This window comes from Serratia sp. NA_112.1 (assembly GCF_052691715.1).
Genome location: NZ_JBQZFO010000004.1, coordinates 345491 through 459174 on the forward strand (window position 1 = coordinate 345491; position 113684 = coordinate 459174).

Below are 113684 nucleotides of genomic sequence, written 5' to 3' on the forward strand. Positions count from 1 at the left end.
CTTCTGTGTTAGCGTCGTCAAACAGGGAATCTAATAATTGTGGACGGCTATCGCGCATAATGGGCTCCGGCGGATAATAAACTCGTGATCGGTATTCTAAATCGTTGGCGACAATTTGGCAGACGTTATTTCTGGCCCCATCTCCTGTTAGGGATGGTCGCGGCCACGCTTGGCGTACCTACAAATCTGTCCGGCAGCACTGATCAAGCCGCTCTGCCGAGCACTTCATCCAGCCTGAACCGGCAAAATTCCGTCAGCGGTGCCTTTAATAGCCTGGCATTACTGCAGGAAGCGCATCGCCGGCCGACTTTCAGTGTCGATTATTGGCACCAGCATGCGCTTCGCACCGTCATTCGTCACCTTTCTTTTGCTCTTGCACCGCAGGCGGTTTTCGCGCGAGCGCTGGAAAGAGAAGCGGAAGCGACCGAACCCCCATTACAGGTAGCGCAACTGGCGCTGCTTTCTACTCTCAACGCGCTGCTGACGCATGAGTCGAAGCCGCCGACCATCATTCGTAATACCCACCATGCCGTGCTGCCTGCCTTTGCGCAGCATCAGACGGGGCTGTGGCTGGCACAGGTGCAGGGCATTCGCGCCGGACCCGTAGCCTTAAGCTGATTTCTTGCCCGTCGGGCGACAAAAAAACCTAAAAATAACAGCAAATTGACGGCCTGTGTTGGCTGTCATGACAGAGATATCAAACATCATGTTAGTGAAATTATTGACCAAAGTTTTTGGTAGCCGTAACGATCGTACACTGCGTCGCATGCGTAAAGCGGTTGAGCAGATCAATCAGATGGAACCGGACATGGAAAAACTGTCCGATGACGAACTGAAAGCCAAGACCAACGAGTTCCGCGCGCGCCTGGAAAAGGGTGAAGTGCTTGAAAACCTGCTGCCGGAAGCCTTCGCCGTAGTGCGCGAGTCGAGCAAGCGCGTGTTTGGCATGCGTCACTTCGACGTGCAGCTGTTGGGTGGTATGGTACTGAACGATCGCTGTATCGCAGAGATGCGTACCGGTGAAGGTAAAACCCTGACCGCAACCCTGCCGGCCTATCTGAACGCCCTGAGCGGCCGTGGCGTGCACGTGGTGACAGTGAACGACTATCTGGCACAGCGTGACGCCGAAAATAACCGCCCACTGTTCGAGTTCCTCGGCCTGAGCATCGGTATCAACCTGCCAGGTATGCCGGCACCGGCCAAGCGCGAAGCTTATGCCGCCGACATTACCTACGGCACCAACAACGAATACGGCTTCGACTACCTGCGCGACAACATGGCGTTCAGTCCGGAAGAGCGAGTTCAGCGCAAGCTGCACTATGCGTTGGTGGATGAGGTTGACTCCATCCTGATCGATGAAGCGCGTACCCCGTTGATTATCTCCGGTCCGGCTGAAGACAGCTCCGAGATGTATATCAAGGTCAACAAGCTGATCCCTAAACTGATCCGTCAGGAAAAAGAAGATTCCGATTCCTTCCAGGGCGAAGGCCACTTCTCGGTTGACGAGAAAGCGCGCCAGGTGCACCTGACCGAACGCGGTCTGATCCTGATCGAAGAAATGCTGATGGAAGCTGGCATCATGGATGACGGTGAGTCACTGTACTCCCCGACCAACATCATGCTGATGCACCATGTGACCGCTGCTCTGCGTGCCCACGTGCTGTTTACCCGTGACGTTGACTACATCGTAAAAGACGGTGAAGTCATTATCGTTGACGAACACACCGGCCGTACCATGCAGGGCCGTCGCTGGTCTGATGGTCTGCATCAGGCGGTGGAAGCCAAAGAAGGCGTGGAAATCCAGAACGAGAACCAGACGCTGGCCTCCATCACCTTCCAGAACTACTTCCGTCTGTACGAGAAGCTGGCGGGGATGACCGGTACCGCCGACACCGAAGCCTTTGAATTCAGCTCTATCTACAAGCTCGATACCATAGTGGTGCCGACTAACCGTCCGATGATCCGTAAGGACATGCCGGATCTGGTCTACATGACCGAGCTGGAGAAGATTGGTGCCATCATTGAAGATATCCGTGAACGTACCGTCAACGGGCAACCGGTGTTGGTGGGGACTATCTCGATTGAAAAATCCGAAGTGGTTTCTCGCGAGCTGACCAAAGCCGGTATCGAACACAAGGTTCTGAACGCCAAATTCCACGCCATGGAAGCGGACATCGTAGCTCAGGCCGGCCAAAGCCGTGCGGTCACTATCGCCACCAACATGGCGGGTCGTGGTACCGATATCGTGCTGGGCGGCAGCTGGCAGGTCGAGATTGAACAGTTGGAGGATCCGACTGAAGAGCAAATTGCTGAAATTAAAGCAGCCTGGAAAATCCGCCATGATGCGGTACTGGCTGCAGGTGGTCTGCACATCATTGGTACCGAGCGCCATGAATCACGCCGTATCGATAACCAGTTGCGTGGCCGTTCTGGTCGTCAGGGGGACGCCGGTTCATCCCGCTTCTACCTGTCGATGGAAGATGCTCTGATGCGTATTTTCGCCTCGGATCGCGTTTCCAGCATGATGCGTAAACTGGGTATGAAAGAAGGTGAGGCCATTGAGCACCCATGGGTCACCAAGGCGATTGCCAACGCACAGCGTAAAGTGGAAAGTCGCAACTTTGACATTCGTAAACAATTGCTGGAATACGATGACGTAGCCAACGATCAGCGCCGCGCTATCTACAGCCAGCGTAACGAACTGTTGGACGTGTCTGACGTTAGCGAAACCATCACCAGCATCCGTGAAGACGTGTTCAAGACCACTATCGACGGCTACATTCAGCCAGAATCGCTGGAAGAAGAGTGGGATGTTCAGGGGCTGACGGAGCGCCTGAAAAACGACTTCGATCTGGATATGCCAATCGCTGAATGGTTGGACAAAGAGCCTGAGCTGCACGAAGAAACTCTCCGTGAGCGTATTCTGGAAAAGGCTAAAGAAGAGTACCAGCGTAAAGAAGAAGTGGTTGGCGTCGAGATGATGCGCAACTTCGAGAAGGGAGTGATGCTGCAGACACTGGATTCCCTGTGGAAAGAGCATCTGGCGGCGATGGACTACCTGCGTCAGGGCATCCATCTGCGTGGTTATGCGCAGAAAGATCCTAAGCAGGAGTACAAGCGCGAGTCCTTCAACATGTTTGCCACCATGCTGGAATCGCTGAAACATGAAGTGATCAGCGTACTGAGCAAGGTACAGGTGCGGATGCCGGAAGAGGTTGAAGCGCTGGAGCTGCAGCGTCGTGAAGAGGCCGAGCGCCTGGCCAAGCAGCAACAACTGAGCCATTATGAAGAAAATGCGCTGGTTACCGAAGATCCGAATGCGCCGGCAACGGCAGAACGTAAAGTAGGGCGTAATGATCCTTGCCCATGCGGTTCCGGTAAAAAATACAAACAGTGCCACGGCCGTCTGCAGAACTAAGACTGGCAATGTTTAATCAATAAAACCCAGGGGTTCAGCGTGCTGAGCCCCTGTTTTTTGGGGTGAAGCCCGTGCCCCGATGAATCAATCAGGAGGATGCGATGAAACATCTGAACATCGCCGTTGGCATCATTCGAAACGCCCAGCAGGAAATCTTTATTACCCGACGCGCCGCCGATTCGCATATGGCCGGTTTCTGGGAGTTTCCAGGCGGCAAGATTGAGCCGGGGGAGACGCCGGAGCAGGCACTTCACCGTGAGTTGCAGGAAGAAACAGGTATTGAAACCGAGCGTGCAGAGTTACTGGAAGTGCTTGAGCACCGTTTTAGCGATCGTATCGTGACGCTAAATTTTTATCTGGTGGAGGGGTGGGCGGGTGAACCCTTTGGCCGTGAAGGCCAGCCTATGCGCTGGGTGAAACAGGTTGATTTGCGGGAGGAGGAATTCCCAGAGGCCAATGTCAGTATTATCAAATTGTTGGTGGCACAGGCGAACGCTGCACAGTAGTCAGGCAAAAGGCCCGGCGTAAGCCGGGCTACAGAGGAGATCAGTGAACGTCTTATTCGACTCGTCCATGATTCTCACCCTTACGGGGCCGCTGCGAGCAGCGTTCAAATCGGTTCCGGACCGATTTGCCTTTCACTCCATTCTTCGCTTTCCGACAGATCGCTGTTGCTGGGAATGCGCTTCTCTTCATCGGCCCACTCGCCCAAATCGATTAACTGGCAGCGTTTACTGCAAAACGGACGGAACGGGCTCACTTCACCCCAAACTACACCTTTGCCACAGGTTGGGCATTTCACTACGGTCGTCATATCTGTTCCTTACTTCCTTCCAACACGTGAAAGGTTTTTATGTCATTGGCTTAGCAACAGGCCAACTCAAAGGTTAATCGTTCCGGTACCACGCCAAACTCACTGTCCAGCGGCAGGAAGCGGATCGCATAGCGCGTCTTATGGCCGGAAATCTGCGGATAAAGTTGGTGTGCCAGATTGATGCGCAAGCGCAATAGATCGGCGCCTTCCGCGTTATCCTGGAAGAAACCGTTCAAACTGATCTGATTGCGAAACTGCCCAGACTGACGGATCAGATCCAGCACCATGGTCAGCGCCTGGTTCAATGGCTCCAGCGTTTGCTGCCATTTGGCTACGTCATCATCACGTTCTTGCTGGGGGGCATGCATCCACATGTGCAGCGTCGGCAAGTCAAAACTGCAACACCCACCGGGGATGCTCAGGCGTTGACGCACCAGGCTGATCAGCCGATCTTCACGCAGCGACTGGCCAAGACGCGGAGCAGACATCAATGCTGCCCCGCACTGTTTCAACTGGCTACGCAACTGATCCACCAGCGACATATCGACACCTGGCACATCGGCCCAGGCCAACAGCTTTTGCTGTTGCCGTTCCAGCTCTTTCAGTAACTCAGTTCGCACTTCGCCGCGTTCCAGCACGTCGAGCAGATCGGCGACGGTACGGAAGAAGGTCAGGGCAATGGCTGTTTCACTCAATGCCCGCTGGCCGTGCAGTTGTTGCAGTAAAAACTCCATACGCAACCAGGTGCGCATTTTTTCATTCAACGGGTGTTCAAAAAGAACGCTTGGGGAAACATCACTCATTCAGTTTAATCCTGTCGGGTCGCTGATGCCGCCAGCTCAAGGTAACGGCGATGCAGTGCGGCAACCAATGGCTCTATCCCCTGAGCGGTGCCGCTATTATCAATTATGTCATCTGCAGCGGCCAGGCGCTGCTCGCGCGTGACCTGCGCGGACAGTATGTTCTGTGCCTGCTGACGGCTGATACCGTCGCGGGCGATGGTTCTGGCCAACTGGGTTTCACTGTCAACGTCGACCACCAGGACGCGATCGGCGCGTGCCTGCAGATTGTTTTCAACCAACAAGGGAACCACCCAAAGTGCATAAGGACTGGTCACTTGCGCCAGTTGGCGTTGGGTTTCCTGATGAATCAGCGGGTGCAGCAGTTGGTTCAGCCAGCTCTTTTCATCAGCGTTACTGAAGATACGCTGACGGAGTGCGGCGCGGTTTAACGTGCCACCAGGCTGCAACATTTCATTACCAAAACGTTTGGCGATAGCCGCCAACGCTGGGGTGCCAGGCTCGACAACTTGCCGGGCGATAACGTCTGCATCGACCACAGTCACGCCATGGTGGGCAAAGGCGTCTGTTACGGTCGACTTACCACTGCCGATACCCCCTGTTAACGCAACAATGTAGGCCATGGTAGGGAATGCACCTGATGTTCATAAAAAAATAATAGACGAATCATAAAGCGATCGCGCAGAAGTGCAAGTCAGCAGGCAGCGCTTGTCTGGCAGCTTGCGCTGTCCGGTGATAAAAAACGCAGTCGGAAAGAGAAAATGAGCGGGCGGTCACACTGCACATTCGCAGGTAAATTTGTCGGATTGTAGCGTAAATAAAGGAGAATTCGCAGTCTTGTCCGGCGATTTTTAGCGCGTATGATAGCGTCACTGGAACTGGCATTAATCTATACCCGTCATTCTTCAAGCTGCAGGTGTGTTGACTGCGAGTGTTCACCCGAATCACTTACGTGAGTAAGCTCATCGGGACTCTCACTCTTGCCGCCTTCCTGCAACTCGAATTATTTAGGGTTATACCCCGTCGCTTTTCAAGCCATTGCGTTCTTGCGATCCGTCGCCATAAACCAGGAAATCATTAGTCATGCGTATTGAAGAAGATTTGAAGTTAGGCTTTAAAGATGTGCTGATTCGCCCTAAGCGCTCCACGCTGAAAAGCCGCTCAGAAGTTGAACTGGAGCGTCAGTTTACCTTCAAACATTCCGGCTTGAGCTGGTCCGGCGTCCCTATTATCGCCGCTAACATGGACTCGGTCGGTACATTCAGCATGGCAGAGGCCCTGGCTTCCTTCGACGTACTCACCGCTGTACACAAACACTATACCCTTGAACAATGGGCCGCATTTGTGCAGCGCGTACCGGCATCGGTGCTGCGCCACGTTATGGTCTCAACCGGCACTTCAGAAGCTGACTTTGTGAAGATGCAGCAAATTCTGGCCTTGTCGCCGGGGCTGAAGTTTATCTGCATCGACGTCGCCAACGGTTACTCAGAGCATTTTGTCGCCTTCTTGCAGAAAGCGCGTGAAGCCTGTCCGAACCACGTAATCTGTGCCGGTAACGTAGTCACTGGTGAAATGGTAGAAGAGTTGATCCTGTCCGGTGCCGATATCGTCAAAGTGGGGATTGGCCCAGGGTCAGTCTGCACCACCCGAGTGAAAACCGGCGTGGGTTACCCGCAGCTGTCTGCGGTGATCGAGTGCGCCGATGCGGCACACGGCCTGGGCGGCCAGATTGTCAGCGACGGTGGCTGTTCGGTACCGGGCGACGTAGCGAAAGCTTTTGGTGGCGGCGCGGACTTCGTCATGCTGGGCGGCATGCTGGCGGGTCATGATGAGTGCGAAGGTACCGTAGTGGAAGAGAACGGTGAGAAATTCATGCTGTTTTACGGCATGAGTTCCGAGTCAGCGATGAAACGCCACGTCGGCGGTGTTGCTCAGTACCGTGCGGCCGAAGGCAAAACCGTCAAACTGCCATTGCGTGGTGAGGTTGAGTTTACCGTCCGTGACATCCTGGGTGGCCTGCGCTCCGCCTGTACTTATGTTGGTGCAGAGCGTTTGAAAGAACTGACCAAACGCACCACCTTCATCCGTGTAGCAGAGCAGGAAAACCGCGTATTCGGCAGTAACTAATCCGGTTCGCTTCAGCCTGACCAAACCTCGGGTGCAGCTTAATGATGCTGTGCCCAGGGTTCTCCAGCGTTAACCCAAAACATTCCCCAACTGGAATATCGGCAAATACATGGCGATCACCAGCGTGCCGACAATCCCGCCTACCACCAGCATCAAGATCGGTTCCAGCGTTTGCGCCAGCGTATCGGCCAACTCAAAAGTTTGCTGTTCATGCCACAGCGCCAGTTTGCCCAACAGCGTATCTAAGGAACCTGATTCTTCGCCCACCCGGACTAACTGCTGACAAAGCGCGGGGAAAAGCGCCTGCTCCCCCAACGCGCTGTGGAAAGTCTGGCCCTGCGCTATCTGTTGCTGCACCTTTTCCATCGCCTGACGGTAAAACAGATTGTCCACCGACAGCGCTGCGGCGTTCAATCCTTCCACCAGCGTGAGCCCGGCCTGTTGGGTCATGGCCAGAATGCGGAATATTTGGCTCAGGCAACCGCCTTTGATCAGTTGAGCTATCAACGGCAGGCGCAGCAATACGGCCTGTTCGCGTCTGCGCCAGTGTGGTTGCGGGTGCAATTGGCGAAAATAGGCAAATAGCGTGCAGCCCAGTATCGCCGCCAGCCAGGGGCCGCCGTGGCTCAACTGGGTGGAAAAGTTCAGCAGTCCCTGGGTAAACCACGGCAGTGGGGCATCGAAAGACTGGTAGACGCCGGCAAATTCCGGCAGCACCATGACCAACATCAGAATGCTCACCAACAGCGCAACTGCGCAGATAAACAAGGGATAACGCAGCGCCTTAACCACTTTCTTTTGCAATTTTTGCTGTGCTTCCTGTTGTTGGGCCAGTTGTCGACAGCACTCATCCAGGTGACCGGTCAGTTCCCCAATGGCGATCAACTGGCGGTATATCAGAGGAAAGATGGCATGTTGCCCGGCGATGACCTCGGAAAAGGGTTGGCCTTGTCGCACCTGTTCGCTGATGTCTCGCAGCAGGCAGCGCCAGGCGGCAGACGGGTGTTCCGTCGCCAGCAATTGCAACCCGCTGACCAGCGGCAACCCCGCCTGTAGCAAGGTGGCAAGTTGACGGGTGAACTGGATTAAGGGTTCTCCGTGCCACTGACTGGGAGCAATACGTTTCCCGCGGTTAATCTGGCAGGGCTGCAGCCCTTGTTCAATCAGCCAGTGGCTGACCAAATTTTTTTCGCTGCTCATCAGTTCGCCCTCGCACAGTTGGCCCTGTGGGTCAACCGCCTGCCAGAGGAAAAGGCGCTGCGCCTTCACGGAACTTTCTCACCGGCAATGATACCGACAATGCGATACACCTCTTCCAGCGAGGTGATACCTTGCGAAACGAGTGTTAACCCGGCTTGCAGCAACGTTGTCTGCCCTTGCTGTTGGGCAATGTCGGCCAGTTGGCCAGGAGCTGCGCCCTGTAACAGACCGGTCTGCACCTCTGGGGTGATAGTGAGCAATTCATACACCCCAATGCGGCCGTAGTAGCCGCCAAAGCAGTGCTCGCAGCCGTCGGCTTGCCAGGGCAACAAGGGTATGGCCCAAATTGCGGCGGGGAACCGAACCGGCTGGCTTTGCTGATAGCGGCAGTGGCTGCAAAGTTTGCGCACCAGCCGCTGGGCGATCACCAGCTTCAGGCCAGCGGCAATCAGATAGCCGGGAATACCCATATGGGTCAGGCGCGTCAGGGTTTCGCTGGTGGAGTTGGTGTGTAATGTGGACAACACCAGATGGCCGGTTTGCGCGGCTTTAACCGCTATCTCTGCCGTTTCCCTGTCGCGGATTTCACCGATCATGATCACGTCTGGATCTTGTCGCAGCAAGGCGCGTAAAACGCGGGAAAAATCCAGATCGGTTTTGGCATTAATTTGCGTCTGATTAACGCCGAACAACGGGATCTCGATCGGATCCTCGACGCTGCATAAATTACTTTGCGCATCATTCAACTGACGCAGGCCGCTGTACAGGGTGACGGTTTTACCGCTACCGGTCGGGCCGGTGACAAGGATCATACCCTGTGGACAAGACAATGCCGCGGCAAACTCCGCTAATGCCGCCGGATCCATTCCCAGCCGATCCAGCGGCAGCTCCTGGCGTTCGGTTTGCAGGATCCGCAGCACTACTTTTTCGCCGTGTAGTGTGGGCAGAGTGGCGATGCGCATTGAGTAACTGGCGTTATCCAATAGCACGCTGAGCTGGCCATCCTGCGGCAGGCGACGTTCGGCAATGTCCAACTGCCCCATGATCTTCAGTCGGGCGGTGAGACGAGCGGCGAGCGTGAACGGCGGTGAGGCTATCGCCTGCAGTACCCCGTCGATACGTAGCCGGATACGCAGCGTCTGTTGGTAAGGCTCGAAATGAATATCCGAGGCACGCCGTTGAATGGCGATGCGCAGCGTCTGATTGATAAACTGCACAACGGGGGCGTCACTGTCGTCGTTTAACGAGGCCGCGTCAGGCTGTGCCTCCGGCACTGCTGGCGGGAGTCGATCGCCTTGTATTTGCCGTTGGTCCAGTTCCATTTCCAGTCGGGCAGCCGGCCACTGTTCCAGATGAATACGCTTGCCGGTGGCGAAACGCAGCGCCGACAGCAGCGCCTGTGGTGCCTCCGCTGTCAGAGCCACATTCAGGCAGTACTCATCTTCGCTGAGCGCCAGCGCCTGGTAACGCCGGCACAATGCATGGATTTCGTCGCTGATTGCCGCACTCATGGCGTTGGCGCCGTGGCGGTGGTGTCAAAACGGAAAACTTCCTGGCAGGTTTCCTGCAGATTGGCGTTGCTACTGGTGCACTGACGTGTCCAGCGTGTCAGTCCGCTGGCGTTTTGGGTCGGGGTCAGAGTGACCGTTAGCCCTTGCAGCGTTTGCGTACCGGTCAGAGAGATTACCCCCTGGTTGACCTGAACCGCGCTGACGTAACGTGAGGCGTCACCGGCAGGGATACCTTTGCTACCGGCATTACAGCCAGTGGGCGCACCGCTGTCGAGCACGCATAGCTCAACGGCCAGCTTATACGGCGTCATGGTTTGCAGCATGTCGGTCATCGCTGCTTTTTGGATATAGCGCTGGTAGGCGGGAATGCCTATGGCGCTCAGAATGGCGATAATGGCGATCACCACCATCAGTTCAATCAGGGTAAAACCGCGCTGTGTTTCCATTTGTTGTTGCCTCCGTGTGAATGTGGAAGCAAAGGTAAGCGTACAGGGCGTGGGCTTCGAGCGGGTTATGGCTGTTTTGCGTTGCAGTTCCACAGCAATTAATCAGCATTGCACCAGAGGGAAAAAGGATGAGGCGAGCTTCGCAATTCTGACGGGAAAATACCTCCCCGATGGACAGGGAGGTAGGGATGACGGAGTTTATTTAAAACGCATTGACAGATCGAGCGCGGTCACGTGTTTGGTCAGGGCGCCAACAGAGATGTAGTCCACGCCGGTTTCGGCGAAGGTACGCAGGGTTTTACTGGTCACGTTACCTGAAACTTCCAGTTGGGCACGCCCCTGAGTTTGCGCCACGGCAGCACGCATCATCTCGATGCTGAAATTATCCAGCATGACGATGTCGGCACCGGCATCCAGCGCCTGCTGCAGTTCGTCCAGCGATTCGACTTCCACTTCGACCGGCACGTCGGCATGCAGCCAGAATGCCTTCTCGACCGCCTTTTTAATTGAACCGGAGGCAATGATGTGGTTTTCCTTGATAAGGAAGGCATCGGAAAGCCCCAGACGATGGTTACTGCCGCCGCCGCACAGCACGGCATATTTCAGCGCGGTGCGCAGCCCTGGCAGGGTCTTGCGGGTGTCCAGCAGGCGGGTTTGCGTGCCCTGCAACAGCGCCACATAGCGGCTGACTTCGGTCGCTACGCCGGAAAGCGTCTGGACAAAATTCAGTGCGGTGCGCTCACCGGTCAACAAGACCCGCGCCGGGCCGGTCAGTTTGCAGAGCGGCTGGTCTGGGAGCAGGCTATCGCCGTCCGCTACCTGCCATTCCACTTTCACCTGGTTACCCAGTTGAATGAAGACTTCATTCAGCCAGCGTTGGCCACAAAAGATGCCGGGCTCGCGGGTAATAATAGTGGCTTCGGCATGGGTGTCGGCCGGTAATAATTGCGCGGTAATATCGCGTTCGGCATCGACTTCACCACCCAGGTCTTCACGCAGCGCCTGGGCAACGGCATAGGGGATATCGCTTTCAATTCGTTCAAGAAGCTCGGTGCGGCGACTGTCGGCACTGTAGCGGCGTGTCGGCATAGAAAACTCCGAAATGGACGGTAAGAACGTAGGGGGAACATGCTACTCTGTTGCTATGATAAGTACCACCGCAGCGCGATGGTTTCGATTGCTGACAAAGCAGGAAAAAACGTGGTTTTTCCTGCTTTGTCTTTGTGGTGATCAGCCAAAAATCAATAAATTGATTTTTCTGGTTGTTTCTTTTTCGCTCTCTACACATTCTGTAACGAAATGAGGTTTGTTAACAATCTGTACCACCGCAGCGCGATGGTTGCGTCGCTAATCTGGCATTAATCCGATCCAGGGTAGATATTTGATCGGGGGGTAATCTGGCATCTCTGGAACAACCCGGCAAGCCCGATGACGCTATGCTTGGAACAATGGAAAGGGAGAGGAGTCGCTAATGACGCTGTTTACGCTGTTACTGGTTCTGGCGTGGGAACGTTTGTTCAAGCTGGGTGAGCATTGGCAGTTGGACCATCGCCTGGAGGTGGTGTTTCATCGGTTGCACCGGTTCTCGCTGGCGCAGACGTTGCTGATGACCCTGGCCTGGATGGTGGTGGTCGGGGGCATTCTGTGGCTGTCTCAAGGGCTGTTTTTCGGCGTAGTGACGCTGTTGCTGTGGATTGTTATTGATTTGCTGTGCGTGGGTGCAGGCATCAAGCGTAAACACTATCGCGCATATCTGAAAGCGGCGCGGCAGGGGGATGTTCATGCCAGCGACCAGATGGCGGAGGAGTTGGCACTGATCCACGGTTTGCCGGTGGATTGCAGCGAAGAGCTACGCCTGCGTGAACTGCAAAATGCGCTGCTGTGGATTAACTTCCGTTATTATCTGGCTCCGCTGTTCTGGTTCGTGGTTTGCGGGCCTTACGGGCCGATTGCGCTGGCGGGCTACTCCTTCCTGCGTGCTTACCAAACCTGGTTGGCGCGCCATAATACCCCGCTGGAGCGTTCGCAGTCGGGCATCGATCATCTGTTGAGCTGGCTGGACTGGATCCCGGTGCGCCTGGCCGGCGTGGCTTACGCCCTGTTTGGACATGGTGAGAGAGCACTGCCGGCATGGTTTGCATCGCTGGGCGATCTCCATTCTTCGCAGTATCAGGTGCTGACGCGGCTGGCACAGTTCTCACTGGCGCGTGACCCCCATATGGATCCGGTACAGACCCCGCGAGCGGCGGTAACCCTGGCACGTAAGGTGACAATGATTATCGTGGTGGTGGTGGCACTGCTGACGATTTACGGCACCTTGCTCTGACGGCAAAGTTTGAAAATAAAAACGGGCGCTTAGCGCCCGTTTTTATTGGATAGTCAAAACTTACAGCTTGGCGAAGCAGCGACGTGCGGCATCGATAGTGCGCTGAATGTCTTCTTTGCTGTGAGCAATGGACATAAAGCCGGCCTCGAAGGCCGAAGGTGCCAGATAAACCCCTTCCTCCAGCATCAGATGGAAGAAACGCTTAAAGCGCTCTACATCGCACTGCATCACGTCCTGATAGCTGGTGACTGATGGCGCATCGGTAAAGAACAGGCCGAACATACCGCCAACGTGGTTCACCACCAGTGCGATGTTTTCTTCTTTAGCCGCGTGCAGCAGGCCGCTGGCCAGCATATCGGTCAGTTCGGTCAGCGTCTGGTGGACACCCACCTGCGAAACTTCGGTCAGGCAGGCAAAGCCAGCCGCCATCGCAATCGGGTTACCGGACAGCGTGCCTGCCTGATAGACTGGGCCGGTAGGGGCCAGCGCTGCCATCACTTCACGACGGCCGCCAAACGCGCCGACAGGCATGCCGCCACCGATAATTTTACCCAGGCAGGTGAGATCAGGCACCACATCGTAATAAGCCTGTGCCCCGGCCAGCGCCACGCGGAAGCCGGTCATGACTTCATCGATAATCAGCAACGCACCGTACTTGTCGCACAGCGCGCGCAGGCCCGGCAGGAATTCCGGCAGTGGTGGTACGCAGTTCATGTTACCGGCGACCGGCTCGACGATGATGCAGGCGATCTCGGAAGGGTACTGTTCGAATGCGGTGCGTACCGAGTCCAGATCGTTAAAGGTGCAGGTCAGGGTGTGCTTGGCAAAGTCGGCCGGCACGCCCGGGGAATTTGGTTGGCCCAGAGTGAGCGCGCCAGAGCCGGCTTTTACCAGCAGGCAGTCGGCGTGGCCGTGGTAGCAGCCTTCAAACTTGATGATTTTATCGCGGTTGGTATAGCCGCGCGCCAAGCGAATGGCACTCATGGTGGCTTCGGTCCCTGAGTTCACCATGCGTACCATATCCATGGTCGGCACCAGTTCGGTGACCAGTTCCGCCATTTTGACTTCCATTTCGGTAGGGGCACCAAAGCTCAGGCCACGCTGTGCCGCTTCAATGACTGCGTCGCGGATCGCCGGGTGGTTGTGCCCCAGTACCATTGGGCCCCAGGAACCGACGTAGTCGATATAGGCTTTGCCGTCGACGTCGAACAGGTAAGCCCCGTCCGCTCGTTCGATAAACAGTGGCACACCGCCAACGCCGTTGAATGCACGCACCGGAGAGTTAACCCCGCCTGGGATTACCTGTTTTGCCTGGGCATACAGACTTTCGGACTTGCTGTGTAAGCTCATAAATCGGCTCCTGGATTCTGTTGGAATGATTTGACCGCGCTATTCTAGTGAAGTGTTCGTCGATATGAAACGATCACAGACAGATACCTATTTTGAGGGGCGGTCAGTTGGCAGGTAGGCTAGGATAATCGGCTGGCCTATTTGTATTACATTTAATTCCATTAATGAATAACCCATTATGGCTGAATTACAGCAACAGCCGCCGTTAGCGCGGACTCCTCGCCTGAAACGCAGTGACGCGGTGCGTCAGCTTCTGCGCCGTGATAAAACGCCGGTGGTGATCCTGCTCATGGCGGCGCTGGTGGGAACCCTGGCGGGTTTGCCCGGCGTGGCGGTTCGATAAAACTGAAACACGCCATTCGTTGCTGGCTACCGGTGCGGTGGCCGGCCTTTCTGCCGCTTTCAATGCGCCGATGCTGGCGCTGGGTAGGCTGTTTGGTACCGCCTTTGGTCTGGCCGGTGCCCATTTGTTCCCCGCGTACTGCATCGAGGCCGGTACCTTTGCCATTGCCGGTATGGGCGCTCTGTTTTCTGCCACGGTGCGTGCGGCCCTGACCGGCATCGTGCTGGTGTTGGAAATGACCGATAACTACCAGCTGATACTGCCAATGATTATTACCTGCCTGGGTGCTACCCTGGTGGCCCAGTTCCTCGGAGGTAAGCCGTTGTATTCCTCAATATTGGCCCGTACCTTATAGCGTCAGGAAGCGAGGCTGGCGCGCGAAGCGGCAGATAAAACAGGTAAAGAAGATACAACAAATGCGGTGAATACTTGAACGCGACACTCAGGTATTAGATAATCAATAACATTAATCCGGTCGCCATTGTAGCGGCCTGATGCAGAACAATGTTGGGAGTAAAGAGTATGAGTGATGAAACAGCACTGCCCCTGCAATTTACCGAGGCAGCAGCAAGCAAGGTTAAAGTCCTGATTGCTGATGAAGAAAATCCGGATCTGAAGTTGCGGGTTTATATTACCGGTGGCGGCTGCAGCGGATTCCAGTACGGCTTTACTTTTGACGACAAGGTCAACGATGGTGACATGACCATCGAGAAGCAGGGGGTTGCGCTGGTGGTAGACCCAATGAGCCTGCAATATCTGGTCGGTGGCTCAGTCGATTATACCGAAGGGCTGGAAGGCTCCCGCTTCGTGGTGACCAACCCGAACGCCAAAACCACCTGCGGTTGCGGATCCTCGTTCAGCGTCTGATCCTGCCTGCAACAGTATTAAACCCGCCAACCTCACCGGTTCGCGGGTTTTTTATCGTTACCATTCGACGGTGACCAGTTCCTGGTGAGGCTCATTTTCACCTTCGGCCAGCAACCGGCTGCGGGTGACTTTAGGTTGACTATTGGCCGTACCACTGCACTTTACCTGAGGCACTGAGTCATCGATATGCACGCTGCACTTTGGGGTAATAGTCAGGCTGACACCGATTTGTCCGCTGGTGGCACCGGCGTAAACGAAGGGACTGAACAGTATTACACTGAATAAAAAGAGAATGTTTTTCATCATTTAGGGAATAGCCATCCGTAAGCAATCACATAATGGCTTATCGGCAAAAAATTAATAAGATTTAACAGGGCGGGATAATAATTAACTTGGGGTTAAAAAGTTTATTACATTGTTTTCCCTAGTTTTTTCAGTCGTTGATAATAACACTTTACTCATTAATTAGTTGAAAATTCTGTTTTGAAATGTGACGAGCAGATAAGACTCCGCCCGTAGAGACAGGCGGAGGCGTTAGCGTTCGAGGATAAAGGCGGGTAGTTTCAGGTGCCAGCGAATGGCAGCCAGGCGGATCGCCAGCGTGATGCCCATGCCTAGCATCATTGCCTGTTGCAGCGGCATACCGAAGGTCGCATAGGCCGTAGCATGCACGATGCCGCCGATGATGCAGGCGGTGGCGTAAATTTCAGTTCTCAGGATCATCGGAATTTCTCGCGCCAGCACGTCGCGGATAATACCGCCACCCACCCCGGTGATCACTCCCATGCAGATTGCCACCAGCGGACTGGCGTCGGCAGCAAAGGCTTTATTGACCCCGATGCCGACAAATACTGCCAGCCCAACGGCATCCAGTACCGGCAAGAGCCACTTGGGCAGACGGCGTGGCTGGCGAACCAGCAGCAGCGTCAGCACGCAGGTGATCATCGCGACCACCAGATCGGTGGGATCCTTCACCCAAAATACCGGCCCGTTGGCTAATGCCATATCACGGATGGTACCGCCGCCGACCGCCGTGACCACACCCAGCACCAGTACGCCGAACGGATCCATCCGTAGCTTGCCCGCCAGCAATACTCCAGAGATAGCGAAAACCGCAGTGCCGAGAATATCCAGCCAAAACACCAGCATTAATGAATCTCCACCAGTTGGCTGCACAGTTGCTGCGCCGCCAGCATGATGCGCGGGCCGGCACGGTTGAACCAGTCGCCATTCACTGCAAGTACCGGCACCTGCAGTTGCGGCGCCCAGAAGGCTTTCACGCTGGCGATTTCTTTTTGGTCACCGGTAATGACGATGGCCTGCGGTTGGCGGGCCAGTACCTGTTCGCGGCTGATTTGCGGCCACGGCATGCGGCTGTCGGCAAAGATGTTCTCAGCGCCACACAGTGACAGCACCTGGCTTTGCAAGGTGGCTCCGGAACTGGTGAACAGCGGCTGGGTGCCGAATTGCAGCAACACCCGCCGCGGCTGGCTATGGGGATATTTTGCTTTCAGCGCGGCAATTTGCTGACGGATCGCCTTCGCTGCCTGGTGCGCTTGCTCAGGATGCGGGCTGTATTGTGCCAGGTCGTCCAGCCGCTGCGCGATGTCATCGATGGTGGTGGCATCGGCATAAAAGATCGGGATCCCAAAAGCGGCGATCTGATCGAGCACCCGTTGTGGATTGCCGCCGCGCCAGGCCAGGATCAGATCCGGCTTCAGCGCCAGCACCCGCTCCAGGTTGATGCCTTGCCAAGAGGCGACTTGCTCCAGCTTTCTGGCAGCCGGGGGATAGTCGGAATAAGCGCTCACTGCCAGCAGGGTGTCGCCCATGCCGGCAGCATAGGCAAGCTCGGTGGTGTTGGGTGCCAGGCTGATCACCCGTTGGGCGGCGCCGGCAGGCAGCAATATTCCTAATGCCAGCAGCCACAATAGGGCTGAAAAGCGTCGAGTCACATCAACCGCGCTTAGCCAGTGTCTGCAGCATGGCGTTGACCATCAGCGTAGATTGCTTGGCCGCCACGGTAAGGAACTCTTCAAAACTCATGTGCGATTCGCTGTCGGCAACGTCAGAGATAGCGCGCACTACCACAAACGGCGTCCCGAACAGGTGGCAGACATGCCCGACTGCTGCCGCTTCCATTTCCACCGCCGCCACGCTTGGGAAGGTAGCGCGGATGCGTGCCAGTGGCTCTGCACCATTAATGAAAGCATCACCGCTGCAGATCAGACCGCGCACTGCGTTCAGGCCCAACTGTTTTATGCAGTCTTCCGCCAGAGCAATCAGCGTGTCGTCTGCCACAAACGCGGCAGGACAGCCGGCCATCTGGCCTGGCTCGTAACCAAAGGCGGTCACGTCGGCATCGTGGTAACGCACTTCTTCTGAAACCACAATATCACCGACTTTCAGCGTGCTGGCCAGGCCACCGGCGGAACCGGTATTGATCACCAGGTCCGGCTTGCAGTGTTCCAGCAGCAGGGTGGTGCCCATGGCGGCAGAAACCTTACCGATGCCGGATTTGAGCAGCGCCACGTCAACGCCACCGATTTGGCCGGTATAGATTTCACAGCCCGCGCGTTGAAGGGTATGACGGTTTTCAATTTGATCGCGCAGCAGGGTGACTTCCTGCTCCATTGCGCCGATGATGCCTACTTTCATAAATAACACTCACTGATTGGCTGTGGGAATTTCGCCATAGTCTATCATGGCTCTCATAGAGAGATAATCCGTTGCATATGCCGCCGGGAATTGTTATCACGGGGGCAGGGTGCAACGGCGGAGAAACAGATGTCCGGGATCGACTTTAAGCAGAAAATCAGCTTCCAGCGGCCATTCAGCAAGCCAATTGAAGCCGGAGAAGAATACGACATTGTCCGGCAGTTCGAGAGCGATCGCGGACGTATAGTCAATTCCGCCGCCATTCGCCGTCTGCAGCAAAAAACCCAGGTGTTTCCTCTCGAGCGCAATGCCGCGGTTCGCAGTCGCCTGACGCACTCGATGGAGGTGCAACAGGTCGGAAGGCATATCGCCAAAGAGATCCTTAATCGTTTTAAACAAGACGGGCGAGTCGATGAACTCGGCCTGACCAAACTGCTGGATCCCTTTGAGAGTATTGTCGAGATGGCCTGTCTGATGCATGACATCGGCAATCCGCCCTTCGGGCACTTTGGTGAGTCGGCGATCAACAACTGGTTTTCCCAGCGTCTCGATCCCGCCAGCTGCGGCAGTGAACCGGCCAGCAACGATCGCTGCCAGGTCAGTGCGCTGCGGTTGCATGAAGGCGAGAGCGATCTTAACCGCCTGCGCAGTCGTATCCGTCAGGATCTCAGCCATTTTGAAGGCAATGCCCAGGCGATCCGCTTGGTGCATACCCTGCTGAAGCTTAATCTGACCTACGCACAGGTGGGCTGCATTCTGAAATATACCCGCCCGGCCTATTGGGCCAGCGCTCTTCCTGCCAGCCATAACTACCTGATGAAAAAACCGGGCTATTATCTGGCGGAAGAGGCGTTTGTCGATCGACTGCGACGCGAGCTGAATATGGGCGAGTTCGACCGCTTTCCATTGACCTATATTATGGAAGCGGCTGATGATATTTCGTACTGCGTGGCCGATTTGGAAGATGCGGTGGAAAAAAACATTTTCACCGTCGAGCAGCTTTATCAGCATTTAACTCAGGAATGGGGCGAAGTTACGTCGGGCGATTTGTTTGATAAAACCGTGACCAGCGCTTTTCGCAAGATCGATCGCGGTGGCGCGCGGCGCAGTAGCGAAGATCAGTTCTTCATGTATTTAAGGGTGTTTACCGTGGCGCGGTTGGTCCCGCATGCGGCGCAGCGTTTTATTGATAACCTAGAGGCGGTTTATCAGGGGAACTTTAATCAGGCGCTGCTGGAGGACTCCAGCCCGGCTTATCAATTGCTGAAAATCTTCAAAAATGTCGCGTTTAAACACGTGTTCAATCACCCGGAAGTAGAGCAGCTTGAGCTGCAGGGCTACCGGGTCATCAGCGGTCTGCTGGATATCTACAGTCCACTGTTGGCGATGCCGCTGGCGGACTTTACCTTGCTGGTACAGGAGGACAGCCATCGTGCCTATCCGATCGAAACGCGTCTGTTTCATAAGCTTTCAACCAAGCATCGGTTGGCCTATATCGAAGCGATTGAAGGCCTGCAACATCTGTCATCCGAGCAGTTGGCGATCCGCGAGTATTATTTCCGTGCGCGTTTGCTGCAGGATTATATCAGTGGCATGACCGATCTTTATGCCTATGACGAATATCGGCGATTAATGGCTGCTGAATAATTCATTCGGCTAATAAATATTATTTTAAGCATTTTGCCTGGCGGCGCAGGATCTATTTCGAGTTTTGTAAAGACGGACAATATTTGTTTACTATTACCAATAACCTGCGCTGGAACTTAGCGGTATTAATAGGTTCTGATTATGCACAAAGACCCTAATACTTTCTGAACGACTTTTATAAGAGACACACAGATGAAAAAAACCGCATTAGTTCTGAGCGCATTGGCATTCAGTATTGGTATGGCGATGGGCCCGATGACGGCCAGCGCCGCAGAAACCGCTTCTTCCAGCACTCAGCAATTGCCAAGCCTGGCACCGATGCTGGAAAAAGTGATGCCTTCCGTGGTGAGCATTAATGTTGAAGGTAGCACCACGGTCAACACGGCAAAGATGCCGCCGCAGTTCCAACAGTTCTTCGGTGAAGATTCGCCGTTCTGCCAGGACGGTTCGCCGTTCCAGGCTTCGCCGATGTGCCAGGGCGGCGGGCCGGGTGCACCAGGCCAGGGGACTCAGCAGAAATTCCAGGCGCTGGGTGCCGGGGTGGTGATTGATGCCGCGAAAGGCTACGTGGTGACCAACAACCACGTGGTGGAGAACGCCAACAAAATTCAGGTCCAACTGAGCGATGGCCGTAAATTTGACGCCAAGGTGATCGGTAAGGATCCGCGTTCCGATATCGCGTTGATCCAGCTGAAAGACTTTAAAAATCTGACGGCGATCAAGATGGCGGACTCCGAACAACTGCGCGTAGGCGATTACACCGTTGCTATAGGTAACCCGTACGGGTTGGGTGAGACCGCTACCTCAGGCATTGTTTCTGCGCTGGGTCGTAGCGGGCTGAATATCGAAAATTACGAGAACTTTATCCAGACCGATGCAGCGATTAACCGCGGTAACTCCGGCGGCGCGTTGGTTAACCTGAACGGCGAACTGATCGGCATTAACACCGCTATTTTGGCACCGGACGGCGGCAACATCGGTATCGGTTTCGCCATCCCGAGCAACATGGTGAAAAACCTGACGACGCAGATGGTCGAGTATGGTCAGGTGAAACGCGGCGAATTGGGCATTATGGGGGCCGAGCTGAATTCTGAGCTGGCGAAAGCGATGAAAGTGGACGCGCAGCGTGGGGCCTTTGTCAGCCAGGTCATGCCGAAATCTTCTGCCGCCAAAGCGGGTATCAAGGCCGGTGACGTGATTGTTACCATGAATGGTAAAGCCATCTCCAGCTTTGCATCCCTCCGGGCGGAAATCGGTACTCTGCCGGTAGGCAGCAAAATGTCGCTGGGGATCATCCGCGACGGCAAGCCTGTCACCGTGGACGTTACCCTGGAGCAGAGTTCTCAGACTCAGGTTGAATCCGGCAATATCTACACCGGTATTGAAGGCGCAGAACTGAGCAATGGTCAGGCTGGCGCTCAGAAAGGCGTGAAGGTGGATAACGTCAAGGCAGGCAGCGCCGCTGCACGCATCGGCCTGAAAAAAGGCGACTTTATCCTTGGAGTTAACCAGCATCCGATCCAGAATCTGGGCGAACTGCGTAAAATCCTCGACAGCAAACCGTCGGTACTGGCGCTGAATATCCTGCGCGGCGATACCACGTTGTATCTGCTGATGCAGTAATTAATCAGCCCCTGGCTAAAAAGGTACGCTTCGGCGTGCCTTTTTTACTGCGTGCGGTATCAGCCCAGATGAGCACGAGCCGCCTGGCTGACCAGTTCAATCTCGTCCAACAGTTCCAGCCATTCCGGCTCCAGCTCTTCGTTGTTGACGCCCTGACGCAATTGCTGTTCAAGGTAGAAACACAGCTGTTTCAGACGCGGTACGCCGCTGTAGCTGCAACTACCGTGCAGTTTGTGGATCAGATCGAGAATGCCGTCATCCGGCATGCCGTCCAGTATCGCTTGCACCCGCTCGCTGACCTGCGGCAGGAAATCGAGCAGCATCTGCAGCAGATCATGTGCCAGATCGGGTTTGTTTGCCGCCTGGCGTAGTGCCAACGGCCAGTCGAGCGACAGCGGCGGTTGATTGACCGCCGTTTCCGGTTCCGGCTCGTCGCTGTAATAACGCGCCAAAACGCGTGTCAGCATCGCTTCGTCAATCGGCTTGGCCAGATAGTCATCCATCCCGGCCTGCAGCAAATGCTCACGTTCGCCACTGACGGCATGGGCGGTGACGGCAACGATTGGCGTCGAATTGTGGTGCGGCAGTTGGCGAATCAACTCGCTGGTACGAATGCCGTCAATATTGGGCATCTGGATATCCATCAGGATCAAGTCCAGCACGTTGTCGCGCGCCAGCAGCAATGCTTCTTCTCCGCTCTCACACAGCAGGGTCTTTTCCACCTGTTCGGCCAGTAGAGTGCCAATCAGCTTCAGGTTGGCCGGGTTATCGTCGACCGCCATCACCGTCAGCGGCAGGCGTTTATGTTCCGGCACGGCGGCGAGGCGCAGCGGTGTTTCCATACGCAGCAGTGGGAACAAACGGTTACTGGTGATCGGTTTGATCAGGCAGCCGGCGGCACCTTGCTGTTTAAGCTGCTCGGCATTGATCTGTGACTGGGAGGGCAGCGCCAGAATCACCCGGTCGGCTATCTTCAACGCCGCCAGCAGCTTGCTTTCGTGCTGCGCCATATTCTCACGGAACGGGATCGGTACTCCCACCAGCAGGAAGTCGTAATTTTTCTTCGGTAACTGGGCCAGCGTTGGCGAATGGGTGATTACCAAATGGGTGACGCTCAGCATATTCAGCGTTGCCTGCGCTGCCATCGGGTTGGCTTCGATATAGCCCAGGGTCTTGCCCTGTAGATCCGGCAGGTTTGACGGCAGCGACAGCATGTCCTCATGCAGGTCGAGGGTGATATGGAACCAGAAGGCCGAACCCCGGTTCAACTGGCTGTGGAAGCAGATATCGCCTCCCATCTCTTTCACCAGTTTTTGGGTGATCACCAGCCCCAGCCCGGTTCCGCCGTGACGGCGTGAAATACTGGCATCCGCCTGGCGGAACGCCTGGAACAGCTGCGACTGCTGCCGTTCAGAGATACCGATGCCGGTGTCATGGATTTGCACTTCCAGCTCCATCTGGCGTTCCTGCTGGCCACGCAGCTCGACGCGGATATCAATGTTGCCGGTTTCGGTAAATTTGATCGCGTTGCCCAACAGGTTGGTTATGATCTGTTGCAACCGCAAGGAGTCGCCAATCGCCTGTTCCGGCACGTCGTTATGCACGTCCAGCGTCAGCTCCAGTCCTTTCTCATGGGCGCTGGGTGCCAGCAGCACTATCACCTCGTCCAGCGTTTCACGCAGCGAGAATGGGATATGCTCCAGCACCAGCTTGCCGGCCTCCAGCTTGGAGAAGTCCAGCACGTCGTTGATGATGGTCAGCAGGTTATTAGCCGAGCGCTCGATGGTTTGCAGATAGTCGGTCTGGGTGACGCTCATTTCGGTTTTCAGCATCTGGCGGGTAAAGCCGATCACGCCGTTGAGCGGGGTACGCAGTTCGTGCGACATGTTCGCCAGGAATTCGGATTTGATACGCGCCGCTTCCTGGGCGCGTTTTTTCGCCAGGTCCAGCTCGACGTTCTGGATCTCCATCTGCTCTAGCGTTTCGCGCAGATCGGAGGTCGCCTGATCGATATTTTGCTGCATTTCTTCGTGGTAGGCGGTGAGCGACATCGCCATCGAGTTGATACCGTTTTTCAGCATGTGTAGTTCGCCGAGCATAAAGCCTTCGACGCGGCTGTCGAGCTGACCGCGGCGGATGCGGTCAACGGTGTTCACCATATTGCGGATCGGGCCGGTGACGTCGCGCATCAGGCGGTAAGCAAACAGAATGGCGATACACATGCACAACAACAGCAGCAGGGTAGAGACAAACACCTCTTTGTATTGCTGCAAACGGACCGACTGCAGATCTAGCTCGATCGCCACATAGCCCAGGCGGTTGTCCTGCTGAGGATCGCTGCTGGCGGTTTGATCCGGATACTGGCTCTCTGCCAGGATCGGGGTACGCAGGATCAGTGAGTTGCCACGCCGTGTCAGCATCAGATCGGTGGGGATAGGCACCCCTTTCGGCAACTGCAGCTGGGTAAAGCTGTGATGGTAATTGGAGGTGACAAACAGATTATTCTGCGCGTCGAACACCGTAATGGAACGGACGATGTCCGAGTGGCGACGATGTAACAGACTGACCAATTGTCTGACCGACTCGCGGCTGCGGAACGTCATACCGTACTCGCTGGCCACTGCCAGCGGTTCGATAATGCTGGCCCCAGCATCAACCAATTGTTCCTGTAATTCATTGTAGCGATGCACCACAAAGAAGGTGCTGAGTAACAGACCAATCAACAGCGTTGGGGCCAGAATCAGGATCATCATGCGCGCCCGCAGGCTGTATTTGGTCATGGGGTTCCAGTGTGGGAAAATTGCCGGACAGCCTCTACTTTAAATGAACCGGCACTCGATCGACAAACTATGGCGCAATTCTTTATTCGGTAGCGGGCAGCGATCGCCTCGAAAAACTGTGCGCTGAAACGCCGTATTATCGGAGCGACGGGCTACGCTTAGACTTTGGTTGGTGTGACTTTATTCAGATAAATAGCTTATTAAATCAGTTAATGGTGGCGCCTGCCCTTGAATGGTTCGCGATTCAACCCAATGATCGGGTATTGGATCTTTTATGCGGCCCTGGGCATTTTAGCCCGCCGTTGGCGCGCTGTGCCGCTGCGGTGGCAGGTAGAGAAGGTGTTGCCACACCGGAAGCGAATGGGCAATATAATGCACATAAGAATAGGCTGAGTCACGCTGGCTTCTTATCTTATCGTCTTGCGCGTGTGTGGATGTTGGACAGGTTTCCGCATACGGGGCATCTTGAGTCAATGGCGCTGTTGATTAACGGTGGTGCGCCAGAGTTCGCTGCAAAGTAGGGAGAGGTTATGGTTGCGGTAAGAAGTGCACATCTGAACACGGCTGGCGAATTTGCACTCGACGAGTGGATAGCCAGCTTGGGGCTACCTAACCCGCAGTCATGTGAGCGATTAGCCGCAACCTGGCGCTACTGTGAGCAACATACCCAGAACCATCCCAACTCGTCGCTGTTGCTGTGGCGCGGGCTGGAAATGGTTGAAATACTCTCCACCCTGAGTATGGACAACGACAGCATGCGCGCCGCGCTGCTGTTCCCGTTGGTGGATGCCGGTATCGTACAGGAAGAAACCCTGACCGAAGCCTTCGGCAAGGGCATCACCTATCTGGTACATGGCGTACGCGATATGGACGCCATCCGCCAACTGAAAGCCACCCAAAACGATTCGATGGCCTCCGAACAGGTCGACAACGTGCGCCGCATGCTGTTGGCTATGGTGGAGGATTTCCGCTGCGTGGTGATCAAGCTGGCGGAGCGTATCGCCCACCTGCGTGAAGTGAAAGACGCGCCGGAAGACGAACGGGTACTGGCGGCCAAAGAGTGTTCGAATATCTATGCACCACTGGCCAATCGTCTTGGTATCGGGCAACTGAAATGGGAGCTGGAAGATTTCTGCTTCCGCTACCTGCACCCGGACGAATACAAACGCATTGCCAAGCTGCTGCATGAACGCCGCATCGATCGCGAACAGTTTATCGATGATTTCGTCGCGACATTGCGCGGGGCTATGGGCGACGAGGGCATCAAGGCGGACATTTACGGTCGCCCAAAACATATCTACAGCATCTGGCGCAAGATGCAGAAGAAGGCGCTGGCGTTTGACGAACTTTTTGATGTACGTGCGGTACGCGTGGTGGTGGAGCGCTTGCAGGATTGCTATGCGGCATTGGGGATTGTGCATACTCACTTTCGTCATTTGCCGGATGAGTTCGATGACTATGTCGCCAACCCGAAACCCAACGGCTATCAGTCGATCCACACCGTGGTTCTGGGGCCACGCGGCAAAACGCTGGAAATCCAGATCCGCACCCGCCAGATGCACGAAGATGCCGAACTGGGCGTAGCCGCGCACTGGAAATACAAAGAGGGCGCGGTTGCGACGGTACGTTCCGGCTACGAAGAACGTATCGCCTGGCTGCGCAAACTGATCGCCTGGCAGGAAGAAATGGCAGACTCCGGCGAGATGCTCGACGAGGTTCGCAGCCAGGTATTCGACGATCGGGTTTATGTGTTTACCCCGAAAGGTGACGTGGTGGATCTGCCGGCAGGCTCTACGCCGCTCGACTTTGCCTACCATATTCACAGTGACGTCGGCCACCGCTGCATTGGCGCAAAAATTGGCGGCCGCATCGTGCCCTTCACCTACCAGCTGCGGATGGGCGATCAGATTGAAATTATCACCCAGAAGCAGCCGAACCCGAGCCGCGACTGGTTGAACCCAAACCTGGGCTATGTCACCACCAGCCGTGGGCGTTCCAAGATCCACAACTGGTTCCGCAAGCAGGATCGGGACAAGAACATCCTGGCAGGTCGCCAGATGCTGGACAACGAGCTGGAGCACCTCGGTATCAGCCTGAAAGAGGCCGAGAAGCTACTGATCCCGCGTTACAACATGAATTCGCTGGATGAGATCCTGGCGGCGATTGGCGGTGGGGATATCCGTCTCAATCAGATGGTGAACTTCCTACAGGGCAAGTTCAACAAACCTAGCGCCGAGGAACAGGATCGCGAAGCGTTGCGCCAATTGGTTCAGCACAAAGCGCCGCCGGCAACTCGCAGCAAGGACAACGGCCGGGTGGTGGTGGAAGGGGTAGGCAACCTGATGCACCACATTGCCCGCTGCTGCCAGCCGATCCCGGGCGACGACATTATCGGCTTTATCACCCAGGGCCGCGGTATCTCTATCCACCGGGCAGACTGTGACCAACTGGTGGATCTGCAATCGCACGCGCCGGAACGTATCGTGGATGCGGTGTGGGGCGAAAGCTATTCCAGCGGTTACTCGCTGGTGGTGCGCGTGATGGCCAACGATCGCAGCGGCCTGCTGCGTGACATCACTACCATTTTGGCCAACGAAAAGGTCAACGTGCTGGGCGTCGCCAGCCGCAGCGACACCAAAAAGCAGTTGGCAACCATAGATATGGATATTGAAATCTACAACCAGCAGGTGCTGGGCCGGGTATTGGCCAAGCTCAATCAACTGCCGGATGTGATAGACGCCAAACGCCTGCATGGCAGCTAAATCCCCTTCGTCTTTCGAGCCGCATCGTTGTTGGCTGCGAACGCGCACCCCAGTCACTTAGTTTACTAAGCTCCTGGGGATTTACGTTCTTGCCGCTTAGATGCGACTCGAAATCCATTGGGGATTCACCAGGACGGACACAAAAATGAGCCCCCATTTTTCAGAGATTTTTTATGACTGAACCCACTTCGTTACACCGCTTGCTGAAGATTATGAAAACGCTGCGCGATCCGCAGGTCGGTTGCCCATGGGACCGCAAACAAACCTTCGCCACCATCGCCCCTTACACGCTGGAAGAAACCTACGAGGTACTGGACGCTATCGAACGTCAGGACTACGGCGATCTGCGTGACGAACTGGGGGACCTGCTATTCCAGGTGGTGTTCTACGCCCAGATGGGCCAGGAGCAGGGGCTGTTTGACTTCGACGAGGTGTGTAACGCCATCAGCGACAAGCTGGAACGTCGTCATCCGCACATTTTCGGGGAAGCCGAGGCTGCCGACAGCGAGGCCGTTGCGGCCCGCTGGGAGCAGTTGAAGGCCGGTGAGCGTGCAGAGAAAGCGCTGCATTCTGCGCTGGATGACATTCCTCAGGCGCTGCCGGCGCTGATGAAGGCGCACAAGATTCAGAAACGCTGCGCTTCGGTCGGTTTTGACTGGCATACGTTGGGCCCGGTGCTGGACAAGGTGTACGAAGAGATCGACGAAGTGATGCATGAAGCGCAGCAGGCGGTAGTCGACGAACAGAAACTGGAAGAGGAAATCGGCGATCTGCTGTTCGCCACGGTGAATTTATCACGCCATCTTGGCCATAAAGCAGAAAACGCGCTACAGGCCGCCAATCGCAAGTTCGAGCGCCGTTTCCGTCAAGTGGAAGAGATCGTCAAACAGCGCGGGTTGCAAATGGGGGAAGCCACGCTGGAGCAGATGGAAGAGGCGTGGCAACAGGTTAAACGCCAGGAAAACTAATCGGTAGCAGTGCTGTCCTATGATTGTCGCAATGTTGATCGGCGACAAGGTTCACCTAAGCTGAAACGGTTAAGCTCAGGGTCATAGTTTGCTGAACCGTGGCTTACCGACAGCAAAACGCCAACAAACTGAAATCTAAGGCGTTTTATTGTCTCGAAAGGGCGGGAAAATAAATTTTTCTGTGCTAACTCATTGTTTTAAAAAGACAGGCTCTGGCAGGCCGATAGAGTAAACCCTGATGAACCCTTGATGGTGACAGAGATGATGGACAGTAAAACGATCGTTTGTAGGTCTGGAGAGGTTCGGGTATACTACTTTCCCGTCTTGGTTCTTCCATCGTCTTTAAACCTAAACTCTCAGGTTCAGCATGACAACTAATTATATTTTTGTGACCGGCGGGGTCGTATCCTCTCTGGGTAAAGGCATTGCCGCAGCCTCTCTGGCGGCTATTCTTGAAGCCCGTGGCCTCAACGTTACCATCATGAAACTGGACCCGTACATCAACGTGGATCCGGGCACCATGAGCCCGATTCAGCATGGGGAAGTTTTCGTCACCGAAGACGGCGCAGAAACCGATCTGGATTTGGGTCACTACGAGCGCTACATCCGCACCAAAATGTCGCGCCGCAACAACTTCACCACCGGTCGCATTTACTCCGACGTTCTGCGTAAAGAACGCCGTGGCGACTATCTGGGCGCAACCGTACAGGTCATCCCGCACATCACCAACGCGATCAAAGAGCGCATCCTCGAAGGCGGCGAAGGCCACGACGTGGTGTTGGTTGAGATCGGCGGTACCGTCGGCGATATCGAATCGCTGCCGTTCCTGGAAGCCATCCGCCAGATGGCCGTGGAAGTGGGCCGTGAGCACACCCTGTACATGCACCTGACGCTGGTGCCGTACCTGGCCGCTGCCGGTGAAGTAAAAACCAAACCTACCCAGCATTCCGTAAAAGAGCTGCTTTCCATCGGTATTCAGCCTGATGTGCTGATTTGCCGTTCCGATCGGGCCGTTCCTGCTAACGAACGTGCAAAAATCGCACTTTTCTGTAACGTGCCGGAAAAAGCGGTTATCTCCCTGAAAGACGTTGATTCTATTTATAAAATCCCAGGCCTCTTGAAATCTCAGGGGCTTGATGATTATATTTGTAAACGATTCAGCCTCAATGCGCCGGAAGCCAACCTGGCTGAATGGGAGCAGGTGATTTACGAAGAAGCCAATCCGGGCGGCGAAGTGACCATCGGTATGGTCGGAAAATATGTCGAACTGCCGGATGCCTATAAGTCGGTGATTGAAGCCTTGAAACACGGCGGCCTGAAAAATCGTCTGACCGTGAACATTAAGCTGATCGACTCGCAGGATGTGGAAACCCGCGGCGTAGAAGTGCTGAAAGGTCTGGATGCAATCCTGATCCCAGGCGGCTTCGGTTACCGTGGTGTGGAAGGCAAGGTGATGACCGCGCGTTATGCGCGTGAGAATAACATCCCTTACCTGGGCATCTGCCTGGGGATGCAGGTGGCACTGATGGAGTTCGCCCGCAACGTGGTGGGCATGGAGAACGCCAACTCTACCGAGTTTGTACCAGACTGTAAGTACCCGGTGGTGGCGTTGATCACCGAGTGGCGTGACGAAGACGGTAACGTCGAAGTGCGTACTGAAGAAAGCGATTTGGGTGGCACGATGCGTGTCGGTGGTCAGCAATGCCACCTGACCGACAATAGCCTGGTGCGTCAGATGTACGGCGAACCGACCATTGTTGAACGTCATCGTCACCGTTATGAAGTTAACAACATGCTGTTGAAGCAGATCGAAGCCGCCGGGCTGCGTGTTGCCGGCCGTTCCGCAGACAACAAGCTGGTTGAGATTATCGAACTGCCGAATCACCCGTGGTTTGTAGCTTGTCAGTTCCACCCGGAATTTACTTCGACGCCGCGTGATGGTCATCCGTTGTTCGCCGGCTTTGTGAAGGCCGCTGGTGAGTATCAGAAGCGCCAGGTGAAATAAAATATTTGGTAGGCGGCGCGCGGTGAGAACCGCGCGCTGTTTGTCTGGAGTTTTAGTTTAACTTGTACTGAGGAAAACCTAATGTCCAAAATCGTTAAAGTCATCGGTCGTGAAATCATCGACTCCCGCGGTAACCCGACTGTTGAAGCCGAAGTGCATCTGGAAGGCGGTTTCGTAGGTCTGGCTGCTGCGCCGTCAGGTGCTTCTACCGGTTCCCGTGAAGCACTGGAACTGCGTGACGGTGACAAATCTCGTTTCCTGGGTAAAGGCGTACTGAAAGCCGTTGCTGCAGTAAATGGCCCGATTGCTCAGGCAGTACTGGGTAAAGATGCCAAAGACCAGGCTAACATCGACAAGATCATGATCGACCTGGACGGCACCGAAAACAAATCCCAGTTCGGCGCTAACGCCATTCTGGCGGTTTCTCTGGCTGCTGCCAAAGCGGCTGCGGCTTCCAAAGGTATGCCGCTGTATGAGCACATCGCTGAGCTGAACGGCACCCCAGGCAAATTCTCTATTCCACTGCCTATGATGAACATCATCAACGGCGGCGAGCACGCTGACAACAACGTCGATATTCAGGAATTTATGATTCAGCCGGTTGGCGCTAAATCCCTGAAAGAAGCCGTCCGCATCGGTTCTGAAGTTTTCCATCACCTGGCCAAAGTGCTGAAGGCCAAAGGCCTGAACACGGCTGTTGGTGATGAAGGCGGCTATGCACCAAACCTGGGTTCCAACGCTGAAGCGCTGGCGGTTATCGCTGAAGCGGTAAAAGCAGCAGGCTACACGCTTGGCAAAGACGTGACCCTGGCCATGGACTGTGCGGCTTCCGAGTTCTACAAAGACGGTAAATACGTACTGGCCGGCGAAGGCAACAAAGCCTTCACTTCTGAAGAGTTCACTCACTTCCTGGAAGACCTGACCAAACAGTACCCAATCGTGTCCATCGAAGATGGTCTGGACGAATCTGACTGGGATGGTTTCGCATACCAGACCAAAGTGCTGGGCGGCAAAATCCAGCTGGTGGGCGATGACCTGTTCGTTACCAACACCAAGATCCTGAAAGAAGGCATCGAGAAAGGCATCGCTAACTCCATCCTGATCAAATTCAACCAGATCGGTTCTCTGACCGAAACTCTGGCTGCTATCAAGATGGCGAAAGACGCAGGCTACACCGCGGTGATCTCTCACCGTTCAGGTGAAACCGAAGACGCAACTATCGCAGACCTCGCGGTAGGTACTGCGGCTGGCCAGATCAAAACCGGTTCCATGAGCCGTTCTGACCGCGTTGCCAAATACAACCAACTGATCCGTATCGAAGAAGCGCTGGGTTCACGCGCACCGTTCAATGGCCTGAAAGAAGTTAAAGGTCAGTAATAACGGCTTGATTCGTGTTAAATAAAAACCCGCTGCGGCGGGTTTTTTTATGGGAATTATTCATTGAACTATAATTACAGTCAGTTATAGTGTGTTATTTATTAGTGGGTTATTAATTTATTATTTGTGAGATTTAACTCTATAATTTAATTGTAATAATAAAAATCCTAATTATAAATTCATTTTTGAATTGCTTTATATCTTTTAGTTACTAGACTGCCAGTAAGGCAGAGTACTTATCCCCCGTCGTCCTGCCTCAGTTCGTTTCCCATAACATGGCTGCCGGCCCACTGGCCGGCTGGGCGAGGGCTTGATGATAAACAGGATTGTGATTGTCGGCGGTGGTACCGGCGGCACCATTTTGGCCAATTTACTGGCGGCGAAATTACACCGGGAGATCTTGAATAATAAAGTTGAGTTATTAATGATTTCTGATTCTCCGGCCCACTATTATAAACCGGCATTTATGTACGTTGCCTTTAACGCTTTTTTCCAACAGGAATTAACCCGCTCTCAGCAAAGTCTGCTGCGCCCGGAAATAAAATTTATTGTCGATAAAGCCGAGCGATTCGATTTATCCCAAAGGGTCATTCACTGCCAAAGTGGTAAACATTACCCCTATGATTTTCTGGTGTTTGCCACTGGCTGTGTGCCTTGGCCGGATCGTATCGACGGGTTGGCGCAGGCGGGCGATCATTTTTACCAATATCAGGCCGCCCGGCAGCTGGCCCAAAAGCTGGCAACCATAGAAAAAGGCCGAATCTTTATTACCGTCTCCTTCCCCGAAACTCCTAACGTGCCACATCAGTGCGGCATTGCCCCGATAGAAACTACCTTGATGCTCGATGATTACCTGCGTCGGCGCGGGGTACGTAAGGCGGTTGAAATTGTTTATACCTATCCCAGCGTCTCGCAGTTGCTGCGCAACTGCCTGTTTTTGCAACGCCCGACGGCCGAAGCCTTGCCGGGCATCTTTGCGGCGCGTGATATTCGCCACCAGCGTGGGTTTACCCTCAGCCGGGTCGATGCACAGCAGAAAATCGCCTACTCCGCTGAGGGAGAGGAACAGCCGTTCGATATCCTGATGGCCACGCCGCCGATCCGCGCCGTAGAGGCAGTGCGCAATACCGGCCTTAGTGAGGGCAACAATGGTGAAGGCTGGCTGCCGACCGACCATCAGACGCTGCAGGTCTATGGCCAGCAAGGAATTTACGTCATTGGCGATACGGTGGATCTGCCGGTCAGCAAGGCCGGCGGCTCTTGCCACAATCAGGCTCCGGTGATCGCCGACAATATCGTGGCTGAACTGCGACTGGGCCAGACCGTCAGCCACTACGACGGCAAGGTGCAGGCGATCGCCCAAATGGGGCTGCAGGCCGGTATGCCGCTGGTTTACGACTATCGCCATGATGTATTGCCGACGCCGTCAACCAAGGTGGGCGGCATGCTGCGCAACGGTTTTAATCGCGGGCTCTATTGGGCGACGGTACGCGGGCTGATTTAACGGAGGGTTTATGAACGCATCTGAACAAGCATCCCTGGCACCCTTGCTCGACAAGTTGCAGCCATTGCTGGCCGGTGGGCGGCTCGATAACGTGGTCGATTTATTGTCACTGCTGTCGGACCTGGTGGATATCGCCGATAACGCGCTGGTGGAAAAATTGTCCGGGGTGTTTGAAGGCTTGGTGACGGCAGGCTGGGAAGGGGGAATGGCGCTGAAGATGGCACACACTGAGCTGCAGTCAGATCCCTCGCCCGCTAATTTTCGCTCGCTGTATGCCTTGTTGCGGCAGCCGGATACTTTGCTGGGTCTGATGCTGGTACTGCGCACCCTGCAAATCATCGGCCAGCGGGTACGCAGCAGCGCGCTACCGCCGGACGTTTAAGCGAAATCATTGGAATTGCTTTCACTCACTCAGGAAAGGAGTTGTCATGTCTGCCACATTTCGGCACGGTTTTGCCACACGTGCGATCCACCATGGCTACGATCCCCAGCAATATCTGGGAGCGCTCTGCCCACCGGTGTTTATGAGTTCGACCTTTACCTTCCCGACGGCGGAATACGGCGGTGCCTGTTTTGCCGGTACTGAGTCAGGTTATTTTTATTCGCGTATTGCCAATCCAACGGTCAATCTGCTGGAACAGCGAATTGCCGATCTGGAGGGTGGAGAGGCGGCTGTGGCGTTTGCCTCCGGCATGGGCGCGATTACCGCCTGCTGCTGGACGCTGCTCAGTCCGGGAGATGAGCTGATCGTCGATGAGACAATTTATGGCTGCACCTTCAGCTATTTTCATCATGGGCTGGCGCGCTACGGCGTGAAAATTACCCACGTTGACCTGACCCGGCCGGAGCGGTTGGCGGCGGCGATCGGCCCGCGTACCCGGCTGGTGTATTGCGAAACGCCGGCCAACCCGAATATGCGCCTGGTCGATATTGCAGCAGTGGCCGAGATTGCCCACCGTCAGGGGGCGCTGCTGTTGGTGGATAACACCTATTGCACGCCGTATCTGCAACGACCGCTGGAATTGGGGGCCGACATTGTGGTGCATTCCGCCACCAAATACATCGGCGGACACGGTGACCTGCTGGCCGGGCTGGCGGTAACGCGTCGGGATCTGGCGCAGGACATTCGTTTGGTCGGGCTGAAGGACATGAATGGGGCGGTGTTGTCAGCGCAGGATGCCGCACTGTTACTGCGTGGCCTGAAAACCTTGCCGTTACGTATGGAGCGCCACTGCGACAATGCTCAACGACTGGCGGAAATGCTGGCCCAACATTCGGCGGTAGAACGTGTCTATTATCCTGGTCTGGAAGATTTCCCTCAATATGGGTTGGCGCAGCGGCAAATGGCGCGCCCGGGCGGCATGCTGGCGTTTGAACTCAAAGGCGGTATGGCTGCGGGGATCCGCTTCCTCAATGCGCTGCGTTTGATCTTGCGCGCGGTTAGCCTGGGGGATTGTGAGTCGCTGGCGCAGCATCCCGCCAGCATGACCCACTCGGCCTACAGCCCTGAGGAGCGGCAGCGCCATCATATCAGCGATGGACTGATACGTTTGTCCGCTGGGCTGGAAGATCTTAATGATCTTCAGGCGGACATCCGCCAAGCCTTAGTACTGCTCTAATGATGAAACCCACATCAGCGGGTTTCATCATGATGACATCAGACAGTTAGGTGTTTTGTGTCGCAGTAGTGACAGGTGAACCCCCGCCTTTTTTGCGCACCCACACCCAGTAAGCCAGGGTAAGGAAGGTCACCCACACCAGCCCGACGTACAGAGCGATGCGACTGTCTTCGAAGTAACCGAGCAGGCCGATAACGAACAGCATAAATATCGTTGCCAGCGCCGGTGCGACCGGCCACCACGGCACCGGGAAACTCAGCTTGCTGACCTCCTGTGGTGTCAGGGTGCGGCGCATGGCAATCTGCGAAAGCAGGATCATCAGCCATACCCAGACGGTGGCGAAAGTGGCGATGGAGGCGATGATCATAAATACCTGTTTTGGGATCAGGTAATTGAGTACCACGCCGAGCAGCAGGGCGACCGACATCACCAACACCGTCATCCAGGGCACGCCACTGGAGGTCAGTTTGGAGAAGCTTTTCGGTGCCTGACCATCCTGCGCCATGCCGTACATCATGCGGCCTGCGCCAAAGATGTCGCTGTTAATGGCGGAAATGGCGGCGGTGATCACCACCACGTTCAGTACGTTGGCGGCCGAGCTGATGCCCAGATTGCTGAAGATCTCAACAAAGGGGCTGCCATTCTGGCCGATGCTGTTCCACGGATAGATAGCCATCAGCACCAGCAGCGTCAGCACATAAAACAGCAAAATGCGGATCGGTACGGCATTGATCGCCTTCGGCAGCACTTTCGCGGGGTCTTGTGCCTCGCTGGCGGTAATGCCGATGATTTCAATGCCGCCAAAGGCGAACATCACCACCGCCAATGAAGCGATCACGCCGCCGATGCCATTAGGCATAAAGCCGCCGTGCGCCCACAGATTGCTGATGCCAGTGGCGTGCTGAGTCTGGCCAAAACCAAACAGCATCACGGCCGCACCGCCGACGATCATCGCCACAATGGCGGCAACCTTGATCAGCGACAGCCAGAACTCCATTTCGCCGAACACTTTCACGCTGCACAGATTGAGCGCGCCGATAAACATGATAATACTGAGTACCCACACCCATTGGGCGACGTCCGGGAACCACAGCCCCATATAGATGCCGAAGGCGGTCACGTCCGCCAGGGCGACAATCACCATTTCGAAGGTATAGGTCCAGCCGGTGAGGAAACCGGCCAGCGGGCCAAGATAGTGACTGGCGTAGTGGCCGAACGAACCGGAAACCGGCTGATGTACCGCCATTTCTCCCAGCGCGCGCATGACCATAAAGACCGCCGCGCCGCCCACCAGATAGGCCAGCAGCACCGCAGGACCAGCCAGTTGGATCGCTCCGGCGGAGCCGTAGAACAGCCCTGTGCCGATGGCGGATCCGAGTGCCATAAAGCGGATATGTCGCGCGTTTAATCCGCGTCTGAGTTGTAGTGTTTCGTTATGCATGTTGCTTCCCGTCAAGTTTTTACGGCAGAACAGGCACGCGCTATCCGCACCGGGCGGATAGCGCCCGGTGGGACAGAACAAACTGCGTGGTAGGTGTTATTTATGCCTGGCTAGGCAGCAGTGCTGCAGGCATTAGCGAGGTCAGGTGACCGGCCGCCAACAGCAGGCTGGCGGCTTCAATGTCGGGGGCGAAGAAACGATCCTTATCGTAGTAACTGACTTGCTCGCGCAGTGTGTGACGGGCCTGCTCCAGGCTTTCGGTGGTTTTCAGCCCTTTACGCAGATCCAGCCCCTGGCAGGCAGCCAGCCACTCGACGGCCAGAATGCCGCGAACGTTATCCGCCATTTCCCACAGGCGACGACCGGCGGCCGGTGCCATGGAAACGTGATCTTCCTGGTTGGCGGAGGTTGGAATGCTGTCGACACTGGCCGGGTGCGCCAGCGCCTTGTTTTCGCTGGTCAGTGCCGCGGCGGTCACCTGGGCAATCATAAAGCCGGAGTTCACGCCGCCGTTGTCCACCAGGAAAGGTGGCAGCTGCGACATGTGTTTATCCATCATCAGCGAGATGCGGCGTTCGGACAGTGAACCGATTTCGGCAAACGCCAGCGCCAGATTGTCGGCGGCCATGGCGACCGGTTCGGCGTGGAAGTTGCCGCCGGACAGCACGTCGCCCTGTTCAGCAAAGACCAGTGGGTTGTCGGACACCGCGTTGGCTTCAATTTCCAGTACTTCGGCGGCCTGGCGAATCTGCGTCAGGCAGGCACCCATCACCTGTGGCTGGCAGCGCAGGGAGTAGGGATCTTGCACTTTTTCACAGTTGCGGTGTGAATCGGACACTTCACTGCGCTCGCCCAGCAGATGGCGGTAAGCGGCGGCGGCGTCAATCTGACCACGTTGACCGCGCACGGCATGAATGCGCGCATCAAACGGGCTGCGTGAGCCCAGAGCGGCTTCCACCGTCAGGCTACCGGTGACCGTTGCTGCAGCGTACAGGTCTTCTACGTCAAACAAACCGCGCAGGGCAAAGGCGGCGGAAACCTGGGTGCCGTTCAGCAGTGCCAGGCCTTCTTTGGCCGCCAGCGTCAGCGGCTTCAGGCCCGCTTTGGCTAGCGCTTCGGTGGCAGGCAGCCATTCACCCCGATAACGGGCCTTGCCTTCACCCAACAACACCAGACTCATGTGTGCCAGCGGTGCCAAGTCGCCGGAGGCACCCACGGAGCCTTTCAGCGGGATATGCGGATAGACTTCGGCGTTGACCAGCGCCATCAGCGCCTGGATCACTTCCAGGCGGATGCCGGAGAAGCCGCGTGACAGGCTGTTGATTTTCAGCACCATAATCAGGCGCACCAGATTGTCGTCGGTGGGGGCACCGACGCCGGCGGCATGTGACAGCACGATAGAACGCTGCAGGTCTTCCAGATCTTCGCGGGCGATGCGGGTGGAGGCTAGCAGGCCGAAACCGGTGTTGATACCGTAGGTGGTACGGTTTTCCTCAACGATACGCTCAACGCAGGCAACGCTTTTCTGGATATCTGCGTAGGCATTGTCGTCCAGAGTCAGGGTGACCGGGTGTTGATAAATTTCACGCAGTTGCGCCAGCGTCAGTTGGCCAGGGCGGATAGTCAGCGCTTTCATGCTTTGTCTCCTTGAGTCGCAGCCACCATCGGCAGGTTCAAACCTTGCTCGCGGGCGCATTCAATGGCGATGTCGTAACCGGCATCGGCGTGACGCATTACGCCGGTGGCCGGGTCGTTATGCAATACGCGGGCGATGCGTTCTGCGGCTTCATCGGTGCCGTCACAAACGATAACCATACCGGAGTGCTGGGAGAAGCCCATGCCGACGCCGCCGCCGTGGTGCAGGGAAACCCAGGTCGCGCCGCTGGCAGTGTTGAGCAGGGCGTTGAGCAGCGGCCAGTCGGACACGGCGTCTGAGCCGTCTTTCATTGATTCGGTTTCACGGTTCGGGCTGGCGACCGAGCCGGAGTCCAGATGGTCACGGCCGATGACGATAGGTGCGGACAGCTCGCCGCTACGCACCATTTCGTTGAACGCCAGACCCAGTTTGGCGCGCTGGCCCAGGCCGACCCAGCAGATACGTGCCGGCAGACCCTGGAAGCTGATGCGCTCGCGTGCCATATCCAGCCAGCGGTGCAGATGTTCGTCATCCGGGATCAGCTCTTTAACCATGGCGTCGGTTTTGTAGATGTCTTGCGGATCGCCAGACAGCGCGGCCCAGCGGAACGGGCCAACACCGCGGCAGAACAGAGGGCGGATATAGGCCGGTACGAAGCCTGGGAAGTCAAAGGCATTGCTGACGCCCATTTCTTTCGCCATCTGACGAATGTTGTTGCCGTAGTCGAAGGTTGGCACGCCCATTTTCTGGAACGCCAGCATGGCTTCGACGTGTTCGGCCATTGACTGTTTGGCGGCGATCACTACCTGAGCGGGTTCGGTCAGCGCACGCTGACGGTATTCTTCCCAGCTCCAACCTTTAGGCAGGTAGCCGTTCAGCGGGTCGTGGGCGCTGGTCTGGTCGGTGACCATGTCTGGGCGCACACCGCGGCGTACCAACTCCGGTAGAACGTCCGCCGCGTTACCGCACAGGGCGATGGAGATGGCTTTGCCTTCGGCGGTGTATTTCTTGATGCGGGCGAGTGCGTCGTCCAGATCCACCGCTTGTTCATCGACATAGCGGGTTTTCAGGCGGAAATCGATACGGCTCTGCTGGCATTCGATGTTCAGCGAGCAAGCGCCTGCCAGCGTGGCAGCCAGCGGCTGCGCGCCACCCATGCCACCCAGACCGGCGGTCAGTACCCAGCGGCCCTGCAGGCTGCCGTCATAATGCTGGCGACCCGCTTCCACGAAGGTTTCGTAGGTGCCCTGGACGATGCCCTGGCTACCGATGTAAATCCAGCTGCCGGCGGTCATCTGGCCGTACATGGCCAGGCCTTTGGCGTCGAGTTCGTTAAAGTGTTCCCAGGTTGCCCAGTGTGGCACCAGGTTGGAGTTGGCGATCAGTACGCGTGGCGCGTTGCTGTGGGTTTTGAAAACCCCGACCGGCTTGCCGGACTGCACCAGCAGGGTTTCGTCGTCTTCCAGGGTTTTCAGGGTGGCGACAATTTTGTCGTAGCAATCCCAGTCACGCGCGGCGCGGCCGATACCGCCGTATACCACCAGCTCATGCGGGTTCTCCGCCACTTCAGGATCGAGGTTGTTCATCAGCATGCGCAACGGCGCTTCGGTCAGCCAGCTTTTTGCATTTAATTTTGTGCCGCGTGGCGCGCGTACTTCGACATTGCGAACTTTGTTATTTGCAGTCACAGCATTTTCCTCAAACAGTATTGGTGCAGAATCCCATAACGCGGTGGGGTAAATCACCACGCCATAACAATGCGTAGGGTTTATTAACATATACTTGTATGTACAAGCATATGCAACACCGACCAGTGGAGGACGAAAATGGCATAAGAGAAAGTTATTTTTGTTAATAATCAATGTGATGATATTTAATCGGACGTTGAGGTCATTAGCTGGGCAGGGGAGAACAGTGAGCTATTCGACAAAAATGAATTAAAAATGGGTCAATTTTGCGCGTCAAATCACAATAAATTCACATACCTATTACAAGTTAGGGGCTGTGATAAAAAAGTCGTATCGCTGGAAGCAAAACGCCCGCCAGAAGGCGGGCACATCATAGATAAAGTTTAGCTGAAGTAGTCCCCTCTCCCAAGGGAATAGGGGGACTACTTCAGTGATAATTACGTGGTATGGTGGGTATACAACCTTATGCTGCAGGCTGTAACACCGCTCGACGGGTCATTTTGAATACCGTGGCGATAGCGGCGATCAACGCCGGCACGCACAGGAACATCAAAATACTCTGCACTTCCCACTGCATGGCCAGCAGTTGCGCCCCCATCATGGTTCCCGCCACGCCACCAAAGCGACCGATGCCCTGCATCCAGGCAATGCCGGTTGCGCGACTATGGGTTGGGTAAAAGGTCGCCGCCAGCGTTTGCAGGCCGGACTGCGCACCGTTCATGGTAATCCCCATCAGGAAGATAAAGGTGCCCAGCAGCACGATATGGCTGTCCTCGGTGGCCATCGCCACGATCAGCAGTGCGGTAATGACAAAGCCGCTCGACACCACCTTGTGGGCGTTCCAGCGGTCCATCAGCCAGCCGGCTACCAGAATGCCAAGGGTTCCACCGAAGGTGAACAGCGAGGTCAGGATCGCCGACTGCTCCAATTGATAGCCCAGCCCCTGCATCAGAATGGGCATCCAGCTCAGCAACACGTAATAAATCACCAGCCCCATAAAATAGGTCAGCCACAGCATCAGCGTACCGGTCAGATAAGGCCGGGTGAACAACAGGCCGACGCTGGTTTTTGACTGGGCCAATTTCTCTTCGTACAGATAGAAGCGCGTTACCTTGTCCAGGTCCTGGCTGACAAAACGCTGGGCAATGCGTTTGATTTTGATCGCGTCTTTGCCGCGGTTAACCATGTACTTCACCGATTCCGGAAGAAACAGGATCAACAACACCGTCAACACCAGCGGAGCGATCGCTCCCAGCAACAGCACGCTGTGCCAGCCATAGGCCGGGATAAGCCATGACGAAATCGCTCCGCCGCCTGCGGCACCCAGAGGGAAACCACAGTACATGGTGTTAATTGCCAATGAACGGCAGCGCTGCGGTGCATATTCGGAAATCAGCGTGATGGCGTTCGGCATTGCCGCTCCCAGCCCTAGACCGGTGAGAAAACGCCACAGCGTCAGGCTATTGAGCGAGTCGGCATAGGCGGTGGCCAGACTCGAAAGACCGAAGAACAGGCATGAAAACACCAATACCCGTTTGCGACCGATACGATCGGAGATTGGCCCGGCAACCAGCGCACCGAGTGACAGGCCCAACAGGGCGGCGCTCAGTACCGGACCGAGATCCTGTTTTACAATGCCCCAGTCTTTGGCGACCGAAGGGGCGATATACCCCATGGCTGCAGTGTCAAAGCCATCAATGGCCAGGATCAGGAATCCCAAAATGATCAAGGTCCAGTGAAACAGCGAGAATTTGCTGTCGTCGATGGCCTGCTGAATATTCAATTCGGTGGAATGAGCCATAGCACCCTCTAAACGCAGATGTGATTGTGATGAATGAACCGCCGGAACTGGCGTCCGACTTGTGCTTGCCTGTATATACATCTGCGTATGAGCGGTTTATGTCAAATATATTTATCTTATACGTTATCTAAATGTTGTTTTTGCGGAGCGGATTACATTGTCAGCGGCAGGAGATTGCACAGTAAGTGAATTAAATGAAGTCGATAGCCGGTGAGATAAGCTGGTAGCAGCACGGCGGATAAAATTTAATACAATTTCGCCTGTTTGGTCGCCGGGCTGGAATCTGCGATAATCCCTTTTTACCTATCCAGATTGAGAAACCGATGCAGTACCCGATTAATGAAATGTTCCAAACCTTGCAGGGCGAAGGCTTTTTTACCGGCGTTCCGGCCATTTTTATCCGTCTGCAGGGCTGCCCGGTAGGATGCAGCTGGTGCGATACCAAACATACCTGGGAAAAGGAAGCCAATCGGGAAGTGGATATGCAACGGATTCTGGTGAAAACCGAAGAGAGCGATGCCTGGGGCAGCGCCAGTGCCGAGCAGTTACTGGCAGTCATTCGCCAACAAGGCTACACCGCTCGCCACGTGGTGATCACCGGCGGCGAACCCTGCATTTACGATCTGACCCCGCTGACCGAATTGCTGGAAGACGATGGCTATGGTTGCCAGATTGAAACCAGCGGCACTCATGAGATCCAATGTTCGGCGAAAACCTGGGTAACGGTTTCACCCAAGGTGAATATGCGCGGTGGCATGAAGGTGTTGAGTCAGGCTTTGCAACGTGCTGATGAAGTGAAGCATCCGGTCGGACGCGAGCGTGATATTGAAGCGCTGGATGCGCTGCTGGCGACCCTGCACGATGAGAAACCACGGATTATCGCATTGCAGCCGATCAGTCAGAAGGAAGAGGCGACCCGCCTGTGTATTGAAACCTGCATAGCGCGCAACTGGCGCCTGTCGATGCAAACGCATAAGTATTTGAATATTGCTTAAGAACGGTTAAACCAGATCCCGAAATAATTGGAGTGGCATCAAGGCGGCCAGCAAACGAAGCCCGATGAGCTGACATCGGTCAGTGATTCGGGGGAGTGAGCGCAGCCAACACCGATGCCACTTCAAGTATGAAGGGGATCAGCCTTTATATACGCATCCTGCGGTACAAGTCTCTTTCACCATCACCGCAGTCAGTTCCGGCAACTGGGGTTTGAGCTGCTGCCAAATCCAGGCTGCAAGGACTTCGCTGGTGGGATTTTCCAATCCTGGAATATCATTGAGATAATTGTGATCCAGGCGCTCCCAGATTGGGGAGAACACGGCTTTAAGCTCGGCGAAATCCATCACCCAACCGGTGTGTGCATCCACTTCACCGGTCACTTCCAGACGCACCATAAACGAATGCCCATGCAGACGGCCGCATTTATGGCCCTCCGCTACGTTCGGCAAGCGGTGTGCGGCTTCAAACTGAAAATCTTTAAACAGCGTGGTTGCCATTATTACGGCCTCATTGACTCAAAAACCGCCGAAGTTTACCGGAAACGGAGCTTGCTTGCCATTTATACCGCTTTGGTCTATCGGTAGCGCGAGCAAAGTTGGCTTAACACTTTTTTTGTTTGGTATGAATGAGACCTATCGATTGGGGTAATGAGTGCTAAATGCGATTCATTCAACAATAGTCAAAAAAACGGTTTAATTTTCATGTGGATAAAAAAATCCGCTTAGCGCTTTAAGCACTATCCGTTACCAGAAAAACAGCTTAGTCATTTTAGTTATTATTTATTGCTATCCCTTATTTAATCGTTGCCAATCGGCTGGGTAACCTTACAAACTCTCCTGATCTTTTCAGGACCGCAGACCGAACGAAAAAAGGCGGCTGACACTGGCGAGCACCTGGCTGGATAGGTGCCATGTATAGGAAATAAGTACTGCAATGACGACTCAGGCACCTCCAACATCTTTGCTCCCGCTGACGCCCGAACAGCTCTCAAGCCTGCAGGCAGCGATTGGTGAATATTCATCAACGCAACTGGCGTGGCTGTCAGGTTATTTCTGGGGAATGGTAAATCAACAGCCGGGCAGCGTTGCCATTGCGCCGGTAGCTTCCGCTGCCGCCAGCATCACGCTGATCTCTGCTTCACAGACTGGCAATGCACGCCGTCTGGCGGAACAGCTGCGCGACGATCTGTTGGCCGCCAAGCTGAGCGTCACCCTGGTGAATGCCGGTGACTACAAGTTCAAACAGATTGCCCAGGAACGTTTGCTGGTGATCGTCGCCTCTACGCAGGGGGAAGGCGAGCCAGCGGAAGAGGCGGTAGCGCTGCATAAATTCCTGTTCTCGAAGAAGGCACCCAAGCTAAACGAAACCGCGTTTGCGGTATTCGGCCTGGGGGACACTTCCTACGAAAACTTCTGTCAGTCGGGTAAAGACTTCGATGGCAAGCTGGCCGAACTGGGGGCAGAGCGCCTGGTTGAGCGGGTTGACGCCGATGTGGAATATCAGGAACTGGCCACTGCCTGGCGTAAACAGGTAGTGGCAGTGCTGAAAGCACGCGCGCCGGCGGAAAATGCTGCACCGGGCGTGTTGGCCAGCGGCGCAGTTGATCTGCCGGGCAGCAGCCCGTACAGCAAAGAACAGCCGTTGACCGCGCAACTGGCGGTGAAACAAAAAATTACCGGCCGTGCGTCAGATAAAGACGTACGCCATATCGAGATTGATCTGGGCGATTCTGGTCTGCGCTACCGACCGGGTGACGCGCTGGGCGTCTGGTTCGATAACGATCCTGCGCTGGTGGACGAACTGGTACAACTGCTATGGCTGAAAGGCGACGAGCCGGTGGAGGTCGAAGGTAAAACTCTGCCGCTGGCGCAAGCGTTGCGCAGCCATTTCGAATTGACGCAGAACACTACGCTGATCGTCGACAAATACGCGGCGCTGTCGCGTGATGAGAAGCTGATTGGCCTGCTGGCAGATAAAGCTGCGCTGCAGCATTACGCGCACAATACGCCGATTGTCGATATGGTGCGTCAGGCACCGGCCGATCTCAACGCCGAACAGTTGATTGGCCTGCTGCGTCCGTTGACGCCGCGCCTGTATTCCATCGCTTCGTCGCAGGCTGAAAACGAAAACGAAGTGCACGTTACCGTTGGCGTGGTGCGCTACGACATCGACGGTCGTGCTCGTGCCGGAGGCGCTTCCAGCTTCTTGGCTGATCGCCTGGAAGAAGATGGCGATGTGCGGGTGTTCATCGAGCACAACGACAACTTCCGCCTGCCGGCCAACCCGGAAACGCCGGTGATCATGATTGGCCCCGGTACCGGCATTGCGCCGTTCCGCGCCTTTATGCAGCAGCGTGACGCTGACGGTGCCGCCGGTAAGAATTGGCTGTTCTTCGGCAACCCGCACTTTACCGAAGATTTCCTGTATCAGGTCGAATGGCAGCGCTATGTTAAGGATGGCCTGCTGACCCGCATCGATCTGGCCTGGTCGCGCGATCAACAGCATAAAGTCTACGTACAAGACAAACTGCGCGAACAGGGCGCAGAGGTATGGCGTTGGATCCAGGAAGGCGCGCATATTTACGTCTGTGGCGATGCCAACCGCATGGCAAAAGACGTAGAAAACACATTACTGGAACTGGTGGCCGAGCACGGTGGTATGGATACCGAGCTGGCGGATGAATTTTTAAGTGAGCTGCGCCTTGAGCGCCGTTATCAGCGAGATGTTTACTGATGAGTGATAAACACCCAGGGCCTCTGGTGGTTGAAGGCAAATTGGCCGATGCCGAGCGTTTGAAGAAAGAAAGCAACTTCCTGCGCGGCACCATCGCTGAAGATTTGAAGGATGGCCTGACCGGTGGCTTTACCGGTGACAACTTCCTGCTGATCCGTTTTCACGGCATGTACCAGCAGGACGACCGTGATATCCGTGCCGAACGTGCCGAGCAGAAGCTGGAGCCGCGCCACGCGATGATGCTGCGCTGCCGTCTGCCGGGGGGAATTATCTCTCCTCAGCAGTGGCTGGGTATTGATAAGTTCGCGCAGGAAAGCACCCTGTACGGCAGCATTCGTATCACCAACCGCCAGACCTTCCAGTTCCATGGCATTTTGAAGGGCAACGTTAAGCCGGTTCACCAACTGCTGGGCCGCCTGGGGCTGGACGCGCTGGCTACCGCCAACGACGTTAACCGCAACGTGCTTTGTACTTCTAACCCGGTGGAGTCAGAGCTGCATCAGGAAGCCTACGAATGGGCGAAGAAGATTTCCGAACACCTGTTGCCGCGCACCCGCGCCTACGCAGAAGTGTGGCTGGATCAGGAAAAAGTGGCGACCACCGACGAAGAGCCGATCCTCGGTGCGACCTACCTGCCACGCAAGTTTAAAACCACGGTGGTGATCCCGCCGCAAAACGACGTTGACCTGCACGCCAACGACATGAACTTTGTGGCGATCGCCAAAAACGGCAAGTTGGTGGGCTTCAACCTGTTGGTAGGTGGCGGCCTGTCGATAGAACATGGCAACAAGAAAACTTATGCACGCCAGGCCAGCGAATTCGGCTACATCCCGCTGGAACACACGCTGGCGGTCGCCGAAGCGGTAGTGACCACCCAGCGCGACTGGGGTAATCGTACCGATCGTAAAAATGCCAAAACCAAATACACGCTGGAGCGCGTCGGGGTGGATATTTTCCGCGCCGAAGTAGAAAAACGTGCAGGTATCACATTTGAGCCGATCCGCCCGTACGAATTCACCGGTCGTGGCGATCGCATTGGTTGGGTGAAAGGTATCGATAACCAATGGCACCTGACGCTGTTTATTGAGAACGGTCGGTTGTTGGATTACCCGGGGCGTCCGCTGAAAACCGGCGTTGCCGAGATTGCGCGTATCCATAAAGGGGATTTCCGCCTGACTGCCAACCAGAACTTGATCGTCGCCGGTGTGCCGGAAAGCGAGAAGGCGAAGATCGAAGCGCTGGCGCGGGATCATGGCCTGATCGACGATGGGGTCAGCGTACAGCGCCAAAACTCGATGGCTTGCGTATCCTTCCCAACCTGCCCGTTAGCCATGGCGGAGGCCGAGCGTTTTCTGCCTGAGTTCGTCACCAAGGTGGAAGGGATCCTGCATCGGCACGGCGTGGGGGACGAGCATATCGTATTGCGCATCACCGGCTGCCCGAATGGCTGTGGCCGCGCGCTGCTGGCGGAGATTGGCCTGGTGGGTAAAGCGGTAGGTCGCTATAACCTGCATTTGGGCGGTAACCGGGAAGGCACGCGTATACCGCGTATGTATCGTGAAAATATTAACGAAGAAGAAATTCTGCGTGAGATTGACCAACTGGTAGGCCGTTGGGCCACTGAGCGCACGGCAGGCGAGGGCTTTGGTGATTTCACCATTCGCGCCGGTGTGGTCAAGCCAGTGGTTGATCCGGCGCAGGATTTCTGGGACTGACGCCATTTGGCCCCGCTGATACAGGGGGCTGGATCTGCGCGGTATGATTCAAGCATCAGGAGGCAGGCAACATGGCTGAATTCAATCTGGCGGAGCTCAATGCGCTGCCCAAATCAGGGCAGGCGTTGGCACTGGCGGTGGTTAATGGTCAGTTGGAAACTCTTTCTGCCGAGCAACGTGTCGAATGGGCGCTGGAGCATTTGCCGGGCGAGTTTGTACTCTCCTCAAGCTTTGGCATCCAGGCGGCGGTGTGTCTGCATTTGGTAACCCGGATCAAGCCGGATATCCCGGTGATCCTCACCGATACAGGCTATCTGTTCCCGGAAACCTATCAGTTTATCGATCAGTTGGCCGACAAACTGAAGTTGAACCTGCAGGTGTTCCGTGCCGAGCAGTCGCCTGCCTGGCAGGAGGCACGCTACGGCAAACTGTGGGAGCAGGGCGTTGAGGGGATTGAGAAATACAACCAAATTAACAAGGTTGAGCCGATGAACCGCGCGCTGGAAACCCTCGGCGGGCAGACATGGTTTGCCGGCCTGCGTCGCGAACAATCAGGCAGTCGTGCTCACCTGCCGGTGTTAGCGGTACAGCGCGGGGTGTTCAAGATCCTGCCGATTATCGACTGGGACAACCGCAAGATTTATCAGTACCTGACCGAGCACGGCCTGAGTTATCACCCGCTGTGGGAACAAGGCTATCTGTCGGTCGGGGATACCCATACCACGCAGAAATGGGAACCGGGCATGAGCGAGGAAGAAACCCGCTTCTTCGGCCTGAAGCGCGAGTGCGGCCTGCACGAAGGCTAATATCCGATTAAACTGACCAAAGGCTCAGCATTGGCTGGGCCCTTGGTGTTTCTGTGGGGGATTACTTTTTCTTTGCTGCTTTCGGCGGATGCGCCCGCGCCAGCTCTTTGATCAGCGGCAACAGGATCTGCACGCTCTCGCGGCTGCGCTTGTCGATTCGTCCTGGCAGATTACGCTCCAAGTATTGCAGATTATCGTACTGTGGGCGGTGCCAACTCATGCCCTGTGGGAAGTGTGGGCTGACGGCACGTTGCTGATAGCCGTCTTTGTTGCCCAGCGACCAGTTGGTGGCTTCTACGGACAGCACCGGAATAGCGGCTTTATCAAATACTTCCTGATCGGAACAGCAGCCGGTGCCTTTCGGATGCTCCTGGCTGCCCGGGTTAGTGGCGGCGGCAATGCCATAGCGGTGGGCAATGTCCAGTGCACGATCGCGGCTTTGTTTCGCCAGCTTCGGTGGCGTGTTGCGACCGGTGTTGAAATACAGGCGATCGCCGGTGATCAGGCTGTCGAGGTTAATCACCAGCACCGTATTGCGTTTTTCTTCCGGGCTCATGCGCTGCAGATAGTTCTGCGCCCCCAATGAGCCGATCTCTTCCGCGCTGGTGGCAACAAAGCGCAGGCCGTAAGTCGTGGGAATGTTCTTCAGGCGCTCTGCCAACTCCAGCATTACGCCGATGCCGGAGGCATTGTCATCGACCCCCTGTAGCGTCAGGCCGCCGAGGTTGTTATCCAGATCGGCGTCGCTTTGTGGCGTATAGGTATCAAAATGCGCCACGATCAGAATTTGCTGCGGATTGCTGCCATTTTTAGCGGCGATCACTGAGCTGGCGGTAACATTATTCCAGTTCTTTTTGCCGTCTTTAGTGGTGTAGAGATAGCGGGTATTGAAGCTGCGGATATCGCTCTGGTAACCCATCTTGCTGAACTGCTGGTTGAGATAGTCTGCGGTGAGCAACTCGGCCGGGCTACCTGCCATACGGCCGGGGAAATAGGTAGCGATATGACGGATTTGGTCAGCGGCGAATTTACCCATCGGGAGATCTTTCGCGGTCTGTGTGGCGGCAGAAACGCTGAAAACACCGCCGAGCACTGCCATCAGCAGGCCGGCCTTCAGATAAAAGCGGGAAAACATACCGAAAAATCCTTCTTTTTAATGTCGGTAATACCGATTCTTTTTGCGGCCCTCAGTATGAGACTCGGCGGCAGATTAAACAATTTCCAGCGCTCTTAAATTTACGCGGCACAGGCAAAATTTCGGTACGGTGTGCAACTTATGATGTCTAACTTTGTTCCGAGCAAAATACTTTGCGAAATGCCGGGCATTTTACGGGAATTGATATTTAGCCATGATTATAGTGTGGTTTTTTCTCCAAAGGTAAGGTTCATACGGATCGAAGGAGAAACCCCGATGCTGGACAAGTGCGATAACAGGAGCAGTCTGGATAATGACTGCGGTCTTGCCAGCGTGAAACCGCCGCAAACCCTGACACTGCGGCCTATATTCCATAAAAGAACTAGTCATTCCTTTTCGTCATTTCAGAGGCTAAATCTCAGCCCGTATAGTCACACTATCCTTCTGCATAGATGAAAAGGCTGTTGTGGACTATCTACCTATATTTGCCGACCTAAAACAACGTCCGGTGTTGGTCGTTGGCGGCGGTGAAGTGGCTGCGCGCAAAGTTGACTTCCTCCTGCGTGCCGGGGCTGAAATACGGATAGTTGCGCAGTCACTCTCACCGATACTCGAACAACTGCGTCAGCAGGGGCAAATCTACTGGCTGGGGCAGGCTTTTGCCGCTGAGCAACTCGATGAGGTGTTCCTGGTGATTGCCGCCACCGATGACAGTGCGCTGAATGCCGAGGTGTTTAGCGAGGCGGATAAACGCCGGGTGCTGGCCAACGTAGTGGACGATCAGCCGCGCTGTTCGTTTATCTTCCCGTCGATTATCGACCGTTCACCCTTGGTGGTAGCCGTCTCTTCCAGCGGTCAGGCACCGGTGCTGGCACGCATGCTGCGTGAAAAACTTGAGGCCTTGTTGCCCGCCAGTCTGGGACAGATGGCTGAGGTCGCCGGGCGCTGGCGCGGTCAGGTGAAGCAACGGCTGCATGCCATTGGCGAACGCCGCCGCTTTTGGGAAAAAACCTTTGGCGGCCGCTTCGCAACGCTGGTGGCCAATGGCCAAACCGCCGAGGCGCAGCGGCAACTGGAGCAGGACTTAGAGCAGTTTGCACAGGGCAGCGAAGGCACTCAGGGCGAAATTGCCCTGGTGGGGGCCGGGCCGGGCGAAGTGGGGTTACTGACCCTGCGAGGGCTGCAGGTGATGCAGCAGGCCGACGTGGTGCTGTACGACCATCTGGTCAGCGATGAAATCCTTGATTTGGTTCGGCGCGATGCCGAACGCATCTGCGTGGGTAAACGCGCCGGTGCACACTCGGTGATCCAGGAAGAAACCAATCGTCTGCTGGTGGAACTGGCACGGCAGGGCAAACGTGTGGTGCGGCTGAAGGGGGGCGATCCCTTTATCTTTGGCCGCGGTGGTGAAGAGTTACAGGTGGCCGCCGCCGCGGGTATTCCGTTCCAGGTGGTACCGGGAGTAACGGCCGCCGCCGGGGCAACCGCCTATGCCGGTATCCCGCTGACGCACCGCGATCACGCACAAAGCGTTACCTTTATCACTGGCCACTGTCGTCCCGACGGCGATGGGCTGGACTGGGCAGATTTGGCGCGTGCGCGCCAGACTCTGGCTATCTACATGGGCACCATGAAGGCGGCGGATATCAGCCAGCGCCTGATAGCTCATGGGCGTGCGGCCACAACGCCGGTGGCGGTAATCAGTCGTGGCACCCGCGCGGATCAACTGGTGCAAACCGGCACGTTGCAACAACTCGAACAATTGGCTCAACAGGCACCGTTACCGGCGCTGCTGGTGATCGGCGAAGTGGTGGAATTACATCACCAAATCGCCTGGTTTGGGCATCAACCGCAGGCGGAAGGGGTATCACGCCCAGCCGTCGTGAATTTGGCTTAAGGATCTGTTATGGACGAAAAACGACTCACTCATTTGCGGCAATTGGAGGCGGAGAGTATCCATATCATCCGTGAAGTCGCCGCTGAATTCGGCAACCCGGTGATGCTTTATTCCATCGGTAAAGACTCTTCCGTGATGCTGCACCTGGCGCGTAAGGCCTTCTTCCCCGGCACGCTGCCGTTCCCTCTGCTGCATGTGGATACCGGCTGGAAATTCAGCGAGATGTACCAGTTTCGTGACCGCACCGCCAAGGAATACGGTTTTGAGCTGCTGGTACACAAAAATCCGGAAGGCGTGGCGATGGGCATCAACCCGTTCGTTCACGGCAGTGCCAAGCACACCGATATCATGAAAACCGAAGGCCTGAAGCAGGCGCTGAACAAATACGGTTTTGATGCCGCCTTTGGTGGCGCTCGCCGTGACGAAGAAAAATCACGCGCCAAAGAGCGAATCTATTCTTTCCGCGACCGCTTCCACCGTTGGGATCCGAAAAACCAGCGCCCGGAGCTGTGGCACAACTACAACGGTCAGATCAATAAGGGCGAGAGCATTCGTGTGTTCCCACTGTCGAACTGGACCGAGCTAGATATCTGGCAATACATTTTCCTGGAAAAGATCGACATCATTCCTTTGTACCTGGCGAAACCACGCCCGGTGGTAGAACGCGACGGCATGCTGTTGATGGTGGACGACGATCGCATTGATCTGCAGCCGGGCGAAGTGATCAGCCAGCGCATGGTGCGCTTCCGCACCCTGGGTTGCTGGCCGCTGACCGGCGCGGTGGAGTCCGAAGCGCAAACGCTGCCGGAAATCATCGAAGAGATGTTGGTATCCACCACCAGTGAGCGCCAGGGACGGATGATCGACCGCGATCAGTCCGGCTCGATGGAGCTGAAAAAGCGTCAAGGGTATTTCTAAGGAGCCGCCGGATGAACAACGCAATTGCACAACAAATCGCTGAACAGGGCGGGGTCGAGTCTTACCTGTACGCGCAGCAACATAAAAGCCTGTTACGATTCCTGACCTGCGGCAGCGTCGATGACGGTAAAAGCACCCTGATCGGCCGCCTGCTGCATGATACCCGCCAGATCTACGAAGATCAGCTGTCCACGCTGCACAGTGACAGCAAGCGCATTGGCACCCAGGGCGAAAAGCTCGATCTGGCATTGCTGGTCGACGGCCTGCAGGCCGAGCGCGAGCAGGGCATCACCATTGACGTGGCCTATCGCTATTTCTCGACTGAAAAGCGCAAATTTATTATCGCCGATACCCCTGGGCATGAGCAGTACACCCGTAATATGGCGACCGGTGCTTCCACCTGCGATCTGGCCATTCTGCTGATTGACGCGCGTAAAGGCGTGCTGGATCAAACCCGCCGACACAGCTTTATTGCCACGTTACTGGGCATTCGCCATTTGGTAGTGGCGGTCAACAAGATGGATCTGGTGGATTACAAAGAGTCGGTATTCGAGCAGTTCAAGCAGGATTATCTGACCTTCGCTCAGCAGTTGCCAAAGGATCTGGATATCAAGTTTGTCCCGCTGTCGGCACTGGACGGCGATAACGTGGCCAGCGAAAGCATCCAGATGCCTTGGTACAACGGCCCTACGTTGCTGCAGGTATTGGAAAGCGTGGATGTGATTAGCGAGCGCGAAACGCAACCGCTGCGTTTTCCGGTACAATATGTTAACCGTCCGAACCTGGATTTCCGTGGCTATGCAGGCACCCTATCGGCCGGTGTCGTACGCGTGGGCCAGCGCGTGAAGGTGTTGCCTTCCGGCGTGGAATCCACCGTTGCACGTATTGTCACCTTTGATGGTGATTTACAGGAAGCGGTACCGGGTGAGGCGATAACCTTGGTGCTGAAGGATGAAGTGGACATCAGCCGCGGCGATTTGCTGGTCGATGCCGGGGAAACCCTGCAGGCGGCGCAAAGCGCACTGGTTGACGTGGTGTGGATGGCCGAGAAGCCGCTGTTACCGGGGCAGAGCTACGACATCAAGGTCGCTGGCAAAAAGACTCGTGCACGGGTGGAAGGCATTCGCCACCAGGTTGAAATCAACTCGCTGGCCCAGCATCAGGCCGACACCTTGCCGCTGAACGGCATTGGCCTGGTGGAACTGACCTTCGACGAGCCGTTGGTGCTGGACAGCTATCAGCATAATCATGACACCGGTGGATTTATCTTTATCGATCGCCTGAGTAACGTTACGGTTGGCGCCGGGTTGATCCGCGAAACCTTGCAGGACGCTCAGGCAGCCACTGGCGACTTCAGCGCATTCGAGCTGGAACTGAACGCCCTGGTGCGTAAACACTTCCCGCATTGGGGCGCACGTGACCTTATCGGGGGCAAGTAACGTGACCGACGTAGAGCAACGACCAACCGGGCCGGATGATGACAACGTGGTCTGGCATCCGCATGCGGTAGCGCGTGTGGATCGCGAAGCCCGAAATGGCCATAAAGGCGTGGTGTTGTGGTTTACCGGGCTGTCCGGCTCGGGTAAATCCACCGTTGCCGGTGCGCTGGAGCAGGCGCTGCATGCTCTGGGCGTCAGCACCTATTTGCTGGATGGCGATAACGTGCGTCACGGTTTGTGCCGCGATCTGGGATTCTCCGACGACGATCGGCGCGAGAATATTCGCCGTGTGGGTGAAGTGTCCAAACTGATGGTGGATGCCGGGCTGGTGGTGCTCACCGCGTTTATTTCACCGCACCGGGCAGAACGGCAGATGGTGCGCGAATTGCTCGATGAAGATCGCTTTATTGAGGTGTTCGTCGACACGCCGCTGGCGATTTGTGAGCAGCGCGATCCGAAGGGATTGTACAAAAAAGCTCGGGCCGGAGAGCTGCGTAATTTCACCGGAATCGACTCGGTTTACGAGGCGCCGCAACTGCCGGATATTCACCTTGACGGCCAACAATTGGTAACAAATTTGATTGCGCAATTGTTAGACGTGCTGCGTGGTCGGGCTATTATCAAACCCTGAATTCAGAAAAGCGTGTGGCGTTTTGTACCATACGCTTTTTACGCTAAGCCCGCCGGAGAGCGTGCCGAATAACCAGGGAACACTATGCAAAATGTCTCGCCTATCTTGATTGACTCAAACCAGGAGAAAGAGGAGCCCTCCTATTCTTTCCTGGGCGGCGTCTGCGGCTTTGTTTTCTACTGGCTGGCGTTCGCGGTGCCCTTTGTGGTCTACGGTTCCAACACGCTCTTCTTCCTGCTCTACACCTGGCCGTTCTTCCTGGCCCTGATGCCGGTATCGGTACTGATTGGCATCACGCTCAGCATGCTGTTGCGCAGCCGCCTGATCCTGACGCTGTTGCTGACCGGCGCTATCGTGCTGTGTCTGTTCTGGCTGGTATTCAGTTTTCTGACCGGTTGGTGAGAGAGTGGGCGCAGTTGCCTGCGCCCGAAGCATTGCAAAGCCGTGCCGAAGGTTACAAAACTTTGCTTAGAAAAGCCTGAGTGCGTGGGTTGGCAGGGTTGCTGAAAATCTGCTGCGGTGTGCCTTCTTCCTGAATGATCCCCTGATCAATAAACAGCACCCGATCGGCCACTTCACGGGCAAAGCCCATCTCGTGGGTGACCACCACCATGGTCATGCCTTCGTGTGCCAATGACTTCATCACCGCCAAAACTTCGCCGACCAACTCGGGATCAAGCGCTGAGGTGGGTTCGTCGAACAACATGATTTTCGGCTCCATTGCCAGCGCCCGGGCGATTGCTACCCGTTGTTGTTGGCCGCCGGACAGGCTGCTGGGATAGGCATCAATCTTGTCCAACAGACCCACTTTACGTAACAGCGCTTCTGCACGTAGGATAGCGTCGCCGCGCGACAGTTTTTTCACCCCCATCGGTGCCATAATAATGTTCTCCAGCACCGTCATATGCGGGAACAGGTTAAAGCGCTGAAATACCATCCCCACGCTCTCGCGCATTTTATTGATATCGGTTTTCTGGCTGTGAATGGCAAACCCGTTCACCAGAATTTCACCGCCGGAAAGCGTCTCCAGCGCGTTGATACAGCGCAGAAAGGTGCTTTTACCGGAACCGGACGGGCCGATGACGCAGACTACTTCGTTGGCTGCTATCTCGCAGGAGATACCACGCAGTACGTGGCTTTCGCCGAATTGTTTTTGCAGGTTATGTACGCGAATCACTTTTCCCGAACCTCTTTTCCATGTGTTGCACCATCAGCGAAAGCAGGAAGGTGAGGACCCAATAGACCAGCGAAATAGTCAGGTAGGGCTCCCAATAGGTGGCATAGGCACCGGAAACCGTCCGGGCTGCATAGGCCAAATCGGCCAGGCCGATGGCGGAGGCCAGTGAGGAGTCCTTGACGATGGCAATGGCGTTGTTGCCCAGCGGTGGCAGCATGCGACGGAAGGCCTGCGGCAGGATCACCTTGCGCATGGTTTTGCCGTAGCCCATGCCCAGCGAGCGCGAAGCTTCCATCTGACCGCGATCGATTGACTGAATACCGGCGCGGAAAATTTCCGAGACGTAGGCACCGGCGTTGAGCGTGATAGCCACCACGCAGGAGAGAAACGCGCCGTAGTCGGAGCGCAGCGAACGGGCGAAATCACTGCTCATCAGGCCGTTGGTGACCAGCAGGCCGTCACGCGGGTTGATAAACAGCGGCACCAGGGCGAAATGCACCACCATGATCTGCACGAACAGCGGTGTACCGCGGAAGGCGCTGATATAAATGCGCACTGGCCACTGTACGCCGTAATGCAGTATCGGTTTCCAGATGCCATGCGGCGCTTGCGCCAGACGGCCTAATCCCAGGAGCAGCCCCCAGGTGGTGCCCAGTATCACGCAGATAATGGTGCATTTTATGGTCATCCAGGCACCTTCCATAAACAGCGGGGCATACTCCTGGATAATCTCCCAACGGAAATTCAAGGTCGGATCCTTCTTAAAAAATGTTCAGGCTACTACGCGTCGTCATCTTGGGATTGGGCAGTGCTCGCCATCCTCATGGACTGCGTGTCCACTCCGGTGGCTGTGCGCTGTCCGCACCCAATATGACTTAGCTCGTTACGCCTGCCGATCAGCAGGTAGGCGTCAGTTAATTCACTCGGCAGGCAGTGTCGGCACGTTGCTGTCAAACCAGGTCTGGTAAATTTTGGCGTAGGTGCCGTCGGCGATGATTTTCTTCAGGCCGGCGTTGATCTTGGCACGTAGTTCATCGTTGCCTTTGGCAACGGCAATGCCGAAATACTGGCGTTCGAATTTGGCGTCTGACACCAGTTTGAACTCTTTTTCCGGGTGGGTTTTGATGTAGAACTTGGCCACGCCAACGTCGCCCACGGCTGCGCCGATACCGTCTTCGTACAGTTCCTGCAGCAGCAGCGGGGTATTGTCGAAACGTTTGATGGCGGTGCTGTTTTTACCCAGCACGTCGGAGACCACGATGTCGCCAGTGCTGGAATTCACCACGCCAACTTTCAGCGCTTTCAGCGCGGCGATTGAGTTCACTCGAGAGTCTTTGGGGACCACGATGGTCTGCTCCGCCGGGAAGTAAGGCGCAGAGAAATCCACCATTTGCTTGCGTTTGTCTGTAATGGTGATGCCGGAAATAATGATGTCGCGATCGCCGGAGTTCAGCGTGGCAAAGATGCCTTCCCACGGCGTATTTACCAGTTTGACCTGAAAGCCCTCGGCCTTGGCGACGGCCTTGATGATGTCAATATCAAAGCCTTCCAGCTGTTTGCTGCTGTTTTCGAATTCGAACGGACGATAGGTACCGCCGGAGCCGACGACGTAAGTGGGCTCTGCCGCCAGGGCAGAGGCAGACAGGGTGGCGGCCAGGCAGGCACCAATCAGAACTAAGCGTTTTAACATCACTATCCCCGATAATTAAAAGTTATTCATTGGATTTATTTATGCACTATAAGTGCATAAAAATAACTCCCAATAAATAAAAAAACAACTCCTACATGGCAGTGTGATTTTCAATGGTGTTAAATATGCAATTTTTGAAAGTGCCTGGCAGAAGCGTTGGCGAAATGGCGGGGCAGTCAGTTTTTCTTGCTGCATAACCGATAGAAGAGTTGAGAGTGGTAATGCGGAGAGGTCGAGCGGTGACTTATCGGATGAAAGTGCTTTTTTTTGCCGCTTTCGGCGCGAATTTAGGTTATAAACTCAAGAAATTCTCATCCTACTCTGAATTTGGCGGTGAAATGCCGTTCCCAGTGTGGAGTCCAACGAAAAGTTGTGGGATGATTAGGCGGTTTTTCAGGGGGCGGAGATGGGAAAACTTACGCTGTTATTGCTGGTATTGCTCGGTTGGTTACAGTATTCATTGTGGCTGGGCAAAAATGGTGTTCACGATTACGTGCGGGTCAATGATGACGTTGCGGTCCAGCAGGGCAGCAATGCTAAATTGAAAGCGCGTAACGATCAGCTGTTCGCCGAAATCGACGATTTGAACGGCGGTCAGGAAGCGATCGAAGAGCGTGCGCGCAATGAACTGAGCATGATTAAGCCCGGTGAGACTTTCTATCGTCTGGTTCCTGACCAATCCAGACGCAACGCGGCGTCCTCCTCGCAAAATAACCTACAAAAGTAACGCATGAATCACTCCGCAGGAACCTTTCCACCGGTGATTGCCGTCCTGCCCGCTGCCGGTATCGGCAGCCGTATGCAGGCGGATTGCCCGAAACAGTATTTAACCATCGGCCATCAAACCATTCTCGAGCACGCGATCCATGCGCTATTGCGCCATCCGCGTATTCCGCAGGTGATTGTGGCGATCGGTCCCGATGACCAGCAGTTTCACCAGTTGCCTATTGCCCGAGATCCGCGCGTGCGGGTCACCGTCGGCGGTCAGCAACGCGCCGATTCGGTGATGGCTGGGTTGCAGCTGGCCGGTGAGGCCAACTGGGTGCTGGTACACGACGCGGCAAGACCCTGCCTGCATGCCGAGGATCTGGAACGCCTGCTGGCGATTACAGAACACAGTGAGGTGGGGGGCATTTTGGCCGCGCCAGTGCGTGATACCATGAAGCGTGCCGAACCTGGTCGCAGTGATATCTCCCACACCGTCGAACGTCAGGATCTGTGGCATGCGTTAACTCCGCAACTGTTCCCGCTGGCGTTGCTTAAGCTTTGCCTGCAGCGTGCGATGGATGACTGTGCGACGGTCACCGATGAGGCCTCTGCCCTCGAGCATTGTGGCTATCATCCGCTGCTGGTCAGCGGACGCTCGGACAATATTAAAGTTACGCGCCCGGAAGATTTGGCGCTGGCGGCCTTCTATTTAACTCAGTTGGACAATTAAGGAGCGCATCATGCGTATCGGTCACGGTTTTGACGTACATAAATTTGGTGGCGAAGGGCCGCTGGTGATCGGTGGTGTTCGTATCCCTTATGAAAAAGGTTTGCTGGCTCACTCCGACGGTGACGTGGCGCTGCATGCGGCGACAGATGCTCTGTTGGGGGCGGCGGCGTTAGGGGATATCGGCAAGCTGTTCCCGGATACCGACCCGGCGTTCAAAGGGGCCGACAGCCGTGAGCTGCTGCGCGAAGCTTGGAAACGCATTCGCGCCAAAGGCTATCGTCTGGGTAACCTGGATATCACCATTATCGCGCAGGCCCCTAAAATGGCGCCGCATATCCCGCAAATGCGCGTTTTCCTGGCGGAAGACCTGCAGTGCCATATGGACGACGTCAACGTTAAGGCGACCACTACCGAACAGCTCGGTTTTACCGGGCGCGGTGAGGGCATTGCCTGTGAAGCGGTCGCCTTGTTGATCAAGGAATAAACGCATGGATATGGCTAACCTGACCTGGCTGTATGGCCAGCCGCAGAGCACTGGCGTGTTGAAAGCCAACCCGGAAGATTTCGTGGTGGTGGAAGACCTGGGCTTTGAGCCGGACGGCGAAGGCGAACATGTGCTGGTGAACATCCGCAAGAACGGTTGTAACACCCAGTTTGTCGCCGATTATTTGGCGCGCTTTGCCGGTATTCATGCCCGTTCTGTCAGCTACGCGGGTCTGAAAGATCGTCATGCGGTGACCGAACAATGGTTCTGCCTGCATCTACCGGGCAAAGAGACACCTGATTTTACTCAGTTCTCACTTGAAGGCTGCGAAGTGCTGGCCAGTGCCCGCCATCTGCGCAAAATGCGTATTGGCACGCTAAAAGGCAATGCCTTCACGCTGGTTCTACGTCATATCTCTGACCGTCAGGATGTCGAGCCGCGCCTGCAGGCGATTGCGACCAGTGGCGTGCCAAACTACTTTGGCAGCCAACGTTTTGGTCGCGGCGGCAATAACCTGGTGATGGCGCGCCGTTGGGCGAATGATGAGATCCGGGTTAAAGAACGCAGCAAGCGCAGTTTTTATCTTTCCGCCAGCCGCAGTGCGCTATTTAACCTGATTACCAGCCGACGTTTGGCCAATCAACAGCAACATACCGTGCTGGAAGGCGATGCCTTACAGCTCAGCGGCCGTGGCAGTTGGTTTGTCGCCCAGCCGGAAGAGTTGGCAGCGCTGCAACAGCGGCTGGATGCCGGCGAATTGATGATTACCGCTCCTTTGCCGGGCGATGGCGAACCCGGTACCGCCGGTGAAGCGCTCCATTTTGAACAGCAGTGTTTACTGGAGCAACCGGAGCTGATGGCGCTTTTAAAGCGTGAGCGTGTTGATCCGGCCCGCCGTGCGTTGTTGTTACAACCCAAAAATATGCAGTGGGACTGGTGGGATGATGCTACCGTTGAACTGCGTTTTTGGTTGCCGGCCGGCAGTTTCGCCACCAGTGTGGTGCGTGAAATTATGCGGCAGGACAGCAGTGATGCGGATATTAGCGAGTAATGAAAAAACCTGCTGATGCAGGTTTTTTTTCGAATGTTTTAGCGCTGAGTGACAAACTTTTTTTCAGTTTTTAACTCATTGATATTGGACTGTACCTGACCGGAAAAGCGTTTTTTTAACCATTCGTAACAGGGTTTCTCAAAGAAACGATGAGTAAGATGTGAAAGCACTAGTGTCAATGTGAGAAAGACGGTGAACTTTACTGCGAAGGGTAAGTTCAGTGGTGCGAGCACAGACCCCATAACCAGAATAATGGGGGTGTGTATCAGATAAACAGAATAGCTGATATCACCAAGCCAGCCTGGAATTCTACTGCCGATAATTTTATTAAACCATGAGTTCAGTGTAGCCAGACTTAACATCAGCAACGCAATTAGAGGGATCGGTAAGAAGCTGAGTTTTCCAATAGGCGTTTTTTGATAAACCAGGTACACCACGGCTGCGAAAAGAATCATGTCAAGGCAGCCAATAATAGATTTCTGCATATGGTTGAGCCCTGTCTGCCCCATACCCTGCCCCATACGACAAACAGCGATCCCCAGCGTGACGCCAGCGATGCATCTGACAAAGCCTGAGGTGACGATGCCATACATCATTTCATGAGCGACCATCAGCGAGCCAAAGGATGTATATAAAGCGGTGTAGCACATTAAAGCTATAAATAATAGTTGGTTGGTTTTAACTCGACGGATACACCAGGGAACTAAAAAAACAGAAACCCAAAACTCAGCAGATATTGACCAACTAGGGTCATTCCAGCTCCAGTTACTGACAAAACCCATATTTTGCAGAAGGAATATATTGGCGATGCCAGAAAAAAATGGCTCGTCAAAAGGAAATGCACGTTGCGTCAACAGGTAAATGATACCCACTACGACCATAGTGACAATGTGCAAAGGGTACATACGCGCGAAGCGATAAAAAATAAATTTCCTATCGTTCATCAAGCCTGAGGATAGGGCTTGGCCGTAAACGTGAGACAGTACAAAACCCGAGAGAATAAAAAAGAAATCAACGGAAATATAGGCATTTTGGAATGGGTAGTCATGCCAGCCATATTGGCTGCCAAAAAAATGGCTTAACGCTACGGTCAATGCAAATATACCGCGTAAACCATCCAAATATTTTAGTCTTGTTGTTGGCATTGAGGGGATAAACCTTGCAATCAGCGAGTCGCGATCTTACTAAAAAATCACCATATTGTCAGCTTTTCGTAAGGATTGTGTGATGATCTTCAGGTCTTATCTGCTGCATCGGGTCATGGGTGTAAGCTGTCTTTCCCTTGGTGACTGGACATGTCGGGGGGAGTAAACATAATATCTGCTGGTTAAGCCCCTCCTTTTGGGTGTTGATTCCGAGTATTTAAATGCCAGGCCGCGTTAAAGGCGTTCTGATTGAGAGATAAAAAAGAAGACAATCTTTTATGCGGATATTGCTGAGTAATGACGACGGTGTGACCGCCCCAGGCATCCAGGTGCTGGCGGCGGCATTGAGAGAGTTCGCCGAAGTGCAGGTTGTGGCACCCGATCGTAACCGCAGTGGTTCTTCCAATGCGCTGACGCTGGAATCTCCATTGCGCACCCTGACGATGCCCAATGGAGATATCGCCGTCCAGCAGGGAACGCCGACAGACTGCGTGTATCTGGGAGTGAATGCCCTGATGCAGCCTGCGCCCGATATCGTGGTTTCTGGCATCAATGCGGGCCCCAATCTGGGCGATGACGTTATTTATTCCGGCACCGTGGCTGCTGCCATGGAAGGACGTCATTTGGGGTTGCCTGCGCTGGCCGTGTCGCTGAACGGCCATCAGCATTATGCGACCGCTGCGGCGATCACCTGCCGGGTGCTGCGCGCGTTACAGCGCGAACCGTTGCGAACCGGTAAAATTCTGAATATCAACGTGCCGGATTTGCAACTGGATCAGATCAAGGGCATTCGTGTGACCCGCTGCGGCAGTCGCCATCCGGCTGACAAAGTGTTCTGCCAACAAGATCCGCGTGGGCAAAATCTCTATTGGATTGGGCCGCCCGGTGATAAGTTTGATGCCGGGCCGGACACGGACTTCGCTGTAGTAGAACAGGGTTATGTGGCCATCACACCACTGCAGGTGGATTTAACCGCCTATGCGGCCCAGGACGTGGTAAAAACGTGGTTAACCAAAGCAGGGGTTGGCGGGGAATGGTGAACAAGCGTATGCAAACATTGCTGACGCAGCTGCGTCAACAGGGGATCCGGGACGAACGGTTGCTACAGGCGATCGAAGCGGTGCCGCGTGAACGCTTTGTTGATGAGGCACTTGAACACAAGGCTTATGAGAATACTGCGTTACCCATTGGCTCCGGCCAAACCATCTCTCAACCTTATATGGTTGCACGAATGACCGAACTGCTGAACCTGACGCCAACCTCCAGGGTATTGGAGATCGGTACCGGTTCTGGCTATCAAACCGCTATCTTGGCGCATTTGGTACAGCATGTTTGCTCTGTTGAGCGCATCAAAGGGTTGCAATGGCAGGCCAAACGCCGGCTGAAACAACTCGATCTTCACAATGTTTCCACCCGTCACGGTGATGGTTGGCAGGGCTGGTCATCGCGAGGGCCGTTTGATGCCATCATCGTCACGGCAGCTCCGCCGGAGATCCCGCCAGCGCTGATGGAGCAGTTGGACGATGGTGGTATTCTGGTGTTGCCGGTCGGCGAGCAGGCCCAAACGCTGAAGTATATTCGGCGCCAGGGCAGCGAATTTGTTATCGATACCGTCGAAGCGGTGCGTTTTGTTCCCCTGGTTAAGGGGGAACTGGCCTAGCGATTGTCTGAATTTTCGACAGGAAACGAAATCTGTTGCACTTTCATCACCTCCGGTTAAGGTTTTAACGTTTCAATAAAACTAATTTTCAATACAATTGCCTTTCTGCGTAGTTGTCTTATGGTGCAGCAGCGCTAATGTGGTTAGCATTGGCGCGCTGTTTTGAGGCTCCGGCATGAGATTTCCTGACGTTCAGGGATCGGCTGTGGGCACCTTTCAGGGTAGAAATCGAGAGAATGTTAAAAGCTCAGCTACCATGTAAAGGGTATTTGGATATATCGCTGATATTGCTGTCATGGGGGAAGCATGAGCACGGGAAGCCCAATGATTACATTACGCCGGGTTGCGGTGTGTACGATGGTAAGTTTGTGGTTGGCAGGTTGTACGAACACTGAATCGACATCGGCCCCTATTAGTAGTGTGGGCGGTGGCGGAGCTGCCGCATCCAGCAATGCTGGAGCACAGGCTAACGCTGAAGGGCATATTGTTTACAACCGCAGTTACACTTCGATCCCCAAAGGGAGCTACAGCGGCAATACCTACACGGTAAAACGCGGAGATACGCTGTTTTACATCGCCTGGATCACCGGAAACGATTACCGTGACCTGGCCCAGCGCAATAATATCCCTGAGCCATACAGCCTGAATGTGGGTCAAAACATTCAGCTTGGTAATGGTTCCGCCAACGGAAACGGCGGTATGCTGGCGGCAACAGATGCGACCAGCGGCGGTGTTCCTAAGCCACCATCGACCTCTCAGATACAAACTGCAACGGTTGATTCTCCATCAACTAACGCGTATTCTGATAATTCGGGTAAACAGAATGTAGGTAAGATGTTACCTGCAGCAGGCGCAGTGGCGGCAACTACCGCAACGGCCCCTGTTACCGCACCGGTCGTTGCTCCACCAGTGAGTAGCACCGTCAGCAACAGCGCCCCAGTAAGTACCTGGAGATGGCCAACTGACGGTAAGATTATTGATAACTTTTCCTCATCAGAAGGTGGGAATAAAGGTGTCGATATCGCCGGGACTCGTGGGCAGCCTATCTTCGCTACCGCCGATGGTCGTGTAGTGTACGCAGGCAACGCTTTACGGGGTTACGGTAATCTAATCATCATCAAACACAATGATGATTACCTGAGCGCCTACGCTCACAACGACACAATGCTGGTCCGGGAACAACAAGAAGTGAAGGCGGGTCAAAAAATAGCCACCATGGGTAGCACCGGAACCAGTTCAGTACGTTTGCATTTTGAAATTCGTTACAAGGGGAAATCCGTAAACCCGCTGCGTTATCTTCCGCAGCGATAGATTGGGCAGAATACGCTGTATTCTGCTCGCGGTATCACGGGTAGGAGCAGCTATGAGCCAAAATACGCTGAAAGTTAACGAGTTACATGACGATGCGGATTTCGACGAGAACGCAACGGAAGCGGAATCATTCGACGAAAAAGCACTGGTTGAAGAAGAGGCCAGTGAGAGTGATCTAGCGGAAGAAGAGTTGTTGTCACAAGGCGTGACCCAACGCGTATTGGATGCGACGCAGCTCTATCTTGGCGAAATCGGTTATTCTCCGCTGCTGACCGCAGAGGAAGAAGTTTATTTTGCGCGGCGTGCACTGCGCGGTGACGTGCCGTCCCGCCGCCGAATGATTGAAAGTAACCTGCGGCTGGTGGTGAAAATCGCCCGCCGTTACAGCAATCGCGGCCTGGCGCTGCTGGATCTGATTGAAGAGGGTAACCTCGGCCTGATCCGCGCAGTGGAAAAGTTTGACCCAGAACGCGGTTTCCGTTTCTCGACTTACGCAACCTGGTGGATCCGGCAGACGATTGAACGGGCGATCATGAACCAAACCCGTACCATTCGCTTGCCTATCCACATAGTCAAAGAACTTAATGTCTATTTGCGCACCGCGCGCGAGCTTTCTCATAAACTGGATCATGAACCGAGCGCTGAAGAGATTGCAGAGCAACTCGACAAGCCGGTCGATGATGTCAGCCGTATGCTGCGTCTGAACGAACGTATCACTTCTGTCGATACGCCGTTGGGTGGGGATTCGGAGAAAGCCTTACTGGACATTCTGGCCGACGAGAAAGACAACGGACCGGAAGACACCACGCAAGACGATGACATGAAACAGAGCATCGTTAAGTGGTTGTTCGAACTGAACGCCAAACAGCGTGAAGTACTGGCGCGTCGCTTTGGCCTGTTGGGCTACGAATCGGCAACGCTTGAAGATGTGGGTCGTGAAATTGGCCTGACTCGCGAGCGAGTACGTCAGATTCAGGTTGAAGGTTTACGCCGTCTGCGTGAAATTCTGCAAATGCAGGGCCTGAGCATTGAGGCACTGTTCCGCGAGTAACCCAGGCAGTTGAATCGCATCAAAATAAAAACGGTGAGCACCATGCTCGCCGTTTTTTTATGCCTGCAATCTGCGAAGGGTCAGACCATATTCTTCAGGCGGTAAATCCACTCCAGCGCCTGACGAGGTGACAGTGAATCCGGATCTAGCGCCTCGAGCGCTTCAACCGCCGGTGAGGTTTCCTCATTCAGCAGCGTCATCTGGGTGGCATCAACGGTACCCGTCGCGGTATGGCTGGATATCGCTTCCAGCTCGCGCAGTTTTTGACGCGCACGTTTGATCACCTCACGTGGCACACCGGCGAGTGCCGCAACCGCCAGGCCATAGCTCTTGCTGGCGGCTCCGTCCTGTACGCTATGCATAAAGGCGATAGTGTCGCCGTGCTCCAGCGCGTCCAGATGCACATTCACCACGCCTTCCATTTTCTCCGGCAGGGTGGTCAGCTCAAAGTAATGGGTAGCAAACAGCGTCATGGCTTTAATGCGGCTGGCCAGGTTCTCGGCGCAGGCCCAGGCCAGGGACAGACCGTCGTAGGTTGAGGTACCGCGGCCAACTTCATCCATCAGTACCAGGCTATTTTCGGTGGCGTTGTGCAGGATATTGGCGGTTTCGGTCATTTCTACCATAAAGGTAGAGCGGCCAGAGGCCAGATCGTCCGCCGCGCCTACTCGGGTAAAGATGCGGTCTACCGGGCCGATGACCGCCTTGCTCGCTGGCACGTAGCTGCCGATGTGTGCCATCAGCACGATCAGTGCCGTTTGGCGCATATAGGTACTTTTACCACCCATGTTAGGGCCGGTAATGATCAACATTCGCCGCTGAGGCGACAGCGATAGTGGGTTGGAAATAAACGGCTCGCTCAGCACCTGTTCGACCACCGGATGGCGACCCTCAGTGATGCGTACACCGGGTTGTTCGCTGATGGTTGGGCAGGCGTAGTGGAGCGTTTCGGCTCGTTCAGCCAGGTTGGCCAGCACGTCCAGTTCGGCCAATGCAGCAGCGCTTTGCTGTAGATCGCCCAGGTGCGGCAACAGCAAGTCGAACAACTCTTCGTACAGACCCTTCTCGATTGCCAACGCTTTCCCTTTTGAAGTCAGTACCTTGTCTTCATACTCTTTTAATTCGGGAATGATGTAGCGTTCGGCATTTTTCAGCGTCTGGCGGCGCACGTAGTGGATCGGTACCAGGTGGCTCTGCCCACGGCTGACCTGAATGTAATAACCATGCACGCCATTGAAGCCGACCTTCAGCGTATCCAGCCCCAGCTTTTCACGTTCGCGGATCTCAAGACGGTCGAGGTAGTCGGTGGCACCATCGGCCAGTGCGCGCCATTCATCCAGCTCGCTATTGTAGCCGGGTGCGATAACGCCGCCGTCACGCACCAGCACCGGCGGTGCTTCAACCACTGCGCGTTCCAGCAAATCCTGCAGTTCATCAAACTGACCGACCTGCGACAGCAGCTGTTGCACATACGGGGTTTCTACCCCTTTGAGTAACGCGTGGATATCCGGCAACTGTTGGAAAGCATGACGCATACGAGCCAGATCGCGTGGACGGGCACTGCGTAATGCCAGACGGGCCAATATGCGTTCCAGATCGCCCACCTGACGCAGCGAAGGCTGCAGATCGGTATACAGATCCTGCAGGGAGCCGATCGCCTGCTGGCGGTTATTCAAGACTTTGATGTCACGGGTTGGCATATGCAGCCAGCGCTTAAGCATACGGCTACCCATTGCCGTCACGCTGTGGTCGAGGATGGCCGCCAGGGTATTTTCGCTGCCGCCAGACAGGTTCTGAGTCAGCTCAAGGTTACGCCGCGTGGCGGCATCCATGATAATGCCGTCCTGCTGACGCTCCATGGTGATGCCACGGATATGTGGTAATGAGGTGCGCTGAGTATCTTTAACATATTGCAACAGACAACCGGCGGCGCGCAGTGCCTGATGGGCCTGTTCAACGCCGAAACCGGTCAGATCGCGGGTGCCGAACTGCAGGTTCAACTGCTGGCGTGCGGTCTCGGGTTCAAACTCCCACAGTGGGCGACGACGCAGGCCGTGACGCTGTTCAATAAGCGACATCTGTTCAAAGGTTTCAGGGTAAAGCAGCTCGGCAGGATTGGTGCGCTGCAACTCTGCCGCCATGGTTTCGATATCAGCGGGTTCCGCCACGCGGAAACGCCCGGAGCTGATGTCCAGCGTGGCATAGCCAAAACCGCGTGCGTCCTGCCAGATTGCCGCCAGCAGGTTGTCCTGACGTTCTTGCAGCAGAGCCTCGTCGGTGATGGTGCCAGGCGTGACGATACGCACTACTTTGCGTTCCACCGGGCCTTTACTGGTGGCCGGATCGCCGATTTGTTCGCACAGAGCGACGGATTCACCGAGCTGCACTAGTTTGGCCAGATAGTTCTCGACCGCATGGTGAGGGACGCCGGCCATGGGAATAGGCTCCCCCGCTGAAGCTCCGCGTTTGGTCAGCGATATATCCAGCAGTTGGGAAGCGCGTTTGGCATCGTCATAGAACAGCTCATAAAAGTCGCCCATGCGGTAGAACAGCAGGATCTCAGGGTGCTGAGCCTTGAGGCGCAGATACTGCTGCATCATCGGCGTGTGCGAATCGAGCTTATCGGTACTATTCATAAGATTACTGTTTCCAATCCATTGAATTTAAAGTTGCTTGTGATGTTGATTGTCATCATTAGGGGTCACGCCGCGGCACAAAAAACTACTCGATAGAGCAGTGGTTGACGGCGGTAAGGATCAATAAGCCCTTAATACTCTCGCTATACTAGCCCAGCGGGCAATCGGCTGTCACAGGTAAAATGGGAAGCTTTACGCAAAGTCGGTTTGTAAGGTATGGATTGCGTTACACAGGTTAATCATGGAGTGATGCAGGGCTGTATTGCAGATGTCCTTAGTGAGTAATCAAAGCAATGCGTTACCCCAATCAGGCGATCTACCGCGAAGGGTACCCTGCTCTGCCTGAAGCTGGCCTGCCAAACCCTGGCCCCCAAAACCCCAGCCATTTACCACTTCTTTTCCATCCCCCGGATCGTCCTATCTTGCTGAAGCGCGCTAATCAAGGGCGAACGATTTTATGGTCACCAATCGACCTATGGACGATCCCGCACACAGAATTATCCATAAACACCCTGCATGTTTTTAACTTATTGTTTATAATTATTATTTGTTTATTTATGACGAATTTATTCAGTAATTAAAGGTTATTTGAGAGACAGGTCACACTATTTTTTTATGTGAAATGTGAAGAGGGTCAATCAGGAAGGTCAAGCAGAGACGGTTCTAACTGCTTGTGGCTTACCGATCCGCTGCACTGCCTCCGTATACTGTCTGCAACCAGGGCAAAGTAAGGGAAATTTTCATAAGGAATGTGCGTGAGGCAATGACTATTGCATCTGGCAAACAAATGACACGGGGCTTTTTTGATTATCTTGAGGGATTGGGTATGGAAAAGAAAAAAATCTATCTGTTTTGTTCTGCCGGTATGTCGACTTCCCTGCTGGTTTCAAAAATGAAAGCACAGGCCGAGAAGTACGAAGTGCCGGTGATCATTGCCGCCTATCCTGAGGCGTTGGCCGCAGAAAAGGGGGCAGAGGCAGATTTGATTCTGCTCGGGCCACAGATTGCCTACACGCTAGCCGAAGTGCAAAAGCAGTTACCCAACAAGCCTGTTGAAGTGATCGACTCTGCTTTATACGGCAAGCTCGATGGCCTGGGCGTATTGAAGGCCGCAGTCGCCACCATAAAAAAAGCTAACCAATAAAGGGGTCTGCCGTGAATACGTTAATTGCCTCGTTGGAAAAGGTCATTCTGCCCTTTGCCGTGAAAATTGGTAAACAGCCCCACGTTAACGCCATCAAAAACGGGTTCATTCGCTTGATGCCACTGACGTTGACCGGCGCGATGTTCGTTCTGATCAACAACGTGTTTCTTAGCTTCGGCGAAGGATCGTTCTTCTTTTCAATGGGCGTGCGGCTGGATGCGTCTACCATTGAGACGTTGAATGGCCTGAAGGCCATCGGTGGCAGCGTTTATAACGGCACCCTGGGGATTATGTCCCTGATGACGCCCTTTTTTATCAGTATGGCTTTAGCTGAAGAGCGCAAAGTCGACCCGTTGGCCGCAGCGCTGCTGGCGGTTGCCGCCTTTATGACCGTGACCCCGTTCAGCGTCGGCGAAGCTTATGCCGTAGGCGCTAACTGGCTGGGTGGTGCCAACATCATTTCCGGTATGGTGATCGGCCTGGTGGTGGCGGAGATGTTTACCTTTGTGGTTCGTCGCAACTGGGTGATCAGCCTGCCGGACAGCGTTCCTTCTTCAGTGTCACGCTCGTTCTCTGCCTTGATCCCCGGCTTTCTTATCCTGTCGATCATGGGCGTACTGGCCTATTGTCTGACGCTGTGGGGCACCAACTTCCACCAAATCATCATGGACAGCATCTCGGCACCGCTGGCAAAAATGGGCAGCGTCGTGGGCTGGGTATATGTGATGTTCTCCTCGCTGCTGTGGTTCTTTGGGGTACATGGTTCAATGGCGCTGGCTGCACTGGACAGCGGTATCATGACGCCATTCGCGCTGGAGAACGTCGAGCTGTACAACAAGTACGGTTCTGTCGAAGCCGCAGTGGCTGCAGGTAAAGAGTTCCACATGTGGGCGAAGCCGTTCGTTGACTCCTACATCTATCTGGGCGGAACAGGTTCGACGCTGGGGCTGATTATTGCCATCTTTATCGCTTCACGCCGCGAAGATTATCGTCAGGTTGCCAAGCTGGCGACGCCGTCGGGCATCTTCCAGATCAACGAACCTATTCTGTTCGGCCTGCCGGTGATTATGAACCCGGTGATGTTTATTCCGTTTATTCTGGTTCAGCCGGTACTGACGATTATTACCACCGTGGCTTATTACACCGGATTGATCCCGCCAATTACCAATATTGCGCCATGGACCATGCCGGTGGGGCTGGGGGCGTTCTTCAACACCAACGGCAGTATTGTGGCCATGTTGCTGAGCTTCTTCAACCTGGGGGTAGCGACCCTGATTTACCTGCCGTTCGTGATGATCTCCAACAAGGCACAGAGCCAGATCGATCAGGCAACGGAAAGCGAAGAAGACATCGCCAAGGCGTTGAAATTCTAACTGCAGTCTGGGGCAGCAATCCGCTGCCCCGGTTTTAGAGGGGCTTCGGATGAAATATCAATTTGCTGACGATTTCTGGTGGGGGAGCGCCACTTCGGCACCCCAGTCGGAAGGGGCAGCCGCGCGGGATGGCAAAAGCCAGAACATCTTCGATTACTGGTATGAGATTGCACCAGAACGCTTTCATCATCTGGTTGGCCCGTCCGAAACCTCCACCTTTTATGATAATTTCCAGCAGGATATCCAACTGCTAAAGGCCCTTGGGCACAATAGCTTTAGAACCTCGATCTCCTGGTCACGGTTGATCCCGCAAGGGGATGGCGAAGTGAACCCGAAAGCGGTCGCTTTCTATAATGCGCTGATCGATAGCCTGCTGGCTCAGGGCATCACGCCATTTATCAATCTTTACCATTTTGATATGCCGCTGTGCATGCAGCAACAGGGTGGCTGGGAAAGCCGGGCGGTGGTTGATGCCTACGCGCGTTATGCCAAAACCTGCTTCAGCCTGTTCGGCGACAGAGTCAGCCATTGGTTCACCTTTAATGAGCCGATTGTCCCGGTCGAGGCCGGGTATCTGAATGACCTGCATTATCCTTGTGTCGTTAATTTCAAAAGGGCAATTACAGTGGCTTACCACAGCGTTTTGGCCCATGCCAAAGCGGTGAGCGAGTTCAGGGCGCTGGGGAACCAGGGCTCCGTAGGCATTATTTTGAACCTGAGTCCGACCTATCCGCGTTCGGACAGCCAGGAAGACTTGGTTGCCGCCCATCATGCGGATCTGCTGTTGAACAAAAGCTTCCTCGATCCGGTGACCAAAGGGCGCTATCCGGACGATTTGGTGAATATACTGCGTGCCAATGACTTGTTGCCGCAGACTGCGCCGGAAGACGCGCAGCTGATTGCCGATGGTGTAGTGGATATTCTGGGCGTCAATTACTACCAACCGCGCAGGGTCAAAGCGAAGCAAGGCTATCGGTCCAGCGACCCGGTGACGATGCCGGAAGACTTGTTCAACTATTACGAGATGCCGGGCCGCAAGATTAACCCTCACCGCGGCTGGGAAATCTATGAAAAAGGCCTGTATGACATCCTGATGGATCTGAAGGAAAACTACGGCAACATTCCCTGCTATATTTCAGAAAACGGCATGGGGGTAGAGGGCGAAGAGGCCTTCATCGGTGCCAGTGGGCGGGTAGAGGACGATTATCGAATCGACTTTATTCGCGACCATCTGAAATGGTTGCATCAGGCGTTGTCCGAGGGTTCTAACTGTAAGGGCTACCATCTATGGACCTTTATTGACTGCTGGTCCTGGCTGAATGCCTACAAAAATCGCTACGGGTTGGTTCGGCTGGAGCGGAATAGCCAGCAACGCACGATTAAAAAGAGCGGCTATTGGTTTGCCGAGACGGCCAGGCAAAACGGTTTTGATTAATGGGAGCGTGCGCGGTGTCTGAAAACCTGGTTTCGCTGAATGCGAACGACGTTAAGCTGATTCGGGAGCAGGATTTTTTTAACTGCAAAGATTTCCATCTGTTTATCTATAACAAGGTGGAGAGCGCCACCGGGCTGCATCAGCATGATTATTACGAATTCACCATCGTCCTGAGCGGCAAATGCTATCAGGAGATCAACGGTAAGCGGGTGCTGCTGGAGCGCGGGGATTTTGTGTTTATCCCCATTGGCTCGCATCACCAGAGCTTTTATGAGTTCGGCGCCGCGAAAATCTTTAACGTGGCGGTCGGCAAGGTTTTCTTTGAAGAAAACTACCTGCAGCAGCTGCCTCGTTGTTTTGTCGCTTCTCAGGCCTATAGCCTGAAGAATGAGTTCCTGGCTTATATCGAGTCGGTGGTCAGTTCGCCGCAGTTCCGGGAGGATGATTTTGCCGAATTTCTGGAAACGCTGACTTTTTATATCATCAGCCGTATTCGTCATTATAAGGAAGAGAGCGGTGAGGGGGATGATATTCCTCAGTGGCTGAAGAACACTCTGGCTGGCATGCATGATAAAGCGATGTTTGGTGAAAAAGCGTTGCTCAATATGGTTGAGCTGTCGGGGAAAACGCAGGAATACCTGACCCGGGCAATGCGACGTTATTACCATAAAACGCCGATGCAGGTGATTAATGAAATCCGCATTAACTTCGCCAAAACCCAGCTTGAGGTCACCAACTATTCGGTCTCGGATATCGCCTTTGATTCCGGCTATGGCGACGTGAGCCTGTTTATTAAAAACTTTAAAAGACTCACTGAAGTGACGCCGGGTAATTACCGAAAAAAGTTCTACGGCCCTATTTAGGGCCGAGCCCGATAAGCATTAACGCCGATATTCCGAATGCCTTTCAGGCCGCCAATAGCCTGATGAGATAAATTTCTTTGCTTAAGCGAAGGGGAATTGCCGTACCTGACGGAGGGTATTCCCTTGCCAAAAATTTGTTAAATGGATGCCAAAATGGAAAAGTTACTGATAGTGAATGCTGACGATTTTGGTCTGAGCAAGGGCCAAAACTATGGCGTTATCGAGGCTTATCACTACGGGGTTGTCTCTTCAACCACTGCTATGGTCAATAGCGTGGAAGTACACCATGCCGCCAGGCTCAGCCAGCTTTATTCTGGGCTGCAGATTGGCCTGCACTTTGTGCTGACCCACGGGAAGCCCCTGACTGCCATGCCGTCGCTGGTCAACGAACGTGGGGAGTTGGGCAAGTGGTTATGGGAAAGGGCCGAGTCTGAGATGCTGGATTTGGACGAAATCTACAATGAGCTGGTGGGGCAATACGACAGGTTTGTGGCCGTTTTCGGCAAAGCGCCGACTCATATCGACAGCCACCATCATACGCATATGTTGCCGCAAATCTATCCGTTGGTGGAAGCCTTCGCTCAGTCCAAATCCATTCCGCTGCGTATTGATCGTCAGGCAGTGGAGCAACAAAACATTCCGCTGCATTATGATCGCAGCACCGAGTGGTTTGATGCGGGCTTTTATGGTGAGGCCATATCCGAAGCGCTGTTTTTGCAGGTGCTTGAGCGGGCCGACGAACGCAGCGCCGGTTCAGTAGAGATGATGTGCCATCCGGCATTCCTGGATAAAACCCTTCTGGAGAGCAAATACTGCTACCCGCGGCTTGCTGAAGTGGATGTTTTAACCGCACCAGGCATTAAAAACGTGATTGCGGAGCGCGGTTACCGCCTGGGATCCTTCCTGGATCTGTGACGTTCGGATATCGCGCTCAAAGAGGGAGCAATGATTAAAGCATCGAGTGGGCCTTCTTCAACCCGGTATCCTCATCAGGATCGGCACCCTGCGGGATGGGCTCATCGGCTTCTTCTGCCTCCGAGGTTTCACTGGCCTGCGGATCTATCGGATCAGGTGCCGCTTCCGGAGGCGGCATGGTGTCATGGATTGTCTGCTCATCGAAGGTTGGGTTCAGCGCCGGAGAAAGCGGGGAACTGGTCAGGCTGTCCGGCAGCGGAATATGCGGCAGTGGCGCATCCTGCGCAAACTGCGACTCGTCCTGTTTTACCGTCCGACTGAAGCCTACCAGCAACACGCCACAAAGCGAGAAGAAGGCATACAGAATATTGCCTCCTAACGGTTCAATTAGTGAACCGACCGCCAATGGGCCGATACTGGCACCGACACCGAAGGCCATCAGCAAACAGGCGGCGAGGGATACGCGCCGTTCAGGTTCGATCAAATCGTTCGCCAGGGCGACTACCAGCGGATACAGCGTGAACTGCAACATGCTGACGATAAAGCCCACTACCAGCAACACCGGAAAATCAATGTGCGGTACCAGCGCCAGCGGCAGGGAAGCTACGATCAATAAAATGGCGTTGATGCGCATCAACAGCGTTCGATTGTAACGGTCTGACAGCCAACTGAGTGGGAACTGCGCCACCAGCCCGGCGAAGATGGCTATCGCCATAAACAGGCCGGTTTGCTGGGTGGTTAGCGATTGCAGACTTGCATACACCGGTGCCAAACCATAGAAAGATCCCACCACCATGCCGATCACCAGCGTGGTTGCCAGCACTTTGGGAATAGCCCCGATAAAATAGCGTAGCTCCATAGGGGCCGGTGACATATGGCGGGCATTGGTGCGGGTGGTGAGAGCAATAGGCACCAGGCACAGTGCAAAGCACAGGGCAATCACCAGCAGGGTGGTGATGCCGAGATTGCTCTGCAGCATTAACACCACCTGACCCAATGACATGCCCAGATAAGTCGCTGCCATATAAAAGCCGAAAACCATACCGCGCTGATTGGACTCTGCCTGGTCGTTCAGCCAGCTTTCCAGCACCATGAATTGACACATCATGCACATGCCGATAATCAGCCGCAGTACTACCCATATCGGAATGTATTCCGTCAGGCCGTGCCCCAGCACCGCCGCGGTGATAATGCCGGCGCAGGAAACGTAGGCGCGGATATGGCCGACGCGGGCAATCAGAAAATGGCCGACCTTGCCGCCGATCACCAGGCCGATGTAGTTGGCGGCAATAATTGCCCCGATCAGCGCGCCGGTCACGTGGATAGAGGTTAAACGCAGGGAGATATAAGTGGTGAGCAACCCTGAACCCAGCAGCATCAGCAGGGTGGTGGTATACAACGGAAAGAAGACGCCTAACGTTTTTTTCACTCTATCATCCTAATCTTTTATCCTGGTTTGCCCTGGGATTGACCCTGCCGGCGGCAAAGGCAACCCGGTGAGATCCCTCGTGCAAAACACCGCCCGTTAACCCGAGCGTTACATTCGATACTAGCAGTTTGGTTTGCCGCTTAACACCGCTTCGCCTGCGAAGCTGCGCGCATTTCTGTCATCGCGCGGTCGGGCAAGCTTGATAAATGCTACTATCGGGCGCATATACCTGATTCGCTAAGGAGAGGTTATGAGTGAAAATCAACTGCGTAAACTCAGTATTGCGGTGGGCGAAAAACTGAAGGCCAACGGCCAGTGGATCACCTGCGCGGAGTCCTGTACCGGGGGCGGCATCGCCAAAGCCATCACCGATATTGCCGGGAGTTCTGCCTATTTTGATCGCGGCTTTGTCACCTACAGCAATACGGCAAAGCATGAATTGCTGGGCGTGGCGGAGGCCACTCTGACGGCCTATGGCGCAGTGAGCGAAGAAGTAGTGCGCGAGATGGCCCAAGGGGCATTACACGCAGCACGGGCCAGTTTGGCGTTGTCGGTCAGCGGCATTGCCGGGCCGGACGGCGGGACTGCAGAAAAACCGGTGGGCACCGTTTGGTTTGGCTTTGCCGACGGCACTGGGCGGGTACTGGCGCACAGGAAGCAATTTGTCGGCGATCGCGATGCAGTGCGGCTTCAGGCAACGATTTTTGCGCTGCAAACCGCGCTTGATGATTTTTTGTAAAATTAGGCTTGATACTGTATGACTATACAGTATAATTAGTGACATTTCCTGCACAACATACAATCAGTGGCAGTGTGGGGTAACACCGACATTGCATAACGAAGGAGCAAAAATGGCTATTGATGAGAACAAGCAAAAGGCGCTAGCTGCGGCACTGGGCCAGATTGAGAAACAGTTCGGCAAAGGCTCCATCATGCGTCTGGGTGAAGACCGTTCTATGGACGTAGAAACGATCTCTACCGGCTCACTGTCACTGGACATCGCACTGGGTGCGGGCGGCCTGCCAATGGGGCGCATCGTTGAAATTTATGGCCCGGAGTCTTCCGGTAAAACTACCCTGACGCTGCAGGTTATTGCTGCGGCACAGCGCGAAGGTAAAACCTGTGCGTTCATCGATGCCGAGCACGCGCTGGATCCGATTTATGCGAAAAAGCTGGGTGTTGATATCGACAACCTGCTGTGTTCGCAGCCGGATACCGGTGAGCAAGCGCTGGAAATCTGTGATGCCTTGACCCGCTCTGGCGCGGTTGACGTGATCATCGTTGACTCAGTAGCGGCGCTGACGCCAAAAGCGGAAATCGAAGGTGAAATTGGTGACTCACACATGGGGCTGGCGGCACGTATGATGAGCCAGGCGATGCGTAAGCTGGCCGGTAACCTGAAAAACGCCAATACGCTGCTGATCTTCATCAACCAGATCCGTATGAAAATCGGTGTGATGTTCGGTAACCCGGAGACCACCACCGGTGGTAATGCTCTGAAATTCTATGCTTCTGTCCGTCTGGATATCCGCCGTATCGGCGCGGTTAAAGAAGGCGATGAAGTGGTCGGCAGCGAAACCCGCGTAAAAGTGGTAAAAAACAAAATCGCTGCGCCGTTCAAACAGGCCGAGTTCCAAATCCTGTACGGTGAAGGTATCAACAGCCGTGGTGAACTGGTTGATCTGGGCGTGAAGCACAAGATGATCGAGAAAGCCGGCGCCTGGTACAGCTACAATGGCGATAAAATCGGTCAGGGCAAGGCCAACGCCTGTAACTTCCTGAAAGAAAACCCGGCGGTTGCTGCCGAGTTGGATAAACGACTGCGTGACCTGCTGCTGCACAGTAACGGCGAACTGGTTGCTGCAACCAACGAAGGCTTCGACGACGAAGCTGAAACCAGCGAAGAGTTTTAATCGCTGCTGGCGTTCGTGAACACCGTTATAGGTTCACGAACGTCAACTAAATCAGGCTTGAAAAATGAATGACTTGCTAAGCCGCGCCATGCGCCTGCTGTCGCAACGCGATCATAGTGAAGCTGAACTGGGCCGCAAACTTGCGGCGCAGCCATTTATGGCGAAAGCCAGATTTGGCACCAAAACTCCCTCGTCCTCCGCTCCGCTGCCTGAAGAACCCGTCGATCCTGCCGTTATAGAACAGGTTATTGCCTATTGTTACCAGCATAACTGGTTGGACGATCAACGCTTTGCCCGCAGTTATATTGGCAGCCGCAGCCGTAAAGGCTATGGCGCGCAGCGCATTCGCTCCGAATTGATGCAAAAAGGTGTGGATAAAGAACTGACGCAGGCAGCGCTGGCGGAGTGCGAGATTGACTGGTGTGAGCAGGCCAAACAGGTGGCTCAACGTAAATTTGGCGAATCACTGCCAACGGACTGGAAGGAGAAAGCCAAAGTGCAGCGCTATCTGCTCTATCGTGGCTTCTTCCAGGAAGAAATTCAGTCAATTTACCGTGATTTTGCGCAATGAACGCACACGGGGTTTTACTTCCCTCTGAAGAAAATTTATCTTATCCCCACTTTTTGTTCGTGAGCTAGGTGCCATCGTCAGGATGTCGAGTATCTTGCTCACGTGTCGTTATTCTAGCCTTTCCGGGAAAATTATGAGCAAGAGCACCGCTGAGATCCGTCAAGCGTTTCTCGATTTCTTTCATAGTAAGGGCCATCAGGTTGTAGCGAGTAGCTCCCTGGTGCCTGACAATGATCCGACATTGCTGTTTACCAATGCCGGCATGAACCAATTTAAAGATGTTTTCCTGGGGCTGGACAAGCGTGCCTATTCCCGAGCCACCACCTCACAGCGCTGTGTCCGTGCGGGTGGTAAGCATAACGATCTGGAGAACGTCGGTTATACCGCACGTCACCACACCTTCTTTGAAATGCTGGGCAACTTCAGCTTCGGCGATTATTTCAAACATGATGCCATCAGCTACGCGTGGGAATTGTTGACCGGTGAAAACTGGTTCAACCTGCCGAAAGAAAGGCTGTGGGTGACCGTCTATGAAACCGATGACGAAGCCTTCGACATCTGGCAGCAGCAGATTGGTGTGCCGGCAGAACGCATTATCCGCATTGGCGACAATAAGGGCGGTGCCTTTGCCTCTGACAACTTCTGGCAGATGGGCGATACCGGCCCATGCGGCCCGTGCACCGAGATTTTCTACGATCACGGCGATCATATCTGGGGTGGCCCGCCGGGCAGCCCGGAAGAAGACGGCGATCGCTACATTGAGATCTGGAACCTCGTTTTCATGCAGTTCAACCGTCAATCCGACGGTACTATGCTGCCGCTGCCAAAGCCTTCGGTAGATACCGGTATGGGGCTGGAGCGTATTGCCGCAGTATTGCAGCACGTGAACTCCAACTATGAAATTGACCTGTTCAGCAAGCTGATTGCCGACGTGGCCAACGTGACCGGTGCCACAGATTTGGATAACAAATCCCTGCGCGTGATCGCCGACCACATTCGTTCTTGTGCCTTCCTGGTGTCGGACGGTGTGACGCCGTCCAACGAAGGTCGTGGTTATGTTCTGCGCCGCATCATCCGTCGCGCCGTTCGCCATGGCAACATGCTGGGCGCGAAAGATACCTTCTTCTATAAGTTGGTAGCCCCGCTGATAGAAGTAATGGGGCCGGCAGCCGACGAACTGAAACGTCAGCAGTCACTGGTTGAGCAAGTCCTGAAAACCGAAGAAGATCAGTTTGCCCGTACTCTGGAACGTGGTTTGACGCTGCTGGACGAAGAGCTGGCCAACTTGCAGGGCGATACCCTGGATGGTGAAACCGCATTCCGTCTGTACGACACCTACGGTTTCCCGGTCGATCTGACGGCAGACGTGTGCCGTGAACGTGGTCTGAAAGTGGATGAAGCCGGTTTCGAGCAGGCAATGGAAGCACAGCGCCGCCGTGCGCGTGAGTCCAGCGGCTTCGGTGCTGACTACAACAGCATGATCCGCGTTGATGGGACCAGCCAATTCAGTGGTTATGACCACGAGCAACAGCAGTCCACCGTGACCGCGCTGTTCCGTGATGGTCAACCGGTGAACGAGATCCGCGCCGGTGAAGACGCCGTAGTGGTACTGGACGAGAGCCCGTTCTACGGTGAGTCTGGTGGTCAGGTTGGCGATAAAGGCGTGCTGAAAGCTGCCAACGCTGATTTTGAAGTGAGCGACACCCAGAAATACGGTCAGGCTATTGGCCATCAGGGCAAGCTGTCTCATGGTTCGCTGAAGGTGAACGACCGCGTTGATGCGCAGATCGACACCGTGCGACGCAACCGCATTCGTCTGAACCACTCCGCAACCCACCTGCTGCACGCTGCACTGCGTCAGACGCTGGGTGAGCATGTGGCGCAGAAAGGCTCGTTGGTTAACGATAAATACCTGCGTTTCGACTTCTCGCATTTTGAAGCAATGAAGCCGGAGCAAATTCGCATCGTGGAAGATTTGGTGAACCAACAAATTCGTCGTAACCTGCCGGTGCAAACCGAGGTTATGGCGCTGGATGATGCCAAAGAGAAGGGCGCTATGGCGCTGTTCGGTGAGAAGTACGACGACAACGTCCGCGTACTGACCATGGGCGACTTCTCGACGGAGCTGTGTGGCGGCACCCATGCCAGCCGTACCGGCGATATCGGCCTGTTCCGCATTCTTAGTGAGTCTGGTACCGCCGCGGGTATCCGCCGTATTGAAGCGGTAACCGGTGATGGTGCGATAGCTACCTTGCATCAGCAAAACGATCTGTTACAGGACGTTGCTCATCTGGTTAAGGGTGACAGCAATAACCTGACGGACAAAGTGCGTGCGGTGCTCGATCGTACCCGCGCATTGGAAAAAGAGCTGCAGCAGTTGAAGGACCAGCAGGCGGCGCAAGAAAGCGCTTCATTGTCCAGCAAGGCGAAAATGGTTAACGGCGTACAGCTGTTGGTCAGCCAACTGGATAACGTTGAGGCCAAAATGCTGCGTACTATGGTTGATGATCTTAAAAATCAACTGGGTTCCGCGATTATCGTGCTGGCCACCACGGCCGATGATAAAGTGAGCCTGATTGCCGGCGTGACCAAAGATCTGACCGACCGGGTAAAAGCCGGCGAGCTGATCGGTAACGTAGCGCAGCAGGTTGGCGGTAAAGGGGGCGGACGCCCTGATATGGCGCAAGCCGGGGGGACCGATGTCAGCGCCCTGCCAGCGGCATTAGACAGCGTAGAAGCCTGGGTGGCCTCGAAACTGTGAATATAAATAAATAGCACTTACAAACGCCATAACTCATTACTGATTATGGCGTTTTTAACCTGTGCTAACACAATTTGGTTATAATTACGGGAACAAAGTTTTTCAGGTCGGCTAAACTTATCATTATCTGAGGTGAGACCAAGTCTGCTTACACTTATTGTGGATTACAAGACTTACGTTTTCACAACATATGATGGATAATGACGGGGAAACTGAGAGACCCGACTCTTTTAATCTTTCAAGGAGCAAAGAATGTTAATTCTGACTCGTCGAGTTGGTGAAACCCTCATGATTGGCGATGAGGTCACTGTCACAGTGTTAGGGGTCAAGGGCAACCAGGTTCGTATTGGTGTGAATGCCCCCAAAGAGGTGTCAGTTCACCGCGAAGAAATCTATCAGCGCATTCAGGCAGAGAAGTCTCAACCGACGACTTACTGATTTCGATGTAGCGTCTCGTTGCTCAGCGAGACGCTACTGAGCTTTCTTGTGCCCCCACAGACCTTCCTCTGACTTACCCTGTTAAATCTTCCTGCAGTTCCTCCCACTTTCGTTTGCTGATCCACTGTTATTGTCTGTTGATAAAACAATCTTTTTGACGTGAAATCGCCCATGTTGAGTGTGAATTGTGCAAACGCACATGAGATGGGAAAAATTGTTTGACTTAAAAGTCGGAGAAAGTAATATGTGCGCCACGCAGTGCCGATGAGCTTCTCCAAAGCAAATTAGGCACAATTCGCAAGAAGCGTATGGTGAGGTGGCCGAGAGGCTGAAGGCGCTCCCCTGCTAAGGGAGTATGCGGTCAAAAGCTGCATCCGGGGTTCGAATCCCCGCCTCACCGCCATTTGCATCCATAGCTCAGCTGGATAGAGTACTCGGCTACGAACCGAGCGGTCGGAGGTTCGAATCCTCCTGGATGCACCATATTTTGCAGTATGGTGGGGTAGTAACAACGTACCATACGGTATCAAAAAAGAATTCCCGTGCATCCATAGCTCAGCTGGATAGAGTACTCGGCTACGAACCGAGCGGTCGGAGGTTCGAATCCTCCTGGATGCACCATTCTTTCTGTCAAACTTGTTTCTTCAAGCAGACAAACCAAAAAATAGTAATGCATCCATAGCTCAGCTGGATAGAGTACTCGGCTACGAACCGAGCGGTCGGAGGTTCGAATCCTCCTGGATGCACCATCTAAGAAAAACCCGCCTTGGCGGGTTTTTCGCTTTCTGGTATTCGGTGATACGCTGCTGTAATTCCATCATCTTTCCTCTTGTGCACAGCACATTCCGCTATTACGCGATCAGCGACAACCTTCCGGCTTTACGCTAAAGTAGTTTTCTTTCCTCAACGATCATGGAGTAACGATGTACGACCGCTATCAGGGTCTTATTTTCGACATGGACGGCACCATTCTCGATACCGAGCCGACGCACCGAAAGGCGTGGCGTGAAGTGTTGTCCCGTTACGGTATGACGTTTGATGAACCCGCGGTGATGGCGTTGAGCGGTTCTCCGACCTGGCGCATTGCCCAGGCGATTATTGCCAGCCATCAGGCCGATCTTGATCCCCATCAGTTGGCTGCGGAGAAAACTCGTGCTGTTGAGGTGATGCTGCTGGACAGCGTACAGCCCTTGCCGTTGATTGAGGTGGTGAAGGCCTACCATGGCCGCCGTCCCATGGCGGTGGGTACCGGCAGTGAGCACCGCATGGCGGAAACTCTGCTGCGCCATCTGGGCCTGTTCCACTGCTTTGATGCGATCGTGGGCGCCGATGATGTGCAGCGCCACAAGCCAGAGCCGGACACCTTCCTGCGCTGTGCCGAACTGATTGGCGTATTGCCGGAGAAATGCGTGGTGTTTGAAGACGCAGATTTCGGCATCCAGGCGGCGAAAAGCGCCAATATGGCCGTGGTCGACGTTCGTACGCTGTGAGTAGTACGCTGGCGGTGATGTCGTTATTCGGCGGCAGCTTTCTCAGTGCGACGTTGCTGCCGGGAAATTCAGAAATTATTTTGGTTGCCTTGCTGACCAACAGTCGTGTATCACCGGAACTACTGGTGCTGGCCGCGACGTTGGGTAATACGCTCGGTGGGCTGACCAATGTCATTATCGGGCGCCTGTTACCGGCGTTGAAACCACAGCGAGGGCTGGATACCGCGCTTGGGTGGATGCAACGCTTTGGCCCGGCTGCGCTGTTGCTCAGTTGGGTACCGGTAGTGGGCGATTTGTTGTGCGTGTTGGCAGGCTGGCTGCGCATGCCCTGGGGCCCTGTTGCGCTATTTCTGTGTATCGGAAAGGCGCTGCGTTACATCATTTTGACTATGATAACGCTACAGGGAATGGCCTGGTGGCATTAACGACGTGAATATAACTCAATATTCTCTCGGGTGCAGATTCAGTATGCTTACGAGTTCTTGTTTTTAGAAGCGGGAGGTCAATTTGATCCCGGACGTATCCCAGGCGCTTTCTTGGTTGGAAGCCCATCCCCATGCATTAAAAGGCATTCGTCGCGGCATTGAGCGTGAAACGTTGCGCGTCACAGAAGACGGAAAGCTGGCAACAACCGGACATCCGGAAAAATTGGGGGCGGCATTAACGCACCACTGGATAACCACAGACTTTGCCGAGGCGCTGTTAGAATTTATTACGCCGGTTGACGATAACCTCGATCACCTGCTGACGTTCTTGCGTGATATTCATCGTCACGTAGCGCGTAATCTGGGTGAGGAGCGCATGTGGCCCCTCAGCATGCCGTGCTTTATTGAAGCCGAGCAGGACATTGAACTGGCGCAGTTTGGCTCGTCGAATATTGGCCGCATGAAGACGTTATACCGCGAAGGGTTGAAGAACCGTTACGGTGCGCTGATGCAGACCATTTCCGGCGTGCACTACAACTTTTCCCTGCCGCTGGAGTTCTGGCAGGCATGGGCCGGCGTTAAAGATGCCGAAAGCGGTAAGGAACAGATTTCGGCAGGCTATTTCCGTCTGATCCGCAACTATTACCGTTTTGGCTGGGTTATCCCATATCTGTTCGGCGCATCGCCGGCGATCTGTTCCTCGTTCCTGAAAGGGCGTGAGACAACATTGCCGTTTGAGCGGACCGAGCAGGGCATGTGTTATCTGCCGTATGCCACCTCGCTGCGGTTAAGTGACCTGGGCTACACCAATAAATCTCAGAGCAATTTGGGTATCACCTTCAACGATCTGCAAAGCTATGTCGAAGGCCTGAAGCGAGCAATTGCCACGCCTTCCGAAGAGTTTGCCAAACTGGGCGTGAAGGATGGCGATCGTTATCTGCAACTGAACAGTAACGTGCTTCAGATCGAAAATGAACTCTATGCGCCAATCCGGCCGAAGCGTGTGACCAACAGTGGCGAGACACCGTCAGATGCGCTTTTGCGCGGCGGTATCGAATACATCGAGGTTCGCTCGCTGGACATCAACCCGTTCTCGCCAATCGGCGTGGATGCGGTACAGGCACGTTTCCTGGACCTGTTCCTGGTATGGTGTGTGTTGGCCGATGCGCCAGAGATGAGCAGTGATGAATTGCTCTGCACGCGCAAAAACTGGAACCGGGTGATCCTCGAAGGACGTAAACCGGGCCAGACCATTGGCATCGGTTGTGATGACAGCCGTGAGCCATTGGCAAAAGTAGGCAAAGCCTTGTTTGACGATTTTCGCAGCGTGGCGGAAGTGTTGGATAGCGAAGCCGGCGATCGCCAGTATCAGCAGGTGTGTGATGAACTGGTCGCAGCGTTTGACGATCCGGAACTGACGTTCTCGGCTCGTATCCTGAAAGCGATGAAGGAAGAGGGCACCGGTCGTGTGGGCCTGCAATTGGCTGAGCAATACCGTCAGATGCTGATTGAAGAGCCGTTGGAAATCCTGACTGAAGCCGAATTGGCGAAGGAGCAGGAAGCCTCATGGCAGCGCCAGCGCAACATAGAAGCCAGTGATACGCTAAGCTTTGAAGAGTTCCTGAAGGTACATGGCGGGAGCTGAAAAAGAAAAAGGCCACATCAATGTGGCCAAATATGCATCTCTGATGACAGGGATGATGATAACAAATGCGCGTCTTTCACATATTAAGACTCGCTGAGTTAGAAAAGGTTTCCTGAATAGATAAAAAAGTTTCGAAATAAATACTCTTTTACGAGGAGGTAACGAAATGCCACTGCTGGATAGCTTCACCGTAGACCATACCCGCATGGCAGCTCCGGCTGTCCGCGTTGCGAAAACCATGAAAACTCCTCATGGCGATACCATCACCGTATTCGATCTGCGCTTTTGCCGCCCGAATCTGGAAGTGATGCCTGAGCGTGGTATCCATACGCTGGAACACCTGTTTGCCGGCTTTATGCGTGACCATCTGAATGGCCAGGGCGTTGAGATTATCGATATCTCCCCGATGGGATGCCGTACCGGTTTCTACATGAGCCTGATTGGCGTGCCGGAGGAGCAGCGAGTTGCCGATGCCTGGAAAGCGGCGATGGCTGACGTGCTGAAAGTGACCGATCAGCGTAAAATTCCTGAGCTCAATGAGTTCCAGTGCGGCACTTACCACATGCACTCACTGGAGGAAGCGCAGGAAATCGCCAAGCACATTCTTGATCACGACGTGGTAGTGAACCACAACGAAGAGCTGGCGCTGCCGAAAGAGAAGTTGCAGGAATTGCATATCTAGTTCGTTACCTGGCTTCAGCGATAAAAAAAGACGCGATGTTCGCGTCTTTTATCCTTTCTGGTGGGCGGTCAGTGTTGTTGAACGCTCGATTGCAGCGATTTTATCGGCGTGACCCGCACCTGTTTGATCATGTTGTCCTGCACGTCGAGGATATCAACGTCATAATGGCCAACCCGGACTCGGGTGCCCACTTCGGGGATCTCTTCGAGTTCTTCCAACAGCATACCGTTAATGGTGCGTGCATCGGTGGCTGGCAATGTCCAGTTGAATGCCTTGTTCAACTCGCGCACGTTGGCGGTACCGTCGATCAGGACTGAACCGTCGCTTTGTGGATTGACCTCTTCCGCCAGCGTTGGTGACATGGATGTGGTGAAATCACCAACGATTTCTTCCAGGATATCTTCGACCGTCACCAGCCCCTGAATATCTCCGTATTCGTCCACCACGATGCTGACTTTCTCTTTGTTGCGTTGGAACTTCACCAGTTGAACGTTGAGCGGCGTGCCTTCAGGCACGTAGTAAATCTCGTCGGCGGCGCGCAGCAGGTTCTCTTTGTTGAACTCTTTCTTCTCGGTCATCAGGCGGTAGGCTTCACGTACCCGCAGCATGCCGATGGCATCATCCAGTGAGCCGCGGTACAGCACGATGCGGCCGTGTGGCGAGTGGGTGAGCTGGCGCATGATCGACTTCCAGTCGTCGTTGACATCGATGCCGACGATTTCGTTGCGGGGCACCATGATGTCGTCGACCGTCACCTTCTCCAGATCTAGCACGGAAATCAACATGTCCTGATTGCGGCGAGAAATCTGTGAGTGGGATTCATTAACGATGGTGCGCAACTCGTCCTTGCTGACGGCATCGCTGACCCGTACGTTGGTGTGGATGCCGAACAGGCGCAAGACCAGCGTGGTGATGCCATTAAGCAGCCACACCAGCGGAAACATCACCTTCTGCAGCGGTGCCAGTAAAACGCTGCTGGGGAATGCTATGCGTTCCGGATATAACGCGGCGAAGGTTTTCGGCAGTACTTCGGCGAACAACAGCACGGCAAAGGTCAGGATACCGGTGGCGATAGCGACGCCCACATCACCATACAGGCGCATACCGACAATAGTTGCCAGCGCTGAGGCGAGAATGTTGACCAGATTATTGCCGATCAGCACCAGGCCGATCAGGCGATCCGGTTTTTTCAGTAGCTTCTCGACCCGGCGGGCAGAGCGGTTGCCCTGCTTGGAGAGATGACGGAGACGATAGCGGTTTAGCGTCATCATGCCGGTTTCGGATGCTGAGAAGTAAGCGGAAACCACGATCATAACCACCAGGATAATGATCAGGGTCCCTGTCGAAACGTGCTCCAACGCGGTATTCCTTATGTATGGAGAAAGATAGCCTGAGGGCTTAGCGAACCATTACTTGCTGGATCAGACGGCTGCCGAAGTAGGCCAGCGTTAGCAGAAAGGCACCGGCAAAGCTGAACCATATGACACGGCGGCCACGCCAGCCTTCATGGTAATGTCCCCACAGCAAGACGATATAGACAAACCATGCCATGATCGACAGGACGGCCTTGTGCACGTTTTCTTTGCTGAACAGGTTATCCATATACAGCAGGCCGGTGCAGAGTGTGAGCGTCAGCAGCACGACACCGATCTGGGTGATGTGGAACATTTTGCGTTCAATGCTCATCAGCGGCGGCATATCGGCGCTGAAGGTAAGCTTTTTGTTTTTCAGCAGATAGTCCAGCCAGGCAAGTTGCAGCGCATACAGCGCGGCAATAATCAGCGTAGCGTAGGAAAACAGCGCCAGGCCAATATGCACCATCAATTCCGGGCTGGCTTCCAGATGGGTAATAAATTCACCTGGCATAAAGCTGGCGAAGGCCAGATTGATCATCGCGAAGCTGTAAACAATCGGCAGCAGGAACCAACCGCGGTCGCGTGAGGCGACAAAGGTCATGACCGAACAGATGATCAGGCTGACTATCGAGCCGATGTTCAGCAGGCTGAGATTTTGTCCGGCGCTGACGTCAAAAATACGCTGCTGCAGTGCGATGGCGTGGCAAACCAGTGCCACCACCGCCGAGACGAGAGCAAGCCGACGGTATGCGCTGTTCTTCCGCAACAAGCTGGGAATAATCAGTCCAAGGCTGAGCAGGTAGGCGATCAAAGCCACAATGGAGAAAACTGGCATAGCGTTTAATTTTGCTTCGGCGTGGTGAATGGGATTGCCAGTATAGCGTTGAGCGCGCCCCACTCCAACCGATCTCCAACGCTGAGGCAGAGATCCTCTTCGCTTCGTGTTATAATCGCCGCAATTATGTCGCCAGAGCGGCCTGTCATTACACGTTGAGCAAGAGACGATGTTTGAAAATTTAACCGATCGTTTGTCGCGCACCCTGCGCAATATCAGCGGCCGTGGGCGGCTGACCGAAGAAAATATCAAGGAAACCCTGCGCGAAGTGCGCATGGCATTGCTGGAAGCGGACGTTGCGCTGCCGGTGGTGCGGGACTTTATCAATCGCGTAAAAGAAAGCGCGGTCGGTCATGAAGTCAACAAAAGCCTCACGCCTGGGCAAGAGTTTGTAAAAATCGTCAAGAGCGAGCTGATTGCCGCGATGGGCGAAGTGAACACCGAGCTGAACCTGGCGGCACAACCGCCGGCAGTGGTGCTGATGGCGGGCCTGCAGGGTGCCGGTAAAACCACCAGCGTCGCCAAGCTCGGCAAGTTCCTGAAAGAAAAACAGAAGAAAAAAGTGTTGGTGGTTTCCGCTGACGTTTATCGCCCTGCGGCGATCAAACAGTTGGAAACGTTGGCGGAAAGCGTTGGCATTGACTTCTTCCCGTCCGATGTTAAAGACAAGCCAATCGACATCGTTAACCGTGCACTGCAACAGGCCAAGCTGAAATTCTACGATGTTCTGATCGTCGATACCGCCGGCCGTTTACACGTTGATGAAGCGATGATGGACGAGATCAAACAGGTACACGCGGCGATCAAGCCGGTGGAAACCCTGTTTGTGGTCGACGCCATGACCGGCCAGGATGCGGCCAACACCGCCAAGGCCTTTAACGAGGCGCTGCCGCTGACTGGCGTGGTGCTGACCAAGGTCGATGGCGATGCGCGCGGCGGTGCTGCGCTGTCCATCCGTCACATTACCGGCAAACCGATCAAGTTCCTCGGCGTGGGCGAGAAAACCGAAGCGCTGGAGCCATTCCATCCGGACCGCGTGGCATCGCGCATTCTCGGCATGGGCGACGTACTGTCGCTGATTGAAGATATCGAAAGCAAAGTTGACCGCGAACAGGCGGAAAAACTGGCTAACAAGCTGAAGAAGGGCGACGGTTTCGATCTGACCGATTTCCTGGAACAGCTCAAGCAGATGCGTAATATGGGCGGTATGGCTAGCATGCTGAGCAAACTGCCCGGTGCCGGCCAACTGCCGGACAATGTGAAATCGCAGATGGACGACAAGGTTTTGGTGCGCATGGAGGCAATGATCAACTCGATGACGCTCAAAGAGCGCGCCAAACCGGAAATCATCAAAGGTTCGCGCAAGCGTCGTATTGCGGTGGGTTCCGGCATGCAGGTGCAAGATGTTAACCGCTTGTTAAAGCAGTTCGACGACATGCAACGCATGATGAAAAAGATGAAGAAAGGCGGAATGGCGAAGATGATGCGCGGCATGAAAGGTATGATGCCGCCGGGCTTCCCAGGCCGCTAACAGCCGCTTGCCCTCTGGGGTGAGTCTGTTTAAGCATTTGCCGTTCGCGGTGAAAACCGCCCGAAATATTACTGGCGAAAAAAGTAGTTGACGACGATCTACGCTTTCGATTGCTTTTTGCGCCAAAATGAGTAAAATTTTCGGGCTTTTTATATTGCAACCGGGCCCCGTTCCCTCAATGGGGCCCGGCTGTTTTATTAACTAAAGAGGATGTTATGGTAACAATTCGTTTGGCACGTGGCGGCGCAAAAAAGCGTCCGTTCTATCAAGTAGTAGTGACCGACAGCCGCAATGCTCGTGATGGTCGTTTCATCGAGCGCGTAGGCTTCTTCAACCCGATCGCATCTGGTCAGGCTGAAGCACTGCGTCTGGACCTGGATCGCATCGAACATTGGGTCGGCCTGGGTGCAACTGTTTCTGATCGCGTTCACGCGCTGATCAAAGACGCTAAGAAAGCAGCTTAATCTGTCGCGGTGGTGGCAATGAGCAAGCAACTCAAACCGGTAGCACCGATCGCGCCGATTGTACTCGGTAAAATGGGGTCTACTTACGGCATCCGTGGTTGGCTCAGAGTATTTTCATCCACCGAGAACGCCGAAAGCATTTTTGACTATCAGCCGTGGTTTATCCAGCAGGCGGGTCAATGGCAGCTTGTCGAGTTGGAAGACTGGAAGCGCCACAGTCAGGACCTGATCATCAAAGTCAAAGGCGTTGACGATCGGGATGCTGCGAATCTACTGACCAATCGCGAGATCTTGGTAGATTCAAAACAACTTCCTCCGCTGGAAGGTGATGATTATTACTGGAAAGACCTTATGGGCTGCCAGGTCGTCACCACCACCGGCTACGAACTGGGTAAAGTCATCGATATGATGGAAACCGGTTCGAACGATGTGATGGTTGTGAAAGCTAACCTGAAAGATGCGTTCGGCATGAAGGAGCGGTTGGTCCCGTTTCTTCATGGGCAGGTTATCAAGAAAGTCGATCTCACTGCTCGCGTGATTGAAGCAGATTGGGATCCTGGTTTTTGACCTCCGAATTAAACGGTCGAAACAAGTGGAATGACAGTATGGGGATTGGCTTGTGTTCATTGGTATTGTAAGCCTGTTTCCTGAGATGTTCCGCGCGATCACCGATTACGGGGTGACTGGCCGGGCAGTAAAAAATGGCCTGCTGAGCGTGCAGTGTTGGAGTCCACGTGACTTCACCTACGACCGGCATCGTACCGTGGACGATCGCCCTTATGGTGGCGGCCCGGGAATGCTGATGATGGTGCAACCCTTGCGGGAAGCCATTCATGCAGCAAAAGCAGCGGCAGGCGAGGGAGCAAAGGTGATTTATCTGTCACCTCAGGGGCGTAAGCTGGATCAAACCGGCGTGTGCGAACTGGCGGCCAACCCGAAGATGATTCTGGTGTGCGGTCGTTATGAAGGGGTTGACGAGCGCGTAATCCAAACCGAAATTGATGAAGAATGGTCAATCGGCGATTACGTCCTCAGCGGCGGGGAACTGCCGGCAATGACCCTGATTGATTCAGTTGCCCGCTTTATACCGGGTGTGCTGGGCCATCAGGCTTCAGCAGAAGAGGATTCTTTTGCCGATGGATTGCTGGACTGCCCGCACTATACCCGTCCTGAGGTGTTGGAAGGGATGGAGGTTCCGCCAGTTTTACTGTCGGGCAACCATGCCGAGATACGTCGCTGGCGCTTAAAGCAGTCGCTGGGCCGTACCTGGCTTAGAAGACCTGAACTTCTGGAAAGCCTAGCTCTGACTGACGAGCAAGCGGTGTTGCTGGCTGAGTTCCAACGGGAACATCAGACCAAGCAGCAGGACTATGAAGGGAACGTCTGAGCAACTGGCTCGACGGGACCGATATATCAGTTTACCTAGGGTAAGAGACATATTATGAGCAACATTATTAAGCAAATTGAACAAGAGCAGATGAAGCAAGACGTACCTTCATTCCGTCCGGGTGATTCCGTGGAAGTTAAGGTATGGGTCGTTGAAGGTAGCAAAAAACGTCTGCAGGCATTCGAGGGCGTGGTTATCGCTATCCGTAACCGCGGTCTGCACTCTGCATTCACTGTTCGTAAGATTTCCAACGGCGAAGGTGTTGAGCGTGTATTCCAGACTCACTCACCAGTAATTGACAGCATTGCTGTTAAACGTCGTGGTGCCGTTCGTAAAGCCAAACTGTACTATCTGCGTGAGCGTACTGGTAAGTCTGCTCGTATCAAAGAGCGTCTGAACCGCGTCGGCTAACGCTGCATCCAAAAGTTAATAACTATGAAGGGGTTGGCAATATGCCGACCCCTTTTTTTATGCTTAAAATCTGTTGGTTGCATTTGCAAGATTTTGTTTTCGGAAAAGTAAGTTTCCGCAGATATAAAAAAGCCTGCGGTGGCAGGCTCTTTGCGTTACAGTGCGGCGGCGCGCGGTTTGGCTTTTTCCGGGTGCGGCTGAGCCGGAATAATATCGCCAGGCTTTACAATCACGCGTGCGACAGATTCGTGCGTGGCGAAGGTACAGCTGCAGTTAATGTTTTGGCATTGGTGATAGCGCTCTTTGGTCGCTTCACTCAGGTAACGGCTGGAACGAGTATGGGCCACGCTACCGCAAAGTGGACAGTGCATCATAGTTGAATCCCTCTTTCGACTGCATCAAGTTATATGACTTATAATATCCCATTAACTTGCAAATGCAAGATTTGATTTTCGAAAGCGAGATTAATTTTCGTTGGTAGTGATCTCAACACCCTCAATGTAGACGTTAAGTTCCAGATTACTGAAGAAGCCACTGTTGCTTAAGGTATGGGTGATCTTATTAACCACCCACAGCTGCTGATCGATAGCTTCCTTAAAACCATAAACTCGGATAGGGGTCTCAGGGAACAGGTCTGGCTGTCCGGTGGCCAGGCTGATACTGAAGGTTGCGATCCCTCTTTGTAATTGCTCAAACAGTGACTGAGCTGCCCGCATGGCGGTTTCTTTATCACGATAGATTTTTGCAATGTGGCAGACCTGCTTTTCTTTACCGACCATATAGCTACTGGTTTGCTGTGGGGCGGTAGCTGTTTTGTCAGCGAATTTGGCGGCAGGATGTCGGGAGGTACTGGCGTTTGCCTGCGGGATTTCCCGTTCTACTTGTACGCTGCTGTTGGCTCGCTCCGGATGTTCGGTATTCAGCCAACTGGCACTGACACCGGTGTAACCGCCGCGATCTTTCAGTTCAAAACGGTGAGTGTCGCCGTCATTGCGGGTCAGTGTTTTAATAGGGTTTGGCTCGCCACGCGGGCTACGACCAAATCCGGGTTTGATAAACTGCAGGCGCTGGTATTTGATAGTCACCCGTGCACTATTTGCCAAGGCCAGCCGGGAAAGAAATTGAACATCGGTCTCATTGGTTTGATCGATATGCGCAATCTTTGTTGCGGCCAACTCATCGCTCAAATAGGGGGCGTTCAGCCCATTACGCGTTGAAATTTGTTGCACGATTTCGCCAAAGGTCTTGTCTGAATAAGACTCGCTGCGGGATTCGTTTAACGAGCCACGAAAATCAACGCTACGGGCTGTGATTGATATGAGATCTGGAGCGCCAGAGTGGATGATAGTATCGACAATAAACTTGCCTTGGCCAACCAGTGCTGAGTTATTCCAACCAAGAAACAACTCCAGAATGGCCCCCCGACTGGGCAGGGACATCAGGCCATCGCTGTCGTCTAGATTAATGGTCAATTGATCGGCGCTCAGGCCGCCATTATCTACCATGTTTAACGAGATCAGCCGCTGACGGATATCATTGGTAATATCCTTATCTGCCAGCGTAAGGATAAAGTCGGGGGCCGGTTTGGCCCCCATAGGTTGATAAACATCGGCGATCATAATGATATTCCCGTCGCTTTTTGCGCTTTCGCCAGTAGCTCGCCAGCCTGGTGGTGCAAATCGCCGAACATGGCATGCAGCGATTCATCTACGCGCTTTAATGTGATGGTGAAGAAAATTTGGCGTGGTTGACCGTTAGCGAAAAATTCTTTGCTGTCTTGAGTAATTTTCTCGATCACGAACATACCGTAAATGGTGCCGCTGCCTTCAATAAGCGGCCAGGCACGCCCTTGTTCGGCCATGGTTTGCAGAGTCAGTAAAGATAGCCGCCCACCGGTTAGCTCAGGCATCAGTTGTCCGCTTAAGGTGATAGTTTCGCCATCCACGCCCAAAAATTGAGCACTTGGTCTTTGGCCGACACGGCTTCCTGTCGGCCAGCGATAACTTAGCTGGCGGTTCATGGTTTGGTAGGGCAGGGTACGTAACATAAATACGAACAGTCCCAGAGTTAGCATCATTAGTCTGGCTCCTTATACCTGCGCATAAGCGCTGAGGTGCTGATTACGGCGAGTATTTTCGATGTCCATCATGGCTGAACGGACGACACGTTCCATTTCGTCACGGGTAGTTCCCTCCGGTACGTTGATGGCGATGTTATTGGTCAGTACGCTGTTATCCGAAAGGTTAGGGTGAGTGGTTGGGCGAACGGCACGATAGTTTTCGTTGCCCAAACTCAATATGCCACCGCTGGGGGAAAGGCTGCTGTCATATTTTTCCGAGGTTGGATCCCTTTTTTCATTGCTAAACCATCCAATTGCCGAATCAATGATGCCTCGTGCCTTGCCGATTAAGCCAATCAACTGGTTAAGCGCATCGCCGGGCAGCCTGAATGCCCAAACGAGCCATTCGCCCAGCATTTTTCCGTAAGCCGCTGCGGTGTTCAGTTCTTCCTGAGTGCTTTTGATCGGTGTCAATAATTGCATAAACCAGTTATAGACCGGTTTTAACGTGTCCATGAGGCTGTTGAAGGCTGTTCTCACTGGAGAAAATGCCTCACTAATAGGACCCATTGCCGTACTGAAACTTTCCGCGACTCCGCCGATAAAGGCGCTAATCGGTTCCCAATATTTATAGATTAAGGCGGCTCCTCCGACGATCGCTGCGACTACGGCGACAATGGGCAGGCTGAGGGCAGCAAAGACTCCGGCTATCATGCCGCCAACGGAAGTGAATACGGTGCCCAGTAGACCCGCACCGGCCATCAGCATGTTAATGGCGCTCAGCACCGGCACGATAAAGGTACCTATGGCTGACAGGCCGCCAGTCAGTGCGGTTACGGCAATGGCTACCGTCATCAGGGTATTGGTCAACGCAGGGTTTTCTTTTGACCATTGACCCAGGGTGTTTAGCCAGCCGGTCGCGGTTTGCGTCAACTGCCGTAGGGCTGAGTTTTGCCCATCGAACAGGTCGATGCGGATGCTGTCCCAGGAAGCGAACAGTTTCTTGATATCGCCATCCAGATTATCCCCCCGTACGGTGACCATCGCCTGAGCGGCGCCATCAACGCTCCCTAGGCTGTGCCCTTGTGGGGCCAACTGTGCGGCGGTTTGCTCCAGGCCCTGTCCACTCTGGAGGGCTGCCGGTGCGGCGGTCCGCATTTTTTTATCGAACTCATCGAGGCTCCACTGATAGCTGCTGCTGGCTTTGGCCATTATATCGGCGATATTTCCAGCCTGATCGGCCGGCAACTGAAACGCCTGCTGGATACCCGACAGCGCTTTTACTGCTTCCTCGATGCTGCTGCCGCTGGCCTTGGCCAGATTCAGTGCTGCAGGTGCCGCAGTCAAAACTTCCTGAGGGTTGTAGCCAGCGGCGGCCAGAGCGGATTGCGTTTCAGCGACCTCCTGCGGGGACTGTCCCTTGGACACCCTGCCGGTTGCCTGCTGGCGCAGGGCTGTTAATCGGCGGTCGTCGTTGTTTAATCCCAACTGCGCCTGCACACCGGACATCTTCTGTTCAAACTTCAAACCCGGTGCCAGCAAATCTTTACCGGTGTTGAAGGCACTTCCTGCCAGTCCCAACCCCTTTGAAGTAACATCGCGAATCTTTCCAATTCCGTTCTGCCGCGTTTGAAAATCACCAAGCACTTCTGTGCGTCTTTGCTGACTCAGTTTTTGGCGGACGCCTTGTTGGAAGTTAAGATGGCTTTGGGCTGTCTCTGATTTTTCTTGTGAGCGTTGCTGGGCGCCGGTTAAATCGGCGGTATCGATCCCTTTGCCCTGGAGCCGTTTTTCAATATGGCCTTGCTGGAGCGATAAAATGGCTCCACGGGCCTTTTGCACGACGTGATTTAGATTCGCCTGCTGTGCCGTTTCAATATCTTTGGGGGAAGATAAAAACGCGGGCAAAGCCATACGGGTATTTTGAATTGCATCAAGCTCAATCAGTACGTCGGCCTGCGCCGCTTTTATCTTCAGTAATTGGGTAAGTTGAGCCTGGTTTTTTTGTTCTGTTTTTAGCCGCTTTTGCTGGTTGCGGATGCTGGTGTCCGCGTTTGCCAACGCTTTTTTGCTGCCGCTGCTACTCATCTGTATTTACTCCACTACGTTGAAGGGCCTTATAGCGCCAGTCCATCAGCTCGGTCAGCGTCATGCCGTTCATCTCCGATGGCGGCCAGTGAAAAATCACTGCGATGTCCGCCATCAGGTCGTTCACGGTCAGAACGGGGTCGATGTTTACTCGGCCGATTTCGGTGACAAAAAACCGATCACCTGGCCGGCCAGCGCAATTAGGTCCGGCAGTTCCAGACGGGCGCACTCTTCTTTGGTCAGGTTTGGATAGGTCACGCGCGGCAGGATGGTGATCAGGGCGTCGACGTCGGCGTTGGCCAGCGCCGCCAGACCGATACCGCGCAGGCTGCCTGCATTCGGTTTGGTGACCTGTACTTCACGGATCTCGCTGTCGCCGCGTTTGATTGGGGTTTCCAGCGTTACGGTATTTTCTGGTGATGCATTCAGTTCCATGGGGGTATCCAATTATTGTCAGAGGAAACAGGGCCAGCACCAAGGCTGGCCATTGAAGTGGTAAATTACAGACCGATAGCGCGGCGGTGGGCCGCCAGCAGATCCACTCCGTCGACTTTTTCGATCATGTTGACGGTATCGATCTCGATCAGCTCTTTGCCGTCGATGCTCAGCTTGAAGTAGGTACAGTCGGTAGAAACCTTAGTTTCGGTGTCTTCGCCTTGTTTGAAGTCGCCGCTGTCGATTTCTTTGTGGCGACCGCGCATGACCACTTCGAGCGCCGATACTTCACCGGTGTCATCGCGCTGGAAAGAACCGGTGAAGCGTAGTGGTACCGCATCGACACGGCCCCATTGCTTCAGCACCAGCTCATCGATGCCGCCCATGGTCCATTCGACCACCAGCGCATCGTCGTCCAGGCCGAAGTCCACCGACGCCGCACCGCTCATACCGCCACCGCGGAATTTCTCCAGTTTGCGGGTCAGTTTTGGCAGGGTCATGGCGGAGACCACGCCCATGTAGTTGAAGCCATCGTTAAACAGGTTCAGGTATTTCAGTTTTTTTGGCAGTGCCATGATTCAGGTCTCCTTAGCTGTTCACGGACGCGGCGAAGTTCGCCAGGTAGCGGTCGGTAATGCGCTGACGCAGGGTCAAGTCTTCCAGCGGCGGTACCGGGGTGTAGTCGTAATCGATAAACAGCTTACCGGCCTTCAGGGTTTCCTTGTCGTTGGCGCTTTCGTCATACCAGCAGTCGCCGTCAATGATCAGCCCGGCGGATTTCAGCTCGCGGAATTTGGCTTTGATGCCGTCGATCATGTCGCGGATCAGCGTTGGCGTCACCGGGCGGTCAACGGCCCACAGATGCGCTTCGGCCATGGTGTCAGCCAATACCTGCGCGGTACGGGTGTAGTTTTCGAACTGGAATAACGGCTCATCGGAACAGGTGCGTGAGCCCCAGAACTTGAAGCCATCTTTGCGGATCAGGGTGGTCACACAGCCTTGGTTTAGCAGGTCAGCGTCGGTGCCGACGGTTTGCAGATCCCAAAATACGCTGGCCGAAATACCGCTGACGCCGTTGACTCCGACGTTGGATAGGGTTTTATGCCAACCGGTCTCCTGGTCAATTTTGGCGCGCAGACCGAGTGCCCGAGCGGTGGCGTAAGCGATATCGCTGTTGTTGGTGGTGGTATTCCAGTTAACAAAGTCCGGCCAGATCAGCATCAGTTCGCGTTGGCTGAAGCCGGCGCGGTACTTGATGGCGTCGGAAACGGTTTTGCAGCCGTACGCGCTGATATAACCGAAGGCGCGCAGTTGCTGGCAGATGCCGGCCAGTGCGGTAGCAACTTCCAGGTTGTCGTGGCCTGGCACCCCCAGAATACGCGGCTTCACGCCCAGCTCGGCCTGTGCTGCCAGCAAGGCTTTCATGCCGGTGTATTTACCGTTTTCATCGGCGCCGCCAATGATATTGGAAGTGGTTTCGGCCTCGTCTTTGCCTTCCGCCACGCGTACCACGACGGTGACCGGTTTGGCCTGCTCGGCGATCGCCAGCAGCGAACGTGCCAAGGTGCCATTCTTGCCGGCCTTGCCACTGGCGGCCAGAACGTCAGTGATCAACACAGGAGTGTTGAGGGGGAACAGGGTTGCATCGGCATCTTCTGCAGTACAAACCATGCCAATAATTGCCGTCGAGACGGTGGAAATTACGCGGGTGCCTTCATTGATTTCGAGGACACGCACGCCGTGGTGATAATCACCCATAGCATTACTCCGTTTGTGGTTGGTAACAACAGAATGCCTTTCGTGACGGGGCTGCGCATCTCATTGGGTATGTATGAGAACTGGTACAACAGCAGGAAAATCAAGATATCGGGATAGGGGGGCCAGGTCCTGGAGACTGTAATTAAAATTGTGTAATTACCTGTTTTGACATGTTCACTCCAGTAACAGAGACAGGCAAATTATGGACGAGAAGAAACTTAAGGCCCTTGCGGCTGAACTGGCTAAAGGCCTTAAAACCGAAGCCAACCTCAATGCGTTTTCCCGTATGCTGACGAAGTTAACCGTCGAAACAGCGCTCAATGCAGGGCTGACTGTCCCCCTCGGGCACGAGAAAAATGCCCCTAAAGCAGGCTCGAATACCCACAATGGCTATTCAGCCAAAACGCTACTGTGCGATGCTGGTGTGTCACCCACACTGATATCTAAAGTCACCGATGCGGTCAAATGGCAGGTCGCAGAATGTCAAAACTGTCCTCTCGATGCGTGGATGAGTTTGCGGGCGTCTGGGACGATAAATACCCGTAAATCAGCAAAAGTTGGCGTGCTCACTGGGAAAATCTCAATATGTTCTTCGACTATCCAGCGGATATCCGTAAAGCTATCTACACGACGAATGCCATCGGGTCGCTGAACAGCGTGATCCGCGTAGCCATCAAAAAGCGGAGAGTGTCCCAGACAGACGACTCAGTGCGAAAGGTCATTTATCTGGCAAGCAAGGATGCTTCAAAAAAATGGAGTATGCCAGTTAAATGGGGGCGTCCATCTTATTACCACCCGGCATGCAGGTCCGCACCGGGCGGTTAGTGAAGTTGAGGTTATGAGAACCGTGTATGAAAAACCTCCGGCTATGCCGGAGGATATTTATTTTTAGGCATCCGGCGATTGCGGCCACGCCACATCAGGAGCGGTTGTCGTATCCACACGATTCAACAGTACGCTGTAGGTTTCCCACGCCGTCAGCGCCGCTTTTTCTGCCTCCGTCGCCATATTCAGTCTAATGGCCGCCGCCAGTGGAGCAATTGCGTTTGCGGCTTCCCGCTGGCGAACTGCCAGTTCTTGCTGAGCCGCATTTACAACGGCTTTGTGCTGTGCGTCGGTATCCGTTTCCCATTTCTTACCGTTCCACTTATCAAACGGTGATGATGGTACTTGTAGCGTAACCTCTTGCGGTAAATCACCGATGACAGCCACAGTCTGCGGTTCGCCGGTAACCGTGCTATAAACTGTCTGCCCACGGTAATCAGGCAGTGTCTCCCATGCAGTCCCGTCAACGCTGCGCACCAGCGCTAATCCGGCTTTATTAGGCAATGTCGGCTTATCCACGAAACTCAATGCTGGCAGGCCGACACCCTCCGGCAGATATTCCAATACAGCTTGCTGATACTCACGCTGTACCGGCTCAATGCTATAAACCGTCAGCCAACCCGCCTCCACGGCCAGACCTGCATCATTCAAGGTTGCAGTGGGTAAATCTGTGCTGTGTTTGTTCATTATGCTGCTCTCACGATGTAGTTAAATGCGATGTTACGCGGACGGATATACCATTTGTTACGAGGCCCATTATTGCCGGCGCCCGGTAAGTTGGTGACTGCACCAAGCGCCCCCGAATTAAACTCCCCCTCCCCGTTACCCAACATAATGCCGGTAGTTACGGGGTTATTTTCAATATTCGGTTGTATCCATGTTGCGGCTTGCGCCGTCAGCACCCCGCGTCCGTTGTCTACCCCTCGGCCATCATCCCAACCCCGGAGGAATTCTCCGCGCAGGTCGGGCAAACGGCCATTTGAGTAGGCTTGTGCCAGTAATGGGTATTGGACTTTGTCAAATGCCGCCCCGTTGCATTTCAGCCAGCCCGTCGGTGCCGAGGTAAGCGGCCAGGGTTGCGGAATGCCTACAGGGAAATCTTTACGGCTAAGTGCCCCAACGTCATCAGCGGTGGGTTTACGCGCTTCAGAATAAAACTCAATCCAGCCACTCCAGCTGCTGCCCGTCCACGTACGACGCCAAACCCTGCCGCCTGTGCTACCAGACTGACCATAGCCGCTAGCCTCTTGAACCGTACGGTAACCTGTAACCCCCGTTCCCGATTGCCACGTCCTCACCTGCAAGAAAATAGTCCCGGTATCACCACTCATGGGCCCATTAAGCGGAGCAGTCACAACGCTATCACCCCGTGTCAAAATCGTATTTAAATCCGTCCCCGCTGTCGCCTTAACCGCCGGGGAAATGCCGTATTCAGCAAGCCCGATATTCTCCTGTGCGGCTAACTGTGCATTGCGCCCGGCGACACGGATCTCACTCAGGTTATTAGCCGTTGATAATCGGGTGCTCGCATTATCATTCGCCGCCTTCACCGCTTTAGGGGTTGCCGCGCGCACCTCACTGTTGCTGTCAGTGGCACTATTGAGTTGCACAAAGCCCTTTTCCGTTAACGTGGCGTCGGGGTGATTGCGTGATTTCGCGTGCTCGCCGATTTGTTCATCAACATACTGCCGGGTTGCCAGCACGACGGACGGGTCAATCTTAAGCGTCACCGCCTCGGTGCTGGAGATAGTCAGCACCATGCGAATGGTTTGCGTGCGGCCGCTGCCTTCCTGTAACTGCGGCTTGTAGGTCTCCGGGCAGTTAGCGACCGCAATCAGCGTGCCGTCAGCAGAAAACAAACCAATCTCTCTAATCCACCAACCGCCCTCATTTTCCGGGATTATTTGCTCGGCGATAATCTGGCTGTCGTTGCCGGGGTCAATGGTCAGCATATTGATGGCCGCGCGACGCTTTTCCCCCTTAAGGGCCGCTTGAGCCGGGTCAGGCGTCGGCAGGACACCACCGCCGTCCCCGACGGCGATATGAGTCAGGTCAACTCGGGTGCCGAGTGCGGTCGCATTTGCCAGTGCTGCCGCACCCTGATTAGTCAGAATGGCAAAGAATTTTGCTGTCATGTGTTTACTCTCAGGTTATCGATAAGATGAATTGCCGCACAGCTATAACCGGTGCTGCCGACAGATATGATTTCGGGTAAATAGGGATAAACGGTCAAAGCATCGCCGCTGTAACTGCCTGCCCCCACATAGCCAGTGCCAATGCTGGACAGGTTCAACGCCAGGCCGGTCAAGTGGCGGCTGACCGGCTTGGCGTCGGCGATCATCCGCTCCATTTCCAGGTACATTTCTTCGGTGATGCCATTTTCCAGCACGCCGATGTCCAGTGAAAAGGTGCCGGGTTCTGCGTTGGTTTCCCACCATTCACGCAGCTTGATCAAATAGCCCAACGGCTCCACCACGCGGCGGATGGCGCCAATAGTGCCTTTATGGCGATGCACGAAGAAGGCAGAGGAGACGACGTTGCGTTTGGTTTCTTCCGTCCAACCCTCATCCCAGTGATCGACCGAAAACGCCCAGGCCAGATATGGCAGCAGGTTGACCGGGCAGGTGGCCGGGTTCCACAATTCCCGCAGCGGTACCGGCATCGTGGCCAGCTTGGCGCAGGCGGCGGCCGCAGCGACCTCCAGAGGTGAAGAGCCTACCGGCAACAGGCGGTTACTCATCGGAGCCTCCTACCGTCAGAAGATAGCTGGCACAGTACGACGCCTGGGTTTTATCCAGCACGATATCGGCCTGCGGGCTTTTCAGTTCCACCCGTTGCACCCCTTCGGCATGCAGAGCGGCATAAATCGCCGACAGACGGATATCACGGCCCAGGCGATGTTGCGCGCTGATATAGCTTTTCAGCTTGGCTTCGGCAGCGCGGCGGATCGGTTCGGCTTCCGGACCAGGGTAGAGATAGAGCAGCGCATCGATATTGTAATTGACGATAGTGGCGGAGCGGACGGTGACCCGATCCGCCACCGGGCGCACGTCTTCATCGTTCAGCGCTTTATCGACAATCGCCACCAGCTCGGCGCTGGCGGTGCCATCACCCTCACGTGAGAGTACCGAAATCAGTACGTTGGCTGGGCTGGGGCTGGTGGCAGATACATCGGCTACCCGACCATCGGCGGAGCGGCCATGGTATTCGTAGGAACCGCTGGAGCCGGCAACGCTCAGACCTTCGAATGCCTGCTGGATGCGCACACGAAAATCGCTGTCGGACTCCATAATCGCCGCCACCGGTGGAGTGACCGTATTGTCAGGCTGCTGGACCACCAAGCGCTCAACCTGGAAGTTACCGCCAAGCTGATCGAGATCGCTGCCGCCAGCATAGCCGAGCATCACCGCCTGAGCGGCCTCATTGATGCGCTGGCGCAGGATCAGTTCGCGGTATGCGTTTTCCTGCAGCAGTTTGACGATCGGTTCCGACTCCAGTGTCAGCGTGCGTGCAATGGCTTCACGTTGTTCTTCCGGGTAAAGGGAAATCAGCGTGACTTTGCGATCGGCCAGCAGAGACTCGTAGTCAAGAGGATCCACCACTGTGGGGGCGGGTAATAAGCTCAGGTCAATGGTTGCCATGGTGTCAGCTCACAGAAACAGAAAGAGAAAAGGTATCCGGCGTATCGGTACGGTTGCCGGTAATGTCGACCACCATTTTTCCGTCGATGGTGGTGTTAAAGGTGATGCCGCTAAGTTGAATGCGCGGCTCCCATTGCAGCAGCGCGCTGTAGCAGGCGGCCATAATCTGCAACCGCAGCACGTCGTTTTGCGGCTGATCCAGCAGCTCGGACAGCAGCGAACCGTAATTGCGGCGCATGATGCGTGAGCCGATCGGAGTGATTAAAATGTCGCTAACCGATTGGCGGATATGGTCAAGATCGGTGATCGTGCGGCCTGAGCCGCGGTTCATGCCGAAATATTTCGCGTTATTCATACTGGTTTATCCGTTTGGCCTCCGCCGTTTTGCACGCCGCCGTGGGTGTGGCTATGTACCACCACGCCGTTAGAACTGATGCTGCCGCCGGAGTGGTTGAGATCGCCGGTCATCGAGCCACCCTGCCTGATGGCGATGGTGCCGGTGGTTAATAGCTGGGTGCATTCCACTTCGGGGGCATCCAGCGTGATCTTGCTCGTTGCACGACAGGTGATGGCCGGTGCAGTGACGCTCACCTGCTCTGTGGCTTCAATGGTGGCGCTTTTGATACCCGTGACTTTCAGTGCCCCTGCTGCCGGTTCGTATTCGATCACCGCGCCGTCAGGGAAGGTGATGTGTGCCGCCTGAGCCGAGGTTGACGGCGCGGGATGGGCATCGGAAAAAATGCCGGGTAGCACGAAGGCGGTGTCGAGCTCGCCTCCCAGCGACAGCACCAGCACCTGTTCACCTACGCTGGGTGCCCACCAGTAACGAGCATCACCGGCTCGGCCGGTTAGCCAGTTAAGCCAGTCGGTGAGGTTGCCACCGGTAGCAACGCGACAGCGCCCGCGTTCGAGGTCGAGCTCGCTGATGGTGCCGATGCGTATCAGGTTGCGCACCAGGCGCTGAATATCGAAGTTGTCTGTGTTCATCTGTTAAGAATGCCGCCGTATAAGGGGGGCGACAACGCGGCGGCGTTTAGCTGACGCCAGCACAACAGAAGCCGTCCCCAGGGTCAGTTTATGGCTGCTGAAATTGGCTGATCAGCTCGCCGTGCAGGTAAACACGGGTGAAGCGAATGACGTTCTCCGGCTCCGGCGGCTCGGCCAGGGGGGTGATATGCAGTGCACCCTCGCGCTGTTCCACCTGGATGCGTTCGGTCAATTGCAACTGAAGATCAAGCTGGCCGGCGGCGCTGACGTCGCGTTTAAAGGCAAAACCGTTTTTACGTTTATCCGGGTTGGCGAGAATGTCGGGCTGGTGGCTACGCATCCAGGACAGGACTGTGACCATCACCAGGTCTTCTTCGGTTGTCTGATCGCTCAGCGTCAGATTGAGCTGGTATTGGTATTCGAATGACAGCGAAGGGCCTAATGTCGAGACTACGCGGCCGTTATCCAGGCTGATGTGTAACTTATCGGGGTGCGTCTGCAGGTCTGGCAGAGCGGTGGTCAGCGCAGTACGTAACTGCTCGGGTTTTAACATGATGTCTCTCCTTGAATGGTTGAGTCGAAGCAGCTGTGATCAGCGCTGGACACCTTGCAGGCACAGCGCCCGTTCGGCAGTGCGACGGCGTTCGAGCCCCTGGCTTTTAACGCCCTTGACATAGATCCAGCGCGGTAGCTGATCGCAAGCTGCCTGCCATTGTCGGCGTTTGATAAAGGTGGCCAATGTGGAATTGCAGGCAGCGCTGACGCCAACGTTGAAGGCAAAGGCGCTGACCGCGTCGTAAACCGGCTGAGGCATCTCTACCGTCATGCAACGGGCTATCCCTTGTTCGACGGCGCGGACATCCTCGATAAGATTGGCCGCTGCCTGGCGTTCGTTGATGACGGAGCCGGATTTCACACCGGCGGTATGGCCGATACCGTTGGTCCAGACTCCGGCACTGCACTGATAGGGGGCGAGCCGGCAGCCTTCGAAATCGGCAATCAGCCGCAATCCCTGCTCAGAGGTGTGCAGGGTATTGAACTGCGGCAGCAGGGTAGCGAGGGCCAGAATAGCCGCCACGCTGCAGCGTTTAGCGAGTGAGCTCATCGTAGACTCCGCGTTTCAAACCGTTTTTTTTTAACGATTTCAACAGCTGGTAACTTTTACGCTGGTAGTACCAATTGACGGCGAAAGTACCGACGCCGACCGCAGCGCCGACCAAGAGGGCAATGTCCTGTGTGGAATGTTGCCCCATCCAGGCCAGGCAGGCCGCCGTGAGGTAGGCAAGCGTTGAGGTGAGTTTTTCCATCGCTTAGTCCCACAGTTTGACGGTTTCTCGTTGAGCGGCCGCTGGCAGATCCGGCAGTTCGACCGGATGACCGTGGGGGAGTAGCGGGCCTGCGTCGGCCAGATCGCGATTAGCGAGATAGACCTGCTCCACCAGTCGCTGAGTGCTGCCGTAATAGCGCCAGCAAATCGCGTCGATGGTGTCGCCCTGTTGTGCATAAATTTTCATCATTACGCTCCTGCGTGGGGGAAAATGCCGTAGGCGCGAAGGCCCTGGATATGCGCCAGTTTCCCGTAGCAGGCAGGCGTCGGCAACGCGATGGGGTTGTGGATGGGCTGGCACAACCGAGGACAGAAAATACCGGACGCAGAAACGAAAACACCCGCCGGCGGCGGGTGTTGGAAAAGGGGGGGTTTAGCGTAAGCAGGGGCTGGTTTAACGAGAGTCTTGTCCGTCGGCCGGGTAAAATATTTCTTGATAATCATTGTTTGGCAGCACCTGGCCGGCCAGATCCGAAATCAGCGACATGGCGATCAGAAATTCGGCGGCATTGCACTGCGCAGCCTGCGAAACATCGGCGATGAACTGGATGCGGGACAGTGTTAGCTGTTGTTTATCCATAATTTCCACTGTTCTTGCCCTCTCTTAAGTATACTGTTTATTTATACAGTATTAAGCAAAACGCTAAAGGCGTCAATGATTGGATTTATCATTTGTGCAGTAAAAATTGGCCCAGTCATTGATTAGCGGAAATTGTACAAGTTGACCGTCAAAGCTGATTTTCCCTCCTCTTGCTAATACTTCCAGCTGCCAGCGCTGAGGATCGATACCTGTCTGTCGAAGATCGCGGGCAATCGTCAGGCAATACTGCTGTTGTGCTGGAGTCAGACGTGCGGAGGGCGCCAGTTTCGGGCCGTTAAAGGGAGCGGATCCACAGTTATTGACAGAACTCCAAGGTGTCGCAGATTCGCTGCTTTTGGCGACGATGCGCCATTGCAGCGTCCTTGTCCGGTATACCCGTTCGGAGCCCAGATGAGGAGCATAAATACCGACCACTTTTTGCACTCGTTCGTCATAACTGTTCAGTGTGGGCGCATCATCACGCGCTACACGTACCCATTGCCGGCTGCGGGGCACGTTGGCACCGCCCTGGGCATCGATATAACCGGAAAAGTCGCCAGTATCGGCAGCGGCGCGTACGGCTTCGGTTCGCTCATCGAACAGCTGCGTCAGGCTTTGTCCACGAATGCGCCGACACTCGCGGTATGCGCCCATGCTGGGCAAACCAAAAGGATGAAACTGCGGAATACGCCAGGTGCTGGCCCAGGCGCTGACGGCATTGGCGGTTTCACTCAGGGGGGTACCAGTCTCATGATCGAGTTCTTCCTCCAGCGCATAGCCATCGAGATTCTTGGCAATGTATTTGGCCATATAAGCTGTCGCCCCCCCTCGATTCAGGTGCTTATACTGGAGACGATTCTCTTGCGCTCCGGGTTCCCCGGCATCCTGCTGCAGTGCATAACGGAGCAGAATATCGATCACCGGTTGACGGTGATGATGGGGAGTAAATAGCATCAGGTGCCAATGCGGTGTACCGTCGTGGTGTGGTTCCACCACCCGGATACCGTAGACCTGAAGTTGACGATCCTTAAATGCGGTGCGCATTTTGCTCCATTGCTTCACCAGGTAGCGTTGGCCGTCTTTTGGGGTGAAGTCTTCAGGATCCCAACGGTGATTGAAGCGTGCCTTGCCGTGGCCGCCAAGGGTTCGAGTGGGATGAAAACGTGCGGGAGTCGTCAGGGTGACAAACAGCCCGATATGGGTGCTGCGCGCGGCGTAAGTTTCAATGCCTGCGAGGGTATTCATCAGCTCCATACGGCGGATAGCCGGGTTGGCGATGCTGCTCAGCACTTTCTCCATCAGATCGACACGCTCCCCGGTAACGGTATTTTCCAAATCGCAGCGGCGAAGATAATCCTGATTTGATTGACGGCGCGCCTTCACGTCACGAATAGCCTGACGGCTGGCATAGGGGGAAGTGTTGCGGCTGACGTTGCCAATGGCGATCAGCAGCGCTTCGCGCCACTGCATACGTTGCATCTTCAGGCGCCGCAGCCACCAACGATCGCTGGTCAGTCTGGAGAGTGCCGCTACCGCGCGGTGGCTGTCCAACAATCCTTTGCGATAACAGTGCCAGTGCATGGGCTGAATATTAAAAGCGCGTGCCATGCTTGCAATCTGGCCATACAGTTTTGATTGAATTTCGTCCCGCAGCAGGACAGAAGAGGCTCCCGCGTGCCGGGTCAGTAAGGTGTCGCACTCACTTTGATAAAGTGCCAGTAACTGACCTGCGATTCGTTTTGCCAATTGTTCCAGCGCCTTGTCGCCCAGCGTTGGCAAAGCGCTATAGTTGTCGGCCTCATTGCCAAAGTGCATTGAGGCTTGGTGATTTTGGCCAAATTTATTGTTCACTTGTTGGATCCGTGGCCATAGGCGGCGGTCGAAAACCCGCACCAGGTAGTGCCAGGCAGCCTGCGCACCTTGCTGACGCAACAGAAGTTGGTGGCGCTCGGTAAACTTTATGCGCAAATAATAAGGCAGGGTGTTGATGCGGCACAGCGAGGCCTGCCACTGGCGTAGCCGATCGCGGTTAAGCGTGGGTTCGCGGCCAATGGCTGGCCGCGGAGCATTCCAGGGATAGGCACCTTCAAACAAGGGCGAAGGCGGGGGGCCAATAAGGTCGGGGGGAGCCAGCATCGTATTAACGTCGGATAAAGTGACGTTGCTGGGCCTCTGCGATCTCCTGGCAGGCTACGCAGCGGCTTACGCCGGGAATAGCGCGGCGTCGTACCTCCGGGATCTCCCCGTCACAGTCTACGCAAAACTGAGCTGAGGCTTGGGTGACTACGGGCCTGGCGTGCGCGATCTGCTTTTCGAGCATCAAGGCCTGGCGTTCTTGCGCCATATCTATGGTATCAGCCATGGTGTGTTCTCCAGATAGGGTAAATTTGGGCCGGGCGACATCCGGCGGGTTGCACGCCAGAGGTTGCAGAACGGCTATTTTTTCTGATTCAGCAGGCAATCCTCTTCGCTGATATAGCGCGGCAGTGATTTGCCCAGTTCAATGAATGCATTGAGTGCAGCGACAATTTTCTGTCGCTGGGGATAGCTCATCTCGTGGAACTGCAACATCACGTGACGCTCGGTCAGGCCTGCATGAAAGCAGAGCGTGTGACGTAGATGCAGCGGTGCCGTGTTGTAGATCTCCTCGGCCTGATTTTTATATTGGGCGAATAGCGTGCGGCGGATTTCAGCGATACGCCGTAGGCCGATAGCCCGTTGTTCTTCATTCGCCAACAGCATGGCAACCTCCCTGGATGCTAAGTGATATATGGGCTTGCAAAAGCGAGGCGGATCTCGGTTCGAATCACCCTCACTCTGTGAGCAACGTGCCTGCTTACCGTTAACCAATGGCAGCATAACTTGCTATTGGACTACCACGATGTTTGCATTTTCATCAATCATGTCGCATCATCTTAACTAAAGTGACATTTAAGCCGTTTGTGAAACATTCATGTGGCACTTTAGATCGCAAAATGCGACTTGTAAATGCAAATTTTGATTTTAATCGGTGATGATATGCGTGAAGATACTGTGAACGATAACGCCTCAGTAGGCGCAGTGATTGAAAGGATCCTTTCATCTTATGGTGTTGGCACGCAGAAAGAGCTGAGTGAAATCCTGGGGATAGCCCCTAACAACATCAGCAGTTGGCAGCAACGTGGCAGCGTGCCCGGTTATGTGATCATCAGCTGCGCACTGGCTACGGGCGCTGATTTGGCCTGGCTTATGACCGGAGAGCTTGCAAAAGCAAAAAGTGAACGTAAACCGATTCAACCCGCGCAGGGAAAAGCGCTTTACGAGCGGGTTCTGGCTTCTGGCGGTAAAGGTGTGCTGCGGCGCATTCTCGATGCCTATGGCTTCAGTCTGCAGAAAGAACTGGGAGATTTACTGGGTATTTCGTCGGGCACCATGAGCACCTGGGTTCGTCGTAACTATTTCCCGGGAGATATCGTGGTGACTTGCGCTCTGGATACCGGTGTTTCTCTGTTGTGGCTGGCAACCGGGCAGGGGGAAATGGGCAGTGGCAGCACGGCGGTGGCGGTACCGACTGGCGGGCGGGCGCTGCCGAAATACTGGCTCGTCGCCGGGCAGTTGAAAGATGCGGGAGAATGGTTGGCGGACAGTTCGCTGATCTCGGCAGGGGTAGCGCAGCCGGCTTACGTTGACGGCGGTCGGTTATCCTGGCTGGTAGATTTGGCCGTGACGCACATTGCCAATGGCCGTTGGTTGATCGATATCGACGGCAATATCGACGTCTATGATATTGCGCGTTTGCCGGGTAATCAGGTACAGGTCAGTGGGGGAAATGCTGACTTCCAGTGTTCCACCGATGCGCTGAAAGCCTTGGGCATGGTCTGGTTGACTCTGACACCTCAGGCATAAAAAAAGCCCATCGATGATGGGCTTGGTGGAATCAGTGTCCTGGGCGAAAGGATTACAGACCGTATACCAGACTGATGGAAGTCGTGGTGTCGGTATTCTTCGGTGCTGAGGCTGGCGGCTTGCTGTTGTAAGTCACGTTATAAGCCAGACGCAGTGCGAACCTTTCGTTAATTGCGACGCTTAGCGCGGTTTCGGAGTTCAAGGTGGTTTCTTCGTTAGCCAGGGCGGAAACGCCCTCGGTGAACTTGGTATTGTCGGTCAACTGATACGAATAGTTGGCTGCGCCGTAAGCCAGCGCTTTGGTGGAGCGACCACCGCCATGATATTCATCGTGACGCACGCCCGGACCGAATTCAACTCGCAGATCGCTAAGCGGCCCATTGAGGATTTGGCGACCATAACCGCCGGTCAACGTGGAACGGGAGTCATAACCGTTGAAGCGATCGCTCAGCCAGCTCGCCTGACCGAACAGGTAGTTACGATCGGACAGATTATAACGAGTACGACCACCGGCCTGATACTTTTCTGACGAGCGCACGTTAGAGGAAGTGGTGTTGTTGGCGGCTCCCCACAGGCTGTAGGCGGCATCGCTGTTGAACCAGGTCATGCTGGTATTGGCCAACAGGGTAGAGCTTTGTGAGTTGCCTGACTGCGAGTTGTAACCGGCCTGGATGTTGCCTTCAAACGGTTTTTTGGCGGTGGCCGGATCGTCCATCGCGGTGAAAAGTGTATTGTCGGCAAGGGCTGAAACACTGGTGAAAGTCGTTAAGCAGCTAATGAACAGCGGAATAGCGCGGCGAGCGCGTAAAGAGAGCATTTTGGATCCAGTTGTTAAGAGTGATTATAAGTGATGTCAGTCACATTATATCGGTTCGTCATGGCGACCAAAATAGCTACGATTAGCTTAAGTTTTTAATTTCTCATCCTTACTTATTCACTTTTCTTCTACTTAATTAATCCCTTCCTGCGGCATATCATGCTGAGTATCCTTAGCGTTTGACTGGGTTTTGGCTAAGGTTGTCGCCTGGTAGCAACAGCGGGTGGGCTGCCGTGCTCGATCATCCGGATGAGACCGAGAACTGTATCGCGGCCTGATACTTTGCCGTGGAATATATTGTGTATATTTATATTTACACTTTATGGCAATGGTGCCCACCCTTTAAGGTTAAAAGGGATAAAAGAAAATCTTGGTTTAATTTTAATATTTTTATTTATAAATCATGTTGTTAATTTTGTTTTACATTCTTTTTTAATACGACATTTCAAGATGGTTTTTCATTGGTAATTTTTTATTTACAGATATCGGATTGAAAACTTTACATCGCATGGTATGGTAAGGACCTGAAACGCTCAAGGTTGTATTAACGCTTACGCATAACGGCAAACGACAGGAATAGCATCATGCAAAAAGACGCGCTTAATAACGTTCATATCAGTGCAGAACAAATTCTGATTACTCCGGAAGAACTGAAGAACCAGTTCCCGCTCAGCGCCAGCGATGAAAATGAAATCGCGACCGCGCGCAAAACCATCGCTGATATTTTGCAGGGGCGTGATCATCGCCTGCTGGTGGTGTGCGGACCCTGTTCTATCCACGACCCGGATGCTGCCCTGGATTACGCCCGTCATTTGAAAACCCTGTCGGCTGAATTGAGCGATCAGCTATATATCGTAATGCGCGTCTATTTTGAAAAACCACGAACCACCGTTGGCTGGAAAGGTCTGATTAACGATCCGTACATGGATGGTTCGTTTGATGTTGAAGCAGGTCTGCACATCGCGCGTCGTCTGTTGCTGGATCTGGTAGGTATGGGCCTGCCGTTGGCGACAGAAGCGTTGGATCCGAACAGCCCGCAATACCTGGGCGACTTGTTCAGTTGGTCAGCAATTGGTGCGCGTACTACAGAATCGCAAACTCACCGCGAGATGGCTTCAGGCTTGTCAATGCCGGTGGGCTTCAAAAACGGTACCGACGGTAGCCTGGGCACGGCAATCAACGCGATGCGTGCAGCGGCTATGCCACACCGTTTTGTCGGCATTAACCAGGCAGGGCAAGTGTGCCTGCTGCAAACGCAGGGTAACCCGGATGGGCACGTGATCCTGCGCGGTGGCAAAACGCCGAACTACAGTGCCGAAGACGTTGCGGCCTGTGAAAAACAGATGCAGGAGGCGGGACTCCACCCGTCCTTGATGATAGATTGCAGCCATGGCAATTCGAATAAAGACTATCGCCGTCAGCCGACGGTTGCCGAGTCCGTGGTAGAGCAGATTAAAGCGGGTAACCGTTCGATCACCGGCATCATGCTGGAAAGCCACCTGCACGAAGGCAGCCAGTCCTCTGAGCAACCGCGTGCAGATATGCGCTACGGGGTTTCTGTTACCGATGCCTGCATTAACTGGGAAAGTACAGAGACGCTTCTGCGCCATATGCACCAGGAACTCGGCACTGCGCTGACGGCACGTACTGGAGAGTAGTAAGTTATGGTGGCTGAACTGACCGCGTTGCGCGATCAAATCGACGAAGTGGATAAGGCGCTGCTGGAGCTGCTGGCAAAACGCCTGCATCTGGTGGCAGAAGTAGGTGAGGTTAAGAGCCACCACGGATTACCGGTATATGTTCCTGAACGTGAGGCGGCGATGTTGGCCTCAAGGCGTCAGGAAGCAGTAAATCTTGGTGTCCCCCCTGATCTGATCGAGGACGTGCTACGCCGGGTAATGCGTGAGTCTTATGTCAGCGAAAACGACAAAGGCTTTAAAACTCTGAACCCACAGCTACGTCCGATTGTCATTATCGGTGGTAACGGCCAAATGGGCCGGTTGTTTAATCGCCTGCTGACGTTGTCCGGCTACCAGGTCAAGGTATTGGATCAGCAAGATTGGCCGCAGGCCGATACTTTGCTGGCAGACGCCGGAATGGTGATTGTCAGCGTGCCGATTCACGTGACTGAACAGGTGATTGAAAGATTACCTCCGCTGCCGGCGGACTGTATCCTGGTCGATCTGGCTTCGGTAAAAAATCGTCCGCTAAATGCCATGTTGGCAGCGCACTCTGGCCCGGTGGTGGGTCTGCATCCGATGTTTGGTCCGGACGTAGGCAGCGTGGCCAAGCAGGTGGTGGTCTATTGCGATGGGCGCGAGCCGCAAGCCTATCAATGGTTGCTGGAGCAGTTGCAGGTATGGGGCGCGCGTTTGCACCGTATCAGCGCGGTTGAGCACGATCAGAACATGGCGTTCATTCAGGCGCTGCGCCATTTTGCCACCTTTGCCTATGGTCTGCATTTGGCGGAGGAAAACGTTCAGTTGGAGCAGTTGCTGGCACTCTCTTCACCTATCTACCGATTGGAGTTGGCGATGGTCGGACGGCTGTTTGCGCAGGATCCTCAGTTGTACGCAGATATCATCATGTCGTCGGAAGAGAACATTGCGCTAATCAAACGTTACTATCAGCGCTTCGGTGAGGCGATCAAACTGCTGGAACAGGGTGATAAACAGGCGTTTATTCAAAGTTTCCAGAAGGTCGAGCATTGGTTTGGCGAGTATGCGCAGCGTTTCCTGGTGGAAAGCCGTTCGTTGCTGCGTCAGGCGAATGACAACCGACAATAGAGTATCCGGGTTCGGCAATGCCGAACCCTTTTTTACATCATCAGGATGGATTGACCGGCACCACGTTGTCGCTGGGATAGCAGCCCAACACCTTCAGCGAGCGAGTGATAGGCGTCAAATCCCTCAATGCTTTCTGCATTGATTCAGAACGCAGGTTAGCCTGCACATCGATATAAAACATTTCTTCCCAAGGATTGCCGTTAATCGGGCGAGATTCCAGTTTGGTCATGATGATACCGTTCTCGCGTAACACCAGCAGTGCTTCAACCAGTGCACCAGACTGCTGCCCGGTGGCCATGATCAGCGTGGTTTTAGCCGGCACCTGCTCAGAGACGTCGATAGCCTTACGCGCCAGCACGATGAAACGGGTGATGTTCTGCTGTTGATTGGCCAGATTGTGTTCCAGTACCTGCAGGCCATACAGCGCGCCGCCAGCTTCGCTGCCTAGCGCTGCGGCTTTTGGCGAGTTCAATTTGGCGACTTTTTCCATCGCTGCGGCAGTGCTTTCACAATATTCGATTTTCCAGTGCGGATAACGATTAATGAACTGGCTGCACTGTTGGAATGGCTGCGGGTGGCTATACACGACTTCGATCTGGGCTAGATCGGTGTCGCTGGCGACCAGGACGCAGTGATCGATAGGGTTGGTCAGTTCGCCGACGATCGACAGGCTGGTGTGCTGCAGCAGATCGTAGACGTCGTTAATCGAACCTGAGCTGGTATTTTCGATTGGCAGAATGGCGTAATCTGCCTGACCGGTTTCGACCTGGGTAAATATGTCCTGGAATTTCTGGCAACCACACTCGATCAACTGATCGAAATGACGAGCTGCGTATTGGCGTGCGGCCAGGTGTGAATAAGAGCCTTTCGGGCCGAGGAAAGCGATGCGGGCTGAATGCTGACTGACTTGATTGAGCTGGTTTTGCAGTAACGACTGCTGGGTTAATACCGAGTCTTCGATAATCAGTTGGAACAGGCGGGTGACGTAGAACCCGTCCAGATCGTAGGGCTTGGCGGCAGCGATCAGGGCGTCCAGCAGGTCGCGCTCACGCTCTTTATCCCGGATTGGACGATGAGAGTGAAGCTTGGTTTTCCCTACTTCTACCGCTAGCTCACGGCGTTCTGCCAGCAGGGACAGCAGTTTCAGATCCAGTGCGCTGATGCGTTCGCGCAGCACGAGTAACGGGTTGTCAGTCATAATCAGCTTCTGCCTTATATTTTTATACGTCGTAAATAGCCATAAAAAAAGCCCCCTGGTTTCAGGAGGCTTTACTGTTCGTCTTCGCATTCTTTATCACACGACGAAACGCCTCCCAATCAGGGGAAGGTAAAAAAGAATGCGAAGAAAAACGGTTTACGGAGCATGGGTTATCCAGAGTATGCGTGAGACAGGTTTTAAAGTAACCGCAGGCCTTTATCTCGTCAATAAAAAAACCAGACAAAAAACGCGCCCTCAGGCGCGTTTGATGTGAAACAGCCGCTAAACGGTTATTCCTGTTCCGGTTCTACTTCCGGAATGATGTCCTTCACGCTGGTTGCGGCACGGCGTGCTTCGCCTTTGTGCTGCACCTTATTCAACTGACGCTCCAGCTTGGCGATCAGATCGTTAACGGCGGTGTACATGTCTTCATGTTTAGCGCTGGCGACCAGCGGGCCGTTAGGGGTAGTAATGGTGGCGTCGGCAACAAACCCTTTCGGTTCTTTGGATAAGACGATATGTGGGTTAATCAGTTGGGCCTGCCATTTTTCCAGTTTGGTGAGACGGTCTTCGACGTGACTGCGGATTGCGGGAGTGATATCCATTTGTTTGCTGGTAATGTTCAATGTCATATAACTTACCTCTCTGTCTTTCCGTCTTGGATGGATCCAGCATACCTCGCTTTTTGCTTAAATGTGTGATGAAAATCACGTATTTTTGTCACTTTTTGCAAAGTTAGTTCAATCTGTGATTCAGCATTTGAATTGGCTATCTAACGCTTGAGTCTTGTGAGCAGAACGCGCATTATTGAAAGGATAAGCGGTGAGGCAGACTTGCTAACATCGTGTTTTTGCTCGTGTATTTTTCCAGCTCTGGCTAAGTTCACAGCAAATGAAAACGGCAGCCGAAGCTGCCGTTTTGTTTTTCTGCCGTTGCCAATTCGGTTATGCCGGGTTGGCGGCAATCACTTTGGCCACTTTGTCGGCCTGACCGTTCAATTGCAACTGCTTATACGCATTTTCCATCAGCGGCAGCGCGTCGCGCGTCGCTTTGGTATCCGGATATTCACGTAGCATCTGTTCGGTGCGATTAACGACCGCGACGTAGGCACCGCGTTTAGTGTAGTATTCCACCACCGAAAGCTCATACTTGGCCAGGCGGTCTTTCAGATACACTAGGCGCTTGTTGGCATCGGTCACATACTGACTGTTCGGGTATTGCTGAATCAGCTGGCTGAAATCGCGAAACGCAGCGCGAGCATGCTGTGGATCGCGGTCTGAACGATCGACCCCGAAGAAGCCTTGCAATGCACTGTCATCCAACGCCATATCGGTCAGACCACGCATGTACATCACGTAGTCGATGTTTGGGTGCGTAGGGTTCAGACGCATGAAACGATCGATAGACGCCTGAGCCAGTGGTAAATCGGCAGATTTGTAGTAGGCATAAATCAGGTCCAACTGAACCTGCTGAGAGTACGGCCCGAAAGGATAGCGGTTATCTAACGCTTCGAGTTGCGTAATCGCGCCCTTAAAGTTACCGTCCTGCAGTTTTTGCTGGGCAGTAGCATAGATTTCCGAAGGTGGGTTGTCGGGAACCGCATCCTT

General features: G+C 54.5%; 110 protein-coding genes, 4 tRNA genes, 3 pseudogenes and 1 other annotated feature (2 of these 118 running past the window's edge). Of the genes and pseudogenes, 62 read left to right on the plus strand and 55 right to left on the minus strand.

The genetic code is table 11. From position 1 onward, the window contains the following. Window positions 1-58 carry the beginning of a DUF721 domain-containing protein gene (locus tag ACUTQ5_RS11710; RefSeq protein WP_445651385.1) on the minus strand. It extends 467 nt beyond the left edge of the window, so 58 of the gene's 525 nt are visible here — the first part of the coding sequence; the start codon lies at window positions 56-58; its stop codon lies off the left edge, out of view. A 26-nt stretch (window positions 59-84) separates the two neighbouring features. Here ACUTQ5_RS11710 and secM point away from each other — a divergent pair, with 26 nt between their 5' ends. The 3 genes from secM (at window position 85) to mutT (ending at window position 3924) form a co-directional block, all read left to right on the plus strand. After that, window positions 85-618 (plus strand): secA translation cis-regulator SecM, encoded by a 534-nt coding sequence (secM, locus tag ACUTQ5_RS11715; protein ID WP_445651386.1) that lies wholly within the window; start codon window positions 85-87, stop codon window positions 616-618. 88 nt (window positions 619-706) lie between these two features. Beyond that, a complete protein-coding gene (gene secA, locus ACUTQ5_RS11720) occupies window positions 707-3418 on the plus strand; it encodes a preprotein translocase subunit SecA (protein WP_445651387.1) in 2712 nt (903 codons plus the stop codon). A gap of 101 nt (window positions 3419-3519) precedes the next feature. Further along, window positions 3520-3924 carry an 8-oxo-dGTP diphosphatase MutT gene (gene mutT / locus ACUTQ5_RS11725; RefSeq protein ID WP_445651388.1) on the plus strand — a complete coding sequence of 135 codons (405 nt, stop codon included), beginning with the start codon at window positions 3520-3522 and terminating at the stop codon, window positions 3922-3924. 104 nt (window positions 3925-4028) lie between these two features. On the opposite strand, the gene yacG is transcribed toward mutT, so the two are convergent. Genes yacG through coaE form a run of 3 tightly spaced genes read right to left on the minus strand, consistent with a single transcriptional unit; the run spans window position 4029 to window position 5655 of the window. Further along, complete coding sequence (gene yacG / locus ACUTQ5_RS11730; RefSeq protein ID WP_112348023.1) at window positions 4029-4232, minus strand: DNA gyrase inhibitor YacG; 204 nt, start codon at window positions 4230-4232, stop codon at window positions 4029-4031. Window positions 4233-4282: 50 nt separating this feature from the next. Continuing rightward, window positions 4283-5035 carry a cell division protein ZapD gene (gene zapD, locus ACUTQ5_RS11735; RefSeq protein WP_445651389.1) on the minus strand — a complete coding sequence of 251 codons (753 nt, stop codon included), beginning with the start codon at window positions 5033-5035 and terminating at the stop codon, window positions 4283-4285. Between the two features lie 5 nt (window positions 5036-5040). After that, window positions 5041-5655, minus strand: coding sequence for a dephospho-CoA kinase (coaE, locus tag ACUTQ5_RS11740; protein WP_445651390.1), 615 nt, complete (start codon window positions 5653-5655; stop codon window positions 5041-5043). 460 nt (window positions 5656-6115) lie between these two features. Between coaE and ACUTQ5_RS11745 the strand changes: the two genes are divergently transcribed. Then, on the plus strand, window positions 6116-7159 hold the full coding sequence (locus ACUTQ5_RS11745; RefSeq protein ID WP_012005223.1) for a GMP reductase: 1044 nt from the start codon (window positions 6116-6118) through the stop codon (window positions 7157-7159). Window positions 7160-7228: 69 nt separating this feature from the next. Here ACUTQ5_RS11745 and hofC read toward each other — a convergent pair whose 3' ends face one another. The 4 genes from hofC to nadC form a co-directional block, all read right to left on the minus strand. After that, on the minus strand, window positions 7229-8428 hold the full coding sequence (gene hofC, locus ACUTQ5_RS11750; protein ID WP_445651391.1) for a protein transport protein HofC: 1200 nt from the start codon (window positions 8426-8428) through the stop codon (window positions 7229-7231). Continuing rightward, window positions 8425-9870: a type II secretion system protein GspE gene (gene gspE, locus ACUTQ5_RS11755; protein WP_445651392.1), complete on the minus strand. Its 1446-nt coding sequence runs from the start codon at window positions 9868-9870 to the stop codon at window positions 8425-8427. The genes hofC and gspE overlap by 4 nt, the downstream gene beginning before the upstream one ends. After that, window positions 9867-10316 (minus strand): prepilin peptidase-dependent pilin, encoded by a 450-nt coding sequence (gene ppdD / locus ACUTQ5_RS11760; protein WP_445651393.1) that lies wholly within the window; start codon window positions 10314-10316, stop codon window positions 9867-9869. Before ppdD ends, gspE begins: the two co-directional genes overlap by 4 nt. A 198-nt stretch (window positions 10317-10514) precedes the next feature. Beyond that, window positions 10515-11405 (minus strand): carboxylating nicotinate-nucleotide diphosphorylase, encoded by an 891-nt coding sequence (gene nadC, locus ACUTQ5_RS11765; protein ID WP_445651394.1) that lies wholly within the window; start codon window positions 11403-11405, stop codon window positions 10515-10517. 382 nt (window positions 11406-11787) lie between these two features. On the opposite strand from nadC, the gene ampE reads away from it, so the two are divergent. After that, window positions 11788-12642 (plus strand): beta-lactamase regulator AmpE, encoded by an 855-nt coding sequence (gene ampE, locus ACUTQ5_RS11770; RefSeq protein ID WP_445651395.1) that lies wholly within the window; start codon window positions 11788-11790, stop codon window positions 12640-12642. A 60-nt stretch (window positions 12643-12702) separates the two neighbouring features. On the opposite strand, the gene hemL is transcribed toward ampE, so the two are convergent. Then, window positions 12703-13992, minus strand: coding sequence for a glutamate-1-semialdehyde 2,1-aminomutase (gene hemL, locus ACUTQ5_RS11775; RefSeq protein ID WP_174354278.1), 1290 nt, complete (start codon window positions 13990-13992; stop codon window positions 12703-12705). 178 nt (window positions 13993-14170) lie between these two features. Between hemL and ACUTQ5_RS11780 the strand changes: the two genes are divergently transcribed. The 3 genes and pseudogenes from ACUTQ5_RS11780 to erpA all read left to right on the plus strand — a co-directional run bounded on the left by ACUTQ5_RS11780 (window position 14171) and on the right by erpA (window position 15202). Continuing rightward, a complete protein-coding gene (locus ACUTQ5_RS11780) occupies window positions 14171-14335 on the plus strand; it encodes a hypothetical protein (RefSeq protein ID WP_445651396.1) in 165 nt (54 codons plus the stop codon). A gap of 40 nt (window positions 14336-14375) precedes the next feature. Next, window positions 14376-14768 (plus strand): annotated as a pseudogene (locus ACUTQ5_RS11785) (chloride channel protein); the annotation flags it as partial. Window positions 14769-14857: 89 nt separating this feature from the next. Then, complete coding sequence (gene erpA, locus ACUTQ5_RS11790; RefSeq protein WP_012005231.1) at window positions 14858-15202, plus strand: iron-sulfur cluster insertion protein ErpA; 345 nt, start codon at window positions 14858-14860, stop codon at window positions 15200-15202. Between the two features lie 57 nt (window positions 15203-15259). Here erpA and ACUTQ5_RS11795 read toward each other — a convergent pair whose 3' ends face one another. From ACUTQ5_RS11795 to mtnN, 4 genes are all read right to left on the minus strand, one after another. Continuing rightward, window positions 15260-15508, minus strand: a complete 249-nt coding sequence (locus ACUTQ5_RS11795) for a hypothetical protein (protein ID WP_445651397.1) — start codon at window positions 15506-15508, stop codon at window positions 15260-15262. Window positions 15509-15736: 228 nt separating this feature from the next. Beyond that, entirely contained in the window at window positions 15737-16351 is a 615-nt protein-coding gene (locus ACUTQ5_RS11800; protein WP_445651398.1) for a TRIC cation channel family protein, read from the minus strand. Further along, a complete protein-coding gene (gene btuF / locus ACUTQ5_RS11805) occupies window positions 16351-17157 on the minus strand; it encodes a vitamin B12 ABC transporter substrate-binding protein BtuF (RefSeq protein ID WP_445651399.1) in 807 nt (268 codons plus the stop codon). The genes ACUTQ5_RS11800 and btuF overlap by 1 nt, the downstream gene beginning before the upstream one ends. 1 nt (window position 17158) lies before the next feature. After that, complete coding sequence (gene mtnN, locus ACUTQ5_RS11810; RefSeq protein ID WP_445651400.1) at window positions 17159-17860, minus strand: 5'-methylthioadenosine/S-adenosylhomocysteine nucleosidase; 702 nt, start codon at window positions 17858-17860, stop codon at window positions 17159-17161. Window positions 17861-17989: 129 nt separating this feature from the next. Here mtnN and dgt point away from each other — a divergent pair, with 129 nt between their 5' ends. Beyond that, the gene (gene dgt, locus ACUTQ5_RS11815; protein ID WP_445651401.1) at window positions 17990-19507 is read left to right on the plus strand and encodes a dGTPase; all 1518 of its coding nucleotides are present in this window, start codon (window positions 17990-17992) and stop codon (window positions 19505-19507) included. Window positions 19508-19699: 192 nt separating this feature from the next. Next, entirely contained in the window at window positions 19700-21130 is a 1431-nt protein-coding gene (gene degP / locus ACUTQ5_RS11820; protein ID WP_445651402.1) for a serine endoprotease DegP, read from the plus strand. 59 nt (window positions 21131-21189) lie between these two features. Here the strand turns inward: degP and barA are convergent, their stop codons facing one another. Further along, window positions 21190-23910, minus strand: a complete 2721-nt coding sequence (gene barA, locus ACUTQ5_RS11825) for a two-component sensor histidine kinase BarA (protein ID WP_445651403.1) — start codon at window positions 23908-23910, stop codon at window positions 21190-21192. A gap of 80 nt (window positions 23911-23990) precedes the next feature. Between barA and ACUTQ5_RS11830 the strand changes: the two are divergent. The 8 genes and pseudogenes from ACUTQ5_RS11830 to ACUTQ5_RS11865 form a co-directional block, all read left to right on the plus strand. Then, window positions 23991-24431 (plus strand): annotated as a pseudogene (locus ACUTQ5_RS11830) (hypothetical protein); the annotation flags it as partial. A 9-nt stretch (window positions 24432-24440) separates the two neighbouring features. Continuing rightward, window positions 24441-26672: a GTP diphosphokinase gene (gene relA / locus ACUTQ5_RS11835; RefSeq protein ID WP_445651404.1), complete on the plus strand. Its 2232-nt coding sequence runs from the start codon at window positions 24441-24443 to the stop codon at window positions 26670-26672. Between the two features lie 173 nt (window positions 26673-26845). Next, the gene (gene mazG / locus ACUTQ5_RS11840) at window positions 26846-27640 is read left to right on the plus strand and encodes a nucleoside triphosphate pyrophosphohydrolase (protein WP_445651405.1); all 795 of its coding nucleotides are present in this window, start codon (window positions 26846-26848) and stop codon (window positions 27638-27640) included. Between the two features lie 367 nt (window positions 27641-28007). Next, entirely contained in the window at window positions 28008-29645 is a 1638-nt protein-coding gene (gene pyrG / locus ACUTQ5_RS11845; RefSeq protein WP_315290083.1) for a glutamine hydrolyzing CTP synthase, read from the plus strand. Between the two features lie 81 nt (window positions 29646-29726). Continuing rightward, complete coding sequence (eno, locus tag ACUTQ5_RS11850) at window positions 29727-31022, plus strand: phosphopyruvate hydratase (protein ID WP_445651406.1); 1296 nt, start codon at window positions 29727-29729, stop codon at window positions 31020-31022. Window positions 31023-31335: 313 nt separating this feature from the next. Further along, window positions 31336-32526: an NAD(P)/FAD-dependent oxidoreductase gene (locus tag ACUTQ5_RS11855; RefSeq protein WP_445651407.1), complete on the plus strand. Its 1191-nt coding sequence runs from the start codon at window positions 31336-31338 to the stop codon at window positions 32524-32526. A gap of 10 nt (window positions 32527-32536) precedes the next feature. Beyond that, entirely contained in the window at window positions 32537-32908 is a 372-nt protein-coding gene (locus ACUTQ5_RS11860) for a hypothetical protein (protein ID WP_445651408.1), read from the plus strand. A gap of 46 nt (window positions 32909-32954) precedes the next feature. Further along, window positions 32955-34145, plus strand: a complete 1191-nt coding sequence (locus tag ACUTQ5_RS11865; RefSeq protein ID WP_445651409.1) for a methionine gamma-lyase — start codon at window positions 32955-32957, stop codon at window positions 34143-34145. Window positions 34146-34191: 46 nt separating this feature from the next. Here the strand turns inward: ACUTQ5_RS11865 and ACUTQ5_RS11870 are convergent, their stop codons facing one another. The 4 genes from ACUTQ5_RS11870 to ACUTQ5_RS11885 all read right to left on the minus strand — a co-directional run bounded on the left by ACUTQ5_RS11870 (window position 34192) and on the right by ACUTQ5_RS11885 (window position 40711). Then, window positions 34192-35586 (minus strand): amino acid permease, encoded by a 1395-nt coding sequence (locus ACUTQ5_RS11870; RefSeq protein WP_445651410.1) that lies wholly within the window; start codon window positions 35584-35586, stop codon window positions 34192-34194. Window positions 35587-35686: 100 nt separating this feature from the next. Continuing rightward, window positions 35687-37222, minus strand: coding sequence for a histidine ammonia-lyase (hutH, locus tag ACUTQ5_RS11875; protein ID WP_445651411.1), 1536 nt, complete (start codon window positions 37220-37222; stop codon window positions 35687-35689). Continuing rightward, window positions 37219-38910, minus strand: a complete 1692-nt coding sequence (gene hutU / locus ACUTQ5_RS11880) for a urocanate hydratase (protein WP_129934279.1) — start codon at window positions 38908-38910, stop codon at window positions 37219-37221. Before hutU ends, hutH begins: the two co-directional genes overlap by 4 nt. A 463-nt stretch (window positions 38911-39373) precedes the next feature. Continuing rightward, window positions 39374-40711 carry an MFS transporter gene (locus ACUTQ5_RS11885; protein ID WP_445651412.1) on the minus strand — a complete coding sequence of 446 codons (1338 nt, stop codon included), beginning with the start codon at window positions 40709-40711 and terminating at the stop codon, window positions 39374-39376. Between the two features lie 323 nt (window positions 40712-41034). On the opposite strand from ACUTQ5_RS11885, the gene queE reads away from it, so the two are divergent. After that, entirely contained in the window at window positions 41035-41706 is a 672-nt protein-coding gene (queE, locus tag ACUTQ5_RS11890; RefSeq protein WP_445651413.1) for a 7-carboxy-7-deazaguanine synthase QueE, read from the plus strand. A 138-nt stretch (window positions 41707-41844) separates the two neighbouring features. On the opposite strand, the gene queD is transcribed toward queE, so the two are convergent. Beyond that, window positions 41845-42204, minus strand: a complete 360-nt coding sequence (gene queD, locus ACUTQ5_RS11895) for a 6-carboxytetrahydropterin synthase QueD (RefSeq protein ID WP_012005257.1) — start codon at window positions 42202-42204, stop codon at window positions 41845-41847. A 436-nt stretch (window positions 42205-42640) separates the two neighbouring features. Between queD and cysJ the strand changes: the two genes are divergently transcribed. The 3 genes from cysJ (at window position 42641) to ACUTQ5_RS11910 (ending at window position 46961) form a co-directional block, all read left to right on the plus strand. After that, the gene (cysJ, locus tag ACUTQ5_RS11900) at window positions 42641-44440 is read left to right on the plus strand and encodes an NADPH-dependent assimilatory sulfite reductase flavoprotein subunit (RefSeq protein WP_445651414.1); all 1800 of its coding nucleotides are present in this window, start codon (window positions 42641-42643) and stop codon (window positions 44438-44440) included. Beyond that, window positions 44440-46155 (plus strand): assimilatory sulfite reductase (NADPH) hemoprotein subunit, encoded by a 1716-nt coding sequence (gene cysI / locus ACUTQ5_RS11905; protein ID WP_445651415.1) that lies wholly within the window; start codon window positions 44440-44442, stop codon window positions 46153-46155. Before cysJ ends, cysI begins: the two co-directional genes overlap by 1 nt. Before the next feature lie 71 nt (window positions 46156-46226). After that, window positions 46227-46961, plus strand: coding sequence for a phosphoadenylyl-sulfate reductase (locus tag ACUTQ5_RS11910; RefSeq protein ID WP_017891640.1), 735 nt, complete (start codon window positions 46227-46229; stop codon window positions 46959-46961). Window positions 46962-47022: 61 nt separating this feature from the next. Here ACUTQ5_RS11910 and ACUTQ5_RS11915 read toward each other — a convergent pair whose 3' ends face one another. Further along, window positions 47023-48096 (minus strand): aminopeptidase, encoded by a 1074-nt coding sequence (locus ACUTQ5_RS11915; RefSeq protein WP_445651416.1) that lies wholly within the window; start codon window positions 48094-48096, stop codon window positions 47023-47025. Between the two features lie 466 nt (window positions 48097-48562). Between ACUTQ5_RS11915 and cysG the strand changes: the two genes are divergently transcribed. The 5 genes from cysG (at window position 48563) to ACUTQ5_RS11940 (ending at window position 53383) form a co-directional block, all read left to right on the plus strand. Further along, window positions 48563-49993, plus strand: coding sequence for a siroheme synthase CysG (cysG, locus tag ACUTQ5_RS11920; RefSeq protein WP_445651417.1), 1431 nt, complete (start codon window positions 48563-48565; stop codon window positions 49991-49993). Window positions 49994-50002: 9 nt separating this feature from the next. Next, window positions 50003-50911, plus strand: a complete 909-nt coding sequence (gene cysD, locus ACUTQ5_RS11925) for a sulfate adenylyltransferase subunit CysD (protein WP_012005266.1) — start codon at window positions 50003-50005, stop codon at window positions 50909-50911. Window positions 50912-50922: 11 nt separating this feature from the next. Further along, complete coding sequence (cysN, locus tag ACUTQ5_RS11930) at window positions 50923-52350, plus strand: sulfate adenylyltransferase subunit CysN (protein WP_445651418.1); 1428 nt, start codon at window positions 50923-50925, stop codon at window positions 52348-52350. 1 nt (window position 52351) lies between these two features. Next, window positions 52352-52981: an adenylyl-sulfate kinase gene (gene cysC, locus ACUTQ5_RS11935; protein ID WP_445651419.1), complete on the plus strand. Its 630-nt coding sequence runs from the start codon at window positions 52352-52354 to the stop codon at window positions 52979-52981. An 84-nt stretch (window positions 52982-53065) separates the two neighbouring features. Further along, window positions 53066-53383 (plus strand): DUF3561 family protein, encoded by a 318-nt coding sequence (locus ACUTQ5_RS11940; protein ID WP_445651420.1) that lies wholly within the window; start codon window positions 53066-53068, stop codon window positions 53381-53383. A 52-nt stretch (window positions 53384-53435) separates the two neighbouring features. Here the strand turns inward: ACUTQ5_RS11940 and ACUTQ5_RS11945 are convergent, their stop codons facing one another. The 3 genes from ACUTQ5_RS11945 to ACUTQ5_RS11955 all read right to left on the minus strand — a co-directional run bounded on the left by ACUTQ5_RS11945 (window position 53436) and on the right by ACUTQ5_RS11955 (window position 55848). Then, on the minus strand, window positions 53436-54158 hold the full coding sequence (locus ACUTQ5_RS11945; RefSeq protein ID WP_445651421.1) for an amino acid ABC transporter ATP-binding protein: 723 nt from the start codon (window positions 54156-54158) through the stop codon (window positions 53436-53438). Beyond that, window positions 54142-54861, minus strand: coding sequence for an amino acid ABC transporter permease (locus tag ACUTQ5_RS11950; protein ID WP_445651471.1), 720 nt, complete (start codon window positions 54859-54861; stop codon window positions 54142-54144). The genes ACUTQ5_RS11945 and ACUTQ5_RS11950 overlap by 17 nt, the downstream gene beginning before the upstream one ends. A gap of 216 nt (window positions 54862-55077) precedes the next feature. Continuing rightward, window positions 55078-55848 (minus strand): basic amino acid ABC transporter substrate-binding protein, encoded by a 771-nt coding sequence (locus ACUTQ5_RS11955; protein WP_445651422.1) that lies wholly within the window; start codon window positions 55846-55848, stop codon window positions 55078-55080. Between the two features lie 406 nt (window positions 55849-56254). Between ACUTQ5_RS11955 and ftsB the strand changes: the two genes are divergently transcribed. From ftsB to truD, 4 genes are read left to right on the plus strand one after another with little or no spacing between them, the layout of a single operon-like run. Beyond that, on the plus strand, window positions 56255-56575 hold the full coding sequence (gene ftsB, locus ACUTQ5_RS11960; protein WP_085120280.1) for a cell division protein FtsB: 321 nt from the start codon (window positions 56255-56257) through the stop codon (window positions 56573-56575). A 3-nt stretch (window positions 56576-56578) separates the two neighbouring features. Continuing rightward, window positions 56579-57286 carry a 2-C-methyl-D-erythritol 4-phosphate cytidylyltransferase gene (gene ispD / locus ACUTQ5_RS11965; protein WP_445651423.1) on the plus strand — a complete coding sequence of 236 codons (708 nt, stop codon included), beginning with the start codon at window positions 56579-56581 and terminating at the stop codon, window positions 57284-57286. 10 nt (window positions 57287-57296) lie between these two features. Then, entirely contained in the window at window positions 57297-57770 is a 474-nt protein-coding gene (ispF, locus tag ACUTQ5_RS11970; RefSeq protein ID WP_006317702.1) for a 2-C-methyl-D-erythritol 2,4-cyclodiphosphate synthase, read from the plus strand. Between the two features lie 4 nt (window positions 57771-57774). Next, the gene (gene truD, locus ACUTQ5_RS11975) at window positions 57775-58821 is read left to right on the plus strand and encodes a tRNA pseudouridine(13) synthase TruD (RefSeq protein ID WP_445651424.1); all 1047 of its coding nucleotides are present in this window, start codon (window positions 57775-57777) and stop codon (window positions 58819-58821) included. A gap of 38 nt (window positions 58822-58859) precedes the next feature. Here the strand turns inward: truD and ACUTQ5_RS11980 are convergent, their stop codons facing one another. Beyond that, window positions 58860-59966, minus strand: coding sequence for an acyltransferase family protein (locus ACUTQ5_RS11980; RefSeq protein ID WP_445651425.1), 1107 nt, complete (start codon window positions 59964-59966; stop codon window positions 58860-58862). Window positions 59967-60244: 278 nt separating this feature from the next. Between ACUTQ5_RS11980 and surE the strand changes: the two genes are divergently transcribed. The 4 genes from surE to rpoS all read left to right on the plus strand — a co-directional run bounded on the left by surE (window position 60245) and on the right by rpoS (window position 63988). Next, the gene (surE, locus tag ACUTQ5_RS11985) at window positions 60245-61006 is read left to right on the plus strand and encodes a 5'/3'-nucleotidase SurE (protein ID WP_445651426.1); all 762 of its coding nucleotides are present in this window, start codon (window positions 60245-60247) and stop codon (window positions 61004-61006) included. Beyond that, window positions 61000-61626 carry a protein-L-isoaspartate(D-aspartate) O-methyltransferase gene (locus ACUTQ5_RS11990; protein WP_445651427.1) on the plus strand — a complete coding sequence of 209 codons (627 nt, stop codon included), beginning with the start codon at window positions 61000-61002 and terminating at the stop codon, window positions 61624-61626. The genes surE and ACUTQ5_RS11990 overlap by 7 nt, the downstream gene beginning before the upstream one ends. Before the next feature lie 324 nt (window positions 61627-61950). Then, the gene (gene nlpD, locus ACUTQ5_RS11995) at window positions 61951-62937 is read left to right on the plus strand and encodes a murein hydrolase activator NlpD (protein ID WP_445651428.1); all 987 of its coding nucleotides are present in this window, start codon (window positions 61951-61953) and stop codon (window positions 62935-62937) included. Window positions 62938-62989: 52 nt separating this feature from the next. After that, complete coding sequence (gene rpoS / locus ACUTQ5_RS12000) at window positions 62990-63988, plus strand: RNA polymerase sigma factor RpoS (protein WP_445651429.1); 999 nt, start codon at window positions 62990-62992, stop codon at window positions 63986-63988. A gap of 80 nt (window positions 63989-64068) precedes the next feature. Here rpoS and mutS read toward each other — a convergent pair whose 3' ends face one another. After that, on the minus strand, window positions 64069-66624 hold the full coding sequence (mutS, locus tag ACUTQ5_RS12005) for a DNA mismatch repair protein MutS (RefSeq protein ID WP_445651430.1): 2556 nt from the start codon (window positions 66622-66624) through the stop codon (window positions 64069-64071). A gap of 826 nt (window positions 66625-67450) precedes the next feature. On the opposite strand from mutS, the gene ACUTQ5_RS12010 reads away from it, so the two are divergent. The 5 genes from ACUTQ5_RS12010 (at window position 67451) to chbG (ending at window position 72354) form a co-directional block, all read left to right on the plus strand. Then, window positions 67451-67768 carry a PTS sugar transporter subunit IIB gene (locus tag ACUTQ5_RS12010; protein WP_020825274.1) on the plus strand — a complete coding sequence of 106 codons (318 nt, stop codon included), beginning with the start codon at window positions 67451-67453 and terminating at the stop codon, window positions 67766-67768. Window positions 67769-67779: 11 nt separating this feature from the next. Further along, on the plus strand, window positions 67780-69141 hold the full coding sequence (gene chbC / locus ACUTQ5_RS12015; RefSeq protein WP_012005283.1) for a PTS N,N'-diacetylchitobiose transporter subunit IIC: 1362 nt from the start codon (window positions 67780-67782) through the stop codon (window positions 69139-69141). A 49-nt stretch (window positions 69142-69190) separates the two neighbouring features. After that, entirely contained in the window at window positions 69191-70576 is a 1386-nt protein-coding gene (locus ACUTQ5_RS12020) for a glycoside hydrolase family 1 protein (protein WP_445651431.1), read from the plus strand. Further along, the gene (chbR, locus tag ACUTQ5_RS12025; protein WP_445651432.1) at window positions 70576-71439 is read left to right on the plus strand and encodes a transcriptional regulator ChbR; all 864 of its coding nucleotides are present in this window, start codon (window positions 70576-70578) and stop codon (window positions 71437-71439) included. The genes ACUTQ5_RS12020 and chbR overlap by 1 nt, the downstream gene beginning before the upstream one ends. A 153-nt stretch (window positions 71440-71592) precedes the next feature. Further along, window positions 71593-72354: a chitin disaccharide deacetylase gene (gene chbG, locus ACUTQ5_RS12030; RefSeq protein WP_445651433.1), complete on the plus strand. Its 762-nt coding sequence runs from the start codon at window positions 71593-71595 to the stop codon at window positions 72352-72354. A gap of 34 nt (window positions 72355-72388) precedes the next feature. Here chbG and ACUTQ5_RS12035 read toward each other — a convergent pair whose 3' ends face one another. Continuing rightward, a complete protein-coding gene (locus ACUTQ5_RS12035) occupies window positions 72389-73783 on the minus strand; it encodes an MFS transporter (protein ID WP_445651434.1) in 1395 nt (464 codons plus the stop codon). 250 nt (window positions 73784-74033) lie between these two features. Here ACUTQ5_RS12035 and pncC point away from each other — a divergent pair, with 250 nt between their 5' ends. The 13 genes from pncC (at window position 74034) to luxS (ending at window position 83708) form a co-directional block, all read left to right on the plus strand. Then, window positions 74034-74522, plus strand: coding sequence for a nicotinamide-nucleotide amidase (gene pncC / locus ACUTQ5_RS12040; protein WP_445651435.1), 489 nt, complete (start codon window positions 74034-74036; stop codon window positions 74520-74522). A 112-nt stretch (window positions 74523-74634) separates the two neighbouring features. Further along, entirely contained in the window at window positions 74635-75696 is a 1062-nt protein-coding gene (gene recA, locus ACUTQ5_RS12045) for a recombinase RecA (RefSeq protein WP_012005289.1), read from the plus strand. Between the two features lie 64 nt (window positions 75697-75760). Next, a complete protein-coding gene (gene recX / locus ACUTQ5_RS12050) occupies window positions 75761-76267 on the plus strand; it encodes a recombination regulator RecX (RefSeq protein WP_445651436.1) in 507 nt (168 codons plus the stop codon). Between the two features lie 133 nt (window positions 76268-76400). Further along, window positions 76401-79028, plus strand: a complete 2628-nt coding sequence (alaS, locus tag ACUTQ5_RS12055; protein WP_445651437.1) for an alanine--tRNA ligase — start codon at window positions 76401-76403, stop codon at window positions 79026-79028. 252 nt (window positions 79029-79280) lie between these two features. Further along, window positions 79281-79466: a carbon storage regulator CsrA gene (gene csrA / locus ACUTQ5_RS12060; RefSeq protein ID WP_002209449.1), complete on the plus strand. Its 186-nt coding sequence runs from the start codon at window positions 79281-79283 to the stop codon at window positions 79464-79466. Window positions 79467-79776: 310 nt separating this feature from the next. Next, window positions 79777-79869, plus strand: a tRNA-Ser gene (locus tag ACUTQ5_RS12065). 3 nt (window positions 79870-79872) lie between these two features. Beyond that, a tRNA-Arg gene (locus ACUTQ5_RS12070) sits at window positions 79873-79949 on the plus strand. Window positions 79950-80010: 61 nt separating this feature from the next. Beyond that, window positions 80011-80087: transfer RNA gene (locus ACUTQ5_RS12075), tRNA-Arg, on the plus strand. 51 nt (window positions 80088-80138) lie between these two features. After that, window positions 80139-80215, plus strand: a tRNA-Arg gene (locus ACUTQ5_RS12080). A 174-nt stretch (window positions 80216-80389) separates the two neighbouring features. Further along, on the plus strand, window positions 80390-80956 hold the full coding sequence (gene yqaB / locus ACUTQ5_RS12085; protein ID WP_445651438.1) for a fructose-1-phosphate/6-phosphogluconate phosphatase: 567 nt from the start codon (window positions 80390-80392) through the stop codon (window positions 80954-80956). Further along, window positions 80953-81381, plus strand: a complete 429-nt coding sequence (locus tag ACUTQ5_RS12090) for a YqaA family protein (RefSeq protein WP_012005293.1) — start codon at window positions 80953-80955, stop codon at window positions 81379-81381. The genes yqaB and ACUTQ5_RS12090 overlap by 4 nt, the downstream gene beginning before the upstream one ends. A gap of 82 nt (window positions 81382-81463) precedes the next feature. Next, on the plus strand, window positions 81464-83026 hold the full coding sequence (gshA, locus tag ACUTQ5_RS12095) for a glutamate--cysteine ligase (protein ID WP_445651439.1): 1563 nt from the start codon (window positions 81464-81466) through the stop codon (window positions 83024-83026). A 166-nt stretch (window positions 83027-83192) separates the two neighbouring features. Next, window positions 83193-83708 (plus strand): S-ribosylhomocysteine lyase, encoded by a 516-nt coding sequence (gene luxS, locus ACUTQ5_RS12100; RefSeq protein WP_020825287.1) that lies wholly within the window; start codon window positions 83193-83195, stop codon window positions 83706-83708. Window positions 83709-83776: 68 nt separating this feature from the next. Here the strand turns inward: luxS and ACUTQ5_RS12105 are convergent, their stop codons facing one another. Continuing rightward, window positions 83777-85066: an HlyC/CorC family transporter gene (locus ACUTQ5_RS12105; protein ID WP_445651440.1), complete on the minus strand. Its 1290-nt coding sequence runs from the start codon at window positions 85064-85066 to the stop codon at window positions 83777-83779. Window positions 85067-85106: 40 nt separating this feature from the next. Next, complete coding sequence (locus tag ACUTQ5_RS12110) at window positions 85107-85898, minus strand: cytochrome C assembly family protein (RefSeq protein ID WP_445651441.1); 792 nt, start codon at window positions 85896-85898, stop codon at window positions 85107-85109. Between the two features lie 169 nt (window positions 85899-86067). On the opposite strand from ACUTQ5_RS12110, the gene ffh reads away from it, so the two are divergent. The 5 genes from ffh to rplS all read left to right on the plus strand — a co-directional run bounded on the left by ffh (window position 86068) and on the right by rplS (window position 89691). Next, a complete protein-coding gene (gene ffh, locus ACUTQ5_RS12115) occupies window positions 86068-87429 on the plus strand; it encodes a signal recognition particle protein (RefSeq protein ID WP_135315188.1) in 1362 nt (453 codons plus the stop codon). Between the two features lie 215 nt (window positions 87430-87644). Then, window positions 87645-87893 (plus strand): 30S ribosomal protein S16, encoded by a 249-nt coding sequence (gene rpsP, locus ACUTQ5_RS12120; RefSeq protein ID WP_004932501.1) that lies wholly within the window; start codon window positions 87645-87647, stop codon window positions 87891-87893. Between the two features lie 18 nt (window positions 87894-87911). Beyond that, the gene (rimM, locus tag ACUTQ5_RS12125; RefSeq protein WP_037424830.1) at window positions 87912-88460 is read left to right on the plus strand and encodes a ribosome maturation factor RimM; all 549 of its coding nucleotides are present in this window, start codon (window positions 87912-87914) and stop codon (window positions 88458-88460) included. Window positions 88461-88512: 52 nt separating this feature from the next. Beyond that, window positions 88513-89280 carry a tRNA (guanosine(37)-N1)-methyltransferase TrmD gene (trmD, locus tag ACUTQ5_RS12130; protein WP_012005299.1) on the plus strand — a complete coding sequence of 256 codons (768 nt, stop codon included), beginning with the start codon at window positions 88513-88515 and terminating at the stop codon, window positions 89278-89280. A gap of 54 nt (window positions 89281-89334) precedes the next feature. After that, on the plus strand, window positions 89335-89691 hold the full coding sequence (gene rplS, locus ACUTQ5_RS12135) for a 50S ribosomal protein L19 (RefSeq protein WP_445651442.1): 357 nt from the start codon (window positions 89335-89337) through the stop codon (window positions 89689-89691). Between the two features lie 155 nt (window positions 89692-89846). On the opposite strand, the gene ACUTQ5_RS12140 is transcribed toward rplS, so the two are convergent. The 8 genes from ACUTQ5_RS12140 to ACUTQ5_RS12175 all read right to left on the minus strand — a co-directional run bounded on the left by ACUTQ5_RS12140 (window position 89847) and on the right by ACUTQ5_RS12175 (window position 96031). Further along, a complete protein-coding gene (locus ACUTQ5_RS12140) occupies window positions 89847-90065 on the minus strand; it encodes an ogr/Delta-like zinc finger family protein (RefSeq protein WP_017891661.1) in 219 nt (72 codons plus the stop codon). Window positions 90066-90155: 90 nt separating this feature from the next. Beyond that, window positions 90156-91310: a contractile injection system protein, VgrG/Pvc8 family gene (locus ACUTQ5_RS12145; RefSeq protein ID WP_445651443.1), complete on the minus strand. Its 1155-nt coding sequence runs from the start codon at window positions 91308-91310 to the stop codon at window positions 90156-90158. Further along, window positions 91307-91768: a phage tail protein gene (locus ACUTQ5_RS12150; protein ID WP_445651444.1), complete on the minus strand. Its 462-nt coding sequence runs from the start codon at window positions 91766-91768 to the stop codon at window positions 91307-91309. The genes ACUTQ5_RS12145 and ACUTQ5_RS12150 overlap by 4 nt, the downstream gene beginning before the upstream one ends. Before the next feature lie 12 nt (window positions 91769-91780). Continuing rightward, entirely contained in the window at window positions 91781-93838 is a 2058-nt protein-coding gene (locus tag ACUTQ5_RS12155) for a phage tail tape measure protein (RefSeq protein ID WP_445651445.1), read from the minus strand. Then, window positions 93831-93965, minus strand: coding sequence for a GpE family phage tail protein (locus ACUTQ5_RS12160; RefSeq protein WP_445651446.1), 135 nt, complete (start codon window positions 93963-93965; stop codon window positions 93831-93833). The genes ACUTQ5_RS12155 and ACUTQ5_RS12160 overlap by 8 nt, the downstream gene beginning before the upstream one ends. 20 nt (window positions 93966-93985) lie before the next feature. Further along, on the minus strand, window positions 93986-94273 hold the full coding sequence (locus ACUTQ5_RS12165) for a phage tail assembly protein (RefSeq protein ID WP_085120321.1): 288 nt from the start codon (window positions 94271-94273) through the stop codon (window positions 93986-93988). Between the two features lie 65 nt (window positions 94274-94338). Next, complete coding sequence (locus ACUTQ5_RS12170) at window positions 94339-94848, minus strand: phage major tail tube protein (protein WP_006323695.1); 510 nt, start codon at window positions 94846-94848, stop codon at window positions 94339-94341. A gap of 13 nt (window positions 94849-94861) precedes the next feature. Then, a complete protein-coding gene (locus tag ACUTQ5_RS12175) occupies window positions 94862-96031 on the minus strand; it encodes a phage tail sheath protein (RefSeq protein ID WP_445651447.1) in 1170 nt (389 codons plus the stop codon). 202 nt (window positions 96032-96233) lie between these two features. Here ACUTQ5_RS12175 and ACUTQ5_RS12180 point away from each other — a divergent pair. Next, window positions 96234-96856 (plus strand): annotated as a pseudogene (locus ACUTQ5_RS12180) (transposase). 63 nt (window positions 96857-96919) lie between these two features. Here the strand turns inward: ACUTQ5_RS12180 and ACUTQ5_RS12185 are convergent. The 14 genes from ACUTQ5_RS12185 to ACUTQ5_RS12250 all read right to left on the minus strand — a co-directional run bounded on the left by ACUTQ5_RS12185 (window position 96920) and on the right by ACUTQ5_RS12250 (window position 106133). Next, window positions 96920-97543: a tail fiber assembly protein gene (locus ACUTQ5_RS12185; RefSeq protein WP_445651448.1), complete on the minus strand. Its 624-nt coding sequence runs from the start codon at window positions 97541-97543 to the stop codon at window positions 96920-96922. Continuing rightward, window positions 97543-98991 (minus strand): phage tail-collar fiber domain-containing protein, encoded by a 1449-nt coding sequence (locus ACUTQ5_RS12190; protein ID WP_445651449.1) that lies wholly within the window; start codon window positions 98989-98991, stop codon window positions 97543-97545. The genes ACUTQ5_RS12185 and ACUTQ5_RS12190 overlap by 1 nt, the downstream gene beginning before the upstream one ends. Beyond that, complete coding sequence (locus ACUTQ5_RS12195; RefSeq protein ID WP_445651450.1) at window positions 98988-99596, minus strand: phage tail protein I; 609 nt, start codon at window positions 99594-99596, stop codon at window positions 98988-98990. Before ACUTQ5_RS12195 ends, ACUTQ5_RS12190 begins: the two co-directional genes overlap by 4 nt. Then, on the minus strand, window positions 99589-100497 hold the full coding sequence (locus ACUTQ5_RS12200; RefSeq protein WP_445651451.1) for a baseplate assembly protein: 909 nt from the start codon (window positions 100495-100497) through the stop codon (window positions 99589-99591). Before ACUTQ5_RS12200 ends, ACUTQ5_RS12195 begins: the two co-directional genes overlap by 8 nt. A gap of 4 nt (window positions 100498-100501) precedes the next feature. Next, complete coding sequence (locus ACUTQ5_RS12205) at window positions 100502-100852, minus strand: GPW/gp25 family protein (protein ID WP_445651452.1); 351 nt, start codon at window positions 100850-100852, stop codon at window positions 100502-100504. Then, a complete protein-coding gene (locus tag ACUTQ5_RS12210) occupies window positions 100849-101484 on the minus strand; it encodes a phage baseplate assembly protein V (protein WP_445651453.1) in 636 nt (211 codons plus the stop codon). The genes ACUTQ5_RS12205 and ACUTQ5_RS12210 overlap by 4 nt, the downstream gene beginning before the upstream one ends. 88 nt (window positions 101485-101572) lie before the next feature. Beyond that, window positions 101573-102037 (minus strand): phage tail protein, encoded by a 465-nt coding sequence (locus ACUTQ5_RS12215; protein WP_445651454.1) that lies wholly within the window; start codon window positions 102035-102037, stop codon window positions 101573-101575. A 39-nt stretch (window positions 102038-102076) separates the two neighbouring features. Next, window positions 102077-102589 (minus strand): lysozyme, encoded by a 513-nt coding sequence (locus tag ACUTQ5_RS12220; RefSeq protein ID WP_445651455.1) that lies wholly within the window; start codon window positions 102587-102589, stop codon window positions 102077-102079. After that, window positions 102573-102791 (minus strand): HP1 family phage holin, encoded by a 219-nt coding sequence (locus ACUTQ5_RS12225; protein WP_445651456.1) that lies wholly within the window; start codon window positions 102789-102791, stop codon window positions 102573-102575. Before ACUTQ5_RS12225 ends, ACUTQ5_RS12220 begins: the two co-directional genes overlap by 17 nt. A 3-nt stretch (window positions 102792-102794) precedes the next feature. Further along, window positions 102795-102998 carry a tail protein X gene (locus tag ACUTQ5_RS12230; protein ID WP_012005318.1) on the minus strand — a complete coding sequence of 68 codons (204 nt, stop codon included), beginning with the start codon at window positions 102996-102998 and terminating at the stop codon, window positions 102795-102797. A gap of 207 nt (window positions 102999-103205) precedes the next feature. Continuing rightward, window positions 103206-103400, minus strand: a complete 195-nt coding sequence (locus ACUTQ5_RS12235; RefSeq protein WP_445651457.1) for a hypothetical protein — start codon at window positions 103398-103400, stop codon at window positions 103206-103208. A 63-nt stretch (window positions 103401-103463) separates the two neighbouring features. Then, window positions 103464-105527 (minus strand): replication endonuclease, encoded by a 2064-nt coding sequence (locus tag ACUTQ5_RS12240; protein WP_445651458.1) that lies wholly within the window; start codon window positions 105525-105527, stop codon window positions 103464-103466. A gap of 4 nt (window positions 105528-105531) precedes the next feature. After that, entirely contained in the window at window positions 105532-105753 is a 222-nt protein-coding gene (locus ACUTQ5_RS12245) for a TraR/DksA C4-type zinc finger protein (protein WP_445651459.1), read from the minus strand. Window positions 105754-105827: 74 nt separating this feature from the next. Continuing rightward, window positions 105828-106133: a hypothetical protein gene (locus tag ACUTQ5_RS12250; RefSeq protein ID WP_037424877.1), complete on the minus strand. Its 306-nt coding sequence runs from the start codon at window positions 106131-106133 to the stop codon at window positions 105828-105830. A 246-nt stretch (window positions 106134-106379) separates the two neighbouring features. Here ACUTQ5_RS12250 and ACUTQ5_RS12255 point away from each other — a divergent pair, with 246 nt between their 5' ends. Next, window positions 106380-107276: a helix-turn-helix domain-containing protein gene (locus ACUTQ5_RS12255; protein WP_445651460.1), complete on the plus strand. Its 897-nt coding sequence runs from the start codon at window positions 106380-106382 to the stop codon at window positions 107274-107276. Between the two features lie 52 nt (window positions 107277-107328). On the opposite strand, the gene ACUTQ5_RS12260 is transcribed toward ACUTQ5_RS12255, so the two are convergent. Then, window positions 107329-108093, minus strand: coding sequence for a DUF481 domain-containing protein (locus tag ACUTQ5_RS12260; protein ID WP_445651461.1), 765 nt, complete (start codon window positions 108091-108093; stop codon window positions 107329-107331). A gap of 584 nt (window positions 108094-108677) precedes the next feature. Here ACUTQ5_RS12260 and ACUTQ5_RS12265 point away from each other — a divergent pair. Beyond that, window positions 108678-109751 carry a 3-deoxy-7-phosphoheptulonate synthase gene (locus tag ACUTQ5_RS12265; RefSeq protein WP_135315208.1) on the plus strand — a complete coding sequence of 358 codons (1074 nt, stop codon included), beginning with the start codon at window positions 108678-108680 and terminating at the stop codon, window positions 109749-109751. 6 nt (window positions 109752-109757) lie between these two features. Continuing rightward, on the plus strand, window positions 109758-110879 hold the full coding sequence (gene tyrA / locus ACUTQ5_RS12270) for a bifunctional chorismate mutase/prephenate dehydrogenase (RefSeq protein WP_445651462.1): 1122 nt from the start codon (window positions 109758-109760) through the stop codon (window positions 110877-110879). 40 nt (window positions 110880-110919) lie between these two features. Here the strand turns inward: tyrA and pheA are convergent, their stop codons facing one another. From pheA to bamD, 4 genes are all read right to left on the minus strand, one after another. Beyond that, a complete protein-coding gene (gene pheA / locus ACUTQ5_RS12275; RefSeq protein WP_153857977.1) occupies window positions 110920-112077 on the minus strand; it encodes a bifunctional chorismate mutase/prephenate dehydratase in 1158 nt (385 codons plus the stop codon). A gap of 41 nt (window positions 112078-112118) precedes the next feature. Beyond that, window positions 112119-112245 (minus strand) — a sequence feature (Phe leader region). Further along, entirely contained in the window at window positions 112197-112244 is a 48-nt protein-coding gene (gene pheL, locus ACUTQ5_RS12280; RefSeq protein ID WP_198010413.1) for a pheA operon leader peptide PheL, read from the minus strand. It overlaps the preceding feature by 48 nt. 122 nt (window positions 112246-112367) lie before the next feature. Next, the gene (raiA, locus tag ACUTQ5_RS12285; protein ID WP_012005327.1) at window positions 112368-112709 is read right to left on the minus strand and encodes a ribosome-associated translation inhibitor RaiA; all 342 of its coding nucleotides are present in this window, start codon (window positions 112707-112709) and stop codon (window positions 112368-112370) included. Between the two features lie 312 nt (window positions 112710-113021). Continuing rightward, on the minus strand, window positions 113022-113684 hold the 3' portion of the coding sequence (gene bamD, locus ACUTQ5_RS12290) for an outer membrane protein assembly factor BamD (RefSeq protein ID WP_445651463.1). The gene runs 69 nt beyond the window's last position; 663 of the gene's 732 nt are visible here — the last part of the coding sequence; its start codon lies beyond the right edge, outside the window; its stop codon occupies window positions 113022-113024.

Coding starts and splice junctions, on each gene's coding strand:
- secA (WP_445651387.1), top strand. CDS start 707: ATGTTAGTGAAATTATTGACCAAAGTTTTTGGTAGCCGTAACGATCGT.
- mutT (WP_445651388.1), top strand. CDS start 3,520: ATGAAACATCTGAACATCGCCGTTGGCATCATTCGAAACGCCCAGCAG.
- yacG (WP_112348023.1), bottom strand. CDS start 4,232: ATGACGACCGTAGTGAAATGCCCAACCTGTGGCAAAGGTGTAGTTTGG.
- zapD (WP_445651389.1), bottom strand. CDS start 5,035: ATGAGTGATGTTTCCCCAAGCGTTCTTTTTGAACACCCGTTGAATGAA.
- coaE (WP_445651390.1), bottom strand. CDS start 5,655: ATGGCCTACATTGTTGCGTTAACAGGGGGTATCGGCAGTGGTAAGTCG.
- ACUTQ5_RS11745 (WP_012005223.1), top strand. CDS start 6,116: ATGCGTATTGAAGAAGATTTGAAGTTAGGCTTTAAAGATGTGCTGATT.
- gspE (WP_445651392.1), bottom strand. CDS start 9,870: ATGAGTGCGGCAATCAGCGACGAAATCCATGCATTGTGCCGGCGTTAC.
- ppdD (WP_445651393.1), bottom strand. CDS start 10,316: ATGGAAACACAGCGCGGTTTTACCCTGATTGAACTGATGGTGGTGATC.
- nadC (WP_445651394.1), bottom strand. CDS start 11,405: ATGCCGACACGCCGCTACAGTGCCGACAGTCGCCGCACCGAGCTTCTT.
- ampE (WP_445651395.1), top strand. CDS start 11,788: ATGACGCTGTTTACGCTGTTACTGGTTCTGGCGTGGGAACGTTTGTTC.
- hemL (WP_174354278.1), bottom strand. CDS start 13,992: ATGAGCTTACACAGCAAGTCCGAAAGTCTGTATGCCCAGGCAAAACAG.
- ACUTQ5_RS11780 (WP_445651396.1), top strand. CDS start 14,171: ATGGCTGAATTACAGCAACAGCCGCCGTTAGCGCGGACTCCTCGCCTG.
- erpA (WP_012005231.1), top strand. CDS start 14,858: ATGAGTGATGAAACAGCACTGCCCCTGCAATTTACCGAGGCAGCAGCA.
- ACUTQ5_RS11795 (WP_445651397.1), bottom strand. CDS start 15,508: ATGATGAAAAACATTCTCTTTTTATTCAGTGTAATACTGTTCAGTCCC.
- ACUTQ5_RS11800 (WP_445651398.1), bottom strand. CDS start 16,351: ATGCTGGTGTTTTGGCTGGATATTCTCGGCACTGCGGTTTTCGCTATC.
- mtnN (WP_445651400.1), bottom strand. CDS start 17,860: ATGAAAGTAGGCATCATCGGCGCAATGGAGCAGGAAGTCACCCTGCTG.
- dgt (WP_445651401.1), top strand. CDS start 17,990: ATGTCCGGGATCGACTTTAAGCAGAAAATCAGCTTCCAGCGGCCATTC.
- degP (WP_445651402.1), top strand. CDS start 19,700: ATGAAAAAAACCGCATTAGTTCTGAGCGCATTGGCATTCAGTATTGGT.
- barA (WP_445651403.1), bottom strand. CDS start 23,910: ATGACCAAATACAGCCTGCGGGCGCGCATGATGATCCTGATTCTGGCC.
- relA (WP_445651404.1), top strand. CDS start 24,441: ATGGTTGCGGTAAGAAGTGCACATCTGAACACGGCTGGCGAATTTGCA.
- mazG (WP_445651405.1), top strand. CDS start 26,846: ATGACTGAACCCACTTCGTTACACCGCTTGCTGAAGATTATGAAAACG.
- pyrG (WP_315290083.1), top strand. CDS start 28,008: ATGACAACTAATTATATTTTTGTGACCGGCGGGGTCGTATCCTCTCTG.
- eno (WP_445651406.1), top strand. CDS start 29,727: ATGTCCAAAATCGTTAAAGTCATCGGTCGTGAAATCATCGACTCCCGC.
- ACUTQ5_RS11855 (WP_445651407.1), top strand. CDS start 31,336: ATGATAAACAGGATTGTGATTGTCGGCGGTGGTACCGGCGGCACCATT.
- ACUTQ5_RS11860 (WP_445651408.1), top strand. CDS start 32,537: ATGAACGCATCTGAACAAGCATCCCTGGCACCCTTGCTCGACAAGTTG.
- ACUTQ5_RS11865 (WP_445651409.1), top strand. CDS start 32,955: ATGTCTGCCACATTTCGGCACGGTTTTGCCACACGTGCGATCCACCAT.
- ACUTQ5_RS11870 (WP_445651410.1), bottom strand. CDS start 35,586: ATGCATAACGAAACACTACAACTCAGACGCGGATTAAACGCGCGACAT.
- hutH (WP_445651411.1), bottom strand. CDS start 37,222: ATGAAAGCGCTGACTATCCGCCCTGGCCAACTGACGCTGGCGCAACTG.
- ACUTQ5_RS11885 (WP_445651412.1), bottom strand. CDS start 40,711: ATGGCTCATTCCACCGAATTGAATATTCAGCAGGCCATCGACGACAGC.
- queE (WP_445651413.1), top strand. CDS start 41,035: ATGCAGTACCCGATTAATGAAATGTTCCAAACCTTGCAGGGCGAAGGC.
- queD (WP_012005257.1), bottom strand. CDS start 42,204: ATGGCAACCACGCTGTTTAAAGATTTTCAGTTTGAAGCCGCACACCGC.
- cysJ (WP_445651414.1), top strand. CDS start 42,641: ATGACGACTCAGGCACCTCCAACATCTTTGCTCCCGCTGACGCCCGAA.
- cysI (WP_445651415.1), top strand. CDS start 44,440: ATGAGTGATAAACACCCAGGGCCTCTGGTGGTTGAAGGCAAATTGGCC.
- ACUTQ5_RS11910 (WP_017891640.1), top strand. CDS start 46,227: ATGGCTGAATTCAATCTGGCGGAGCTCAATGCGCTGCCCAAATCAGGG.
- ACUTQ5_RS11915 (WP_445651416.1), bottom strand. CDS start 48,096: ATGTTTTCCCGCTTTTATCTGAAGGCCGGCCTGCTGATGGCAGTGCTC.
- cysD (WP_012005266.1), top strand. CDS start 50,003: ATGGACGAAAAACGACTCACTCATTTGCGGCAATTGGAGGCGGAGAGT.
- cysN (WP_445651418.1), top strand. CDS start 50,923: ATGAACAACGCAATTGCACAACAAATCGCTGAACAGGGCGGGGTCGAG.
- ACUTQ5_RS11940 (WP_445651420.1), top strand. CDS start 53,066: ATGCAAAATGTCTCGCCTATCTTGATTGACTCAAACCAGGAGAAAGAG.
- ACUTQ5_RS11950 (WP_445651471.1), bottom strand. CDS start 54,861: ATGGAAGGTGCCTGGATGACCATAAAATGCACCATTATCTGCGTGATA.
- ACUTQ5_RS11955 (WP_445651422.1), bottom strand. CDS start 55,848: ATGTTAAAACGCTTAGTTCTGATTGGTGCCTGCCTGGCCGCCACCCTG.
- ftsB (WP_085120280.1), top strand. CDS start 56,255: ATGGGAAAACTTACGCTGTTATTGCTGGTATTGCTCGGTTGGTTACAG.
- ispD (WP_445651423.1), top strand. CDS start 56,579: ATGAATCACTCCGCAGGAACCTTTCCACCGGTGATTGCCGTCCTGCCC.
- ispF (WP_006317702.1), top strand. CDS start 57,297: ATGCGTATCGGTCACGGTTTTGACGTACATAAATTTGGTGGCGAAGGG.
- truD (WP_445651424.1), top strand. CDS start 57,775: ATGGATATGGCTAACCTGACCTGGCTGTATGGCCAGCCGCAGAGCACT.
- ACUTQ5_RS11980 (WP_445651425.1), bottom strand. CDS start 59,966: ATGCCAACAACAAGACTAAAATATTTGGATGGTTTACGCGGTATATTT.
- surE (WP_445651426.1), top strand. CDS start 60,245: ATGCGGATATTGCTGAGTAATGACGACGGTGTGACCGCCCCAGGCATC.
- ACUTQ5_RS11990 (WP_445651427.1), top strand. CDS start 61,000: ATGGTGAACAAGCGTATGCAAACATTGCTGACGCAGCTGCGTCAACAG.
- nlpD (WP_445651428.1), top strand. CDS start 61,951: ATGATTACATTACGCCGGGTTGCGGTGTGTACGATGGTAAGTTTGTGG.
- rpoS (WP_445651429.1), top strand. CDS start 62,990: ATGAGCCAAAATACGCTGAAAGTTAACGAGTTACATGACGATGCGGAT.
- mutS (WP_445651430.1), bottom strand. CDS start 66,624: ATGAATAGTACCGATAAGCTCGATTCGCACACGCCGATGATGCAGCAG.
- ACUTQ5_RS12010 (WP_020825274.1), top strand. CDS start 67,451: ATGGAAAAGAAAAAAATCTATCTGTTTTGTTCTGCCGGTATGTCGACT.
- ACUTQ5_RS12020 (WP_445651431.1), top strand. CDS start 69,191: ATGAAATATCAATTTGCTGACGATTTCTGGTGGGGGAGCGCCACTTCG.
- chbR (WP_445651432.1), top strand. CDS start 70,576: ATGGGAGCGTGCGCGGTGTCTGAAAACCTGGTTTCGCTGAATGCGAAC.
- chbG (WP_445651433.1), top strand. CDS start 71,593: ATGGAAAAGTTACTGATAGTGAATGCTGACGATTTTGGTCTGAGCAAG.
- pncC (WP_445651435.1), top strand. CDS start 74,034: ATGAGTGAAAATCAACTGCGTAAACTCAGTATTGCGGTGGGCGAAAAA.
- recA (WP_012005289.1), top strand. CDS start 74,635: ATGGCTATTGATGAGAACAAGCAAAAGGCGCTAGCTGCGGCACTGGGC.
- recX (WP_445651436.1), top strand. CDS start 75,761: ATGAATGACTTGCTAAGCCGCGCCATGCGCCTGCTGTCGCAACGCGAT.
- alaS (WP_445651437.1), top strand. CDS start 76,401: ATGAGCAAGAGCACCGCTGAGATCCGTCAAGCGTTTCTCGATTTCTTT.
- csrA (WP_002209449.1), top strand. CDS start 79,281: ATGTTAATTCTGACTCGTCGAGTTGGTGAAACCCTCATGATTGGCGAT.
- yqaB (WP_445651438.1), top strand. CDS start 80,390: ATGTACGACCGCTATCAGGGTCTTATTTTCGACATGGACGGCACCATT.
- luxS (WP_020825287.1), top strand. CDS start 83,193: ATGCCACTGCTGGATAGCTTCACCGTAGACCATACCCGCATGGCAGCT.
- ACUTQ5_RS12110 (WP_445651441.1), bottom strand. CDS start 85,898: ATGCCAGTTTTCTCCATTGTGGCTTTGATCGCCTACCTGCTCAGCCTT.
- ffh (WP_135315188.1), top strand. CDS start 86,068: ATGTTTGAAAATTTAACCGATCGTTTGTCGCGCACCCTGCGCAATATC.
- rpsP (WP_004932501.1), top strand. CDS start 87,645: ATGGTAACAATTCGTTTGGCACGTGGCGGCGCAAAAAAGCGTCCGTTC.
- rimM (WP_037424830.1), top strand. CDS start 87,912: ATGAGCAAGCAACTCAAACCGGTAGCACCGATCGCGCCGATTGTACTC.
- rplS (WP_445651442.1), top strand. CDS start 89,335: ATGAGCAACATTATTAAGCAAATTGAACAAGAGCAGATGAAGCAAGAC.
- ACUTQ5_RS12140 (WP_017891661.1), bottom strand. CDS start 90,065: ATGATGCACTGTCCACTTTGCGGTAGCGTGGCCCATACTCGTTCCAGC.
- ACUTQ5_RS12145 (WP_445651443.1), bottom strand. CDS start 91,310: ATGATCGCCGATGTTTATCAACCTATGGGGGCCAAACCGGCCCCCGAC.
- ACUTQ5_RS12150 (WP_445651444.1), bottom strand. CDS start 91,768: ATGATGCTAACTCTGGGACTGTTCGTATTTATGTTACGTACCCTGCCC.
- ACUTQ5_RS12155 (WP_445651445.1), bottom strand. CDS start 93,838: ATGAGTAGCAGCGGCAGCAAAAAAGCGTTGGCAAACGCGGACACCAGC.
- ACUTQ5_RS12165 (WP_085120321.1), bottom strand. CDS start 94,273: ATGGAACTGAATGCATCACCAGAAAATACCGTAACGCTGGAAACCCCA.
- ACUTQ5_RS12170 (WP_006323695.1), bottom strand. CDS start 94,848: ATGGCACTGCCAAAAAAACTGAAATACCTGAACCTGTTTAACGATGGC.
- ACUTQ5_RS12175 (WP_445651447.1), bottom strand. CDS start 96,031: ATGGGTGATTATCACCACGGCGTGCGTGTCCTCGAAATCAATGAAGGC.
- ACUTQ5_RS12185 (WP_445651448.1), bottom strand. CDS start 97,543: ATGAACAAACACAGCACAGATTTACCCACTGCAACCTTGAATGATGCA.
- ACUTQ5_RS12190 (WP_445651449.1), bottom strand. CDS start 98,991: ATGACAGCAAAATTCTTTGCCATTCTGACTAATCAGGGTGCGGCAGCA.
- ACUTQ5_RS12195 (WP_445651450.1), bottom strand. CDS start 99,596: ATGAGTAACCGCCTGTTGCCGGTAGGCTCTTCACCTCTGGAGGTCGCT.
- ACUTQ5_RS12200 (WP_445651451.1), bottom strand. CDS start 100,497: ATGGCAACCATTGACCTGAGCTTATTACCCGCCCCCACAGTGGTGGAT.
- ACUTQ5_RS12205 (WP_445651452.1), bottom strand. CDS start 100,852: ATGAATAACGCGAAATATTTCGGCATGAACCGCGGCTCAGGCCGCACG.
- ACUTQ5_RS12210 (WP_445651453.1), bottom strand. CDS start 101,484: ATGAACACAGACAACTTCGATATTCAGCGCCTGGTGCGCAACCTGATA.
- ACUTQ5_RS12215 (WP_445651454.1), bottom strand. CDS start 102,037: ATGTTAAAACCCGAGCAGTTACGTACTGCGCTGACCACCGCTCTGCCA.
- ACUTQ5_RS12220 (WP_445651455.1), bottom strand. CDS start 102,589: ATGAGCTCACTCGCTAAACGCTGCAGCGTGGCGGCTATTCTGGCCCTC.
- ACUTQ5_RS12225 (WP_445651456.1), bottom strand. CDS start 102,791: ATGGAAAAACTCACCTCAACGCTTGCCTACCTCACGGCGGCCTGCCTG.
- ACUTQ5_RS12230 (WP_012005318.1), bottom strand. CDS start 102,998: ATGAAAATTTATGCACAACAGGGCGACACCATCGACGCGATTTGCTGG.
- ACUTQ5_RS12240 (WP_445651458.1), bottom strand. CDS start 105,527: ATGCTGGCTCCCCCCGACCTTATTGGCCCCCCGCCTTCGCCCTTGTTT.
- ACUTQ5_RS12245 (WP_445651459.1), bottom strand. CDS start 105,753: ATGGCTGATACCATAGATATGGCGCAAGAACGCCAGGCCTTGATGCTC.
- ACUTQ5_RS12250 (WP_037424877.1), bottom strand. CDS start 106,133: ATGCTGTTGGCGAATGAAGAACAACGGGCTATCGGCCTACGGCGTATC.
- ACUTQ5_RS12255 (WP_445651460.1), top strand. CDS start 106,380: ATGCAAATTTTGATTTTAATCGGTGATGATATGCGTGAAGATACTGTG.
- ACUTQ5_RS12260 (WP_445651461.1), bottom strand. CDS start 108,093: ATGCTCTCTTTACGCGCTCGCCGCGCTATTCCGCTGTTCATTAGCTGC.
- ACUTQ5_RS12265 (WP_135315208.1), top strand. CDS start 108,678: ATGCAAAAAGACGCGCTTAATAACGTTCATATCAGTGCAGAACAAATT.
- tyrA (WP_445651462.1), top strand. CDS start 109,758: ATGGTGGCTGAACTGACCGCGTTGCGCGATCAAATCGACGAAGTGGAT.
- pheA (WP_153857977.1), bottom strand. CDS start 112,077: ATGACTGACAACCCGTTACTCGTGCTGCGCGAACGCATCAGCGCACTG.
- raiA (WP_012005327.1), bottom strand. CDS start 112,709: ATGACATTGAACATTACCAGCAAACAAATGGATATCACTCCCGCAATC.